A 115,343-nucleotide genomic window follows, 5' to 3' on the forward strand; every position below is an offset into this window, starting at 1 on the left:
GCACGCGCAGGGTGCCGCCCGGCTCGCGCTCCAGGCGGTAGCTCCACCAGCTCTCGACCCACAGCCCGAGTGCCCCGGCCACACCGGCTGCCAGGGCCGTCACGACCAGGACGGCGATCATCCAGAGCAGCGGGGTGTCCCGGAAGCGGTCGGCGATCCAGTGGATCACCTCGGTCTGCGCCCCCACCCAGTCGCTGATCTGCATCACCCCGCCGGCGGCGGCGCCGCCGAGCAGGGGCGTGGCGAAGGAGACGGGCGCGTAGCGGATCCACCGGAGGTCGAGCCTGGCCAGTTCACCGTCCCGGTGCGGCACGGAGAGGTCAGGGGCGGCGCGGTCGAGGAGGTCACGGCGCAGCCGCTCGCCCTCGGCGCGGGCGACGGGGTCCAGCGTGAGCGTGGAGTCGCCTCCCGCTTGCTCCCCGGTGCCGATGCGGACCGAGACAAGACCCAGGATGCGCAGCAGCGGATGGGCGGTGAGGTCGACGCTGCGGATCCGCTCCCGGGCCAGCGAGCGGCGCTTGAGCAGGAGGAGCCCGGTGTGCAGATCGACGCGCTCGGTGCCGACGCGGTACCGGGTGCGCCGCCACCGTGCGTAGTCTCCGGCGGCGGCGCAGCCGATCAGCAGGGCGGCTCCCGCCAGGGCCCAGCCGATGGCCGCCGCGTATCCGAGACGGCCGGACAGCGCGACCGTGACCGGTACGGCCGCGCCCGCCGCGACTCCCGCCGTGACCAGCGCGGTGACCAGGACCGTGCGGTGATGGAGCCGCCGCCAGCCGACGCTGTCGACGGCCGTGCTCATGTGGCGTCCCCGGGAGTGGCCTGGGTGATGCGGGTCAGCCGCTCCACGAGTTCGGTGGCGACCTCATGGGTCAGCCCCTCGATCTCCACGGCGCCCTTGGCGGACGCGGTGGTGACGGTGACAGTCGCCAGCCCGAAGAGCTGTTCCAGCGGGCCCCGCACGGTGTCCACGGTCTGGATGCGGGACATCGGGGCGATCCGCCACTCCCGCAGGAGCGCCCCGGTGCTCACGTAGACCGCATCGTCGGTGACCTCCCAACGGTGGGTGCGGAACCACCAGAGGGGGAAGAGGACGGCGCACAGCAGACCGACGGCGCCGAGCACGACGGCGGGCGTCAGCAGCCAGAGTCTGGCGGGCCCGATGAACGCGCCCAGGATGCCGAGGACCGCGACCGGGGCCGCGGTCAACAGCAGCCACTGTGTCCGCCACCAGCCGACGGCCCGGCGGTCGGGCGCGTTGCGCGGCGGCCTGAGCCGTATCGTCCCCTCCCCCGTGGTCATCGCTCAGCGGCCCCGCAGCGAGCGGTACGTCGAGACGAGCGCGGCGGTGGAGCTGTCCAGCTGTTCGCCGCCGGTGCCCTCGGTGAGGACCGGTTCGATCTTCTTGGCCAGGACCTTTCCGAGCTCGACGCCCCACTGGTCGAAGGAGTCGATGTTCCAGACGGCGCCCTGGACGAAGACCTTGTGCTCGTACAGCGCGATCAGCTGGCCGAGCACCGACGGGGTGAGACGGTCCGCGAGGATCGTGGTCGTCGGGTGGTTGCCGCGGAACGTCTTGTGCGGCACGAGCTCCTCGGGCACGCCCTCCGCGCGGACCTCCTCCGGCGTCTTGCCGAAGGCGAGCGCCTGGGTCTGCGCGAAGAAGTTGGCCATCAGCAGGTCGTGCTGGGCGATCAGCCCGGGCAGCAGGTCGTGGACCGGTGCGGCGAAGCCGATGAAGTCGGCCGGGATGATCTTGGTGCCCTGGTGGATCAGCTGGTAGTAGGCGTGCTGCCCGTTGGTACCGGGGGTGCCCCAGACGACCGGCCCGGTCTCCCACTCCACCGGATCGCCGTCCCGGTCCACGGACTTGCCGTTGGACTCCATGTCCAGCTGCTGCAGGTACGCCGTGAACTTGGACAGATAGTGGCTGTAGGGCAGCACCGCGTGCGACTGGGCGTCGAAGAACTGGCCGTACCAGATGCCCAGCAGGCCCAGCAGCAGCGGGGCGTTCTCCTCGGCGGGGGCGGTGCGGAAGTGCTCGTCGACGAGGTGGAAGCCGTCGAGCATCTCCCGGAACCGGTCAGGTCCGATGGCGATCATCAGCGAGAGGCCGATCGCCGAGTCGTAGGAGTACCGCCCTCCGACCCAGTCCCAGAACTCGAACATGTTGGCCGTGTCGATGCCGAAGTCCGCGACCTTCTCCGCGTTGGTCGACAGCGCCACGAAGTGCTTGGCGACGGCGTCCTGACCGGCCCTCAGCCCGGTGAGCAGCCAGTCGCGGGCGGAGGTGGCGTTGGTGATGGTCTCGATCGTCGTGAACGTCTTGGACGCGACGATGAAGAGGGTCTCGGCCGGGTCGAGGCCCTGTACCGCCTCGTGGAGGTCGGCGCCGTCGACGTTCGACACGAAGCGGACGGTGAGCGAACGGTCCGTGAAGGAGCGCAGGACCTCGTACGCCATGGCGGGGCCGAGGTCCGAGCCGCCGATACCGATGTTGACGATGTTCTTGATCGGCTTGCCCGTGTGGCCGGTCCACCCGCCCGACCGGATCCGGTCGGAGAAGGCGGCCATCCTGTCGAGGACGGCGTGCACGGCGGGCACCACGTTCTCGCCGTCGACCTCGATCACGGCGCCCCGCGGCGCGCGGAGCGCGGTGTGCAGGACGGCGCGGTCCTCCGTCGTGTTGATCTTGTCGCCGCGGAACATGGCGTCCCGCAGCCCCGCGACGTCCGTGGCGGCCGCGAGCTCGCGCAGCAGCCGCAGCGTCTCGTCGGTGACCAGGTGCTTGGAGTAGTCGATGTGGAGGTCACCGACGCGGAGGGTGTACTGCTTCCCCCGGTCCGGCGCGTCCGCGAACAGCTGCCGCAGATGTGTCCCCCCGAACTGCTCACGGTGCTTGCCGAGAGCCGTCCACTCGGACAGCTGGTTGAGCTTGGTTCGGCTTTGTGCGTTCATCCCGGAAATCGCCCACTTCTCTCGTACCTGCAACCTTCCCCGCTGCCCCTCCAACCTAATTGATCTGGAGGGCCCGGCGGGGCAACGGCGAGCTGGTGGACGGCATACCGATTCCGGCCGGGCACCCAGGGGGTGACCGGCCGGTGAACAGAAGTCTCAGATCTCGCCGCGGAGTTTCGCCAGGGCTTCGGCGAGGATCGCCTCGCCGTCGGCGTCGCTGCGCCGCTCTCGCACGTACGCCAGGTGCGTCTTGTACGGCTCGGTGCGCGGCGGGGCCGGCGGGCTGTCCCGGTCCTGCCCGGCCGGGAAGCCGCAGCGCGGGCAGTCCCAGGTCTCCGGTACCTGCGCGTCATGGGCGAAGCTCGGCTGCGTCTCGTGCCCGTTCGAGCACCAGAAGGAGATGCGGGCCCGTGGCGCGGACTCACCGCGCTCGGCCTCCCCCATCGGCCCCGCTCCGACCCGGCTTCCCCGGATCGCGTTGCCACTTGCCACGGTCGTAACTCCCTGCGTGATGGTGCTCGAAGATGCCCCAGTCTACGTAAGGCCCAACGCGCGTCCAGTGAAAGGAGTTACACCCTCACCAGGAATCGCGGACGGGGGGTCAGTTGTCCAGCTTGATGAGCAGAGCAAGGACGACAATGCACGCGAACCAGCCCAGACCGACCACGACGGTGATGCGGTCGAGGTTCCGCTCGGCGACCGAGGAGCCACCCACGGAGGACTGCATTCCACCCCCGAACATGTCGGAAAGGCCGCCGCCCTTCCCCTTGTGCATCAGCACCAGCAGCATCAGCAGCAGGCTGAAGACGATCAGGGCGATCTCGAACGCCAAAACCACGGCTGGTCCCTACTTTCCGGAATTCCTAGGACTGCATGTACGAACAGCGGGGGCCCGGGGGTAGACCCCCCTCGGCCCCCGCAAGGGTACGACGGATCCGCGCTACCGCATACTCACTGGTCGCGGAAGCGGACGATCTTGACGAACTCGTCGGCGTCGAGAGCGGCGCCGCCGATGAGAGCACCGTCGACATCGGGCTGCGCCATGATGGCCGCGACGTTGCCGGACTTCACCGAGCCGCCGTACTGGATACGGACCGCGTCGGCCAGCTCCTGCGAGTACAGCTCGGCGAGCCGGCCGCGGATCGCGCCGCAGACCTCCTGGGCGTCCTCGGGGGTGGCGACCTCGCCGGTCCCGATGGCCCAGACCGGTTCGTAGGCGATGACGATGGACTCGGCCTGCTCGGCCGGGATGTCCTTCAGCGCGCCGTCGAGCTGTGCCAGCGTGTAGGAGACCTGGTCACCCGCCTTGCGGATGTCCAGGCCCTCGCCGACGCAGAGGATCGGGGTCAGGCCGTGCTTGTACGCGGCCTTCACCTTGGCGTTGCAGATCTCGTCGTTCTCGCCGTGGTACTGGCGGCGCTCGCTGTGGCCGACGGCCACGTACGTGCACTTCAGCTTGGCGAGCATCGGGCCGGAGATCTCACCGGTGTACGCGCCGGAGTCCTGGGCCGAGATGTCCTGGGCGCCGTACTTGATCTTCAGCTTGTCGCCGTCGACCAGCGTCTGCACGGAGCGCAGGTCGGTGAAGGGCGGCAGGACGGCGACCTCGACCGCGTCGTAGTCCTTGTCGGCCAGGGCGAAAGCGAGCTTCTGGACGTGGGCGATGGCCTCGAGGTGGTTGAGGTTCATCTTCCAGTTGCCCGCCATGAGCGGGGTGCGGGTGGTCATGAAAGGTCAGTCCTCCAGTGCGGCGAGGCCGGGAAGCGTCTTGCCCTCGAGGTATTCGAGGCTGGCGCCGCCACCGGTCGAGATGTGGCCGAATGCGTTCTCGTCGAAGCCCAGGATGCGGACGGCGGCAGCGGAGTCGCCGCCGCCGACGACGCTGAAGGCCTCGGAGTCGACGAGGGCCTGGGCGACCGCCCTGGTGCCCTCGGCGTAGTCGGGGTGCTCGAAGACGCCCATCGGGCCGTTCCAGAAGACGGTGGCCGCGTCGGCGAGCTTCGAGGCGTACAGCTTGTTGGTCTCCGGGCCGTTGTCCAGCCCCATCGCGCCGGCGGGAATGGCGTCGGCGGCGACGGTGGCGGGGCTGCCCGGGGTCTTGGCCTTGAGGTCGGGGAACTGCTCCGAGACGACGACGTCGACGGGGAGCACGAACTCCACACCCTTCTTCTCGGCGCGCTCGAGGTATCCGAGCACCGCCGGGATCTGGTCCTCCTGGAGGAGGGAGCTGCCGACCTCGTACCCCTTGGCCTTGAGGAAGGTGTAGGCCATACCGCCGCCGATGAGGATGCGGTCGGCCTTCTCCAGCAGGTGGTCGATGACACCGAGCTTGTCGGAGACCTTCGAGCCGCCGAGGACCACGGCGTAGGGGCGCGTCACGTCCTCGGTGAGCTTCTTCAGGACGCCGACCTCGGTGGCGATCAGGCTTCCGGCCGCGTGCGGCAGCCGGGCCGGGAGGTCGAAGACCGACGCGTGCTTGCGGTGGACGGCACCGAAACCGTCGCCCACGTACACGTCGGCGAGCTCGGCGAGCTGATCGGCGAAGGCGCCCCGCTCGGCGTCGTCCTTCGACGTCTCACCGGCGTTGAAGCGGAGGTTCTCGATGACGGCGACCTGGCCGTCGGTGAGGGCGGCGACCGTGGAGCGGGCGGACTCGCCGACGGTGTCGCTCGCGAAGGCGACCTCGGCACCGAGCAGCTCGCCCAGACGTGCGGCGGCGGGCGCGAGCGAGAAGGCCGGGTCAGGGGCGCCCTTCGGGCGGCCCAGGTGCGAGGCGACGACGACACGCGCGCCGGCCTCGGCGAGCCGGGCGATCGTCGGCCGGACGGCGCGGATGCGGCCGTCATCGGTGATCGTGGTGCCGTCCAGCGGCACGTTGAGGTCGGCGCGGACGAATACCCGCTTGCCCGCGACCCCTTCGGCGAGAAGTTCGTCGATCGTCTTCATCTCTGTTCCCATACTCCTTGGACGGACGGATGAGCATGCGAGGGGGCTCGGACGGCGCCGCGTCGCGCCGTCCGAGCCCCTCACATCACACCTGGATGCCTGTCGATCCTAGGATCAGAGCTGGCCGCCGACGAAGACGGTCAGGTCGACGAGGCGGTTGGAGTAACCCCACTCGTTGTCGTACCAGCCGAGGATCTTCACCGAGTTGCCCTCCTGGACCATGGTCAGGGAGGAGTCGAAGGTGCAGGACGACGGGTCGCCGACGATGTCCGAGGACACGATCGGGTCCTCGGTGTAGGTCAGGAAGCCCTTGAGGTCGCCGTCGTCGGACGCCTTCTTGAACGCGGCGTTGACCTCGTCCTTGGTGACCTCGCGCTGCAGGGTCACGACGAGGTCGGTGGCGGAGCCGGTCGGGACCGGGACGCGCATCGCGATGCCGTCGAGCTTGCCCTTGAGCTGCGGGAGGACCAGGGCGGTCGCCTTGGCGGCGCCCGTCGTGGTCGGGATGATGTTCTCGGCGGCGGCGCGGGCGCGACGCAGGTCCGAGTGCGGGAAGTCCAGGATGCGCTGGTCGTTCGTGTACGCGTGGACCGTCGTCATCAGACCCTTGACGATGCCGAAGTTCTCGTCGAGAACCTTGGCCATCGGCGCCACGCAGTTGGTGGTGCAGGAGGCGTTGGAGATGACGTGGTGGTTGGCCGCGTCGTACTTGTCCTGGTTGACGCCCATCACGATGGTGATGTCCTCGTCCTTGGCCGGAGCCGAGATGAGGACCTTCTTGGCGCCGCCGGTGATGTGCTTCTCGGCGTCGGCCTTCTTCGTGAAGATGCCGGTCGACTCGATGACGATGTCGACGCCCAGCTGACCCCAGGGGATGTCGGCCGGGTTGCGCTCGGAGAGCACCTTGATGGTGTGACCGTCGACGGTGATGGTGTCGGCGGTGTGGCTGACCTCTGCCTTGAGACGACCCAGAATGGTGTCGTACTTCAGCAGGTGAGCCGTGGTCGCAGTGTCACCCAGGTCGTTGACAGCCACGATCTCGATGTCCGCACCCTGCTCCAGCAGCGCGCGGAAGTAGTTACGACCGATGCGGCCAAAGCCGTTGATGCCTACGCGGATCGTCACGAACCGATCTCCTCGTTAGGAACGCCGGTTTCGATGCCGGCGAGTTTTATAGGGATGTCCCCGACCGCCTCCGACCCTACCTCTCCGAAGGCTCCGGAGTGACATCGAGAGCGGTGGTGTGAAAGGGGATCCCCTTACTCCCGGGTAGGAGTAAGGGGTTCCGGTCGACGGAACCACCGGGCCCTGCCATCGCGCCACCCGGTCACCGAGTGTCAACATCCGCCGCCGCCGGGCCTCTTGCGGCGCGAGGGCGGTCGGCGCTTCCTTGTCACCGCGTGTCACCGACGCCTGTCCGGTCGCCGCGGTCCCGTCGGCCACGGGCGGCGGCAAACTGTTTCTCGTGGCGCATTTACCGCAGTACGCCGAGGCAGCCCGCAAGCCGGATGCTCAATTGTGCGGAGCAGCACTCAATCGATAAAAAGGCCAGGCCAACTGCATACCTCCGGCGGACGCGGAGGCGGAACTGATGAGTTCACCCGCTCAATCGTGCGGGCCGGCGCTCGAAGGGTATTCGGGAAAGGCTCCGCTTCTCCTGTGGAACGCCCCCTGAATCCGGCCAGGGAGAAAATGCTGCCGCCCACGGCCCTCCATGGCCGGCCCCCGGCCCGCGCGCTTCCGCCGCCGAAAGGCGGCAGGGCCCCGGCACGCGCCCTGCGGGGCTGTGCCGGGGCCCTGCTGCGGCTCTCAGCCCACGAGGCCGTCGGCCAGCTCCTCACTGAGGGTCGATTCCGTGCCGGGGATACCCAGATCCTGGGCCCGCTTGTCGGCCATGGCCAGCAGACGCCTGATCCGGCCCGCGACCGCGTCCTTGGTCAGCGGCGGGTCGGCAAGCGCCCCCAGCTCCTCCAGCGAGGCCTGCTTGTGCTCCATGCGCAGCCGTCCGGCCGCCGCGAGGTGCTCCGGGACCTCCTCGCCCAGGATCTCCAGCGCGCGCCCCACCCGGGCGCCCGCGGCGACCGCCGCGCGGGCGGAGCGGCGGAGGTTGGCGTCGTCGAAGTTGGCGAGCCGGTTGGCCGTGGCACGCACCTCGCGCCGCATCCGGCGCTCCTCCCAGGCGAGCACCGCGTCATGGGCGCCCAGACGGGTCAGCAGCGCGCCGATCGCGTCCCCGTCACGGACGACGACACGGTCCACACCCCGCACCTCGCGCGCCTTGGCGGCGATGGAGAGCCTGCGGGCCGCGCCCACCAGGGCCAGGGCGGCCTCCGGGCCGGGGCAGGTCACCTCCAGGGAGGAGGAGCGGCCCGGCTCGGTGAGCGAGCCGTGGGCCAGGAAGGCTCCCCGCCAGGCGGCCTCCGCGTCGCAGGTGGCCCCCGAGACCACCTGCGGGGGGAGGCCCCGGATGGGCCGGCCGCGGCCGTCCACCAGGCCGGTCTGGCGGGCCAGCTGGTCGCCGCCCGCCACCACGCGCACGACGAAGCGCGAGCCGCGCCGCAGTCCGCCCGGGGCCATCACGATCAGCTCGGAGCTGTGCCCGAAGATCTCCAGGATGTCCCGCTTCAGCCGGCGTGCCGCGCTCCCCGTGTCCAGCTCGGCCTCGATCACGATCCGGCCGCTCACCAGGTGCAGCCCGCCCGCGAACCGGAGAATCGCCGAGACCTCTGCCTTTCTGCAGCAGGTCCGGGTCACGGGAAGCCGAGAGATTTCGTCCTTCACCGCTGGCGTCATCGCCATGGGCCGATCCTTCCATGCATCCGAAAAATACGGTCGTACGCGGCGGCCAACAGCTCCGGATCATGAATCGGAACGCCGTCGGGTGAGGCCACGGGGGCCAGCTCGACCGCGGCTCCGAGCCGCTGTGCGGCGTCGGCGAGGGACTCGCGGTCGGGCACGGCGGCCTCGTCGGCCAGCACCACGTCCATGGCGAGTTTAGGGGCGTGTCGTCCCAAAACCTCCAAATGACGCTGCGGTGAGAACCCTTCTGTTTCACCGGGCTGTGGTGCGAGGTTCAGCGAGAGGACCTTACGGGCCTTCGTGGTCACCAGTGCGTCGAGCAGCTCCGGGACCAGCAGATGCGGAATCACGGAGGAAAACCAGGACCCTGGGCCCAGAACCACCCAATCGGCGTCGAGAACGGCGGCGACCGCCTCGGGAACCGCAGGCGGATCGACCGGCACGACGTGGACCGACTGGACCTCCCCCGGGGTCAGCGCCACCGTCGCCTGTCCGCGCACGGTCACCGTCTCGTCGGGGCGCTCCGGGTCGTGCCCCCGTACGAGGGCCTGGAGCTCCAGGGGGACGGCGGACATCGGCAGGACCCTGCCGTGCGCTCCGAGCAGCTTGCCGACCAGGTCGAGGGCCTGGACGTGGTCGCCCAGCTGCTCCCAGAGGGCGACGATGAGCAGGTTGCCCACCGCGTGCTCGTGCAGGTCGCCCTTGGACTCGAACCGGTGCTGGATGACCTGGGCCCAGGTCTGGCCCCACTCGTCGTCCCCGCAGAGCGCGGCGAGCGCCTTGCGCAGGTCGCCCGGCGGGAGGACGCCGAGCTCCTCGCGGAGCCGGCCGCTGGAACCGCCGTCGTCGGCGACGGTCACGACGGCCGTGAGATCGCCGGTGATCCGGCGCAGCGCCGTGAGCGAGGCCGAGAGGCCCATGCCGCCGCCGAGGGCGACGACCTTGGGCTGTGCGCCGCGCTTACGGCCGGAGAGCGCGGCCGTGGCCCTGCTCAGCCTGCGCTGACGCAGATTGCGACTGGTCACTCGCGCCCCATGTCCCGGTGGACGAGGACGGTCTCGATCCCTTCGGTGGCGAGACGGGCGGACAGTTTCTCCGACATCGCGACGGAGCGGTGCTTGCCGCCCGTGCATCCGACGGCGATGGTCACGTAGCGCTTGCCCTCACGGCGGTAACCGGCGGCGATGAGCTGGAGCAGCTCGGTGTACTGGTTGAGGAATTCCTTGGCCCCCGGCTGGTCGAAGACGTAGTCGGACACCTCCTCGTTGAGCCCGGTGAAGGGGCGGAGCTCCGGCACCCAGTGCGGATTCGGCAGGAAGCGGCAGTCGACGACGAGGTCGGCGTCGACCGGCAGCCCGTACTTGTATCCGAACGACATGACGGTCGCCCGCAGCTCCGGCTCCTCGTCGCCGGCGAACTGCGCGTCCATCTTGGCCCGCAGCTCGTGCACGTTGAGGCTGGACGTGTCGATGACGAGGTCGGCGTCGCCGCGCAGCTCACGCAGCAGGTCGCGCTCGGCCGCGATGCCGTCGACGATGCGGCCGTCGCCCTGGAGCGGGTGCGGACGGCGGACCGATTCGAAACGGCGTACGAGGGCGTCGTCGGAGGACTCCAGGAAGACGATCCGCCGGGTGACGTGCTTGGCCTCCAGGTCCGCGAGGGACTCCCGGAGGTTGTCGAAGAAGCGGCGGCCCCGTACGTCGACGACGACGGCGATGCGGGCGACGTTGCCCTGGGACCGGGCGCCGAGCTCCACCATCGTGGGGATCAGCGCGGGCGGCAGGTTGTCCACGACGAACCAGCCGAGGTCCTCCAGGCACTTGGCGGCGGTGCTGCGCCCGGCGCCCGACATACCGGAGATGATCACCAGCTCGGGGATGGCGGGCGGGGTGGCCTCGGCCTTCTCCGTGGTGCTTCCCGTGCTCATGTGTGCTGCTCCGTCTGCTCGGCCGCGTTCGTTCTGCTGTTCGTGCGTGTGCTCGGTCATGTCCTGCTGCCCCCGTCGTCCTCTTCGATGATCTCTCCAGTGGCGGTGTTCACGGCGGGTGCGGCCGGGGCGGCCGCGGCGAACGCGGCGGCCACCGATTCCGCGGTCCTGCGCCCTATCCCCGGCACCCCGCAGATCTCGTCGATTGTCGCCTGCCGCAGCCTCTTGACGGAGCCGAAGTGCTTGATCAGCGCCTGCTTGCGGGTCTCGCCGAGGCCCGGGACGTCGTCCAGGGGGCTGCTGCGGATGCGCTTGGCCCGTTTGGCCCGCTGGTAGGTGATGGCGAAGCGGTGGGCCTCGTCCCTGATGCGCTGGAGGAGATAGAGGCCCTCGCTGGAGCGGGGCAGGACCACCGGGTCGTCGTCATCGGGCAGCCAGACCTCTTCGAGGCGCTTCGCGAGACCGCAGACGGCGATGTCGTCGATGCCCAGCTCGTCCAGCGCGCGCTTGGCGGCGGCCACCTGGGGCTGTCCTCCGTCCACGACGACGAGCTGGGGCGGGTAGGCGAAGCGCTTGGGCCGGCCGTCGTCCTCCCGGGGCTCCTCGCGGACGGGGCCGGACGCCCCGGGCGTGGGGTCAGGCACCCCGGGCGTGGGGTCAGGCGCCCCGGGTGCGGGGACGGGGCCCGTGGGCGCCGGGGTCTCCTCCCACTCCCCCGTCCGCTCCTTCTCCTGGAGGTAGCGCCTGAAGCGGCGGCCGATGACCTCGTGCATCGACCGGACGTCGTCCTGGCCCTCGAAGCCCTTGATCTGGAAGCGGCGGTACTCGCTCTTGCGTGCGAGGCCGTCCTCGAAGACCACCATCGACGCGACCACGTCGTCACCCTGGAGGTGCGAGATGTCGAAGCACTCGACACGCAGCGGGGCGGTCCCGAGGCCGAGTGCCTCGGCGATCTCCTCCAGGGCACGCGAGCGCGTCGTGAGGTCGGAGGCGCGCTTGGTCTTGTGCAGCCCCAGCGCCTGCTGGGCGTTGCGCTGGACCGTGCCCATCAGATCCTTCTTGTCGCCCCGCTGCGGGATGCGCAGGCTGACCTGGGACCCCCTGCGGCGCGCGAGCCACTCGGACACGGCGTCGGGGTCCTCGGGGAGCGCCGGGACCAGCACCTCCTTGGGGACGGAGTCGCCCGACTCCTCCCCGTAGAGCTGCTGGAGCGCGTGCTCGACCAGGCCCGCCGTGTCGACGGCCTCCACCTTGTCGGTGACCCAGCCGCGCTGGCCCCGCACCCGTCCGCCGCGGACGTGGAAGATCTGGACCGCCGCTTCGAGCTCGTCCTCGGCTACGGCGATGAGGTCGGCGTCGGTGGCGTCGGCGAGGACGACGGCGCTCTTCTCCATCGCCCTCTTCAGCGCCTCCGCGTCGTCGCGCAGCCGGGCCGCCCGCTCGTACTCCATCTCCTCGGCCGCCTGCATCATGTCCCTCTCCAGGCGGCGGATGTACGTCCCTGTGCGGCCTGCCATGAAGTCGCAGAAGTCCTCGGCCAGATCCCGGTGCTCCTCGGGGGTGACACGTCCGACGCACGGGGCGGAGCACTTGCCGATGTAGCCGAGGAGGCAGGGGCGGCCTGTCCGCTCGGCGTTCTTGAAGACACCGGCGGAGCAGGTGCGCACGGGGAAGACCCGGAGCATCAGGTCGACGGTCTCGCGGATGGCCCAGGCGTGCCCGTACGGGCCGAAGTAGCGCACGCCCTTCTTCTTGGCGCCGCGCATGACCTGGACGCGGGGGAACTCCTCGTTGAGCGTGACCGCGAGGTAGGGGTAGCTCTTGTCGTCGCGGTACTTGACGTTGAACCGGGGGTCGAACTCCTTGATCCAGGAGTACTCCAGCTGGAGCGCCTCGACCTCGGTGGAGACCACGGTCCACTCCACGGAGGCGGCCGTGGTGACCATCGTGCGGGTACGCGGGTGCAGACCGGCCAGGTCCTGGAAGTAGTTGGCCAGGCGCTGGCGCAGGTTCTTCGCCTTGCCGACGTAGATCACCCGGCGGTGCTCGTCGCGGAACTTGTAGACCCCCGGGGAGTCGGGGATCTGTCCCGGCTTGGGGCGGTAGCTGGAGGGGTCTGCCATGTCTCACACCCTACTTGCGGGCTGTGACAGAGCGGGATTTCCGGGGTTCCGGATGCCCGCGACGGGCAGCCCGGTCAGGCGTCGGGGCCCGCGACGAGCTTTCCGCCCTCGACCTTCAGCGGGACGGAGGGCAGCGGCACGGTGGCGGGGCCCTGCAGCGCCTTGCCCGTGGTCATGTCGAAGCGGCTGCCGTGGCACGGGCAGTTGCCCTCGTTGCCCTCGACCTTGTCCAGGAGGCAGCCGGCGTGGGTGCACTGCGCGCTGAAGGCCTTGTACTCCCCGGCGGCCTGGCAGCTCACGACGACCCGCTGCTCCCGGTAGAGCTTCGCCCCGCCGACCGGGACCTCGTCGGCGGCGCCGAGCTCCACGGGCGCGGTGGGCGTGGGCGTCCGGGCGTGGCCGAGCTTGGACTCGGTCGAACAGGCCGCCGCTCCCAGCCCGGCCGCACCGGCGAGAGCGGCGCCCTTCAGGACGGTACGGCGGGCGGCGGGCAGGCCGGGCATGCGGTCTCCACTGGTCGGGGGGACAGAGAGCCGCCGTCACCGTCCGGGGCACCGGGTGCCACGGGATCCGGGCACGGGCCGCACCTGAAGGCATGGGCGACAGACCCGACGATACCGGCGGAGAACCCCGGTCCTTCGACCGGCCCCTGGGAGCGCGCGCGGCGGGCGGACGAGCCGGAGGGACGGGGCCCGGCCGGGGGACCTCCGGGCAGGCGGGAAGGGGGCGGCCCGGGCGGGCCGCCCCCTTCCGGAGGTGTCAGGCCTTCCGGGTGCGGGCCGTCTTCCTGGGCGCCGGCTGCTCGGCCGCCGCCTTTCCCGCCGTCCTGGCCGTGGCCGTCTTACGGGCCGTGGCCGTCTTCGCCGCGACTGCCTTCTTCGCGGGTGTCTTACGGGCCTTACGAGCCGCCGGGACCACGGCCTCACCGATCCTGTCCGCTCCCAGGATCTCCTGGAGGAACTTGCCGGTGTGGCTGGCGGGCACCGAGGCGATGTGCTCCGGGGTGCCCTCGGCGACGACCAGGCCGCCGCCGTTGCCGCCCTCGGGGCCCATGTCGACGACCCAGTCGGCGGTCTTGACGACATCGAGGTTGTGCTCGATGACGATCACCGTGTTGCCCTTGTCGACCAGGCCCGAGAGGACCGAGATCAGCTTGCTGATGTCCTCGAAGTGCAGACCGGTCGTCGGCTCGTCCAGGACGTAGACCGTGCGGCCGGTGGAGCGCTTCTGCAGCTCGCTCGCCAGCTTCACCCGCTGGGCCTCGCCGCCGGAGAGCGTCGGCGCGGACTGGCCGAGCCGGACGTAGCCGAGACCCACCTCGTTGAGCGTGCGGAGGTGACGGGCGATCGTCGGGACGGCCTCGAAGAACTCCAGGCCCTCCTCGATCGGCATGTCCAGCACCTCGGCGATGGACTTGCCCTTGTAGTGGACCTCCAGGGTCTCCCGGTTGTAGCGCGCACCGTGGCAGACCTCGCACGGGACGTACACGTCGGGCAGGAAGTTCATCTCGATCTTGATGGTGCCGTCGCCGGAGCAGTTCTCGCAGCGGCCGCCCTTGACGTTGAAGGAGAAGCGGCCCGGCAGATAGCCGCGCACCTTCGCCTCCATCGTCTCGGCGAACAGCCTGCGCACATGGTCGAAGACTCCGGTGTACGTCGCCGGATTGGAGCGGGGTGTACGCCCGATCGGCGACTGGTCGACGTGGACGACCTTGTCGACGAGGTCGTCGCCGTCGACCCTGGTGTGCCGCCCGGGGACCGACTTGGCGCCGTTGAGCTCGCGCGCGAGATGGGTGTAGAGGATGTCGTTGACCAGGGTCGACTTCCCCGAACCGGAGACGCCGGTGACCGCGGTGAGCACACCGAGCGGGAAGGAGACGTCGATGTCCTGGAGGTTGTTCTCCCGGGCGCCGTGCACCGTGAGCCGGCGCTTCGGGTCGACGGGACGCCGGACGTCCGGCATCTCGATCTCCCTCTTGCCGGAGAGGTACTGGCCGGTGATCGACTCCTTGTTGGCCAGCAGCTCCTCGAGCGAGCCGGAGTGGACGACCTTGCCGCCGTGCTCACCCGCGCCGGGACCGATGTCCACGACCCAGTCGGCGACCTTGATGGTGTCCTCGTCGTGCTCGACGACGATGAGCGTGTTGCCCATGTCCCGCAGCCGGACCAGGGTCTCGATCAGCCGGTGGTTGTCGCGCTGGTGCAGGCCGATGGACGGCTCGTCCAGCACGTACAGCACACCGACGAGCCCCGAACCGATCTGGGTGGCGAGCCGGATGCGCTGGGCCTCGCCGCCGGAAAGGGTGCCCGCGGCGCGGTTCAGCGAGAGGTAGTCGAGACCGACGTCGACGAGGAACCGCAGCCGCTCGTTGACCTCCTTGAGGACCCGCTCGGCGATCTTCTTGTCCCGGGCGTTCAGCTTGAGGCGGCCGAGGAACTCGGCACACTCGCTGATCGACATCGCGGAGACCTCGGCGATGGACTTCTCCATCACCGTGACCGCGAGGACCAGCGGCTTGAGCCGGGTGCCCTCACAGGTCGGACAGGCCACCTCGCGCATGTAGCCCTCGAAGCGCTCCCGGCTGGAGTCGCTCTCGGCCTCGGAGTGACGCCGCTTGACGTACTGGACGGCGCCCTCGAAGCGGGGGGTGGTGTAGGCGCGCTCGCGCCCGTACCTGTTGCGGTAGCGGACCTCGGTCTGGATCTTGTGGCCGTGCAGCAGGGCCTTCTTGGCGCGCTGCGGCAGTCCGGCCCAGGGGATGTCCGTACGGAACCCGAGGGCGTCGGCCAGCGCGGTGATCTGGCGTCCGAAGTACTCCTTGGTGTGGCCGTGCGACCAGGGGTGGATCGCACCCTCGTCCAGGGACTTGTCCTCGTCCGGGACGATCAGCTCCGGGTCGACCTCCATGCGCGTACCGATGCCCGTGCAGTCGGGGCAGGCGCCGAAGGGGGAGTTGAAGGAGAAGGAGCGGGGCTCCAGCTCCTCGAAGGAGAGGTCGTCGTACGGGCAGTAGAGGTGCTCGGAGTACATCCGCTCACGCTCGGGGTCGTCCGCATCGAGGTCGACGAAGTCGAGCACGACCATGCCGCCGGAGAGGCCCAGCGCCGTCTCGACGGAGTCGGTCAGCCGGCGCTTGGCGCTGTCCTTGACCGTGAGGCGGTCGATGACCACCTCGATGGTGTGCTTCTCCTGCTTCTTCAGCGTGGGCGGCTCGGACAGCTGGATCGTCTCGCCGTCGACCCGTGCCCTGCTGTAGCCCTTGGTCTGGAGGTCCGCGAAGAGGTCGACGAACTCCCCCTTGCGCTCGCGCACCAGCGGGGAGAGCACCTGGAAGCGGCTGCCCTCGGGCAGTCCGAGCACCTTGTCGACGATGGCCTGCGGCGACTGGCGCGCGATGGGCCTTCCGCACTCGGGGCAGTGCGGCTTGCCGATCCTGGCGAAGAGCAGCCGGAGGTAGTCGTAGACCTCGGTGATGGTGCCGACCGTCGAGCGCGGGTTGCGCGAGGTCGACTTCTGGTCGATGGAGACGGCGGGCGAGAGGCCTTCGATGAAGTCCACGTCCGGCTTGTCCATCTGGCCGAGGAACTGCCGGGCGTACGAGGAGAGCGACTCCACGTAGCGCCGCTGGCCCTCGGCGAAGATCGTGTCGAACGCGAGCGACGACTTGCCCGATCCGGAGAGCCCGGTGAAGACGATGAGGGAGTCACGGGGGAGATCGAGCGAGACGTTCTTCAGGTTGTGCTCGCGCGCGCCACGGACGATGAGACGGTCGGCCACGCCGGTCCGCACCTTTCTGGAGAGAAGTGGGGGAACTGAGCCCCCGTCCCAGGGTATGGGGGGTGCCACAGCGATGTACGAAGCTTTCGACTCCGAGCGTATAGCACGCGCATTCGATTTACGGTCCAGCAGAGACTCCGTCACCCGAATGAGTGGCGGCGTCTACGCTCGGTCCATGACTGATCATGCGCGCGACCTGGAAGCGGTACGTGAAGCGACCGATCGGCTGCTCAGCGCCACGGGCAAGATGGACGACGGCGCCGTTGCCGAGCCGTCCCGTCTGCCGGGCTGGAGCCGCGGCCATGTTCTTGCCCACCTGTCACGTAACGCCGACGCCCTCGTAAATGTTCTCCGAGGACGCCCGATGTACGCGAACAGCGAAACCCGGGACGCCGACATCGAACGCGGCGCCTCCCGCCCGGTGGCCGAACACCTCGCTGACCTGCGTGCGAGCGGAGCCGCCTTCCTCGCCGCCGCCGAGACTCCGGCCGACCTGTCACGCATGGTCACCATGCGCAACGGTGTGACGGAATCGGCCTCCCGGATTCCCTTCCGCCGCTGGGGCGAGGTCGAGCTGCACCACGTGGACCTGGGAGTGGGATACGAGCTGGAGGATCTCCCGGAGGAGTTCGTGACCCGTGAGAACGACTTCCTGGCGGAACGGTTCGCCGGGCATCCCGATGTCGTCCCCACGACGGCCGTCGCCCCGGACGGCCGACTGTGGACCACGGGCGGCGGCGCCGACGGCCCCGCGGTCACGGTCCGGGGCACGGCCCCCGGCATCCTCGGCTGGCTCTGCGGACGCCGCGACGGCTCCACGCTCACCGTGGAAGGCGGCAGCCTTCCCGCGCTGCCGCCGCTATAAGCTGCGTCACATGACGTACAGCGGAACGGTCAAGGTCGGCGGAGCTGCGGATGTGCACGAGCTGACGGATCTGATGATCTCCAAGGTCGCCGTCGGAACGATGAACAACAACGCGTACCTGCTGCGCTGCCGGGCCACCGGCGAGCAGCTCCTGATCGACGCGGCCGCCGAGGCCGGGACACTGCTGCGGCTGATCGGCGAGGACGGCATCGCCTCCGTCGTCACGACGCACCGGCACGGCGACCACTGGCAGGCGCTCGGCGAGGTGGTGGCGGCCACCGGGGCGCGGACGTACGCCGGGAGGTACGACGCCGAGGGCATCCCCGTCCCGACCGACGAGTTCGTGGAGGACGGCGGCACGATCCGGGTGGGCCGGGTCTCGCTGACCGCGCGGCATCTGACCGGCCACACCCCGGGGTCCATCGCCCTGGTGTACGACGATCCGCACGGCGCCCCTCACGTGTTCACCGGGGACTGCCTCTTCCCCGGCGGCGTAGGCAATACGAACAAGGACCCGGAGGCGTTCGCGAGCCTGCTGCACGACGTGGAGACCAAGCTCTTCGACCCGCTCCCGGACGAGACGTGGGTCTACCCGGGCCACGGTCACGACACCACGATCGGTGCCGAGCGCCCGCACCTGCCGGAGTGGCGCGAGCGCGGCTGGTGAACCGCTGAACGCCCGACGGCCGGGTGCCCCTCGCGGGGCCCCGGCCGTCGGTGTGTCCGTCCGGCGTTACTTCTCGACGCCGACGTTCTCGCTGCTGTCGTCCTTCTCCTCGGCCTCCCTGGCCGCCGTCTTCTTGTTGGCGATCAGGCTGGTGATCGTGGTGACCACCAGGACGCCGCCGATGACGGCGAGGGAGACCGCGATGGAGATCTCCGGGACGTGCACCCCGGACTCGTGCAGGGCGTGCAGCACCAGCTTGACGCCGATGAACCCGAGGATCACCGAGAGCCCGTAGCTGAGGTGGACCAGCTTCTTCAGCAGACCACCGATGAGGAAGTACAGCTGACGCAGGCCCATCAGGGCGAAGGCGTTGGCGGTGAAGACGATGTACGGGTCCTGGGTCAGGCCGAAGATCGCCGGGATGGAGTCCAGCGCGAACAGCACATCGGTGGTGCCGATGGCGAGCATGACCACCATGAGCGGGGTCAGGACGCGCTTGCCGTTGTTCCGGATGAAGAGCTTGGTCCCGTGGTACCTGTCGGCGACACCGAAGCGGTGCTCGATCGACTTCAGGAGCCGGTTCTCCTCCCAGTCCTCCTCGTCGTCGTCGGCCCGCGCCTCCTGGATCAGCTTCCAGGCGGTGTAGATCAGGAACGCGCCGAAGATGTAGAAGACCCACGAGAAGTTGGCGATGACCGCCGCACCGGCCGCGATGAAGATAGCACGCAGTACCAGGGCGATCAGCACGCCGATGAGCAGTACACGCTGCTGGAGATGGGAAGGCACCGAGAACTTCGCCATGATCAGGATGAAGACGAAGAGATTGTCGACACTGAGCGACTTCTCGGTGATGAAGCCGGCGAAGAATTCGCCCGAGGCCTGGCTCTCGCCGAAGACCAGCAGGCCGAGCCCGAAGAGGGCGGCCAGGGCGATCCAGACGATGGTCCAGATCCCGGCTTCCTTGGTCGACACGTCATGGGGCTTCCGCCCGATGAAGAAGTCGACAGAGATGAGGGCGACGAGACCGAGAATGGTCAGCGTCCAGAGAGTCCATGAAACGTCCACTGCGCCTCCGGCAGTTCGCTACGGGCTATAGATCAGCGTCGTCGCTGCCGGAGGTCTCTTCCACCCGGGAGCGCGGGATGCGCGCCGGGCCGACGCCCCGGGACCGGTCACAGTCCGTACTGACGGGAACGCCGCGATCGGGAGTACTCCCCTCCGCAACAAGAACAGTACATGAAGCACCAAGAAACGGTAAAGTCCGTGCCAAGGCGTGACCAAAAAGCCAGGTCAGGTGCCATACGCAGGTAATTGACCTACCGTCATCCAGCTCAGTGGCGGCCGCTTCGCCGCGCGGCGGCCACCAGCGCGAGCACCTGCTCCAGGACGTAGCTGCCCTGCGGCGCCCTCAGCGGCTCGTACGTCCAGGCATGGCCCACCCACGGGTCTGCGAGGTGGTCGTCGGCCACCGGGGTGATCCGCAGCAGGGAACGCCACAGCGGGTCCAGCACCGGGCCGTAGGCGCGGGCGTCCGCGCGGTCGGCGACCATCAGCAGGTGCACGCCCACCGAGGGCCCCTCGTCGGCCAGATAACGCAGCTGGGTGACGGCTCTGTCGTCGAAGCCGTGCGGGAAGTCGTTGACGATCAGCAGGTGCTCCCCCGTGTCGAGGTCCGGGGGCAGCGCGTCCGCCGCGCCGGCCCTGATCGCCATCTGCACCAGATCGACTCGCCGGGTGAGGTGGGCGAGGACCGAGGACACGCCTTCCGCTCCGGCGGCGGGCGGCCCCGCGAGAACCCCGGAGGCGACCAGCGGTGTGAGCGGACCTGCCGCGGAACCGGCCGGATCGATCACGTGTACGGAGAATTCGTCCGCCGGGTAGACGGCGAGCAGCCGCGCGGCCAGGGCGACCGCGGTTTCCATCCCGAGCGTGCGCAGCTGGTCCCCTGTGGTCGCGGCAGCGGCCTCGGAGGCCGTACGCCCGCTGTCGACCCAGATCCCGCGCTCCAGTGGCAGCCGTACCAGCAGGGGGATGTGCAGGCCTATGCCCTCGGGCAGATGGAGGTCACCGATGCGCAGGGCCATCGGGATCTCCATCGGGACGCGGTAGCCGTGCCAGACGGGGTTGCCCCAGCCGGCGTAGGCGGCGGGGAGGGCCGGTTCCACGACGGCGGCCTCGGCGGCGAGCTGAGCGAGATCGCGTTCGAGCGCCTCGCGTGCGCGGCCGGTGAGCTCGTCGTGCTTGGCCCGGGCCGCCTCGCGGGCCCGGTCGCCGGTGCCACCGATGCGGCTGCGCGGGTCGGACAGCGTCCGCTCGAGCTCCTGGTCCATCCGGGACTCGGCGAAGTCGACGGCGCTCCGGTAGGCGGCGACGGCGCGGGCCAGGTCCTCGAACATGCCCCAGATCTGGTTGTAGAGACGCTCGTCCATGGACCAGCCGGTGGCGTCCCCGGCGACGGGCTGCGCGGGCTGTCCCGGGGCGGCGGGCGGCGTCGCGGGGGGCGGCGGTGGCGGCGCCGAGGTCTGTCGCCGCGGGTGCGCGTAGTCGACCGGGCCGCCAGGTGCGTCGGGGTGCGGGGGCGCCGGGACCGCCGGCGGTTCGGGGACCCGCGCCGAGGCGGGCGTCCCGCCGCTTCCGGTGGCCGCGGGGCCCGCCGGGTGGCGGACCCGCTCACCCTCGGGGGCACGGGGCGGCGGGGGCACGGAGCGGGCGAGCCCGGAGGCGACCGCCTCCTGGATGGAGGCGGCGAGCTCCGCCGCCCCGGCCACCCCCTGGTCGGCGAGCATCTCGGCGAGCCCCGCGGCATAGCCCTGGCCGACGGCGCGGACCTTCCAGACCCCCTGGCGGCGGTAGAGCTCCAGTGCCGACACGGCGGACTCGGTGTCCAGACCGGTGAGGGTGAACGTGGCGATCTCGGTGCCGTCGAGTCCGGTGACGGCGACGAAGGGAGCGGCCACCGCTCCGAATCTGCCCGGCCGCCCGGCTCCGACGGGCAGGGCGAGGAGCACGGTGACGCGGTGCACCGAGTCGGGCAGGGCGTCCAGGTCCACGGCCAGCCGGTGGTCGGCCGCGGCCTGCCGGGACACCTCGAGTCCGGGGACCCGGTGCGACGCGGGGTGGGCGATCCACTCGGCGCCGCGGACGGTGCCCCGCTCGTCCCCGAGCGTGGCCCCGGCCACGACGGGTGAGCCCGCCGACACCCTGATCTCCAGACGGGTCTGGGGCAAGGTGTAATTCTGCCCCCGGACCAGCTCGGCCGTCATTGCCCTGTCCCCTCGACGTTCGGTGTGGCGCCCTGCCATGGGCGCAGCTCCCGGCGGCGGGTGCCTCCGGGAGCTGCTCGTACGGTTCTGCGGGCCGGTCGCCGCCCCGCGCCCTGGCTCGGCTACAGGTGCGGCAGGATCGACGGCATCAGGTCCTGGAACGTACGGCCGTTGGCCGGGTTCCCGAGGGCCGTCATCTGCCATCCGCTGCCCGCGCGGTGCACCTTCGCCATGATCTGTGCCGTGTACTGTCCGCCGCCGTCCAGCGTGTAGCGGGCGAGCTCCTGGCCGTTGGTCTCGTCGACGATGCGGCAGAAGGCGTTCTGCACCTCCTGGAACGTCTGGCCGGTGAACGAGTTCACCGTGAAGACGATCTGGTCGATGTGGACCGGGACCCGCTGCAGGTCGACCAGGATCGCCTCGTCGTCGCCGCCCGAGCCGGCTCCGCCGACCAGGTTGTCGCCGGTGTGCTTGACCGAGCCGTCGTCGCTGACGAGGTGGCGGAAGAACACGACGTCCACGGGCTGCTTGTCGGCGAAGAGCACCGCCGAGGCGTCCAGGTCGATCTCACGGGTACGGGAGCCGAACAGTCCCCGGCGCGGGGCCGCCTGCCAGCCGAGCCCCATCCGTACCGCGGTCAGGGTCCCCCCGTCGCTCTTCTGCAGGTTGATGGCCTGGCCCTTGGTCATGTTGACCGTCACGCGCTGTCCCCTCTCAGCTTGCCCCGCAACCCTCGGTGTGCGGTTTCCGAGCACCCTACGCAGTCCCCGCAGGCGGGAAGAGCCGTGGGTCGTTTTTGTGTCGGTCCTGCAACACTGCGTGCCCCACGGGATCAGGCCAGTCCCGCCTCCCTCATCTGACGCAGCTCCTTCTTCAGCTCGCCCACCTCGTCACGCAGCCGCGCGGCCACCTCGAACTGCAGGTCGGCGGCGGCCGCGCGCATGCGGTCCGTCATCTCCTCGATGATCCCGGCGAGCTCGGCGGCGGGCCGGTCGGTGACCACAGCGCCGTCCTTCTTCGCCTTGCCCCCTGCCGCTGCGGCCTTTCCGCCCAGCGAGGGCACGGGGGCCTTGGTGTCCTTCGCCTGCCGGTAGCCGGTGCCGAGGAGCTGCTCGGTGTCGACCTCCTCGCGGGCGATGGACGCGACGATGTCGTTGATCTTCTTGCGGAGCGGCTGCGGGTCGACCCCTCGCTCGGTGTTGTAGGCGATCTGCTTCTCGCGGCGGCGGTTGGTCTCGTCGATGGCCTGCGCCATCGCCGGGGTGACCTTGTCGGCGTACATGTGGACCTGCCCCGAGACGTTACGGGCGGCACGGCCGATGGTCTGGATCAGCGAGGTGCCGGAGCGCAGGAAGCCCTGCTTGTCGGCGTCGAGGATGGCCACGAGCGACACCTCGGGCAGGTCGAGGCCCTCACGCAGGAGGTTGATGCCGACCAGGACGTCGTACTCGCCGGAGCGCAGCTCGCGCAGCAGCTCGATCCTGCGCAGCGTGTCGACGTCGCTGTGGAGGTAGCGGACCTGGATGCCGAGCTCCAGGAAGTAGTCCGTGAGGTCCTCGGACATCTTCTTGGTGAGGGTGGTGACCAGGACGCGCTCGTCCTTCTCCGTCCGCTCGCGGATCTCGTGGACCAGGTCGTCGATCTGGCCCTCGGTGGGCTTGACGACGACCTCCGGGTCGACGAGCCCGGTCGGCCGGATGATCTGCTCGACGAAGCCGTCGCCCCGGGACATCTCGTACTTCCCGGGCGTGGCGGAGAGGTAGACCGTCTGGTCGATGCGGCCCAGGAACTCCTCCCACTTCAGCGGACGGTTGTCCAGGGCGGAGGGCAGCCGGAACCCGTGGTCGACGAGGGTCCGCTTACGTGAGGCGTCGCCCTCGTACATCGCGCCGATCTGCGGCACGGTGACGTGCGACTCGTCCAGGACGAGGAGGAAGTCCTCGGGGAAGTAGTCGAGGAGGGTGTTGGGGGCGGTGCCGGGAGAGCGGCCGTCGAAGTGCATCGAGTAGTTCTCGACGCCGGAGCAGGTGCCGATCTGGCGGAGCATCTCGATGTCGTACGTGGTGCGCATGCGCAGCCGCTGGGCCTCCAGCATCTTGCCCTGCTTCTCCAGCTCGGCGAGGCGCAGCTCCAGCTCCTGCTCGATGCCCCCGACCGCCTTCTCCATGCGCTCGGGGCCCGCCACGTAGTGGCTGGCGGGGAAGACGTGGAGCGAGGTGTCCTCGCTGATGACCTCGCCGGTCAGGGGGTGGAGGGTCGAGAGCGCCTCGATCTCGTCGCCGAACATCTCGATGCGGACGGCGAGCTCCTCGTACACCGGGAAGATCTCGATGGTGTCGCCGCGGACGCGGAAGGTGCCGCGGGTGAACGCCAGGTCGTTGCGCGTGTACTGGATCTCGACGAAGCGGCGCAGCAGCTGGTCGCGGTCGATCTCGTCGCCGACCTTGAGCTGGACCATCCGGTCCACGTACTCCTGCGGGGTGCCCAGGCCGTAGATGCAGGAGACGGAGGCGACCACGACGACGTCGCGCCGGGTGAGCAGCGAATTCGTGGCGGAGTGGCGCAGCCGCTCGACCTCCTCGTTGATCGAGGAGTCCTTCTCGATGTAGGTGTCCGACTGCGGGACGTACGCCTCGGGCTGGTAGTAGTCGTAGTACGAGACGAAGTACTCCACGGCGTTGTTCGGGAGGAGCTCGCGGAACTCGTTGGCCAGCTGGGCGGCCAGCGTCTTGTTCGGTGCCATCACCAGGGTGGGGCGCTGGAGCTTCTCGATCATCCAGGCGGTCGTCGCCGACTTGCCCGTGCCGGTCGCGCCGAGCAGGACGACGTCCTTCTCACCCGCGCGGACACGCCGCTCCAGCTCGGCGATGGCCGCCGGCTGGTCGCCGCTGGGCTGGTAGGGACTGACGACCTCGAAAGGCGCCACCGAACGTTCGATCTTCGAGACTGGCCGCATGCAACCACCGTACGACCCCCCACTGACAACAGCCGGGGATCAGCGGTTCCACGGCTGCCGGGACGTCTTGCGTGCCGCGGTCGCGTAGGGCGGTGTGCGTCGCTGCTGGGCCGGGACCGAGGTCACCGGTCCTCCGCGCCGCACGGCCTGTCCCGACGGCCGGGGGGCTCCTTCGGGGCCGCCGGAGACCACGAGGGGGTCGAACATCACGACCACGGCGGCGAGCAGGAGGAAGCAGCCGGGGCCGATCATCATCGGCAGGAGGAGCGAGGTGGGCGCCTCGCCGGGCGGTGCCGGTGCGGCGTCGGGATGCAGGTGCACCTGGAGCGCGGCCATGCCCGTGTAGTGCATCCCGCTCACGGCCACGCCCATGACCACGCTGGCGCCGAGGCTGGGCAGGAAGCCGTGGATGGAGACGGCGGCCCAGAGCGCGGCGGTCGCGGCGACCACGGCGATGACGACGGAGAGCGCGACGGTGAGGGTGTCGTACTCGAGCAGGCCCTCGAAGTTCATTCCTGCCATGCCGAGGTAGTGCATGGAGGCGACACCGAGGCCGGTGATCGTGCCGCCCGTGACCAGCGCCATCCGGGTGGCTCCCCGGTACCCGACCAGGAAGATGCCGACCCCGACCATCCCGACGCCCACGGCGAGGCTGGCGTAGGTGAGGGGCCTGTCGTAGCTCACCGGCGCCTCCCGGACGGTGAAGCCCAGCATCGCGATGAAGTGCATGGTCCAGATGCCGGACCCGATGGAGGTGGCGCCGAGCGCGAGCCAGCCGGCCCTGGCCGCTCCACGGGTGCGCAGGGACCTCGTGGTGCACCGGAGGCCGAGCGCGGCACCGAGGCATGCCATGAGGAACGCCGTGACGGGCGTCACGAGGCCGTAGGTGAATCCGTCGACTGTGCCCTGCATGCTGGTACGCCCTTCGCGGTGTGCCCGGGTTCGGGGGTGACCCTAAAGGGCAAGGCCCGGCAAGCAAACATAAGAGCGGCATTTTATCCGCCTCCGGGGCCTCCGAGGACTCGGCGCCCACCCTTGCGTTCACAACATGGCCATCATCATCCTCCCCTCCGTTGGGCATCTGATGCGAGTCTCTGCCTGACCGCATTCCGACGCGAGGAGTCCACGTGTCCGTACGCACAGCAACCGCTTCCGGCGCCGCCGCCGTCATGCTCGGCGCCTGCGTCCTGCTGCCCGCCACCCAGGCCCAGGCCTCGGGCGCGCAGGACAGCCCGGTCGTCTACGCCCACCGGGGCGCTTCCGCCTACGCCCCGGAGAACACCCTGGCCGCCGTGGACGCGGCCGACGACCTGGGCATCGCGTGGGTGGAGAACGACGTCCAGCTCACCAAGGACGGCGTGCTGGTCGTCGTGCACGACACCACCCTGAACAGGACCACGGACGCCGAGGAGGTCTTCCCCGACCGCGCGCCCTGGGCGGTCAAGGACTTCACCGCGGCCGAGATCGCGAAGCTGGACGCCGGCAGCTGGTTCGGCGCCCGTTTCGCGGGCGCCCGGGTGCCGACGCTCACCCAGTACCTGCACCGCGTCGAGCGCAACCACCAGAAGCTGCTCCTGGAGATCAAGAGCCCCGAGACCTACCCGGGGATCGAGAAGGAGACCCTGCGCGTCCTGCGCGCGGCGGGCTGGCTCGACCGTGCCCACGTCAAGCACAAGCTGATCATCCAGAGCTTCGGTGCAGAGAGTGTGAAAACTGTTCATGTTCAGCGTCCGGACGTCGTCACGGGCTTCCTGGGCACCCCCGCGGTGGCCGATCTGCCGTCGTACGCGGCGTTCACCGACCAGATCAATCCGTCGTACACGACGCTCGGCGCCGATTACGTCGCCGCGGTGCAGAAGCTGAAGGGTCCTCACGGCAAGCCTCTGAAGGTCAACACCTGGACCGTGAACGACGCGGCGAAGGCCGCCGAGGTGGCCGGGTTCGGCGTGGACGGCATCATCACCAACAACCCCGACATCGTCCGGGACGCCACCCGCTGAGCGGCTGACGGGACGGCACTGTCAGTGGCCGGCCGTACGGTGGGTCGCATGGAGAGCAGCGAGCAGGTCGTGGAGTGGTCCGTCGTGCCGAGCGACATCGGCCCGCTCCTGCTGGCCGCGACCCGCTCCGGCCTGGTGACCGTGGTCCTCCACGCCCGACCGCCGGTCCGGGACAAGGCGCTGGGGCAGCTGCGGACCCGGCTGGGCGCGGAGCCCGTGCAGGCCCCGGACTCCGTGCTGCTGGCCGGGCCGGCGCGTCAGCTCGCCGCGTATTTCGCCGGAGAGCTGCGGGACTTCTCGCTCCCGCTGGACTGGTCGCTGAGCTCCGGCTTCCACCGCGAGGTGCTCACCGAGCTGGCCTCCGGCGTGCCCTACGGGACGGTCGTGGGCTACGGGGACCTGGCGAGCCGGGTCGGCCGGCCGGGCGCCGCCCAGGCCGTGGGGGCGGCCATGGGCTCCAACCCCCTGCCGGTCGTGGTCCCGTGCCATCGGGTGGTGGAGAGCGGCGGAGAGCTGGGCGGGTTCGGCGGTGGTCTGGAGACCAAGCGGCAGCTGCTGGCCATCGAGGGGATACTCCCGCGGCCGCTCTTCTAGGGCCTGCCCGTCCAGGCGGGATGGTGCGGGTCGTCGGCCCGTACGACGACGTCCGCGCGCCCGGCCGGGTCCACCTCGTCCTCGTACCGAGCGAAGGCGGGCAGGGTCCACCGCTCGCCTTCCTCCGTACGCCGCCGCAGCGCGCCCGCCGACAGGCTCAGATGGACGCCGAGGTCGAAGGGGAACCAGTGTCCGAGGAGGAGCGGACCGTGCAGGATCAGCGCCCCGCCCTCGGGCAGTACCTGGTACGGGCTGCGGGTGGCCCGGTCCGTCGCGGGGTCCCAGAGGTCGGGCAGCACGCGTCCGCTGCCGCCCGGTTCCAGCGGACGGAACACCTCCCGCCACAGCGCGCCCGTGTCGAACCAGCTGTCGGCGTACGAGTCGGGGTCCTGCTTCCCGTACTCGTAGCGCAGGCTCGCCGGGCGCAGGAAGCCGCTGGTGGAGACGGTGAGGACCGGGCGGCCGCGCGCCCGCAGCACCTCGGCGAGGCGCTCGGCCTGCTCGCCGGGGCGGGCGGCCGGGGCGCCGTCGACGCCGATCCGGAGCCAGAGTCCGCCGTCGGCCGGCTCGGTCCCGTCGGCGTGCTCGGCGAGGGCTTCGGCCAGCCGTTCCCAGGTGATCGGTTCGAATCGCACCCGTCCATCATCGCTCTGTCGCATGATGCTCGGCATGGATCTCGCACACGCCCGTCGGTTCGCGGCCCGGTGGCAGGACGACTGGAACTCCCATGACCTGGACCGCATCCTCGCCCACTACCACGAGGACGTGACCTTCAGTTCACCGATGATCGCCCGGCTGACGGGCTCCCCTGCCGGGACACTGCGCGGCAAGGCGGCGCTCCGCGCGTACTGGGCCGCCGGGCTCGAGAAGATCCCCGACCTGGAGTTCGAGGTGATGGACGTGCGGGCGGGCGTCGACGCGCTGGTGATCGACTACCGCAACCAGATCGGCGGCCGGGTGTACGAGGTGCTGACCTTCCGGGACGGGCTGGTGGTCTCCGGTTTCGGAGCGTAGGGGGAGACGGCCGCCGTCTGAGGGGCGGCGCGGGGCGTGGGGGGACGTCCGCCGACGGGCGGCCGCCCCCGCTGCCCTCACCCCGCGGCCTGGCAGTCCACCGCGTCGGCGTCGTCGGAGAGTTCACTGCCCTCGGGAAGCAGGTAGGTCACCCACAGCACGACGGGTTCCGCGCCGAGGTTGCGCCCGATGTGCCGGTGGTCGGCTCCGGACGGCTCGATGAACGACGTGCCCGCCGGTGTCACCTCGACCGAGCAGTCGTGGAGGGTCCGCGTCAGAGTCCCGGACTTGACTACGGCGATCAGCTGTCCGCGATGGGTGTGCCAGCCGGTGGAGCCGCCCGGCGCGACCGTGATCTCCCGGAAGGTCACATCCGTGCGCCCCTTGGGGGCCCGCACCTCGAGCCTCCCCTCGGACGTGCCCTCGGCGGCGACCGTGCCGCTCACACCGCTGCCCGGTGTCGCGACGGCCGCCGCCGGCAGGAGGCCGAGCGCCGCGACGCAGACCCCCACGAGCATCACCTTGCGCAGGGTCGTCCGCTTCTTCGCACCGACCGCGCCATCGAACTCCATGACCGACTCCCTCAGCATCCGGACACATCGAACAAACACACGCTACGCGCGAGTTGGTTCGTCTGCACCGGCGGAGCGGTCAGCCGCCGCCACGGAGTTCGACGGCGAGCGGGCCCTCGCCCAGGACTTCCGCGCGGCCCTCCTTGACGGCCTCGGCGAGGGTGCTCCCACCGCGCCCGATGGCCAGGACGGCCTCCGCGTCCAGCACGAGGCAGGCGTCCGGGGCGTCGGCGGGGCCGTATCCGTAGGCCTGGTCCGCAGTGGCGTCCGCACCGGCCCGGACGTGGAACTCGCCTTCGGCGAGCCTGACTTCGACGACTCCGCTATGCGTGAGGCCGCCCAGGGCGCGCAGCAGCGGCAGGGCGAACCAGTGGGCCCTGACCGCGTCCGTGGGCCGGCGCTCGCCGAGCGCGGGCGCGCCCCAGCCGGCGAGCGCGGTGAGGACCGGGAGCAGTCCGCGCCCGTGCTCGGTCAGTTCGTAGACGGCGGCGGCCGCCGGGGGTGGCAGGCGGCGGCGCACGGCCAGGCCGCTCTGCTCCATGTCCTTGAGCCGGGAGGCCAGCACATCCGTGCTCACTCCCGGCAGATCGGCGTGCAGATCCGTGTAGCGGCGCGGCCCGGCGAGCAGTTCACGGACGATCAGCAGGGTCCACCGGTCGCCGACGGAGTCGAGGGCACGGGCGGTGGCGCAGAACTGGTCGTAACTCCGGCGGCGGGCGGGACGTGCGGGCTGCTGCTGACGTGGCATGCGACGCAGTCTAGACATGTTGTTGGACTTTCCAAGCCCGAGCTTGGTAAAACCAAGTAACGCATTTTCAGGGACGGGGAGGCACCGCATGGAGTTCCGGCAGTCCAGCAAGCTCAACGAGGTCTGCTACGAGATCCGGGGCCCGGTCATCGAGCAGGCCAACGCCCTGGAGGAGGCGGGCCACAGCGTGCTCCGCCTCAACACGGGCAATCCGGCGCTGTTCGGGTTCGAGGCCCCTGAGGAGATCGTCCAGGACATGATCCGGATGCTCCCCCAGGCGCACGGATACACCGACTCGCGCGGCATCCTGTCCGCGCGCCGGGCCGTCGCGCAGCGCTATCAGGCGATGGGACTGACCGATGTCGACGTGGACGACATCTTCCTCGGCAACGGGGTCTCCGAGCTGATCTCCATGGCCGTGCAGGGGCTCCTGGAGGACGGCGACGAGATCCTGATCCCGAGTCCCGACTACCCGCTGTGGACCGCCGTCACCACACTCGCGGGCGGCAGGGCCGTGCACTACACCTGCGACGAGGGCGCGGACTGGAACCCCGACCTCGCCGACATGGCCTCGAAGATCACCGACCGCACCCGGGCCATGGTCATCATCAACCCGAACAACCCGACGGGCGCCGTCTACTCCCGCGAAGTCCTCGACGGCATGCTGGACCTGGCGCGCCGGCACGGGCTGATGGTGTTCGCCGACGAGATCTACGACCAGATCCTGTACGACGGTGCCGAGCACCACAGCGTGGCGGTGCTCGCTCCCGACGTGCTCTGCCTCACCTTCAGCGGGCTCTCCAAGACGTACCGTGTCGCGGGGTTCCGCTCCGGCTGGATGGTGGTGTCGGGGCCGCAGCAGCACGCCCGCAGCTATCTGGAGGGCCTGACCATGCTCGCCTCCATGCGGCTCTGCCCCAACGCCCCCGCGCAGTACGCGATCCAGGCGGCGCTCGGCGGCCGGCAGTCGATCCGGGAACTCGTCGCCCCGGGCGGCAGGCTCCACGAGCAGCGTGACCGGGCCTGGGAGCGGCTCAACGAGATTCCCGGGGTGTCGTGCGTGAAGCCGAAGGGCGCGCTGTACGCCTTCCCGCGCATCGACCCGAAGGTCCACCACATCGTCGACGACGAACGGTTCGTCCTGGACCTGCTGCTGCGGGAGAAGATCCAGGTGGTGCAGGGCACGGGCTTCAACTGGCCGCGCCCTGACCACTTCCGCATCCTCACCCTCCCGCACGCCGACGACCTGGACGCCGCGATCAGCCGCATCGGCCGCTTCCTGAACGGATACCGCCAGTGACCTGTACGACCTGCCGTACGCCCGTGCACACGCAGTTCGCCTCACCCGGCCTGGTGGAGGCGATCGTGGAAGGCGGGCTGGATCCGGCCGGGGACCCCCGCTGGGCGGACTCGGGCGCCGCGTCGGCCGCCGAGTACGCGCGCTGGGCGGGCCATCTGTGCGGCATGGCCTGCCTGCGCATGGCGCTCGGCACCGGTGCGCCGCCCCTGTTCGCCCTGCGGGACGGGGCGTTGAAGTACGACGCGTACACGGAGGATGCCGACGGGGTGATCAAGGGACTGGTCTACGCCCCCTTCGCCCGGTACGTGTCCGAGGTTCACGGCCTCGACGCGGTCGTCCACCGGCACCTCTCCCCCGCCGGCGTGCTGGAGCTGCTGGACGAGGGCCGGAGGGTGATGGCCTCCGTGCACTTCGGGATCCGGCACCCGGAGCGGCCGGCTCCCGGGCGCGGCGGCCATCTGGTGCTGGTGACCTCCCGGACGGCGGACGGGGCCGGTGTCCATTTCCACAACCCGTCGGGGACCACGGCCGCGACCCGCGCGGCCGGCCTTCCCCTGCCGGTCTTCGAGCGCTTCTTCGCCGGCCGTGGGGTCTCCCTCCCCGGCCCCGCGGCACCAGGCGCGTAAACATTCACCAAGGTCAATGGCCCGGGGGCCTGCGAGACGTACCCTCGCCGGCTTCCGAAGGCCGGACTCCCCTTCCCGCTCAGCGCCTGCTCAGCACACGGGCGAGCCCCTGCACCCCACCGGCGACGACCGGGAACAGGGCAAGGCCCGTGGCGGCAGAACGTCCTCCCCCGACCGGCACACCGGCCGCCGCCAGCCGTCGCACGGCCCAGACCGAGTACGGGATGACGACCAGCGGGGCGGTGACGACACCCGGGGTGTAGCCGCGGTAGGCGGCGGACTGGGCGAGGTGGACCGCTCCGTGCAGCCCGAACCCGAACAGGACGGTCCCGAAGAAGGGGCTGCGGCCTCCCGTGCGCGCACCGGCTGCCGAAGCCGCCGCGACCACCCCGGCCATGAGGCCGATGGCGATGTTCACCTCGCGCTGCGAGAGGTCCATCCGCCGCCACACCGTCTCCGGCACCCGGGGGAAACGCTCAAGGAGACGGGGCCGGGCCGCCGCGGCCCACCGGGCCATGGTGGCGAGTTCCTCCGCGTCGTGGACCGCCCAAGCGGCCAACAGCCCCCAGGTCACTGCGCCCGATACCGGTTTACCGGCCATATCCGCCCCCTGTCGGTCGGTGACGTGCCGATGCGTCGGCGCGTCACCCACCGACCCTAGGCCGGGCCGGACCCGTTCTCCCGGTGTTCGCCACTGTTCCGCCGCCAGGTGCGGACGGGGCTGGTGGGCCTCAGCCCCGCAGGGCCGTGAGGGCGGCCACCGGGTCGGGGTCCGGTGTCGCGCGAGGCCACCAGTCGTCCTCGCCCGGCTCGGACTCGTAGCCGTACCACCGGCTGTCGTGGCCGAAGCGGAGCTGGAGGGTGCCGCCGGTGTTGGTCAGGTGGTTGCGCCAGGGCTGGAAGCGCGGGTGGTCCGCCGCGGCGAGGGCGGGCCGTGCACGGTCGAACGGGCCGGCCGGCGGGTCCCACGGGGTTTCCAGCACCTCCAGCCCTTCCGCGCCGCCCTGCCGCCACGCGGCGACGGCCCGGGCCAGGTCGGTCGTGCTGCGGCCGGTGGCGAAGGCCAGCTCACGGTAGAGGGCGCGGGTCGTGGCGGTGAGCCCGGCGGTGGGGCGGGAGGCGGCGATCCGGACGGCGTCCTGCCAGGTGCTGAGCCCGGCGAGCGGGTCCTGACCGGTGGTGAGCATCGCATGGGCGCGGGCCGCCGCGTCCGTGGCGAGGTGGTCGAGGCCGAGGGGGTCACGCGCGCCGGGCAGCTCCGGGTAGGACGGTGGCTCCCCCGGGTGGGGCGGCACGGGCAGGGGCGCGGGCAGCGGTGGCAGGAAGCGGTCGGCGAGGGCTTCATGGGCCGCGACCGAGGCTATGGCAGGGGTCTCGGGGCGTTCGCGCGCGGAGTGCTCGGCGTTGCGCCGGCCCAGCTCCTCCAGGAGCTCGCGCTCACCCCGGCCGCGCATCAGCAGAAGGACGAACGGGTCGCTGTCCAGCAGCCGTGCCGCCTGGAAGCAGAGCGCGGCCACGTGCTTGCAGGGCCAGCCGCGGTCGGGGCAGGAGCAGTCCGGGTCCAGATCGCCGGCGGTGGGCAGCAGCCGGATCCCGGTCTCGCCCGCCGTGTCGACCAGGGAGTGCGGCATCTCCTTGTCCAGGAGCGCGGACAGGTGCCCGGGCCTGGCCGCGACGGCGTCCAGGAAGGTGTCCCAGTCGGACGCCGAGAACGTACGCAGGCGCAGCTCCGCGCGGTAGGGGCGGGGGCGGCTGCCGTGGACGTACGCGATGACCCGGCCCGGGGTGACGGTGACCGCGGCGACATGACCTCCGTCGGCGTACGCACGGCCGCGGGCGAGGCGGCCCTCGTCCATCGACAGGGACTGCAGGGCGTCCACCCAGGCGCGGCCCCACCAGCTCTCCGCGAAGGGCCCTTCGGAGGAGCGGGCGGGTACCGCTTCGAAGGTGCGCCGCAGATCGTCGGGGCCCGGGCGGGCCGCGGGGCTCCCACCGGGGCTCATGACGTCCTCCGGAGCGAGACGAGGTCGGCCAGGTCACTGTCGCTGAGCTCGGTCAGGGCGGCCTCGCCGGAACCGAGCACCGCGTCGGCCAGGGCCCGCTTGGACAGGAGCAGCTCGCTGATCCGGTCCTCGACGGTGCCCTCGGCGATCAGCCGGTGCACCTGCACGGGCTGGGTCTGCCCGATGCGGTACGCGCGGTCGGTGGCCTGCTCCTCGACCGCCGGGTTCCACCACCGGTCGTAGTGGATGACGTGTGCGGCCCGGGTGAGGTTGAGTCCGGTGCCCGCCGCCTTGAGGGAGAGCAGGAAGACGGGGACCTCGCCGGACTGGAAGCCGTCCACCATCCGCTCCCGCTCGGGCACCGGCGTGCCGCCGTGCAGCAGCTGGGAGGGGATCGCGCGGGAGGCGAGGTGGGCGGCGAGGAGCCTGGCCATCGACACGTACTGGGTGAAGATCAGGACGGAGCCGTCCTCGGAGAGGATGGTGTCGAGGAGCTCGTCGAGCAGGGCGAGCTTGCCCGAGCGTCCTGTGAGCCGGGTCGGCTCCTCCTTCAGATACTGCGCGGGGTGGTTGCAGATCTGCTTGAGCGAGCCCAGGAGCTTCATGATCAGGCCCCGGCGGGCTATGCCCTCCGACTGCTCGATGAACGCCATCGTCTCGCGGACGGCCGCCTCGTAGAGCGTGGCCTGTTCCCGGGTGAGGAAGACCGGGTGGTCGGTCTCGGTCTTGGGCGGAAGCTCGGGCGCGATCCCCGGGTCGGACTTCTTGCGGCGCAGCAGGAAGGGCCTGACCAGCCGGGAGAGCCGCTCGACGGCCTCCTCGTTGCCCAGGCCGGCGGCGGTACCGGTGTTCTCGACGATCCTGGCGTGCCGGGAGCGGAATGCCTTGAGCGGGCCGAGCAGCCCCGGGGTGGTCCAGTCGAGCAGCGCCCACAGCTCGGAGAGGTTGTTCTCGACGGGGGTGCCGGTCAGGGCGACGCGGGCCGGGGCGGGGATGGTACGCAGTGCCCTGGCGGTCGAGGAGTGCGGATTCTTCACGTGCTGCGCCTCGTCGGCGACGACCAGCCCCCAGGTGTGCGCGGCGAGCTGCTCCGCGCTGGAACGCATCGTGCCGTAGGTCGTGAGGACGAAGCCGCCGTCGGAGCCGCCGAGGGTGCGGTCGGCGCCGTGGAAGCGGCGCACGGGGACGCCGGGTGCGAAGCGGTTGATCTCGCGGTGCCAGTTGCCGAGGAGGGAGGCGGGGCAGACCACCAGGGTGGGGGCGGCATGCGCGCGGTGCAGATGGAGCGCGATGACGGTGATCGTCTTGCCGAGGCCCATGTCGTCGGCGAGGCAGCCGCCCAGGCCGAGCGAGGTCATGCGGTCCAGCCAGGCCAGGCCGCGGAGTTGGTAGTCGCGGAGGGTCGCGTCGAGACCGGGCGGCGCCGGGAGGGTGGCGTCCTCGTCCAGGATGCGTGTGCGGAGCGCGGCGAGGGCACCGGCCGGCACGGCCTCGACCTGTTCGCCGTCGACCTCGGCGCTGCCCGTGAGGGCGACGGCGAGCGCATCCACCGGGTCCAGGAGCCCGAGCTCCCGCTTACGTGCCTTGCGGACGAGCGCCGGATCCACGACGACCCACTGGTCGCGCAGCCGCACCACCGGCCGGTGCGCCTCGGCCAGGGTGTCCATCTCGGCCTCGGTGAGCCGGTCGTCGCCCAGGGAGAGCTGCCAGTTGAAGGCGAAGAGCTGCTCGGCGTCGAAGAAGGAGGTGCCGTCGGTGGCGGACCCCGGCGCAGGGCGCACGACGGCCGCCGCCGTGAGCGAGCGGGCGAGCTCCCGGGGCCAGTGGAGCGCCACCCCTGCCGCCGCGAGCCGTGCCCCTGCCGCCCCGATCAGCTCGTAGAGCTCGTCCTCGGTGACGGCGAGGACATCGGGGACGGGCTGGTCCAGCAGCCTCTCCAGCGGTGGCCAGACGCGGGCGGCGCGGCGCAGCGCGAGCACGGCGTCGATCCGGGCGCGCGGTCCGAAGGGCTCGCCCGCCCCGCCGCTCCACAGCGTGGCCGCGTCGGTGACGTACGTCGGGTCGGCCAGGCTGTGCACCTGGGTGATGGCGGCGGCGGCATGGCGCGTGGCGGCCGGGGTGCGGGGCGTCCCCTCGTCCCCGGTGTCCTCCCCGGAGGAGTCGAAGAGGTCGTACGAGGAGAGGTCGAGGCGGAGCGAGACGCGCACCCCCGCGTCGAGGCCGGCGGCCACCTCGACGGCCCAGGCGCGGGCGTCCGGCAGGTGCTGTCCTCCGGGGGCGGCGAACGGCGCTCCCATGGCGTGGGCGGCGGCGGGCGTCCGGGGCAGGGTGTCGGCGACGGCGTCGAGGAAGGCGCCGAGCAGCGCACGGGGTTCGGGAACGCGCAGGGGCGCGGCGTCCAGCGGGACGGCGTGCCCTTCGGGCGGCATCGAGGCGGCGACGGCCCTGAGATGGGCGATGTCCTCCGCGTCACGCGGGCCCGCCCGCCAGGCGTCGTGGTCGTCGGCGGTCAGTCCGGGCAGGAGCCGGCCGCGCGCCACGAGGGTGAGGGCGTGCAGGGCCGCCGCTCCCCACGCGCGGGTGGCGGGGTGGGCCGCGGCGCGGTGCCTGGCGCGCGCGAGCAGGGGCACCGCGTCCCCGACGGGCAGCGCGACAGCGGGCACCGTGCGGGTCCGGGCTCCGTCCGTGCCGTGCCGGACGACGACCGTGAGCTCGGTGACGGTGCACGCGGGCCCTGCGGCGGGCGGCACCGCGCCGGGCCCCGGGAGGCCGACGGCTCCGTCCGGGTCCCAGAAGGCGATCCGGCCCTCCCGGGGCAGCGCTGCCGGCAGGAAGACCGCCGCGCACCGCAGCAGCCGGTCGGCCGTGACGTCCTGCGCCTGCCGCGTCATGCCCACCGCCCCCTCCTGACCGGGTCCGCTTCTCCTGTCCTGGCGAGTCTAGGCGGGAGGTCCGACAGCGCCCGCCCCGGCCGTGTCTCCACAGGTGGGGCGGGCGGACAGCCCGGTCAGTGACGGGTGAAGGGCCTGGTACGGGAGCGGCCGGACGCCTCCTCCGGATCGAGCTCCGGCAGACCCTCGGGGCCGGACTCCGGCGCCCTGTCCGGCTCCGGGACGGCGGCTGTGAGAGGGGCGTCCGGAAGCGGCCGGCCCGTGAAGGTCTGCTCCGTGACCGAAAGATCCATGACGGGCACCTCCTCGGCGGAGGAGTCCGACGGCTGCTCCGGGGCCGGCTGCGCGGCGGCGGAGGGATCCGGCTGCTCCGGGGCCGGCTGCGCCGCGGCCACGGGCGGCGGCTGCTGCTCCTGGCCGTGCTGGGCGCGTTCCAGGAAGCGGAGGAGCTCCACCGGGAAGGGCAGGACCAGCGTGGAGTTCTTCTCGGCCGCGACCGCGACCACCGTCTGCAGCAGCCGCAGTTGCAGAGCCGCCGGCTGGGTCGACATCTGCTGCGCCGCCTGGGCGAGCTTCTTCGACGCCTGCAGTTCCGCGTCGGCGTTGATGACCCTCGCGCGCCGCTCACGGTCGGCCTCGGCCTGCCGGGCCATGGACCGCTTCATCGTCTCCGGCAGCGACACGTCCTTGATCTCGACCCGGTCGATCTGCACGCCCCAGCCCACCGCGGGGCTGTCGATCATCAGTTCAAGACCCTGGTTCAGCTTCTCGCGGTCGGACAGCAGATCGTCCAGGTCGCTCTTGCCGATGATCGACCGGAGTGAGGTCTGCGCCATCTGGGAGACCGCGAACCGGTAGTCCTCCACCTGGATCACGGCGCTCGCCGGGTCCACCACCTTGAAGTAGATGACGGCGTCCACCCGCACCGTGACGTTGTCGCGCGTGATCCCGTCCTGTGCGGGCACGGGCATCGTCACGATCTGCATGTTCACCTTACGGAGCCGGTCGATGCCCGGGACGATCATGGTGAATCCCGGCGGCCGCACCGCGTCGTGGAGCCGGCCGAGCCGGAGCACGACACCCCGTTCGTACTGCTTGACCACCCGGGCCGCGGCCAACCCGTAGAGCAGGCCGCCCGCGAGCACGACCGCCAGCACCGTCAACAGAACCTGGACCATCACGGCCCCCTGACTCCCGGATGCGTCACCGCATCCACTCATCACGCCCTATTAACACGATATGCCCGGTACGCACACTCGCGAACCCCCGTCCGGGTGCCCGTGGCCCCGGCCGGCCGCGCACCGGATGCCGGCGCCCCGGGGACCGGGCAGGGTGGCAGCGCCAGCACGTCTCTGTGACGTACCGATGAGCCGGACGAGCAGACGAGGACCCGCCCATGTCCGTCACCGCGCCCCCCACCGTTCTCCGCCGACGCACCGGCATCGCCGCCGGTGCGGCCCTGCTCGCCCTGGCCGCCACCGGCTGTTCCGGCCTCGGGCGCACGGCGGTGGGGCCGGTGTCCTACACCACCGGGAAGAACGAGGTCGTCACCGTGCACAGCCCGTCGGTGAAGGGCTGCCATGCCATGGACCCGGCCGGTTCGGGCAAGGTCGACAACCGGACCCTGATCGACATGGTCCTCTACACCACCCGTGACTGCTCCGGCCATGGAACCGCGTACGTGGCAACCACGTTCTCCGACACCAACGCCGCGCACGCCCAGCCCTGGCGCAGCTACCGGTTCGTCCACTGACCGGCGCGGACCGCCCTCAGGGCTGCCGCGGGCGCGCCAGCGCCCAGATGCCGTCCGGTGTGAGGTAGCGGCCGACGTCCAGCCCGGCCTCCTCCAGATACGCCTCGAACCGCTCCACGGACAACTCCCGCGACCGGAAGGTCTGGGTCCACCGGGCGTCCTCGAAGACGTACTCCACGCGCACCTCGTCCACCCCGTCGCCGACGGGGTCCGACGAGAGGATCCGGATGGTGCAGCCCGCGGCCCGGTCCTCCCTCTCCCGGGGCACGTCGGAGTGGTAGCCGGGGCCCTCCCGCTGGACCAGCACGACGCCGTCGCCCTTCACATACCTGCGGCAGGTCCCGAGGAGCCCATCCCTGACCCGGTGATCGCTCGTGTGCACCAGGAACGATCCGAGCACGACGGCGTCGAACCGCTCCTCGCCGAGGTCCAGCGTCTCGATGGGGCTCCGGACCGTGCGCGCGCCGTGGACGCGCTCCAGCATCTGCGCCGACTCGTCCACCGCCGTCACGTCGAAGCCCAGGGCGACCAGGGGGTGCGTCACCCGGCCCGCCCCGCATCCCAGTTCGAGAACGCTCGCACCCGGGCGCAGCACCGAGGCGATCACCTCGGGTTCAGTGCCGACGGACATGCGGGCGTACAGCTCGACCGCACAGCCGTCCGGTGTGATCGCTCCGGGCCCCGTCCCTGTGTGTCCCTCGCGTACCAGTTGTCCGCTCATAACCGCCGGAACGTACGGCCGTGGGATGGCGTTCCCCGGCACATCCCGCACCCGTCGGGCTTCCGTCCGCCGGGCTGCGGGTTCATCCTGGAGAGGAGGCGATGCACATGCGTACCGGAAGCGAACCGTCCACCGCACGGAGCCCCCTGCGGATGCGGCTCTGGCTGAGTCTCTGGGGCATGATCTGGGCCGTGCTGGGCCTGGTGGCCTTCGTGGCGACCGGACGTGCCGGCTGGGCGACGGCCTGCGGGGTGCTGCTGGCGGTCGCGGTCACGGACTTCTGCGTCGTCGTGCGCCACATGCGGCAGGGCCCGCACTATCAGCCGGGCAGGGACGTCCCTCCGTACGAAGCCGGCCGGGGCGGGCAGGGCCGCAACGGGCGTTGACGCCGGCCGGAGCGCGCCGGAACCCGTCGGCCGCCGTCAGGAAGGCTCGTCGAAGCGGGCCGCCCGCAGGTACTCCGGGTTCGGGTCGAGCGCGGCGGCCAGCCGGAAATGACGGGTGGCCTGCTCGGGCCGGCCGGCGCGCTGGAAGGTACGCGCCAGGGCGAAGTGCGCGAAGGCGTTGTCCGGCTCACGCTCCAGCACCAGCTCGAACTCCAGCTCGGCCGGACGCAGTTGGGCAGCCGCGAAGAACGCCCGGGCACGCAGCAGCCGGGCAGCCGTGTTCTCCGGGTGGGCCGCTATCACCGAGTCGAGCAGCTTGACCGCGCCCCGCGGGTCACGCGCCGCGAGCAGTTGCTCCGCCGCGCGGAAGTCGATCACATGCGTTTCCGGGTTGCTGTCGGGCACGGCCGTATCCTTCCCCTTACCTGGCGCTCTTCAACATCCGGCCGGTTGCGTGTATTCCGCCGTACGCCGGGTCAGCCCTTGGCGGCCCGCGCGGTGAGCTCCGACCAGACCCCGCGGACCTGGGGTTCCAGCTCCTCCAGGGGCCCGTCGTTGTCGACGACGATGTCGGCGACGGCCAGCCGCTCCTCGCGCGTGGCCTGCGCCGCCATACGGGCCCGGGCGTCGGACTCCGTCATGCCGCGCAGCCGCACGAGCCGGTCGAGCTGCGTGCCGGGCGCGGCGTCGACGACCACGACGAGGTCGTAGAGCGGGGCGAGGCCGTTCTCCGTGAGCAGCGGGACGTCGTGGACGACGACCGCGCCCGGTCCGGCGGCCCGCTCCAGCTCGGCGGAGCGGGCCCCGACCAGCGGGTGGACGATGGCGTTGAGTGTGGCCAGGCGTGCGGGGTCGGCGAAGACGATCGAGCCGAGCGCCGGCCGGTTCAGGGATCCGTCGGAGGTGAGGATTCCGGGACCGAATGCCTCGACGACGGCCGTGAGCCCGGGGGTGCCGGGCTCGACGACCTCGCGGGCGATACGGTCGGCGTCGATCAGCACGGCTCCGTAGCGTGCGAGCAGCCGTGACACTTCGCTCTTGCCGGCGCCGATACCGCCGGTCAGGCCCACTTTCAGCATGTACCGACCCTAGCCTCCGGCCGGAGAGCGGCCGGAGGCCCTGTCAGGAATCACCCTCACGTTCCGCGAGGAAGCGTTCGAATTCGCGGCCGATCTCGTCCGCCGACGGAAGGTCGGCCGGCTCCGCGACGAGGTTGCCCCGGGTCTCGGAACCCGCGATCGCGTCGTACTGGTGCTCCAGCCCTTCGACGAGCGTGACGAGCTCCTCGTCGCCCTGGCCCACCTGCCGGTCGATCTCCGTCTGGGTGCGGTGCGCCTCCGTGCGCAGCGTGTGCGCGACGCTCGGCAGGACCAGCCCGGTCGCCGCGGTGACGGCCTCCAGGGCGGTGAGCGCGGCGTCCGGATAGGCGGACCTGGCGACGTAGTGCGGCACGTGGGCCGCTACGCCGAGGACGTCGTGCCCGGCCTCCATCAGCCGGTACTCGACGAGCGCCTCTACGGAGCCGGGGATCTGCGCCTCGTCGAAGGGGCTGCGGTGTCCGGGCATCAGGTCGGTGCGGTTGCCGTGCGGGGTGAGGCCGACGGGGCGGGTGTGCGGCACGCCCATGGGGATGCCGTGGAAGCTGACGGCGAGGCGCACCCCGAGCCGCTCCACGATCTGTTCCACGGCGGCGGCGAACCTCTCCCACTCGACGTCGGGCTCCGGCCCGGAGAGCAGCAGGAACGGGGCACCCGTGGCGTCCTGGACGACCTTGACTTCCAGGGTGGGCGCCTCGAACGCCGTGTACCGGTCACGCCTGAAGGACAGCAGCGGACGGCGGGCCCGGTAGTCGACGAGCCGGTCGTGGTCGAAGCGGGCCACCGTCTGGTGGGGCAGCGTCTCGAGCAGGCCGTCGACGATCTGCTCGCCGGTCTCGCCCGCGTCGATGTAGCCGTCGAAGTGGTAGAGCATGACCAGACCGGCCGACTCCTGGGCGAGCGCCATGTCGACGACAGCCAGGCCCTTCGGCTCCCATTCGTACAAACTCTGCGGATCAGGCACGGTTACCGCTCCTCCTCGTGTTCCTCGACAAGAACACCCCGCCCGGCCACGGCATTCCCGCCGGCGCCCCTGTGCCCGCGGTTACGCGAGGACCCGGCGGTGCAGGGCCGTGACCGCCTTCCGTGCGGAGGTGAACGCGCCGTGCTGCCAGGCGTCGGTGTGGCTGAGGTGGTCACCGGCGAAGTACACATGCCCGGCGGGGTTGTTGAGCGGCGCGAAGGCGGGGGCGTCGGGCCCGCCGGACAGCGAGTGCCAGGAGGCCTCGAGGTACGGGGTCTGGCGCCAGTGGTGGGAGAACGACGTGGCGAGTTCCGTACGGTACTTCTCGCCGTGGATCTTCACGCCCTGGGCGACCGCCCGCGCCTCTCGCTCACGCGGCGCGAGGGCGGCGTAGGCGTCGGAGTTCGAACCGGTGTTGTAGTAGCCGATGATGGTGCCGCGTTCGCCGAGGTGCCCGTGGGACGGGTACCAGATGTGGGAGAGGTCCATGTCCGTCTCGGTGATCCCGCCGAAGATCCGGTGGTCGCTCTCCCACCAGCGGCTCCTGTACTCGAGTCCGATCTTGCCGGCCGAGGACGGCTTGCAGGCCTCCAGGGCGCTCTGGACGGCCGGGCCGAGGTTGTGGGGCGTCCTGGCCAGGATGTTGGGCGGGAGTGCGGCGATGCAGTAGTCGGCCTCGATGCGGCGGGTGCGGCCGGCCTGGGTGTAGGTGACGGAGACGCCGTGCGCCGTGTCCGTGATGCCGGTGACAGCCGCACCGGTCCGCACACGCCGCTCGCCCAGCGCCCGGGTGAGCGCCGCCGGTATCCGGTCCATGCCGCCCACCGGCTGGAACATCAGCATCGCCTGGTCGTACTCGAATTCGAAGGAGAAGTAGCGCCCTACGCCACTGGCGAAGACCTCGGAGGCGGTGGGAACGGGGCCGAGTTCCTCACCCGGCGTGCCGGCTGCGGCCGGGTCCACGCGGTAGCCGCGCCGGGAGCTGCCGGTGTAGTCGAGCGTGTCGCCGATGTCGCCGAAGTCCTTGAGGAACTCCAGGAGCCGCTCCTGGTCGTCGGCGGTGATCTGCCGGTCGAGGGCGCCCTTGTCTCCGGCCTTGGCGAGGAGTTCGGCGACGTAGCCGTACATGTCGGCCTTGGCGGTGCGGTAGCGCACGGGTGCCTTCATGCCGGCCTTCTCGTTGAAGAGGTAGGCGTTGGCGTTCTCGTTGGTGAACACCTCTACGGGGACGCCGAGTTCCCGGCAGTAGTCCAGGGTGACCATCCACTGCGGGATCCGGCCGGGCCCGGCGTTCATGTACTGGCCGTCGCTGAAGCGGGCGGTCTGCCGGTTGCCGTTCGTGTCGGTGGTCGTATCACCGCCGCGGACCGTGAAGTTGCGCCCGCCGGTGCGGCCGCGGGCCTCCAGGACCGTACAGTCGTAGCCGGCTTTGCCCAGCTCGTACGCGGCGGCGAGGCCGGCGATGCCTCCGCCGACGACCACGACCTTGGCGGCAGCCTTGCCCTTCAGCGAGAAGTCGCCCGGGCTGGGCGCCCGGAAGGCGGGTTCGCGGGCCGCCGCGGCTGCGGTGGGCGCTAGTCCGAGAGCGCCCATCGTGGCGAACATGGCACCGGCGCCGCCGGTGAGGCCCACGTTACGCAGAAAGCTGCGGCGGCTGGCGCCTGCAGCCACGGGAGAGTCCTGCGAGACGCGTGAGCTGATCGAGGTGTCTGTCATCCCTGGCTCCCCTGGTGATCCGGACGTTGCGCGGATCCTGGCAAGCGCTTGTTACGGGCCGTCAGCCACTCGTGTATCCCACACGTTTCTTCCGTCCGCCGGCAACCGGGGTCGCATTGGTCCAGACCTTGAAATGCCCACGCCCCACCCTTACCGTCACGGGCACATTCAGGCACTCGCCCGACATTCACGCACGAGAACAGCCGCTCACCGGCGCGGGCAGCTCGCCGTCCACGTCACCGACACGAGCTGCCGCACCACCGTGCACGCCTTGACGGCAAGCGGCTGACGAACATCACCGTCACCCCCTGAGGCCGCGCCCGCACACGCCGCGAGGCCCGCGTCCGGACATGGGTGAGGCCCGCCCCCCGGAGGGGACGGGCCTCACCTACAGCTCTACAGCCGATGAGCGGCTGGGGTCAGAGCGTCAGCTCTGGCCGCCGGCCAGCTTCTCGCGCAGGGCAGCCAGGGCCTCGTCCGACGCCAGGGCGCCGGAGTTGTCCGCGGACTCCGAGGAGTACGAACCGCCGCCGCCGCCACCGCTGCCACCGGAGGCAGCCGGGGCAGCGCCGGCCGGGGCGGCAGCGCCCTCGGCAGCGGCAGCCTCGTCGGCCTCGCGGGACTTGATGACCTGGGCCTGGTGCTGCTCGAAGCGCTGCTGCGCCTCGGCGTACTGCGTCTCCCAGACCTCGCGCTGCGCCTCGAAGCCCTCGAGCCAGTCGTTGGTCTCGGGGTCGAAGCCCTCGGGGTAGATGTAGTTGCCCTGGTCGTCGTACGACGCGGCCATGCCGTACAGCGTCGGGTCGAACTCGACCGAGGCCGGGTCTCCGCCGAACGCCTCGTTGGCCTGCTTCAGCGAGAGGCTGATGCGACGACGCTCGAGGTCGATGTCGATGACCTTGACGAAGATCTCGTCGTTGACCTGGACGACCTGCTCCGGGATCTCCACGTGGCGCTCGGCCAGCTCGGAGATGTGCACCAGGCCCTCGATGCCCTCGTCGACGCGCACGAACGCACCGAACGGAACGAGCTTGGTGACCTTACCGGGGACGACCTGCCCGATCTGGTGCGTACGGGCGAACTGCTGCCACGGGTCTTCCTGCGTCGCCTTGAGCGACAGCGACACGCGCTCGCGGTCCATGTCGACGTCGAGGACCTCGACGGTGACTTCCTGGCCGACCTCGACAACCTCGGAGGGGTGGTCGATGTGCTTCCAGGACAGCTCGGAGACGTGCACGAGACCGTCGACGCCACCCAGGTCCACGAAGGCACCGAAGTTGACGATCGAGGAGACGACGCCGGAGCGGACCTGACCCTTCTGCAGGGTCGTGAGGAACGTCTGGCGGACCTCGGACTGCGTCTGCTCGAGCCAGGCACGGCGGGACAGGACCACGTTGTTGCGGTTCTTGTCCAGCTCGATGATCTTGGCCTCGAGCTCCTTGCCCACGTAGGGCTGGAGGTCGCGGACACGACGCATCTCGACGAGCGACGCCGGGAGGAAGCCACGGAGGCCGATGTCGAGGATGAGACCACCCTTGACGACCTCGATGACGGTACCGGTGACGATGCCGTCTTCTTCCTTGATCTTCTCGATGGTGCCCCAGGCACGCTCGTACTGAGCGCGCTTCTTCGAGAGGATCAGGCGGCCTTCCTTGTCCTCCTTCTGGAGAACCAGGGCCTCGATCTCGTCGCCGACCTTGACGACCTCGTTCGGGTCGACGTCGTGCTTGATCGAGAGCTCGCGGCTCGGGATGACGCCTTCGGTCTTGTAACCGATGTCGAGGAGAACCTCGTCCCGGTCAACCTTGACGATGACACCGTCAACGATGTCGCCGTCGTTGAAGTACTTGATCGTCTCGTCGATCGCCGCGAGGAACGCGTCCGCGTCGCCGATGTCGTTGACCGCAACCTGCGGAGTGGTGGCGGTGGTCTCGGTGCTGCTCGTCATGTGGGAAAGGGCTCCGGTACGGACAGTGAGTCGTAGGTACTGCTACGCCGAGAGCCCGTATCGCCTCTGCAGAAGACCGGACAGCCTGGAAAGCACCGATCCGTTAACCGGAAGGCGCCTCGACAACCGAGGGGACATGCAACAGACGCGAGCGCGGCCTGCTAGGTCTGAAGCGCGCAGGCTCGCAGCGCAACTTGTAGCATACGGGGGCAGCCGGACAGGGTCAATGCGCGAAGGCGCACACCCGGGGCACAACACCCCAATCCCGGCGCAACTCACGTTCACCGAGGCCACATCGGTCGCAGCGGCGTGTCGTGCGCACACGGGCGCACTCACCCCCTGCGGCCCGTGGAGGCACCCGCGCGAGGCGGGTGAAGGCAAACTACAACGACGGGCACGATGAGCCAAGAGATCTACGAGTCCGAACCCGAGGCGACCCGGCGGGAAGCCGGCGAGGCGGAGAGCAGCCGGGCGAGCCGCGGCTGGTGGGACCGGAACGCCGACGAGTACCAGAGCGACCACGGAGCGTTCCTCGGGGACGACCGCTTCGTCTGGGGCCCGGAGGGGCTGGACGAGGCGGCGGCCGCCCTGCTGGGCCCGGCGGCGGACCTGAAGGGCCGCGACGTCCTGGAGATCGGGGCGGGCGCCGCCCAGTGCTCGCGCTGGCTCGCCGCGCGTGGCGCCCGACCGGTGGCCCTGGACCTCTCCCACCGCCAGCTCCAGCACGCCCTGCGGATCGGTGACGGCGTCCCCCTCGTGGAGGCCGACGCCGGGCGGCTCCCCTTCCGGGACGGCTCCTTCGACCTGGCCTGTTCCGCCTACGGCGCGGTGCCCTTCGTCGCCGACCCCGTACAGGTGTTCCGCGAGGTGCACCGGGTGCTGCGGCCCGGGGGCCGCTGGGTCTTCTCGGTGACGCACCCGATCCGCTGGGCGTTCCCGGACGAGCCGGGCCCCGAGGGCCTCTCCGTCTCCGCCTCCTACTTCGACCGCGTGCCGTACGTGGAGCAGGACGGGAGCGGCGACGCGGTGTACGTCGAGCACCACAGGACACTGGGCGACCGGGTGCGGGACGTGGTGGCGGGCGGCTTCCGGCTGATCGATCTCGTGGAACCGGAGTGGCCGGCCTGGAACGACCAGGAGTGGGGCGGCTGGTCCCCGCTGCGCGGCAACCTGATCCCCGGCACCGCGATCTTCGTCTGCGAGCGGGACGACCGGGCCTCGTGAGTTACCGCCCGGCCTCGTGAGGGACCACCGGTCCGCCTGAACGGCGGGCGTACGAGACTGGGGGCGTGATCCGTACCGACGCCCTGGACCAGTTGCCCGTACGCACCGCTGTGCCCGCCCTGGAGCGCGCGCTGGACGAGCGGGGTGCCGCGGTGCTGTGCGCGCCGCCCGGGACCGGCAAGACGACCCTCGTGCCCCTGGTCCTCGCCGGGCTGACCGGCGGCGGTCCGGCGCGCCGGGTCCTCGTCGCCGAACCACGCCGGATCGCCGCCCGGGCCGCGGCACGGCGGATGGCGTGGCTGCTCGGGGAGCGGCCCGGGGAACGCGTCGGCTTCACGGTGCGCGGGGAACGCGTGGTGGGGCGCGGCACGGTGGTGGAGGTCGTCACCACCGGGGTGCTGCTCCAGCGGCTGCAGCGCGACCAGGAGCTGGCCGGCGTCGACGTGGTGATCATCGACGAGTGTCACGAGCGTCATCTGGACGCGGACACGGCCGCTGCGTTCCTCCTCGACGTACGGGGCACGATCAGGCCCGACCTGCGTCTGGTGGCGGCGTCGGCGACGACGGACGCCGCGGGGTGGGCGCGGCTGCTGGGCGACGCGCCGGTGGTCGAGGCCCAGGGGGTGTCCCATCCGGTCGAGGTGGTGTGGGCGCCGCCCGCCGGTCCGGTACGCCCGCCGCACGGCATGAGGGTGGATCCGGCGCTGCTGACCCATGTGGCCGCGGTGGTGCGCCGGGCACTCGCCGAGCGCGACGGTGACGTCCTCTGCTTCCTGCCCGGTGTCGGCGAGATCGGCCGGGTGGCCGGACAGCTCGCGGGCGTGGACGCCGAGGTGCTCCAGGTGCACGGGCGCGCCCCGGCGGCCGTACAGGACGCGGTGCTGGCGGGGCCGTCGGGCGGCCGCCGGGTGGTGCTGGCGACGTCCGTGGCGGAGTCGTCGCTGACGGTGCCCGGGGTGCGGGTCGTCGTGGACTCCGGCCTCGCCAGGGAGCCGCGTACCGACCACGCGCGGGGGCTGGGCGCCCTGACGACCGTGCGGGCGTCGCGGGCGGCGGGACGCCAGCGCGCGGGCCGGGCGGGGCGCGAGGCTCCGGGCGCGGTGTACCGCTGCTGGGATGAGGCCGAGGACGGGCGCCTGGCCGCGTTCCCCTCCCCCGAGATCAAGGTGGCCGACCTCGCGGCGTTCGCGCTGCAGGCGGCCTGCTGGGGCGATCCGGACGCCTCGGGGCTCGCGCTGCTGGATCCGCCGCCCGCCGGCGCCATGGGGGCGGCCCGGGAGGTGCTGGGCGCGGTCGGCGCGGTGGACACCGCGGGTCGCGCGACGGACCGGGGTGTGCGCATGTCCCGGCTCGGTCTGCACCCCCGGCTGGCCCGTGCCCTGCTGGACGGCGCGGACGAGGTCGGCGGGCGCCGCGCCGCGGAGGTGGTGGCTCTGATCGGCGAGGAGCCGCCGCGGGAGTACGGCGACGACCTGGCGCACGCGCTGCGCACGGCACGGCGCGGCGGGGACGGCTACGCGGCGCGCTGGCGGCAGGAGGTGCGGCGGCTCTCGCAGGCCCTCGGTTCCCCGGCGGACGCCGGTACCGGCCCGGACGACGCGGCCGTGGGGCTGGTGGCGGCGCTGGCGTTCCCGGAGCGGGTGGCGCGGGCCCGGGGCGAGGGGACGTTCCTGATGGTGTCGGGCACGGGCGCGGAGCTCCGGGACGGCTCACGGCTGCGCAGCGCGCCGTGGCTGGCGGTGGCGGTCGCGGACCGGCCCGCCCACGCCGCGTCCGCCCGGGTGCGGCTGGCGGCCGTCGTCGACGAGGGCACCGCACGGCTGGCCGCGGGACATCTGCGGTTCTCCGGGGAGGAGGTCCGGTGGGCGGACGGCGACGTGGTGGCACGTTCCGTGGAACGCCTGGGAGCCGTCGAGCTGTCCGTACGCGCGCTGCGCAACCCTGCCCCGGGGCTGGTGCGCGCGGCGCTGCTGGATGGACTGCGCCGGGAGGGGCCGGGGCTGCTGCGGTGGACGCGGGACAGCGAGCAGCTGCGGCTGCGGCTCGCGTTCCTGCACCGGGTGCTGGGGGCACCGTGGCCCGACGTGTCGGACCGCGCGCTGCTGGACCGCGCCGACGAGTGGCTGGAGCCCGAGCTCTCCCGTGCCTCCCGCCGCGCGGATCTGGGCCGGATCGACGCCGGGCAGGCGCTCCGGCGACTGCTGCCGTGGTCGACGGGCGAGGCCGGCCGGCTCGACGAGCTCGCCCCGGAACGGATCGAGGTGCCGAGCGGGTCCCGGATCAGGGTGGAGTACGGCGGGGAGCAGCCCGTGCTCGCGGTGAAGCTCCAGGAGCTCTTCGGGATGGGCGAGACGCCCCGGGTGGCGGGGGTGCCCGTCCTGGTCCATCTGCTGTCGCCGGCCGGGCGGCCGGCGGCGGTCACGGCGGACCTGGCGTCGTTCTGGCGGGAGGGCTACAAGGGCGTACGGGCGGAGCTGCGCGGCCGCTACCCGAAGCACCCCTGGCCGGAGGACCCGGCCTCGATGGAGGCCACGCGCTTCACGTCGGCGCGGCTGCGCCGCGACTAGGACCCGGGTCCAGAGGCTTCCGGCCGGAGCCGGAAGCCTCTGGTGCCGTGCGGGTCAGACCGCGGGGGCCTCGACCTCCAGCTCGACGGTCAGCGTGGCGCCGCTCGCGGTGGTGAGCCGCAGCCTGTAGGTGCCCGCCGTGTCGTCGGCGTAGATCTTCGGGAGTTCGAGGATCCCGTCGGCGCCGGTCTTCAGGGACAGGACGCGGAGGGGGGTGCCGAGCGCGTCCTTGAAGTACGGACCCTTGTCGTTCGCGGTGGGCGTCTCCGCGTCCGTGATCATCGTGGCGGTGACGGTGGTGTCCGCGACCCCCGTGCCCTTGTACGCCGCCTTGACCTCCAGCCGGTCGGCGAACTCGGCGCCGGGGGCGGCCGTCAGGGCCTTTTCGTCGGTACGGACGAGGGTGTCCGCGACCCGGGCCGTGACGGTCCCGAGATAGCTGACGGTGCGCGGCGCGCTGGTGCCGGCGACGGCGGTCACCCTGAAGGGGCCCGTCTTCTCGCCGGCCGTCAGGACGGGAGCGGTGACTGTGCCGTCGGCCCCGGTGGTCAGGGTCACGGTGCGCTTCCCCTCGGCGAAGCGGGTGTCCGTGTCACCGACGACCGTGAACGTGACCGGCGTCTTGGCGAGCGGCGCGCCCAGCTTGTTCCTCGCACGGACCTTGACGCGCTCGGAGAACGCGTCGCCCGCCGTGGCGGTGAGGGTACCGGTGCCCGCGTTCTCGAGGCTGCCGAAGGTCGCGCCGGGTGCCGGGGCCGGGGGTGTGGTCGGCGGAGGCGTGGTCGGCGGCGTCGTCGGCCCGGTGGGCGGAGGCGTCGTGGCCGGCGGGGTCGTGGCGGGCGGGGTCGTGGCGGGCGGCGTGGTCGCCGGCGACGAGGTGGCCGGCGGGGTGGGCGTGGGTGAAGGGGAGGGCGTGCCGGTGTCCGTGTCCTTGGGGAGGACGCCCGTGCCGTCCGGGACCTCGTGGGTCCCGCGGTTGTAGTAGTCGAACCAGGAGCGCACGGTGCGCAGGTACTCGGTGGAGTGGTTGTAGCTCAGCACCGCCCGGTCGAGGTCCGTGGCGAGCGACAGGTCGCGGGTGCCGGCGCAGAGGTAGCGGCCGGCGGCCAGCGCCGCGTCGTAGATGTTGTTGGGGTCCTTGCGTCCGTCACCGTTCGCGTCCTGGCCCCAGGTCGCCCACGTCGACGGGATGAACTGCATCGGGCCGACCGCGCGGTCGTGGGTCGAGTCCCCGTCGTACGCCCCGCCGTCGGTGTCCTTGATGAGCGCGAAGCCCTGGCCGTTGAGCGCCGGGCCGAGGATCGGGGAGAAGGTGGTGCCGTTCGCGTCGACCTTGCCGCCGCGGGCCTGGCCGGACTCGACCTTGCCGATCGCGGCGAGGAGCTGCCACGGCAGGCGGCACGCGGCATCGGTGCTCGCGAGGTTCTGCTCGGCCTTCTTGTACGCGGACAGGACGGTGGCCGGAATGCCCGCTTCGGCGCTGCCGGTCACCGGCAGGTTCACGGACGAACCGGGCTTGTCGGGCGTCTCGAGCGGCGGGAGGTCCGTGTAGTAGGGCGAGTTGCCCGTGGCCGCGCTGTCGCCGGGCGGTGTCGCACCGGCCGCGGTCCGGTCGTCCGCGGCACTGCCGGGGTGTGGTGCGGCGGGAGCCTGGGAGGCGGAGAGGGCTGCTACGGCGGCGGCGGCCACCGCGGTGGTCGTGGCCCCCCTGCGCAGCCTGCGGCCGAATTGCGCTGCCATACGTGTCGGTTCCTCCCCGTCGACGACTGTCCGCGCTCCCCGCGCGAGAACTCAGGCGACCCTACGACAACTCCGGCCGCCCGAACACTGGTCCCCGCCCGGTTCTCACCGGTTTCTCAGCTTCACTGCCGTCAAGTCGTCCGGGTGCAGCCGCGGGTGACAGGGGCTCACGCATACTTGCCGCCATGCCGTTCACGCTCAGCCACGCCGCAGCCGTGCTCCCGGGAATCCGCAGGTCCGGCACGGGCCGTGGGCCCCTCGTCGCTTCGGCGCTCGTCGCCGGGTCGTTCGCTCCCGACCTCACCTACTACGCGGACACGGTGGTGCCGGGGGCGATGGAGTTCGGCGAGGTGACACACACCGTGTGGGGAGTGTTCACCGTGGATGTCCTCGCCACCGGCGCCCTGGTGGCACTCTGGCTGCTGTTGCGCGAACCGCTCGTCGCGCTGCTGCCCGTGGCGGCTCGGGGGCGGGTGCACGCCTTCGTGCGGGGGCGTCGCCGTGAGCCGGGCCGCCCCATCCTTCACGAGGCGGTGTGGTTCGTCCTGTCCGCCGTCATCGGCTCGGGGACCCACGTGGTGTGGGACGCCTTCACGCACCACGACCGGTGGGGCACGGAGCTGATCCCCGTCCTCGGCCGGAGCGTCGGCGGCCATCCGGTGTTCCAGATCGTCCAGTACGGCAGCTCGGCCGTGGCCCTGGTGGTCCTGGCGTGGTTCATCCACACGGGGCTGCGGGGCACCGGCCCGGTCCCGGTCCCGGCGTCCGTGCCGGTGCTGAGCCGGGCCGAACGCCGGTGGGCCGGTGCGTTCCTGGTGCTGTGCGTCCTGCTCGGCGCCGCCCACCGGTGTGCCCGCTGGTACGCGCATTTCGGGCGCGTCGACACACCCCTGGACATCGTTCCGACCGCGTGCTTCGGCGCCGGGGCGGGCCTGGCGGCCGGCCTGGTGCTGTACGGGGCGTGGGCGCGGCTGCTGCGGAAACCGTCCGGGCCCCGTGCGGCGGACGGACCCCGCCCGGCGGACGGGCCCCTTGCGGATACCGCGCGGGGCCGCCCGTCCGGCCAGGACGCCGGCTGAGCGCGGCTCCCGGAAGGGAACTCAGTGCGCGGCCGTCTCCCAGTCCTTGCCGACACCGACCGAGACGTCCAGCGGCGCACGGAGCTCGACCGCCGTGGACATCTCCCGGCGGAGGATCTCCTCGACCTGCTCCCGCTCGCCCTTCGCGATCTCCAAGACGATTTCGTCGTGGACCTGGAGCAGCATCCGTGACGTCAGCTCCGCCTCCCTCAGCGCCCGGTCCACGTGCAGCATCGCGACCTTCACGATGTCGGCGGCCGTCCCCTGGATCGGGGCGTTGAGCGCCATCCGCTCGGCGGCCTCGCGCCGCTGGCGGTTGTCGCTGTTCAGGTCCGGGAGGTATCGGCGGCGGCCGAGGATCGTCTCCGTGTACCCGGTGGACCTGGCTTCCTCCACGACCCGGTGCAGATAGTCACGCACCCCGCCGAACCGCAGGAAGTAGGTGTCCATCAGCCCGCGTGCCTCGCCGGCCTCGATGTTCAGCTGCTGGGAGAGACCGAACGCGGAGAGCCCGTACGCCAGCCCGTACGACATGGCCTTGATCTTGCGGCGCATCTCCGCGTCGACGGCCGACTTCTCGACGCCGAACACCTGCGAGGCGACCGTCGTGTGCAGGTCCTCCCCGGAGGTGAACGCCTCGATCAGCCCGGCGTCCTCCGAGAGGTGGGCCATCACCCGCAGCTCGATCTGGCTGTAGTCGGCCGTCATCAGCGTCTCGAAGCCCTCGCCGACCACGAAGCCGCGGCGGATCGCCCGCCCCTCGTCCGTGCGCACGGGGATGTTCTGCAGGTTCGGGTCGGTGGACGAGAGCCGGCCCGTCGCCGCGACCGTCTGGTTGAACGTGGTGTGGATCCGGCCGTCCCCGCCGATCGTCTTGATCAGGCCCTCGACCGTGACCCGCAGCTTCGCCTGCTCCCGGTGGCGCAGCATGATGACCGGCAGCTCGTGCTCGGTCTGCGCGGCCAGCCAGGCCAGCGCGTCCGCGTCGGTCGTGTAACCGGTCTTCGTCTTCTTCGTCCTGGGCAGGGCCAGCTCACCGAAGAGCACTCCCTGGAGCTGCTTGGGCGAGCCGAGGTTGAACTCACGGCCCACCGCGGCGTGCGCCTCCTTCACCGCCTGCTGCACCGCACCGGCGAACTGCTGCTCCATGCCCTCCAGGTGTGACCGGTCGGCGGCGATGCCGTGCCGCTCCAGACGGGCCAGCATGATGGAGGTCGGCAGCTCCATGTCGTGCAGCAGCCCGGTCGCGCCGACCTCCTTCAGACGCGTCGTGAACGCGTCCCCGAGGTCCAGCACCGCGCGGGCCTGCGCCATCAGGGCGTCGGCCTCCGCACGGTCGTCCGCGCCGAAGGCCAGCTGCCCGTCGGACGCGGGGGCCGGGGCCAGCTCACGGCCGAGGTACTCCACGGCCAGGGCGTCCAGGGCGAAGGAGCGGCGGCCCGGCTTGACGAGATAGGCGGCGAGCGCGGTGTCCATGGTGATGCCCTCCAACCGCCAGCCCTGCTCGGGGAAGACCCGCAGGGCGTTCTTGGCGTTGTGCAGGACCTTGGGCCGCGCCGGGTCCGCGAGCCAGGCGGCGAGTGCCTGCTCGTCGGCCTCGTCGAGCTCGGCCGGGTCCAGCCAGGCGGCGGCACCGTCCGCGGCGGCGAGCGCGATCTCCGTGACCGCGCCCGTCCCCAGCGACCAGGTGTCGACGGTCATCACACCGAGCGGCTGCCCCCCGTGGGCGTCCAGCCACGGAGCGACCTCCCCCGCCCCCAGCACCGCGCCGTCCAGCTCGATACCGGCCAGGGGCTCCGGCGGACCGGCCTCCTCCGCACCCGGATCGACGGCCAGCAGCCGCTCGCGCAGGCTCGGGTTACGGATCTCCAGGATGTCCAGCACACCCGTGACCGCCGTGCGGTCGTACGGAGCGCGCTCGAGCTCGGCCGGGGCCTTCGGCAGCTCCACGTCACGGACCATCTCGGTCAGCACACGGTTCATCTTCACCGCGTCCAGATGGTCCCGGAAGTTCTGGCCCGCCTTGCCCTTGACCTCGTCGGCCCGCTCGACCAGCTCCGCGAACGAACCGAACTGGTTGATCCACTTCGCCGCCGTCTTCTCACCCACCCCCGGGATGCCCGGAAGATTGTCCGAGGGGTCGCCCCGCAGAGCCGCGAAATCCGGATACTGCGAAGGCGTGAGGCCGTACTTCTCCTCGACCTTCTCCGGGGTGAAGCGCGTCAGCTCCGAGACACCCTTCGTCGGGTAGAGCACCGTCACATTGTCCGTGATCAGCTGGAACGAGTCCCGGTCGCCCGTGACGATCAGCACCTCGAAGCCCGCCGCCTCGGCCTGCGTGGCCAGCGTCGCGATGACGTCGTCGGCCTCGAAACCATCCACTGCGAACCGGTCCGCGCGCATCGCGTCCAGAAGCTCACCGATCAGCTCGACCTGCCCCTTGAACTCGTCGGGGGTCTTCGAACGATTCGCCTTGTACTCGGGGAACTCCTGCGCGCGCCACGTCTTGCGGGACACGTCGAACGCCACCGCGAAATGCGTGGGCGCCTCATCACGCAACGTGTTCGCCAGCATCGACATGAAGCCGTACACGGCATTCGTCGGCTGTCCCGTCGCCGTCGTGAAATTCTCCGCGGGCAGGGCGAAGAACGCCCTGTACGCCAGGGAGTGCCCGTCCATCAGGAGCAGGCGCGGTCGGTTGTCTGCCGTCTTCTTCGATGCCGTCTCAGCCACGCCCCCGATCCTGCCACGGACCACCGACAATCCGGACCGGCCGCCGCCCCCGCCCCGGCCGGGACACCGCTGCCGCACCCACTCGAGCCGCCTCGCTTCCCGCCCGGCGACCCGCCACGCGTGCATGACAGGATCGGAGGACCGTCAAGGCGTAAGAAGAAGAGACAGGACGCCACGGGCCCGGCCGGCCGCGACACGCGCGCCCGCACCACACCCGCAGGCACCGAAGGCTCGAAGGGGAGCACCATGGCCACCAAGCCCCCGACCGGTGACCCGGTCCAGGACGCCCCGCGGATCGACGCGGTCCAGCACGCCGCCGCCGGGCTGCCCGCCGTCGCCCACACCCTGCGCGTCGCCCAGCAGCAGATGGGCGTCCGGCGCACCGCGCAGACCCTCCTCAAGGTCAACCAGAAGGACGGCTTCGACTGCCCCGGCTGCGCCTGGCCCGAGGGCGACAAGCGCCACACCGCCGAATTCTGCGAGAACGGCGCGAAGGCCGTCGCCGAGGAAGCGACCCTGCGCCGCGTCACCCCCGACTTCTTCGCCGCCCACCCCGTCGCCGACCTCGGCAACCGCAGCGGCTACTGGCTCGGACAGCAAGGACGCATCACACAGCCCGTGTATCTGCCCGAGGGCGCCGACCGGTACGAGGCCGTGACCTGGGAACGCGCCTTCGCGATCATCGCCGAGGAGCTGACCGCGCTCTCCTCCCCCGACGAGGCACTCTTCTACACCTCCGGACGCACCAGCAACGAGGCGGCCTTCCTCCTCCAGCTCTTCGCCCGCGAATTCGGCACCAACAACCTGCCCGACTGCTCCAACATGTGCCACGAGTCGTCCGGCTCGGCCCTCACCGAGACCATCGGGATCGGCAAGGGCAGCGTCAGCCTCGAAGACCTCCACCACGCCGACCTGATCATCGTCGCCGGACAGAACCCGGGCACCAACCACCCCCGGATGCTCTCCGCCCTCGAACAGGCCAAGAACGCCGGGGCGAAGATCATCTCGGTGAACCCGCTGCCCGAAGCCGGCCTCGAACGGTTCAAGAACCCCCAGACCGCCCACGGCATGCTCAAGGGCGCCACCCTCACCGATCTCTTCCTCCAGATCCGCATCGGCGGCGACCAGGCACTCTTCCGCCTCCTCAACAAAATGATCATCGAGGCCGACGGAGCCGTCGACACCGCCTTCATCACCGAACACACCCACGGCTACGAGGAATTCGCCCAGGCCGCCCGCGCGGCCGACTGGGACGACACCCTCACCGCCACCGGCCTCGACCGCGACGCCATCGAACAGGCGCTCGCCATGATCCTCGCGTCGGAACGCACCGTCGTCTGCTGGGCCATGGGCCTCACCCAGCACAAACACTCCGTGCCGACCATCCGCGAAGTCGTCAACCTCCTCCTCCTGCGCGGCAACATCGGCAGGCCCGGCGCCGGCGTCTGCCCCGTACGCGGCCACTCCAACGTCCAGGGCGACCGCACCATGGGCATCTTCGAACGGCCCTCCACCGCCTTCCTTGACGCCCTCGACCAGGAATTCGGCATCACCTCACCCCGGCACCACGGCTACGACGTCGTACGGTCCATCCAGGCACTCCGCGACGGCGACGCCAAGGTCTTCTTCGCCATGGGCGGCAACTTCGTCGGCGCCACCCCCGACACCGCCGTCACCGAAGCCGCGATGCGCCGCGCCCGGCTCACCGTCCACGTCTCGACCAAGCTCAACCGCTCGCACGCCGTCACCGGCACCCGCGCCCTGATCCTGCCCACCCTCGGCCGCACCGACAAGGACACCCAGGCCGGCGGGAAGCAGTTCGTCACCGTCGAGGACTCCATGGGCATGGTCCACTCCTCACGCGGCAACCTCACCCCCGCGAGCCCCCACCTGCTCTCCGAACCCGCCATCGTCGCCCGCATGGCCCGCGCCGTCCTCGGCCCCTCCTCCACCACCCCCTGGGAGGAGTTCGAGAAGGACTACGGCACGATCCGCGACCGCATCGCCCGCGTCGTCCCCGGCTTCGAGGACTTCAACACCCGCGTCGCACGGCCCGGCGGATTCACCCTCCCCCACGCCCCCCGCGACGAACGCCGCTTCCCCACCGCCACCGGCAAGGCCAACTTCACCGCCGCGCCGGTCGAGTACCCGAAGCTCCCCGAAGGCAGGCTGCTGCTCCAGACCCTGCGCTCCCACGACCAGTACAACACCACGATCTACGGCCTCGACGACCGCTACCGCGGCATCAAGGGCGGCCGCCGCATCGTCATGATCAACCCCGACGACGCCCAGGCCCTCGGCCTCGCCGACGGCGCCTACACCGACCTCGTCAGCGAATGGAAGGACGGCGTCGAACGCCGCGCCCCAGGCTTCCGCGTCGTCCACTACCCCACCGCCCGCGGCTGCGCCGCCGCGTACTACCCGGAGACCAACGTGCTCGTCCCCCTCGACGCCACCGCGGACACCAGCAACACCCCGGCCAGCAAATCGGTCGTCGTCCGGTTCGAAACCGCCTGAGCGCCCCTAAGCGCGCGCTCAGCCGTCTGATAAGAACAGTGCACACAGCAACGAACGACCGCATACGATCGGAGCCGGACCCCATGGGCGAGCACACCGCACCCACGTTCCCCCAGGAGATCATCGACGAGTACGCGGCACTCGGCGTCGACCTCCCCGCACTCTTCTCCGCCGGGCACCTCGGCGAGCGCATGGGTGTCACGATCGTCGAGGCCTCCGCCGACCGCGTCGTGGGCACCATGCCCGTCGAAGGCAACACCCAGCCCTACGGACTCCTCCACGGCGGCGCCTCGGCCGTCCTCGCCGAGACCCTCGGCTCCATCGGCTCCATGCTTCACGGCGGCGCCTCCAAGCTCGCCGTCGGCGTCGACCTGAACTGCACCCACCACCGCGGCGCCCGGAGCGGCCTCGTCACGGGCGTCGCCACCCCCGTGCACCGCGGCCGCTCCACCGCCACGTACGAGATCGTCATCACCGACGAGCACGACAAGCGGGTCTGCACCGCCCGCCTCACCTGCCTGCTCCGCGACGCCCCCGGCCCCGCCGCCGGCTGACGCCTGCCCTCCAACACCCCCTGCCCGGCCGGAACGCACACCGCATTCCGGACCGGGCAGACCCATATCCGAAGCGTGAGCGGGGAGTTGGCGGACACGGAGGGTCAACGCCCTTGACCGCCACTCCCGTTCCGTGAGCCACTTCAACAGCACCACCACCCTCACGACGCCTCACACATATCCCGCACATGTAACACTGCGTAACATGTGTGCAATACACGAAAAACGCCGCCCGACCCCACCCCCACAGCCCCGGCCGGCACCCCCGCGCCCCTTGCGCCCCGATTCGCGCGACAGCACCAAGATCACCCCAAGCCCCTTAGCAGAGCTGCGGGTTCTCACCATGCGGTCACTTCACCGCCCGGGCAAAAGCCGTACACCTCCACACTGCGGCCAACAAGCCTTCCCCACGGCATAACAAGACAGTCACATCATCACCGGACCCATCCCGCGCCCCCTCACCTGCCCTTAGAGTCACGGCCAGTCACCGCGCCGCCGGGCGCGTCTGCTGCACGGCCCTGTATCGACCAGTACGGCCCGGCGATCGTCACGGCACCTCAGCAGAGGAGGCCGCGCCAGGGAAAGGACCTTTCGTGCGACACCGTTCTTTGCTCATACTCACGACAGTGCTCACCACCGGAGCACTGACACTCACCGCCTGCGGGTCGCGCGACGACGACACGAAGGGCAGCGGCGGCGGCGACACCCAGACCGTCGTCATCGGTGTCGACGCACCCCTGACCGGCGACCTCTCCGCCCTCGGGCTCGGCATCAAGAACTCCGCCGACCTCGCCGTCAAAACCGCCAACGCGGACAAGACGGTCCCGGGCATCAAATTCGAACTCCAGGCGCTCGACGACCAGGCCCAGCCCTCCGTCGGCCAGCAGAACGCCGCCAAGTTCATCGGCAACAAGGACGTCCTCGGCGTCGTCGGCCCCCTGAACTCCGGCGTCTCCCAGTCGATGCAGAAGCCGCTCAACGACGCCAACCTCACCCAGGTCTCCCCCGCCAACACCGGCACCGAGCTGACCCAGGGCAACAACTGGAAGACCGGCGACAAGAAGCGCCCCTTCAAGACCTACTTCCGCACCGCCACCACGGACGCGATCCAGGGCGCCTTCGCCGCGAAGTACCTCTTCGACAACGCCAAGGTCAAGGACGTCTACCTCATCGACGACCAGAAGCCCTACGGCGCGGGCCTCGCCGCCTCCTTCAAGGCGACCTTCACCGAGCTCGGCGGCAAGATCGTCGGAACCGACCACATCAACCCCGACGACCGTGACTTCAACTCCGTCGTCACCAAGGTCAAGAGCTCCGGCGCCAAGGCCGTCTACTACGGCGGTGAATACCCCGCCGGCGCACCCCTGAGCCAGCAGCTCAAGGACAGCGTCAAGATCCCCCTCATGGGCGGCGACGGCATGTACAGCGCCGACTTCATCAAGCTCAACAAGAAGGCCGAAGGCGACATCGCCACCTCCGTCGGCAAGCCCGTCGAGGAGCTCGACTCCGCCAAGAAGTTCATCGCCGACTACAAGACCGCCGGCTACAAGGACGCCTACGAGGCCTACGGCGGCGGCACCTACGACGCCACCTGGTCCATCATCGAGGCCGTCAAGGCCGTCGCCGCCGACAACGACGGCAAGCTCCCCGACGACGCCCGCATCCAGGTCCTCGAAGCCATGAGCCAGGTCAAGTTCGACGGCGTCACCGGCCCCGTCTCCTTCGACGAGTACGGCGACACCACCAACACCATGATGACCGCCTACCAGGTCACCGGTGGCAAGTGGGCCTCCAAGCTCAGCGAGGCCGTCAACTAGGGCCACCACCGGCCCCACTGCCACAGCGCACGCACACAAGACCGCGCGGGAGCGCTACGAGCACTCCCGCGCGGTGCCATATCCGAACCACTCCACGGAGGCCCTGCGGTGCACGAACTGCCGCAACAGCTGGCCAATGGACTCATCCTCGGCGCGATGTACGGTCTCATCGCGATCGGTTACACGATGGTCTACGGAATCATCCAGCTCATCAACTTCGCACACGGCGAGATCTTCATGATCGGAGGCTTCGGAGCCCTCACGGTCTACCTCGGGCTTCCGTCCGGACTCTCCCTGCTCGCTGCGATACCCCTCATGATCGCCGGCGGAGTCATCTGCTCCGTCGCCGTCAGCGTCGCCGCCGAACGCTTCGCCTACCGGCCCCTGCGCACGGCACCACGCCTCGCCCCCCTCATCACCGCCATCGGCCTCTCCCTCGCACTCCAGCAGGCCGTATGGATGTGGTACCCCGACGCCACCAAGGACCGCTCCTTCCCCCAGTTCAAGGGCGAAGCGATCGACATCTTCGGCGCCCACATCCAACGAGGCGACCTCTTCGTCCTCATCGCCGCGCCCGTCTGCATGCTCGCCCTCGGCCTCTTCGTCTCCAAGACACGCGCCGGCCGCGGCATGCAGGCGACCTCGCAGGACCCCGACACCGCCAAGCTCATGGGCATCAACACCGACCGCATCATCGTCATGGCCTTCGCCATCGGTGCCGCGTTCGCCGCCGTCGCCGCCGTCGCCTACGGGCTCAAGAACGGCCAGATCGGCTTCCGCATGGGCTTCATCATGGGCCTCAAGGCCTTCACCGCAGCCGTCCTCGGCGGCATCGGCAACATCTACGGCGCCATGCTCGGCGGAGTCGTCCTCGGCGTCGCCGAAGCACTCGCCACCGGCTACATGAGCGACGTACCCGGCATGGAACTCTTCGGAGGCGGCGCCTGGAAGGACGTATGGGCCTTCGTGCTCCTCATCCTCGTCCTCCTCATACGCCCGCAAGGCCTGCTGGGCGAACGCGTCGCGGACAGGGCGTGATACCCATGACCACCGACAACGCCCTGATCCCCCTGCCCACCACGGCAGCACGCGCCGCCACAACCGCCGGCGCCGCACTCGCCCTCATCGGCACCTTCCTCGCCTGGACCTACACCGACACCTTCCCCGGCGACCTCACCGTCACCGGATACCCCGGCGGACTCCAGGTCCTCACCCTCATCAGCGCAGCACTCACCCTCCTCTTCGCCCTCTCCGGATACGGCATCAAGGGCCTGCGCTGGCTCACCCCCGGCGGCACCAACAGCCCCACCAGGCTCCTCGCCCTCGGCACCCTCCTCACCACCGCCTACACCGTCATCGCCGTCATCGTCACCAAGGACGGCAACGGCAACGTCCTCGGACTGATCGAACTCGAACCCGGAGCCTGGGTCAGCCTCGCCGGCGCGATCATCGCCACCGTCGCCGCCCTCGGCCTCCCCCACGACCAGCCCTTCGACGACCCCACACCCAGCGCACTCAACCGCTTCCTCCACAGCCTCCGCGCACCGGCACCCGCCCGCGCCAAGGCACTCCCCGCCTGGGCCGAAATCCTCATCATCGCCGGAGCCTTCGGCGTCGCACTCGAGATCTTCACCTACGGCATCGACACCGAGTACGCCGAACTCTTCATCGGCTACGTCATCGCCGTCGCCTTCGGCTTCACCGCACTCACCCGATCCGGACTCATCGCCCGCATCACCGCGCTGACCTCGAAGCACCGCAACGTCACCCTGTGCGCCGCGCTCGTCGCAGCCTTCTGCTTCCCCTTCACCCAGCAGAACGAGGAATACGCCCTCATCGGCGCCAACATCCTCATCTTCGCGACCGTCGCACTCGGCCTCAACGTCGTCGTCGGCCTCGCCGGCCTCCTCGACCTCGGCTACGTCGCCTTCCTCGGCGTCGGCGCCTACGCCGCGGCACTCGTCTCCGGCAGCCCCCTCTCCCCCGTCGGCGTCCAGTTCCCCTTCTGGGCCGCCGTCCTCACCGGAGCCGCGGTCTCACTCATCTTCGGCGTCGTCATCGGCGCCCCGACACTCCGCCTCCGCGGCGACTACCTCGCCATCGTCACCCTCGGATTCGGAGAGATCTTCCGCCTCACCGTCAACGCCCTCAACGGCGTCAGCGGCCCCGACCTCACCAACGGCTCCCAGGGCATCCCCAGCATCCCCGACCTCAACCTCTTCGGCTTCGACTTCGGACTCAGCCACGACGTCGGCGGCTTCACCCTCGGCAGGTCCGCCAACTACTACCTGCTGATGCTCCTCTTCACCGCCGTCGTCGTCCTCGTCTTCCGACGCTCCGGAGAATCCCGCATCGGCCGCGCCTGGGTCGCCATCCGCGAGGACGAGACCGCGGCCACCGCCATGGGCATCAACGCCTTCCGGCTCAAACTGCTCGCCTTCGCCCTCGGCGCCACCCTCGCCGGCCTCGCCGGAACCGTGCAGGCACACGTCTCCTACACGGTCACCCCCGAGCAGTACCAGTTCGCCGGATCCGTACCCCCCAACTCCGTGTTCCTCCTCGCCGCCGTCGTCCTCGGCGGCATGGGAACCCTCAGCGGACCCCTCGTCGGCGCCGCGCTGCTCTACCTCATCCCGGCCAAACTGCAGTTCATGCAGGACTACCAGCTCTTCCTCTTCGGACTCGCACTCATCCTCCTGATGCGCTTCCGCCCCGAAGGGCTCGTCGCCGACCGCAGGAAGCAGCTCGAATTCCACGAGACCGGCCAACTCGACGTACCACCGGACACACCACTCACCGACACAGCCGCCGGCACCACGAAGGCGGGGGCGTGACCACCATGACCAAGACAGACGCACCCACCGGCACCACCGTCCTCGACGCCAGCGGCGTCACCATGCGCTTCGGTGGCCTCACCGCCGTACGAGGCGTCGACCTCACCGTCAACACAGGCGAGATCGTCGGACTCATCGGCCCCAACGGCGCCGGCAAGACCACCTTCTTCAACTGCCTCACCGGCCTCTACGTCCCCACCGAGGGCAAGGTCAGCTACAAGGGCACCGTCCTGCCGCCCAAGCCCCACCTCGTCACCCAGGCAGGCATCGCCCGCACCTTCCAGAACATCCGCCTCTTCGCCAACATGACCGTCCTGGAGAACGTCCTCGTCGGACGCCACACCAGGACCAACGAAGGCCTCTGGTCCGCCCTCCTGCGCCTCCCCGGCTACAAGAAGGCGGAGAACGCCAGCCGCGAACGCTGCATGGAACTCCTCGAGTTCATCGGCCTCGCCGACAAGGCCGACAACCTCGCGCGCAACCTCCCCTACGGAGACCAGCGCAAGCTGGAAATCGCCCGCGCCCTCGCCAGCGACCCCGGCCTCCTCCTCCTGGACGAGCCCACCGCCGGCATGAACCCCCAGGAAACCCGCGTCACCGAAGAGCTCATCTTCGCCATCCGGGACCAGGGCATCGCCGTACTCGTCATCGAGCACGACATGCGGTTCATCTTCAACCTCTGCGACCGCGTCGCCGTCCTCGTCCAGGGCGAAAAACTCGTCGAGGGCACCGCCCCCGTCGTCCAGGGCGACGAACGCGTCGTCGCCGCCTACCTCGGCACCCCCTTCGAAGGCGCCCCCGGCGCCGAGGAAGCCGCCGAGGTCGCCGCCGCCGAAGCCACGGCAGCCGGCACAGCCAAGCCCGCCACCACCACCGAGGAGGAGGACACCCGATGACCGCACTGCTCGAGGTCGAAGACCTCCGCGTCGCCTACGGCAAGATCGAAGCCGTCAAGGGGATCTCCTTCACCGTCGAAGCCGGCCAGGTCGTCACCCTCATCGGCACCAACGGCGCGGGCAAGACCACCACCCTGCGCACCCTCTCCGGACTCCTCAAGCCCTCCGGCGGCCGCATCCTCTTCGAGGGCAAACCGCTCACCGGCATCCCGGCACACAAGATCGTCTCCCTGGGCGTCGCCCACTCCCCCGAGGGACGCCACATCTTCCCCCGGCTGACGATCGCCGAGAACCTCCTCCTCGGCGCCTACCTCCGCAACGACAAGGCAGGCATCGAGAAGGACGTCCAGCGCGCCTACGACCTCTTCCCCATCCTCGGGGAACGACGGAAACAGGCCGCCGGGACACTCTCCGGAGGCGAGCAGCAGATGCTCGCCATGGGACGCGCGCTCATGTCCCAGCCCAAGCTGCTCATGCTCGACGAGCCCTCCATGGGCCTCTCCCCGATCATGATGCAGAAGATCATGGAGACCATCGTCGAGCTCAAGGCGTCGGGCACCACGATCCTGCTCGTCGAGCAGAACGCCCAGGCCGCGCTCTCCCTCGCGGACCACGGCCACGTCATGGAGGTCGGCAAGGTCGTCCTCTCCGGCACCGGGGCCGACCTCCTCCACGACGAGTCGGTCCGCAAGGCCTACCTCGGCGAGGACTGAGGCACCCCGTACACGGGAAGGGCCCGCCCCCGGATCATCCGGAGGCGGGCCCTTCCCGTTCGTACGTGTACGCCGCTACTCGGCGGCCTTCTTCTTCTCCTCGGCGTCCTCGATCAGCGCTTCGGCGAGCTGCTGCATCGACATCCGGCGGTCCATCGACGTCTTCTGGATCCAGCGGAACGCGGCCGGCTCGGAGAGCCCGTAATCCGTCTGCAGGATGCTCTTCGCCCGGTCCACCAGCTTCCGGGTCTCCAGCCGCTGCGAGAGATCCGCGATCTCGCTCTCCAGCGCCTTCAGCTCCGCGAACCGGGACACGGCCATCTCGATGGCCGGGACCACGTCGCTCTTGCTGAACGGCTTCACCAGATACGCCATCGCACCGGCGTCCCTGGCCCGCTCGACCAGATCCCGCTGCGAGAACGCCGTCAGCATCAGGACCGGGGCGATGGACTCCTCGGTGATCTTCTCAGCGGCCGAGATCCCGTCGAGGACCGGCATCTTCACATCGAGGATGACCAGGTCCGGTCGGTGCTCCCGGGCCAGCTCGACGGCCTGCTGCCCGTCCCCGGCCTCGCCGACGACCGAGTAGCCCTCTTCCTCCAGCATCTCTTTGAGGTCGAGGCGGATCAGCGCCTCGTCCTCGGCGATGACGACGCGGGTCGTCAGCGGCGGGACGTGCGACTTGTCGTCGTCGACGGCGTCTACGGGCTGGGGCGACTCGGGGGTGGTCACGGGGGCTCCTTGTTGCAGGGCAGGTACAGCTCCCACGAGCCTACCTAGCTGCGGTATGGTGGCTTGGCAGCGGGTCGGAGTCCACCTTCGATTCCTTGGGCCCCGGTAGCCCAATCGGCAGCAGGCGATGCTCTCAAACAGCATACAGTGTGGGTTCGAGTCCCACCCGGGGCACTTTTCCTTGGATTCCAAGGCTTCAGCGGAATGCTGGAAGATCACGTGAACGTGTGAACAAGGGCGCTTCTAAGGTCACGGTCGATCTGACCGAACAAAGATCGCCTCTGTGTACGACCTCGACACTCGCAAGCGCGCCCTGGCGCTGGTCGCTCAGGGCTTCGGTCAGAACTCCGTCAGCAAGCAGACCGGGATCTCCCGAGCCGCCATCCGTTCCTGGCTGCAACGAATAGAGCCCCGCGGCTATGACCGGGGCTCCGAATGTCCTCGGTGCAGCAACACCCCGAGGCCTCCCGATGGCCCTGCCGCGTACTCGTACCTGCTCGGCCTCTATCTCGGCGACGGCTGCGTCAGTTCCGCCAAGCGGGGTGTCTACTCCCTCCGCATCGCATGCGCCGACGCGTGGCCGGGGCTCATCGACGCCTGCGTAGAGGCCGTTCAGCGTGCGAGACCTGCCAACAAGGTCTGCCGAGTGCAGAGTCAGGGCTGCCAGTACGTCCAAAGCTTCAGCAAACACTGGCCCTGCTTCCTCCCTCAGCACGGGCCGGGCAAGAAGCACAACCGCGCGATCACGTTCGAACCATGGCAACAACAGATCGTGGACGCCCACCCTTGGGAATTCATCCGCGGTCTCATCCACTCCGACGGCTGCCGCATCATCAACTGGACCACCCGCCTCGTCCGTGGCGAGCGGAAACGGTACGAATACCCCCGGTACTTCTTCACCAACAAGTCCGACGACATCCGCAAGCTGTTCGGTGACACGCTCACTGCGGTCGGCGTGGAGTGGACCACCCTGGCCCGTGGCAGCGACCCGCTCAACATCTCCGTTGCCCGACGGGCGTCCGTCGCCCTCATGGACGCTCACGTCGGGCCGAAGTACTGACGACCGTCACTCCGGGCTGTCGTCCTCGCCGATGTGGTGCACCCGCACCAGGTTCGTCGAGCCCGCGACTCCCGGCGGGGACCCGGCCGTGATGACCACGATGTCGCCCTTCTGGCAGCGGCCGATCCGCAGCAGTTCCTCGTCCACCTGCGCCACCATCGCGTCCGTCGACTCCACGTGCGGCCCGAGGAACGTCTCGACGCCCCACGTCAGGTTCAGCTGCGCGCGGGTGGCCTGGTCCGGGGTGAAGGCGAGGAGCGGGATCGGGGAGCGGTAGCGGGAGAGGCGCTTGACGGTGTCGCCGCTCTGGGTGAAGGCCACCAGGAACTTGGCGCCGAGGAAGTCGCCCATCTCGGCTGCCGCGCGGGCGACCGCGCCGCCCTGGGTCCGGGGCTTGTTGCGGTCGGTGAGGGGCGGGAGGCCCTTGGCGAGGATGTCCTCCTCGGCCGCCTCGACGATGCGCGCCATGGTGCGGACGGTCTCGACGGGGTACTTGCCGACGCTGGTCTCCCCCGAGAGCATCACGGCGTCCGTGCCGTCGATGACCGCGTTGGCGACGTCGGAGGCTTCGGCGCGGGTGGGGCGGGAGTTGTCGATCATCGAGTCGAGCATCTGGGTGGCGACGATGACCGGTTTGGCGTTGCGCCTGGCGAGTTTGATGGCGCGCTTCTGGACGATCGGGACCTGTTCCAGGGGCATTTCGACGCCGAGGTCGCCGCGGGCGACCATGATGCCGTCGAAGGCGGCGACGATGTCGGCGATGTTGTCGACGGCCTGGGGTTTCTCGACCTTGGCGATGACGGGGAGGCGGCGGTCCTCCTCGTCCATGATGCGGTGGACGTCGTCGATGTCGCGTCCGCTGCGTACGAAGGAGAGGGCGATGACGTCGGCGCCGGTGCGGATGGCCCAGCGGAGGTCTTCGATGTCCTTTTCGCTGAGTGCGGGGACGGAGACGGCGACGCCGGGGAGGTTGAGTCCCTTGTGGTCGGAGACCATGCCGCCTTCGATGACGGTGGTGTGGACGCGTGGTCCGTCGACTTCGGTGACTTCAAGGGTGACGCGGCCGTCGTCGATGAGGATGCGTTCGCCGGCGGTGACGTCGGAGGCGAGGCCGTCGTAGGTGGTGCCGCAGGTGGTGCGGTCGCCTTCCATGGGTTCGACGGTGATGGTGAAGTCGTCGCCGCGTTCAAGGAGTACGGGGCCTTCGGCGAAGCGGCCGAGGCGGATCTTCGGGCCTTGAAGGTCGGCGAGGATTCCTACGCTGCGGCCGGTTTCCTCGGAGGCTTTGCGTACGTGGTGGTAGCGCTCTTCGTGTTCGGTGTAGCTGCCGTGGCTGAGGTTGAGGCGGGCGATGTCCATTCCCGCTTCGACAAGTGCCTTGATCTGCTCGTATGTGTCGGTTGCTGGTCCCAGGGTACAAACGATTTTTGCTCGGCGCATGGTTCGAGACTAGACCTTACCTGCGGGTAGGTAATTGTCTCTGCATGACTGTCCAACAGCCTTTCGGTGAAAGGTTATTGACAAGTGTTGAATTGTGCGGCGGGGTGCTCCGATGAGCGTCTGCGGGTGCGCGCCGAGGGGGTGGCGGGCGTGAGGACGGAGCCGCTGGTCACCAGATCGAAACCTGTTGGGGGTGTTGCGGAGCGTGGTGCCTGGGCCAGAATCTACGCGCGTTGTTCGCTCGAACGAGGAGTCAAGGATGCCGTTGAACCGTAGGACGTTTCTGGGCCGTTCGGCTGCCGCCGGCGCGGGTGTGGCGCTGGCGGGAGGGGTCGGCGCGGGTCCCGCCGCGGCCTCGGAGTCGAAGGGGCACGGTCACGGGCGTCCGCCGAAGCGGTACTCGTTCACGGTGATGGGGACCACGGACCTGCACGGGAACGTCTTCAACTGGGACTACTTCACGGACAAGGAGTTCGACGACTCGGCGCACAACGACGTCGGTCTGGCGAAGATCTCGACGCTGGTGGATCAGATCCGTGAGGACCGTGGGCGTCGGAACACGTTGTTGATCGATGCGGGTGACACGATCCAGGGCACGCAGTTGTCGTACTACTACGCGAAGATCGATCCGATCACTGCGAAGCGTGGTCCGGTGCATCCGATGGCGCAGGCGATGAACAAGATCGGTTACGACGCGGCGGCGCTCGGCAATCATGAGTTCAACTACGGCATTCCGGTGTTGCGGAAGTTCGAGCAGCAGTGTGATTTCCCGCTGCTGGGTGCGAATGCGCTGGATGCGAAGACGTTGCGGCCGGCGTTCGCTCCGTATGTGATGAAGCGGGTGCGTACGCCGCATGGCCGTGATGTGCGGGTGGCGGTTCTCGGCTTGACGAATCCTGGTATCGCGATCTGGGACAAGGCGAATGTGGGCGGGAAGATGGTGTTCCCGGGTCTTGAGGAGCAGGCGGCGAAGTGGGTGCCGAAGCTTCGTTCGATGGGTGCGGATGTGGTGATCGTTTCGGCGCATTCCGGTTCGTCGGGTACGTCGTCGTACGGGGATCAGTTGCCGTATGTGGAGAACGCGGCGGGTCTGGTGGCGGAGCAGGTGCCGGGGATCGATGCGATTCTGGTGGGTCACGCGCACTCGGAGATTCCTGAGTATTTCGTGACGAACAAGGAGACGGGGAAGAAGGTTGTTCTCTCGGAGCCGTTGAAGTGGGGGCAGCGGTTGACGCTGTTCGATTTCGACCTGGTGTGGGAGAAGGGCCGTTGGGTGGTCGAGAAGGTCGGTGCTTCGGTGCTGAACTCGAACACGGTGGAGGAGGATCCGCGGATCACGTCGTTGCTCGGGGACGAGCACACGAAGGTGGTGGCGTATGTGAACCAGGTGATCGGTACGTCGGTGGCGGCGATGTCGACGGCCCAGGCGCCGTGGAAGGACGAGCCGGTCATCGATCTGATCAACCTGGTGCAGGCGGAGACGGTGAAGGAGGCGCTGGCGGGTGGTGAGTACGCGGCGTTGCCGGTGCTGTCGCAGGCGGCGTGCTTCTCGCGTACGGCGTCGATCCCGGCGGGTGAGGTGACGATCAAGGATGCGGCGGGGTTGTATCCGTTCGAGAACACGCTGGAGGCGCGGCTCCTGACGGGTGCGCAGCTGAAGGATTATCTGGAGTACTCGGTGAGGTACTACGTGCGGACGGCTGCGGGGGCGCCGGTGGACACGTCGAAGTTGACGAATGCGGAGAACATCCCGGATTACAACTATGACGTGGTGTCGGGTGTGACGTATGACGTGGATATCGCGAAGCCGGTGGGTTCGCGGATCGTGGGGTTGTCGTTCGAGGGGGCGCCGGTGGATCCGGCGGCGGAGTTCGTGTTTGCGGTGAACAATTATCGGGCGAGCGGTGGCGGTAATTTCCCGCATGTGCCGGGTGCGAAGCAGTTGTGGGCGAATTCGGATGAGATCCGGAACACGATCATCGGGTGGGTTCAGGCGAAGGGGTCGGTGGACCCGGCGGAGTTCGCGTCGGTGGACTGGCGTCTGACGCGGGATGGTGTGCCGGTGTTCTGACCGGGCCTGAGCGGGTGTTGCGCGGCGGCCGTCGTCCTTCGGGAGGGCGGCCGCCCTCGTGTGGCTCGGGCATTGTGGGAGTGGGGAGGGGCGTGCGTGTTCCCTCGCCGGTATCCGTCCTGCCCGGCCCCTGCCCTCTCCTGTCCTGCCGTCAGGGTTTCGGTTGTACTCGTGGGCCGACCAGTTTCTGGTACAGGGCCTTGCGTTCCGGGGAGCCGTCCTGGGTCTCCGCCAGGGCGGCGTCCCACTGCTTCTTGATCTCGTCCAGAAAGGCCCGCCAGTCCCCGCCCTTGCCCATCTCTCCCAGTTCGACGAGGCGTTCGTTCTTGCTCAGCCCGCCGGAGCCGACCTTGTCGCCCTTGTGGCCGTGCAGGATGGACTCCGGGTTGGCGGTGGCTTCGGTGGAGCGGAAGTCGTGCTGGTAGCCCACGGGGCTGGTGGCGTGTGGTGCGAGGGTCTCGATGCCGATCTGCAGCGAACCGTCCTTGCTTCGGGTCGGCCTGTGGTGGACGAGCAGCATGTGGCCGTACGACCCGTTCGGGAGTACCACGTCGCCGTTCCAGTCCTTGGAGCCGAGTCCGCCGCCGGAGATGTCCTGTCCCCACAGGTCCGGGCGGTCGGCGCCGAGGGACACCGCGTTGGTGAGCGATGCCTTGAGGCCGCCCTTCTCCTTGAACGTGCCGCGCTTGCCGTCCTTGTTGTCCCCGATGGAGGTGCGGTGTGTGGCGAAGCCGCGGTCGACGACGTCGCCCGCGCGGGTGTCCGTGCGGTCGTCCTGGGTGATGCCGAGGAATTCGGGCAGTGAGTAGGCGGGTTCGTCGGCGGATCGCAGGGCCGGGATGCGGATGTTGACGCGTCCGCCGTGAGCGAGGGCGCGGATGACGTCCTTCTCGTAGTCGGCCATGTGTGTGCCGGCCGCCGGATCGTAGAGTTTCAGCCCGTTCTGGAGGATGAGCAGCACCTTGGTGAGCATCTCGCGGGCTCGCGCGTCTTTCGCGACGAGGTCCGGTGCCGTGCTCTTGTTCTTGCCTTTGGCGGTGGTGGGGCCTGCTTCGGGGATGCCGTCGGGGTGCAGGCGCTCGGGGGCGATTCCGGCTGGATAGAGGGTGTCGACGGCCGTTTCCCGGATCTGCTGGTCGCGTTCCCGTTCCAGGTTCTTCTTCTCGCCGGGCGGGGTGCCGGGTGCTTTGGTGAGCATGAAGCGGCCGAGTGTGTAGTCCGGTGAGATCGGTGTCGCCTGACCGGCTTCCCGTGTGGCCGGGTGGTTGGCGCGGACGGCCAGGGTGGCAGTGAGTACGCGTTTGCCGGCGGGGAGCTTCAGCCAGTCGTCGAATCGGCCTCTGGTGTAGTTCTCGGCCTGCTCGTAGGTGCCGATGCCTACCTTGTCGAGCCACTGGGCGTTCACTTCGGAGAGGTGCTTGATGTCGCCCAGGTCCTGGTCGTTGAACGCCTCGCCACGCATCACCCGCCGGTCGAGGACTTTCCTGAGCCGGGCCGGCCCTTCGGTGGTCCACTGCTCGGGCAGCCAGGTGCCCGGTGCGAAGACGTTCTTCTTCGTCTTCTGCTGGACCGTGTTCTGTTCGATCGACTGGCTCAGGCGGGCGATGGTCTCTGCCCCGTCGTCCCGTGGACTGGGCGGTTCGGCCCGCTCGGGTGGTGCGGTGGTCCTGTCGGCGGCCACGCGCTGCAGGTGCCGCACCCATGCGCCGTTCATGGTCGTCGGTTGCCGGGGGCGGAGCGTTGTGCCGGTTGTGCGCTCGCCGGAGTTGCGGTGCTCCCGTTCGGCGGAGTGCACAGGTGGTCCTCCTTGGCTGGTGGGGTGGCCTGTTCACCCGTTGTAGGCGAAGTTCTTGTTCCGGCCAAGGGCCTAAGGGGCAAGGTCCGGTGTCTCCAGGGCCTCGCTTCCGGGAGCTGTCCGCTCCCCCAGCATGCGGAGGACGGCGGTGTTGCCTGCTGTGCGCTGGAGGTGGGCCATGCGGGCGGTCACGGAGCTTTCCGGTGCGGACTCCGCGGTCCTCCTGTGCGTGTCGGAGGGCCCCGTGGGCTGTGTCTTGGTCCTGGTCGTCGAACTCTCCACGCCCGCCCTGCCTCCGTCGCGCCGTGTTCGCCCTGTGCCGGCCGGCCTGTCTGCCGCCCGGGGCCTTGCTCACGTGTTGCGGGGGAGGCCGGTCCGTGTCCCTGAGGTTGGCCCCGGGGGTGGGTCGGGCGTCCCCGGGACAGTCTGCGCGCAGATGAACAACGACGCCCGGTTCGGGGACGTGAAGGTATCGCCCGGCGGCGTCAGGGACAACCGGTTCCTGCGGTACGCCCTTGGGAGAGCGAGGTGAGCGGGCTGCCCTGTCCGGGGACGGTGGGGGTGGTGTGGGGGGTGAGGCCGAAGGTGGTGAAGGCGGTGCGTTGTGGGAGGGGGTAGGGGGTGGTGCCGGTGAGGTTGTTGAGGATGGTGGCGCTACGCCAGGCGGCGAGTCCGAGGTCGGGGGCTCCGACGCCGTGGGTGTGGCGTTCGGCGTTCTGTACGTAGATGTTGCCGGTGATGGCGGGGTCGAGGTCGAGGCGGAAGTCGGTGTGGATGCGGGGGCGTCCTTGGGTGTCGCGGTGGATGTGGGGAGCGATGCCGGTGAGGAGGGTGTCGAGGGGGCGTTCGCGGTAGCCGGTGGCGAGGACGACGGCGTCGGTGGTGAGGCGGCTGCGGGTGGCTTGTTGGGTGTGCTCGAGGTGGAGCTCGATGCGGTTGCCGCTGCCGGAGAGGCGGCCTGCGGTGCGGACACTGACGCCGGGGGTGAGGGTGGCGTCGGGCCAGCCGCCGTGGAGGGTGCGGCGGTAGAGCTCGTCGTGGATGGCGGCGATGGTGTCGGTGTCGATGCCTTTGTGGAGTTGCCATTGCTGGGGGACGAGGGCGTCGCGTACGTGTTCGGGAAGTGCGTGGAAGTAGTGGGTGTAGTCGGGGGTGAAGTGTTCGAGGCCGAGTTTTGAGTACTCCATGGGGGCGAAGGCCTGGGTGCGGGCGAGCCAGTGGATTCTTTCGATGCCGCGGGGGCGGGCGCGGAGGAGGTCGAGAAAGATCTCGGCGCCTGACTGGCCTGAGCCGATGACGGTGATGTGGTCGGCGCGGAGGAGTTCTTCGCGGTGGTGGAGGTAGTCGGCGGAGTGGATGACGGGGGTGCCGGGGGCTTCTGCGAGGGGGCGGAGGGGTTCGGGGATGAAGGGGGCGGTGCCGACGCCGAGGGCGATGTGGCGGGTGTGGGTGCGGCCGGGTGCGTGGGCTTCGCCGTCGGGGCCGAGTGGGGTGTAGTCGACGTCGAAGTGGGCGTGGTGGGGGTTCCAGCGGATGGTGTCGACCTGGTGGTTGAAGTGGATGGTGGGGAGTTGTTCGCTGACCCATCGGCAGTAGGCGTCGTATTCGGCGCGGTGGATGTGGAATTGCTCGGCGAAGTAGAAGGGGTAGAGGCGGTCGCGGGTGCGGAGGTAGTTGAGGAAGGTCCAGGGGCTGGTGGGGTCGGCGAGGGTGGTGAGGTCGGCGAGGAAGGGGACTTGGAGGGTGGCACCGTCGATGAGGAGGCCGGGGTGCCAGTGGAAGGCGGGGCGTTGTTCGTAGAAGGCGGTGGTGAGGGGGGTGTGGCCGGGGGTGGTGGGGATGCCGTCGGCGAGGGCGGCGAGGGAGAGGTTGAAGGGGCCGAGGCCGATGCCGAGGAGGTCGTAGGCCCGGTCGCCCGCGCGTGTGGTCCGGTCGGTCATCGGGGGGTGCTGCCTTCCGTGGCGGTGCGGGTGTGGGCGTGGGTGACGAGGGTGAGGAGCTGTCGGAGGTCGTCCGGGGTGGTGTGGGGGTTGAGGAGGGTGGCTTTGAGCCAGAGGCCGTCGTCGGTGCGGGCGCGGCCGAGTACGGCGTGGCCTTGGTTGAGGAGGGTGCGGCGGATGGTGGCGACGGTGGTGTCGTCGGCGTGGGTGGGGCGGAAGAGGACGGTGCTGATGGTGGGGCGGGTGTAGAGCTCGAGTGCCGGGTCCTGGTCGATGAGGTCGGCGAGGTGGTGGGCGGCGGCGACGGTGCGGTCGATGAGGTCGGCGAGTCCGTCGCGGCCGAGTGCCTGGAGGGTGACGGCGATTTTGAGGGCGTCGGGCCGGCGGGTGGTGCGCAGGGAGCGGCCGAGGAGGTCGGGGAGGCCTGCGTCGGTGTCGTCGTCGGCGTTGAGGTAGGGGGCGTGGTGGTGGAGGGCGTCCAGGTCGTGGTGGTGGGGGACGGCGAGGATGCCGGCTGATGCGGGTTGCCAGCCGAGTTTGTGCAGGTCGAGGGTGACGCTGTGGGCTCGGTGGAGGCTGCGGAGGGTGTGGCGGTGGGTGGGGCTGAAGAGGAGGGGGCCGCCGTAGGCGGCGTCGATGTGGAGTTCGGCGTCGTGGGTGGTGGTGAGGTCGGCGATGTCGGTGAGGGGGTCGATCTGGCCGGTGTCGGTGGTGCCTGCGGTGGCGGTGACGAGGAGGGGGCCGTCGTTGCGGAGGAGGGCGTCGCGGAGTGCGGTGAGGTCCATGACGCCGTTGGGGGCGGGGATGACGACGGGTTGTGGGAGGCCGAGGAGCCAGGCGGCGCGGGTGATGCTGTGGTGGGCGTTGGCGGCGCAGATGGTCTGTACGGGGCCGTGGCGTTCGCGGGCGAGGAGGAGTGCGAGTTGGTTGGCTTCGGTGCCGCCGGTGGTGATGAGGGCGTCGGGGTCGGGGGCGTGGGGGTAGATCTCGGCGGCGAGTGCGGTGGTGAGGGCGGATTCGAGGGCGGAGGCGGCGGGGGCCTGGTCCCAGGAGTCCATGGAGGGGTTGAGGGCTGATGCGGCGAGGTCGGCTGCTGCGGCGACTGCGAGGGGTGGGGTGTGGAGGTGGGCGGCGCAGTGGGGGTGTGCGGGGTCGGCGGCGCCTTCGGTGAGGGCGGTGACAAGGGTGCGGAGGGCGTGGTGGGCGCCGGTGCCGTGGTCGGGGATGAGGGGGCCGGTGGTGCGGTGGAGGTGTGCTGTGACGGCGTCGGGACCGCCGGTGGGAAGGGGGCCGTTGCGGCGCGTGGCGCCGTCGTGGAGTGCGGCGAGGACGGTGTCGATGAGGGGGCGCAGGTGGTGGGGGCCTGCGATGCCTCCGGCGAGGGGCGGGGTGGGCATGGGTGGTGTGGTCCTTCGGGTACGCGGGGGCGGTCGTGCCAGCTTGTCCGGATTGCGGAGGAGGCGGCCGAAGAGCCCAACGATCTCGACCCGAAAGGGGTACTGGGGTGCGGTGCGGGGGTGTTGGGGTCCGTCGGACTGGTATAGGCGTTCGTCGTTCGCATGACTGTGCCCGGCTCCTTCGATGAGGAACCGGGCACGGTGGTGGCGGGTGGTGCGCCTGGGGCGTGGGTCAGTGGGCGTTGCGTACGGCGAGGGCGCGGCGGAGGTCGTCGAGCTGGTCGGTGAGCTTGCGGCGGAGTGCGGGGGTGAGTGCGGGGTCGGTGAGGGCCTGGTCGCCGAGGCGGATGCTGTCGGGGTCGACGGCGTGGGCGGGGAAGGCGTGGCGTCCGGCGGCTTCGGCGATGGCGGGGCCGCGGCGGGCGGCGAGTGCGATGGCGTCGGGGTAGTAGCGGGCGGTGTAGGGGCGGGTGAGTTCGCTCTGTTCGGGCTGCCAGAAGCCTTGGGCGGTGGCGGTGAAGAGGTAGTTGGACAGGTCGTCGTCGGTGAACATGGCCTGCCAGGCGGCTGCTTTGGCTTCGGGGGTGGGGAGGGCGGCGCGGCAGCGGGCGGCGCCTTCCTGTCCGGTGGCGCTGGGGTCCTTGGCGAGTTCGTGTGCGATGGCGGTCTCGTCGGTGGCGCCGAGGACGGCGAGGCGGGTGAGGATGCGCCAGCAAAGTTCGGGGTCGAGTTCGGGGCCGCCGGGGACGGTGCCTTCGTGGAGCCAGTCCTGGATGGCGTCGGGCTGGGTGGCGGCGTCGATGAAGTGGCGTACGGCGGTGAGGCGGAGGCCGGGGGCCGGGCTGCCGGGTGTGGTGGTGCCGGTGCTCCGGTCCCAGTCCTTGGCGGTGAGGCCTTCGGTACGGCGGAGGAGGTCGCGGCAGAGGGAGGTGAGGGTGGCGAGGGCGGTGGGCCGGTCCTCGGGTGCGAGGTAGCGGTCGGCGATGTGGGTGGCGGCGAAGCCGAGGACGCCGTGGACGAGGGCGAGGTCGGTTTCGTAGGGGAGGTGGGTGCGGGCGGCGGTGAGGTGGACGGTGGGGTGGAGTGCGCCGTCGCGGACCATGTCGCGGGCGGTGTTCCAGATGACGGCGCGGGTGAGGGGGTCGGGGATGCCGGAGAGGTGGGTGAGGGCCGTGTTCCAGGAGTCGGGGTCGAGGCGGATCTTGGCGTAGGTGAGGTCGTGGTCGTTGAGGACGACGAGGTCGGGGCGGTGGCCCGGCTGGGTGGTGGGGGTGCCGTCCTGGGGGATGTCGAGTTCGAAGCGGTTGCGCAGGGTGAGCTGGTCGGTGCCGGTCTGTGTGTCGAGGCTGTGGTCGTAGGTGCCGACGGTGATGCGGTGGGGGCGGGTGCCGGCGCGGTCGACGGTGAGGTTCCAGCTGTTGCCGGTGGTTTCGGCGTGGGCGGTGAGGGTGTCGATGCCGGTGGTGCGGAGCCAGGTGGCGGCCCAGGCGTGGACGTCGCGGTCGGTGGCGGTGGCGAGGTTGTCGATGAAGTCGGCGAGGGTGGCGTTGGCGAATTTATGGCGGGCGAAGTGGGTGTTGATTCCGGCGAGGAAGTCTTTTTCGCCGAGCCAGGCGACGAGTTGGCGGAGTGCGGAGGCGCCCTTGGCGTAGGAGATGCCGTCGAAGTTGAGGAGGGCGGAGTCGGTGTCGGGGACGGCGTCGGGGTCGGGGGCGACGGGGTGGGTGGTGGGGCGCTGGTCGGCGTCGTAGCCCCAGCCCTTGCGGGAGACGCCGAATTCGACCCAGGTGTCGGGGTATGGGCTCTGCCCTGCTCGAACGGAGTTGAGAGTTCCGGGAAGGGTGACTTCGGTGAGGGTCTGGTAGCCCATGTATTCGGCGAAGGACTCGTTGAGCCAGATGTCGTCCCACCAGGTGAGGGTGACGAGGTCGCCGAACCACATGTGGGCCATTTCGTGGGCGATGACCATGGCGCGGGTCTGGCGTTCGGTGTCGGTGACGGCGGAGCGGTAGATGAATTCGTCGCGGAAGGTGACGAGTCCGGGGTTCTCCATGGCGCCGGCGTTGAATTCGGGGACGAATGCCTGGTCGTAGGAGTCGAAGGGGTAGGGCTCGTCGAATTTCTCGTGGTAGCGGTCGTAGCAGGCGCGGGTGATGCCGAGGATCTCGTCGGCGTCGGCGTCGAGGTGGGGGGCGAGGGAGCGGCGGCAGTGGATGCCGAAGGGGAGACCGGCGTGGTGGGTGGTGACCGAGTGCCAGGGGCCTGCGGCGACGGCGACGAGGTAGGTGGAGATGGGCGGGGTGGGGGCGATGGTCCAGCGGTCTTGGCCTGCCTGGGTGGCGGTGCCGTTGCCGAGGACGGTCCAGCCGGTGGGCGCGGTGACCGTGAGGTCGAACACGGATTTGAGGTCGGGCTGGTCGAAGGCCGCGAAGACGCGTTGGACGTCCTCCATGAAGAGCTGGGTGTAGACGTAGGTCTCGCCGTCGGCGGGGTCGGTGAAGCGGTGCATGCCTTCGCCGGTGCGGGAGTAGCGCATGGTGGCGTCGACGGTGAGTTCGTGGGGGCCGGCGGTGAGGCCGTCCAGGGGGTACCGGTTCCCGTCGAGGCGCTCGGGGTCCAGGGGCTGTCCGTCGAGGCTGAGTGAGCGCAGGGTTGCCGGCTTGATCTCGACGAAGGTGTCTCCGGCCGTGTGGGCGGTGAACCGGATGGCGGTGCGGGAGCCGAAGGTCTCCTCACCCGTGGTGAGGTCGAGGTCGACCGTGTACCGGTGTACGTCGAGGAGCTGGGCGCGGGTCTGCGCTTCGTTGCGCGTCAGTGCGGACATGGCGCCCATGCTGCCGTACGGGTGAGGGGCCGCGCAGCGGGGTTCTCGCAGGGCTGACGACGCGCGGTGAGGGCGTGCCCGGGAGGCCCGCGCCGGCCCTGGGGCGGCGCGGGGCCTGGGTGCGGCGCGGGACTTGGGCGCGGCGCGGGACCCGGGTGCGGCGCGGGACCCGGGTGCGGCAGGAGGTCTGTGCGGGCCGGCGGTGGGGTCAGGTGGCGGGGCCCGCGGATTCCTCGGCGATGCGCTCGTGGTGGCGGATGACCTCGGCCACGATGAAGTTCAGCAGCTTCTCCGCGAAGGCGGGGTCCAGCCTGGCGCTCTCGGCGAGCTGCCGCAGCCGGGCGATCTGGCGGGCCTCGCGGGCGGGGTCGGCGGGCGGCAGGTGGTGTTCGGCCTTGAGGTGGCCGACCTGCTGGGTGGCCTTGAAGCGCTCGGCGAGCATGTGGACGACCGCGGCGTCGATGTTGTCGATGCTCTCGCGCAGGCGGTTCAGTTCGGTGGTGACGTACTCGTCGATGTCGCTCGTGGTCATGGTCAGCGAGCTTAGACCGTCCGGCACGTGGTGAGCGGCTTCGTGGTGCCGGGCCCGGGGGCTCCCGCCGCTGCGGGAGCCCCCGGGGTGGTGCGTGGGCGGCCGGTGTCAGAGGGTCGCGGCGGCCGAGGCGATGGCGGAGGCGAACGTCGACACCTGGGTGTAGACGCCGGGGTATCCCGGCCGTGCGCAGCCTTCGCCCCAGCTGACGATGCCGACCTGGGTCCAGGCTCCGGCGTTGTCCTTGCGGAACATGGGGCCGCCGGAGTCGCCCTGGCAGGTGTCGACCCCCCCGGTGCTGACGTATCCGGCGCAGATCTCCTCGCTCGCGACGAGGTCGCTGCCGTAGGCCTGGCGGCAGGTGGTGTCGGAGACGTAGGGAACGGTCGCCTTGAGGAGGTAGCGCTGCTGGCCGCCGCCCTCGGTCGCGGCGCCCCAGCCGGCGACGGTGAAGGTGCCGGTGTCGTAGGCGGTGGTGGTGGCGAGCTTCAGGGTGGGCTGGTTGATGGGCTGGGCGAGTTTGATCAGTGCCCAGTCCTTGCCGACGCCGTTGTAGCCGGGCGCCTGGAGGACCTTGGTGGAGCGGACCTTGACGGCGGAGGACGACTGGAGGTCGACGGCTCCCGCGGTGGCGGTGATGGAGGTGTTGTTTCCGGACCCGTCGACGCAGTGGGCTGCGGTGAGCACGACGGTCCGGCTGTAGAGGGCGCCGCCGCAGCCCATGGAGAGCCGGACCATGAAGGGGAATTCGCCCTGTGCGGCGCGGGTGCCGCCGACGACGGGTGCGGGGGCCGCGGAGGCGTTCGACGGCTGAAGGCTGATGGTGGCGAGGGCCACCGCGGCTATGACGGAGCATCTCTTGAGGGCGCGCAGGAGCTGTTTCACGGGAGTGCCTGCTTTCGTGTGGGGGTGACGGTGGGGGGTGCTGGGTGCAGGCGTGCGGGCGTGCGTGTCCTGGTCAGGGGCACGGGAAGAACAATTCTCGACATGCTCGCGACAAGAACGATCCGATTATCGGGAAGCGGTCACCGCTGCCACAAGGCAGGATTTCCGGCCAAGATCATCCGTCGTCTCCCGGCCGGTTCCCGTCGGACCGGCCTACAGTGAGGGTGCGTCGAGTGCCGGTGCGCGGGTCCGTCGAGCGCCCGCGCGGGTCCGTTGGGCGCCATTGATGGGGGTTCGGTCGTGAGCGACGGCAGTAACGGCAGCGGCGGCGGTCCGGTCGTCCACGGGTTCCCGCATCTCGACGCCGTCCGGTCCGCGATCACCGCGCTCTACCGGCGGGTCTCCCCCGACGGCGTGCGCGCCTACGCCACGAGCCTGGCACCCGCCGACGCCGCCTTCTCCGATGTGGACGACCTGTACCCGGGCGCCCAGCGGGTGGCCGGTGCCCTGGTGCAGCACCTGCGTCTTCCGCAGGCCCGCATCGTCGTCGGCTTCCGGCGGATGGAGCACGCCGCGAGCGTCGAACTCACCGCCGGCCCGGAGTACTTCATCGAGCTCAACGACCGTTTCCGTACGCACCGCAGGGACATCGGGGCCGCGCTGGCGCACGAGATCACCCATGTGCTGCTGCACCGGCTGGGGCTGGAGCTCCCCGGCACCCGAGACAACGAGATCCTCACGGACACGGTGACGGCCTATCTCGGCGCGGGGTGGCTCCTGCTGGACGCCTTCCGCCAGGACGCGGTCTCCAGCCAGAAGCTCGGCTATCTCACGCCCGAGGAGTTCGGGTACGTACTCGCGAAGCGCGCGCTGGCCTTCGACGAGGACCCGTCCGTCTGGTTCACCAGCCCTCAGGCGTACACGGCGTACACCAAGGGGCGGGCCGAGGCCCTGCGCGACCTGCAGCGGCCCCCGCTGGCAGCCGCGGGGTGGGCGGGCAGGCGCCGTTACGCGAAGGACCGCCGTCACGCCGGGGAACACCCGGGAGCCGCCCCCGACCCGTCCGTCCCGTACGCGTTCGAGAACGGCGCGGACGGGCTCCGGGTCTCGTTCGCCTGCCCCACCTGCCACCAGCGGGTCCGGGTCCCGGTCAGGGGCCGGACGCGCGCCCGGTGCGGCCTGTGCCGCACGGTCCTGGAGTGCGACACCTGAGAGACCGTGCAGGTCCGGGGCGGTCGTAGGGTCGGTGTATGACGAATCGTCCGGTCGGGGATGCCAGCAGCCTCTTCGAGGCGTTGTACGCCGATGAGGACGCCGTGGTGCGGGCGCTCCGCGCGGGCGTGTCCGCCGAGTCGGGCGACGAGGAGGGAACGACCGCGCTGTACCTGGCGTCCGTGCAGGACCTGCCCGGTGCGGTCCGGCTGCTCCTGGCGGCGGGCGCGGACCCGAACCGGGCGAGCGGCCCCGATGCCGGAGACCTGCCGCTCTGCGGGGCGGCCTGCGGCGGACACGCGGAGGTCGTACGGGCGCTCCTGTCGGCCGGGGCGGAGCCGGACCTGGGCGAGGAGTTCGGCTTCACGGCGCTGCGCTGGGCGGCGGGCCTCGGTCACGCCCGGGTCGCGGAGACGCTCCTGGCCCATGGCGCCGATCCGGATCTGCCCGGTCCGCAGGGTGAGACGCCGCTGGTGGTGGCGGCCCGGCGGGGGTCGGCGCACACCGTGCGGGCCCTGCTCCGCCACGGCGCCCGCGACCTGTCCCCCGCGCTGGAGGAGGCCAGGCGCATGCTCACGCTGGACGTGGAGCGGGAGCTGCACGACGCGCTGCGGCGTATGTACGGGGAAGAGGGCCACGAGAGCGTGGTGCGCCGCGCACCGGTGGACGGCGGCGTGACCGTCACGGTCGAACTGCTGCGGGGCGGCGAGCTGTTCGCGTCCCAGGACCTGCAGACGGGGCACGGGGCGATCGCGACGCTCCTGGAGGGCGAGCTGGGTCTGCGGGCCCCGTTCGAGGAGCTCGCAGGCAGGGCGCTGCGGGAGGGTGACCCGGGGCTGGACAACTGGCTGGTGGCCGTCGGGGCGTTGTGGCGGCGCGGCGACGAGGAGACGTTCCAGGTGGCGGCGGCGTGGACGGCGAGCGAGGACCCGCTGCGGCAGTTGTTCGGTGTGGATGTGCTGGCACGGCTCGGGTTCCATGGCGGCGGCAAGCCGTTCGCCGGCCGGGCGGTACCGCTGCTGCGGGAGCTGGCCCGGACAGCGGCCCCGGCTACGGCCGAGGCGACGGCGCGGGCGCTCGACGAGTACGAGGGTGTACCCGGGAAGTGAGGGCGCGCGACGGGTGCGGTGACCGGCGGGGCCGGTCACCGCACCCTGTGGTTACGCTGCCCTGCGGCCACGGCCGGGAGCGCTGCCGCGCCCGGTGGAGCCGGCCCGGCCGGCACCGGAGCCGCGCGCGCCACCGGCAGCACCACGGGTCGCGCCGCCACCGGCAGCACCACGGGCCGCGCCGCCGCCGGAGCCGCCACGGCCCGCCCCGCCGCCGGAGCCACCCTGTGCGGCGCCCGAGGCCGCGCCCGTTCCGCCGCGCCGGCCGCGTCCGCGGCTGCCCGAGCGGAACGATCCGCCGGCCGCCGCGCCCGTACCCGAACCGGATCCGCGCGTACGCGGCTTGGGCTGGGTGGGCTGCGGCACCTCGATGACGATCGCGACGCCGGAAGGCTCACGGGCGCCCGTGATCCGGCTGAGCTCGTCGTCGCTGGACTTGATCCGGGTGGTGCGCGGCGCGATGCCCGCGTCCTGCATCAGCCGGGTCATCTCGCGCTTCTCCTCGGGCAGCACGAGCGTGACGACGCTGCCGGACTCCCCGGCGCGCGCGGTGCGCCCGCCACGGTGGAGGTAGTCCTTGTGATCGGTCGGCGGGTCCACGTTGACGACCAGGTCGAGGTCGTCGATGTGGATGCCACGGGCCGCCACGTTCGTCGCGACGAGCGCGGTGACCTGCCCGTTCTTGAACTGGTCCAGCGTCCGGTTGCGCTGCGGCTGGGACCGGCCGCCGTGCAGGGCCGCGGCGCGCACGCCGCTGGCGAGGAGCCGCTTGGCGAAGCGGTCGGCGGCACGCTTGGTGTCGACGAACATGATCACGCGGCCGTCACGGGCGGCGATCTTCGTGGCGACGGCCTTCTTGTCGGTCTCGTCCAGGACGTGGAGCACATGGTGCTCCATCGTGGTGACCGCACCGGCGGACGGGTCCACGGAGTGCACGACCGGGTCGGTGAGGAACATCTTGACCAGCCGGTCGATGTTCTTGTCGAGGGTCGCGGAGAACAGCATCCGCTGACCGTCCGGCTCGACCTGCTTGAGCAGCGCGACGACCTGCGGCATGAAGCCCATGTCGGCCATCTGGTCGGCCTCGTCGAGGACGGTGATCGCGACCTCGTCGAGCCGGCAGTCGCCACGCTCGATGAGGTCCTTCAGCCGCCCCGGAGTCGCGACGAGCACCTCGGCGCCGCGGCGCAGCGCGCCGGACTGCCGGCTGATCGACATGCCGCCGACGACGGTGGCGACGCGCAGGTTGACGGAGGTGGCGTACGGGGTCAGCGCGTCGGTGACCTGCTGGGCGAGCTCGCGGGTGGGGACGAGGACGAGTGCCAGCGGCGCGTGCGGCTCGGAGCGGCGTCCGGCGGTACGGGCGAGCAGTGCCAGGCCGAAGGCCAGGGTCTTGCCCGAGCCGGTGCGGCCGCGGCCGAGGATGTCCCGGCCGGCCAGCGAGTTCGGCAGGGTGGCGCCCTGGATGGGGAAGGGGTCGGTCACGCCCTGGGCGGCGAGGGTCTTCAGCAGCGCGGCGGGCATGTCCAGGTCGGCGAAGGCGTCGACGGCCGGCAGCGCGGGGGTCAGCGTCTCCGGCAGGGCGAATTCGCCGCCCTGCGCGGGTGCGGTCCTGCGGCGGGCCGGTGCCTTGCCGGATCCTCGGGTGTTCACCTGCGGCCGGTCCGTGCCGCGGCCCCTTATCGGGCGGTTGCGGGCGGGTCGGTCCTGGCGTTCGGAGCGGGTCATACGGAATTGCCCTCCTGGGGGATTCCTGGGGTTACTGCCGACTGCTGTGGACTGCTTGATGTGCGCCCCAGGATGCAAGCACAGAGCAGGTGTCCCGGTTGCGGAACCGAACCGGGAAGGGATGAGTCGGAAACAGCACAAACCGGGGCCCGCACCTTCACGGTGCGGGCCCCGGTCGCGAGGTACGCGTCCGGCAATTAGGCCGGGACGATGTTCTCCGCCTGCGGGCCCTTCTGGCCCTGCGTGACGTCGAAGGAGACCTTCTGGCCCTCCTGGAGCTCACGGAAGCCCTGGGTGGCGATGTTCGAGTAGTGGGCGAAGACGTCGGCGCCGCCGCCGTCCTGCTCGATGAAGCCGAAGCCCTTTTCCGAGTTGAACCACTTCACGGTTCCAGTAGCCATGTCATTCTCCTAAAAGAGGTGCAGTGCCGGAAATCCGCACTTTACGAATTCCAAGTCGCCGCATTGAGCCCCATCCGGAGAAAGCCGGAAAACAATAAAGCGCCTGAGGAGGGTTCCCGTCAGGCGCACATAAAGTTCATGGGTACCAAAACTGCAACTCGGCAACCGTAGCACGTTCTGTCGGCGGACGGCAGATCACTTGGCCCTCGGCGCGCCGGAGGACCTGCTGACCAGCGGGGCGAGGGGGCGGTTCACGACCGGTTCCGGACACGTTCCAGAATGCTTCCCGCCCTGTTCCCCCTAGGGCCGGACACGCCCCGGGGCCGGCGGAGGGCGTCGTTCCCGCCCGGGTGATCCGGGGCGGCCGGGTGTCCGCCTCCGGGAGGCAGGTTCACCTGGATGCCGTATCGGCAGGCTCCCCGCCCATGAGCCGCCCGGTGGCCGGATCCGCGGCAGGGGTTACGCCGGACGGGTGACCACCCCAGGACCGCCCGCGGGCCGCCCTCGTCAGCCTTCCCGTACCGGGCTGTCGTCGTTGCCCCTGCGCAGGGTGCGCAGGGGGTGGCCGGGGCGCCAGACCTGTACGACGAGGTCGTCGCCGTCGATCGCGGTGCGGACCACCTCGGTGGGTTCGGCGCGGAAGAGGAGGAAGGGCTCCGGCGGGGCCGCCTCGTCGATGAAGCGTGCCAGCACGGCGGTGTCGGTGATCTCCACCGCCCGTCCGGAGACGCGTACGTCCCCGTCGGCCATCTCCGCGTCCGGCCCGGGGTTGGCGTGGACGGCGAAGCGCGGGTCGCGCCGCAGGTCCAGTGCCTTGCGGGAGCCGGGCATCATGCCCAGCCACAGCGCGTCCATGCGGAAGTCCACCTCCAGGCCGGTGACCCGGGGCGAGCCGTCGGAGCGCAGGGTCGCGAGGACGTGGTGCTTGTACAGCTGGAACCGTTTCCGCACGGTGTCGGCGAAGTCCGGTTCCGCCGTCCGGAAGTCCTGCCAGGAAGCGGGTGTCACGTTCGGTGTCATGGGTGCCATCGAACCCCGTAAACCGGACATCTTCTGTCGTGTTTGGTCGCGTGTCACGGATCGGACGCCGCCTGGCCCCGCTCGGCGCCTTCGGGGCCCTCAGGGCCGGACCCGGGTCCCCGGCCCCAGGTGTGCTCCGCCTCACCCGCGTTCGCTATCTTGAGCGCCGCCGCCCCCGCGGCCCTCCGTCCACGACTGAAGGAGCCGGCCATGACGGCCGCCGCCACCGCGTGTTATCGCCACCCGTCGTACGAGACGTATGTGCGCTGCACGCGCTGCGACCGGTACATCTGCCCCGACTGCATGCGTGAGGCGTCCGTGGGGCACCACTGCGTGGAGTGCGTGCGGGAGGGGCAGCGCTCGGTCCGGCAGGCCCGCTCGCTGTTCGGCGGCGCGGTGCCGGGCGCCGCTACGCCGGTCGTGACGTATGTGCTGATGGCGCTGAACATCGCGGCCTACGTCGTCGAGGTCGTCCGGGCCGGGACCGTGGACCGGTTCGGGATGCTCGGGGCGGTGCTGGTCGACTCCTCGGGCGAGCAGTACTACTACAAGGGCGAGACCTATCCCGGTTTCGAGCTGAGCGGGGTGGCGGACGGCGAGTGGTACCGGCTGCTGACGGGCACCTTCCTGCATCTGCCGCCGGACGCGTCGTTCGGTGTGATGCACCTGCTCTTCAACATGCTGGCGCTGTGGAACATCGGCAGGGCCGTCGAGGGGCAGCTGGGCCGGGCACGGTACCTGGCGCTGTACCTGCTGTCCGCGGTGGGCGGTTCGGTGCTCGTGTACCTGGTCTCGCCGGAGACGACGGCGGTCGGTGCCTCGGGTGCGGTCTTCGGTCTGGCGGCGTCCTTCTACGTCATCAACCGGCGGCTGGGCCGGGACATGCGGGCGGTCAACCGCTTCATGGCGGGCTTCCTGCTCTGGATGGTGATCTCCGCCGCGTTCACCTCGTGGGAGGGCCACCTGGGCGGGCTGCTGACCGGTGGGCTGGTGACCTACGGGCTCGCGTACGCGCCGGCGAGGCTGCGGACGTCCGCGGCGCAGCTGGCCGGCGGGGCGGTCCTGGTGGTGCTGCTGGCGGCGGTGGTCGCCGTCCGGACGGCTGCGCTGACGGGCGCGGTATGACAGGCGCGGCCTGACGGACAAGCTCGGACGGGCTCGGACAAGCTCGGACGGTCGCGGTCCGACGGGAACTCGCCGGTCACGGAGGTGAGTCCACTTTCTGGGACCATCGTCCCATGGTGAGAGAGAGGCCGGAGGCGGAGCCCGATCGCAGGGGCGAGGACCCGGGCGGGCGTGTCCGGCGGCTGCACCCGCTCGACTGGCTCGCCGGGGGGCTGCTGGTCCTGGGGCTGCTCGCGGTGGGGACGGGGCTGCTGCCCCCTGGGCCCGCCGCGCAGGAGATGCGGCGTGTCGGGCCGCTGCTGGCGTTCCTGGGCACCGTGATCGTGATGGCCGAGCTGACGGGCCGGGCGCAGGTCTTCGACGTGGTGGCGGCCTGGGTGGCCCGGGCGGGGCGGGGGCGTTATCCGCTGCTCTTCGGGCTGTGTGTGGCGTTCGCCTCGCTCACCACGATCGCGCTGAACCTGGACACCACGGCGGTGCTCCTCACGCCGGTCATGCTGGCGCTGGCCGCCCGGGTGGGGATCGCACCGGTGCCCCTGGCGATGACGACGGTGTGGCTGGCCAACACGGCGAGTCTGCTGCTGCCGGTGTCGAACCTGACGAATCTGCTGGCGGCGGACCGGGTGGCGCTCTCGGCGTCCGGGCTCGCCGGGGTCATGTGGCTGCCCCAGCTCGCGTCGATCGCGGTGACGGCCGCTTGTCTGTGGGTCTTCTACTGGCGGCCTGGCCGGCGTGGCGAGGGCCAGGACCGGTACACCCCGCCACAAGTGCCGGTGGCCGTGGACCCCGTCCTGCTGCGGATCTGCGCGGTGGCCTGTGGGGGTTTCCTGCTGGCGATCCTGGTGGCGGACGTTCCGCTCTGGTCGGTGTCGCTGACGGGGATGGTGGTGGTCGTGGTGGCGTTCGCCGTGCGGCGCAGGCAGGAGCTGCGGCTGGCGCTGGTGCCGTGGCGGCTGCTGGTGCTGGTCCCGGGGATGTTCCTGGTGGTGCAGACGATCGGCGCGCACGGGCTGAACGAGCTGCTGGGATCCGCGCTGGGCTCGCACAACGGCTTCGTGGGAATGCTGCGGACGGCGGCGGTGGGGGCGGGTCTGTCGAACGTACTGAACAACCTGCCGGCGTATCTGGCGGGTGAGGCGGTCGTCCCGGCGGGGAACCACGAGCAGTTGCTGGCTCTGCTGATCGGGGTCAATGTGGGGCCGCTCGTCACCCCGTGGGCGTCCCTGGCGACGCTGCTGTGGTTCGAGCGGTGCCGTCGGCACGGGACGCGGATCGCCCTGGGCCGTTTCGTGGCGACCGGTCTGCTGCTGTCGGTGGCGGGCACGCTGGCAGCCGTCTCCGCACTGGCGCTGGTGAGCTGACCCCGCGGGGTGCCGGACGCGTCGCGGCGCCCGCCCTTGTCCGGTCGGGGACGGGGGCGGGCGCCGCGTTCAGTTCCGTACGCCGTTGTACGGGACGTCTGTGTGCCGCGGTCAGACCGTCAGGGAACGGTCCGTCGGGCGGATCGGGGCGTGCAGGGCACTGGTCCCGGTCAGGAAGCGGTCCACGCCGCGCGCCGCGGAGCGGCCCTCGGCGATGGCCCAGACGATGAGGGACTGGCCGCGGCCCGCGTCACCGGCGACGTAGACGCCGTCGACGTTGGTCGCGTAGTTCTCGTCGCGTGCGATGTTGCCGCGCTCGTCGAGGTCGAGACCGAACTGCTGGACGAGACCGTTGGCCTGGTCGGTGCCGGTGAAGCCCATGGCCAGGGTGACGAGCTGGGCGGGGATGACGCGCTCGGTGCCGGCCTTCTGCTCCAGCTTGCCGTCCTTGAACTCCACCTCGATGAGGTGCAGGGACTGGACGTTGCCGTCCTCGTCGCCCTCGAAGTGGGTGGTGGAGACGGAGTAGATCCGCTCGCCGCCCTCCTCGTGCGCGGAGGTGACCTTGTAGAGCATCGGGAAGGTCGGCCAGGGCTGGTTGGCGTTACGCTCCTCGCCCGGCTGGGGCATGATCTCCAGCTGGGTGACGGAGGCCGCGCCCTGCCGGTGGGCGGTGCCGACGCAGTCGGCGCCGGTGTCGCCGCCGCCGATGACGACGACGTGCTTGCCCTCGGCGGTGATCGGGGAGACGGTGAGGTCGCCCTCCTGCACCTTGTTGGCGAGCGGGAGGTACTCCATCGCGAAGTGCACGCCGTTGAGGTCGCGGCCCGGGACGGGCAGGTCGCGGGAGACGGTGGCACCGGCGGCGATGACCACCGCGTCGTAGCGGCGGCGGAGCTTCGCGGCGTCGATGTCCTTGCCGATCTCCACCTCCGTACGGAACTTGGTGCCTTCCGCGCGCATCTGCTCGATGCGGCGGTTGATGTGCGACTTCTCCATCTTGAACTCGGGGATGCCGTAGCGGAGGAGTCCTCCGATGCGGTCCGCGCGCTCGAAGACGGCGACGGTGTGGCCGGCGCGGGTCAGCTGCTGGGCCGCGGCGAGTCCCGCCGGGCCGGAGCCGATGACCGCGACGGTCTTGCCGGAGAGACGCTCGGGCGGCTGCGGGGTGACGTCGCCGCTGTCCCACGCCTTGTCGATGATGGAGACTTCGACGTTCTTGATGGTGACGGCCGGCTGGTTGATGCCGAGGACGCACGCCGACTCGCAGGGAGCGGGGCACAGGCGGCCCGTGAACTCCGGGAAGTTGTTCGTGGCGTGCAGGCGCTCGGACGCCGCCGACCAGTCCTCGCGGTAGGCGTAGTCGTTCCACTCGGGGATGAGGTTTCCGAGCGGACAGCCGTTGTGGCAGAACGGGATGCCGCAGTCCATGCAGCGGCCGGCCTGCTTGCTGATGATCGGGAGCAGCGATCCCGGAACGTAGACCTCGTTCCAGTCCTTGACACGCTCGCCGACGGGGCGGGTCTGGGCGACCTCGCGTCCGGTGGTCAGGAAGCCCTTGGGGTCAGCCATTGGTCGCCGCCTCCATCATCTTCTCGGTGGTCTCCTGCTCGGAGAGACCGGCGAGCTCAGCGGCGTCCTTGGCGGCGAGCACTGCCTTGTAGGTGGACGGGATGATCTTGCTGAAGCGGGTGGCCGCGGTGTCCCAGTCGGCCAGCAGCTTCTCGGCGACCGTGGAGCCGGTCTCCTCCTGGTGGCGGCGCACGACGTCGTGCAGCCACTGCCGGTCGGTGTCGTCGAGGAGTTCGACGGCACCGAGGTTGCCGGTGTTGACGTTGTCGAGGTCGAGGTCGATGACGTACGCGATGCCGCCGGACATGCCTGCGGCGAAGTTGCGTCCGGTCTCGCCGAGGACGACGGCGTGGCCGCCGGTCATGTATTCGCAGCCGTGGTCGCCCACGCCTTCCGAGACGACCGTGGCACCGGAGTTACGGACGCAGAAGCGCTCGCCGGTCCGGCCGCGGAGGAAGAGCTCGCCGCCGGTGGCGCCGTAGCCGATGGTGTTGCCGGCGATGGTGGAGTACTCGGCGAGGTGGTCGGCGCCGCGGTCCGGGCGGACGATGACGCGGCCGCCGGAGAGGCCCTTGCCGACGTAGTCGTTGGCGTCGCCCTCCAGTCGCAGCGTCACACCGCGCGGTACGAACGCGCCGAACGACTGGCCGGCGGACCCGGTGAAGGTGATGTCGATGGTGTCGTCGGGCAGGCCCGCACCGCCGAACTTCTTGGTCACCTCGTGGCCGAGCATGGTGCCGACGGTCCGGTTGATGTTACGGATCGCGATCTGCGCCCGGACGGGCTGGGCGGCCTCGGCGCTGTCGGCGCCCAGGGCGTCGGCGGCGAGCTTGATCAGCTGGTTGTCGAGGGCCTTGGCCAGTCCGTGGTCCTGCTCGGCGATCTGGTGGCGCACCGCGCCCTCGGGGAGCTCGGGCACGTAGAAGAGGGGCTCGAGGTCGAGGCCCTGTGCCTTCCAGTGGGTGACGGCGCGCTCGGTGTCGAGGAGTTCGGCGTGGCCGACGGCCTCCTCGATCGTGCGGAAGCCGAGCTCGGCGAGGATCTCGCGGACCTCTTCGGCGATGAACTCGAAGAAGTTGACGATGTACTCGGCCTTGCCGGAGAACCGGTCGCGCAGGACGGGGTTCTGGGTGGCGATGCCGACCGGGCAGGTGTCGAGGTGACAGACGCGCATCATGACGCAGCCGGAGACGACGAGCGGCGCGGTCGCGAAACCGAACTCCTCGGCGCCCAGCAGCGCGGCGATGACGACGTCGCGGCCGGTCTTGAGCTGGCCGTCGGTCTGGACGACGATGCGGTCGCGCAGGCCGTTGAGCAGCAGGGTCTGCTGGGTCTCGGCGAGGCCGAGCTCCCAGGGGCCGCCCGCGTGCTTGAGGGAGGTGAGCGGCGAGGCGCCCGTGCCGCCGTCGTGGCCGGAGATGAGGACGACGTCCGCGTGGGCCTTGGAGACACCCGCGGCGACCGTGCCGACGCCGACCTCGGAGACCAGCTTCACGTGGACGCGGGCCGCCGGGTTGGCGTTCTTGAGGTCGTGGATCAGCTGAGCCAGGTCCTCGATGGAGTAGATGTCGTGGTGCGGCGGGGGTGAGATCAGGCCGACGCCCGGGGTGGAGTGACGGGTCTTGGCGACCCAGGGGTAGACCTTGTGGCCGGGCAGCTGGCCGCCCTCGCCGGGCTTGGCGCCCTGCGCCATCTTGATCTGGATGTCGTCCGCGTTGACCAGGTACTCGCTGGTGACACCGAAGCGGCCGGAGGCGACCTGCTTGATGGACGAGCGGCGTGCCGGGTCGTAGAGGCGCTCGGCGTCCTCGCCGCCCTCGCCGGTGTTGGACTTGCCGCCCAGCTGGTTCATGGCGACGGCGAGCGTCTCGTGCGCCTCCTGGGAGATGGAGCCGTACGACATGGCGCCGGTGGAGAAGCGCTTGACGATGTCGGCGGCGGACTCGACCTCGTCGATGGAGATCGGCTCGCGGCCGCTCTTGAAGCCGAAGAGTCCGCGGAGCGTCATGAGGCGCTCGGACTGCTCGTTGACCCGGCCGGTGTACTTCTTGAAGATGTCGTACCGGCGGTTGCGGGTGGCGTGCTGGAGGCGGAAGACCGTCTCCGGGTCGAACAGGTGCGGCTCACCCTCGCGGCGCCACTGGTACTCGCCGCCGATCTCCAGCGCGCGGTGCGACGCGGAGATGCCGGAGGCGGGGTACGCCTTGGTGTGCCGGGCGGCGACCTCCTTGGCGACGACGTCGAGTCCGGCGCCGCCGATCTTGGTGGCGGTGCCGTTGAAGTACTGGGCGACGAAGGCCTCGTCGAGGCCGACTGCCTCGAAGACCTGGGCGCCGCGGTAGGAGGCGACGGTCGAGATGCCCATCTTGGACATGACCTTCAGGACGCCCTTGCCGAGGGCGTAGATCAGGTTGCGGATGGCCAGCTCGGGCTCGATGCCCTCGATGAACGTGCCGGCGCGGACGAGGTCCTCGACGGACTCCATCGCGAGGTACGGGTTGACCGCGGCGGCGCCGTAACCGATGAGCAGCGCGACGTGGTGGACCTCGCGGACGTCGCCGGCCTCGACCAGCAGGCCCACCTGGGTGCGCTGCTTGGTGCGGATGAGGTGGTGGTGGACGGCGGAGGTGAGCAGCAGCGAGGGGATCGGCGCGTGTTCGGCGTCGGAGTGCCGGTCGGAGAGGACGATGAGGCGTGCGCCGTCCTCTATGGCGGCGTCGACCTCGGTGGTGATCTGCTCGATCCGGGCGGCGAGTGCCTCGCCACCGCCGCTGACGCGGTAGAGGCCGGAGAGGGTCGCGGCCTTCATTCCCGGCATGTCGCCGTCGGCGTTGATGTGTATGAGCTTGGCCAGCTCGTCGTTGTCGATCACCGGGAAGGGCAGCGTGACCGCGCGGCAGGCGGCGGCGGTCGGTTCCAGGATGTTGCCCTGGGGGCCGAGCGTGGAGCGCAGCGAGGTGACGAGCTCCTCGCGGATGGCGTCCAGCGGCGGGTTGGTGACCTGGGCGAAGAGCTGGGTGAAGTAGTCGAAGAGCAGCCGGGGGCGCTCGGAGAGCGCGGCGATCGGCGAGTCGGTGCCCATGGAGCCGAGGGGTTCGCCGGCGGTGCGGGCCATCGGGGCGAGGAGGACGCGGAGCTCTTCCTCGGTGTAGCCGAAGGTCTGCTGGCGGCGGGTGACCGAGGCGTGGGTGTGGACGATGTGCTCGCGCTCGGGGAGGTCCTCGAGCTCGATCTCGCCGGTTTCCAGCCACTCCTCGTACGGGTTCTCGGCGGCCAGGGACGCCTTGATCTCGTCGTCCTCGACGATGCGGTGCTCGGCGGTGTCGACGAGGAACATCCTGCCGGGCTGCAGGCGGCCCTTGCGGACGACCTTGGCCGGGTCGATGTCCAGGACGCCGACCTCGGAGGAGAGGACGACGAGGCCGTCGTCGGTGACCCAGTAGCGGCCGGGGCGCAGTCCGTTGCGGTCGAGGACCGCGCCGACCTGGGTGCCGTCGGTGAAGGTGACGCAGGCCGGGCCGTCCCAGGGCTCCATCATCGTGGAGTGGTACTGGTAGAAGGCGCGGCGGGCCGGGTCCATGGAGGCGTGGTTCTCCCATGCCTCGGGGACCATCATCAGCACCGAGTGCGGCAGGGAGCGGCCGCCGAGGTGCAGCAGCTCCAGGACCTCGTCGAAGGAGGCGGAGTCGGAGGCGTCCGGGGTACAGACGGGGAAGATCCGGTCGAGCTTCGCCTCGCCGAAGAGGCTGGAGGCGAGCTGGGACTCGCGGGCCTTCATCCAGTTGCGGTTGCCCTTGACCGTGTTGATCTCGCCGTTGTGGGCGACGAAGCGGTACGGGTGGGCGAGCGGCCAGCTGGGGAAGGTGTTGGTGGAGAAGCGGGAGTGGACCAGCGCGACCGCGGTGGCGAAGCGGCGGTCGGAGAGGTCCGGGAAGAACGGCTCCAGCTGCCCGGTGGTGAGCATGCCCTTGTAGACGATCGTGCGTGCGGAGAGCGAGGGGAAGTACACCCCGGCCTCACGCTCGGCGCGCTTGCGCAGGACGAATGCCTTGCGGTCCAGGACGATGCCGGTGCTCTCGCCGTCGGCGACGACGAGCTGGCGGAATTCGGGCATCGTGGCGCGGGCGCCCTTGCCGAGGATGTCCGGCGTGACCGGGACCTCGCGCCAGCCGAGGACGTCGAGGCCCTCTTCGGCGGCGATCTTCTCGATCTTCTTGACGGAGTCCGCGGAGTCGTCCGCGGGGAGGAACGCGATGCCGACGGCGTAGGAGCCGGCCTCGGGGAGCTCGAACGCCGTCTCTTCGCGGAGGAAGGCGTCCGGGACCTGAAGGAGAATGCCGGCGCCGTCACCCGAGTCGGGCTCGGATCCTGTGGCGCCGCGGTGTTCGAGGTTGCGCAGTACGGTCAGCGCCTGCTCGACCAGCTCATGGCTGGCCACACCGGTCAGAGTGGCCACGAACCCGACACCACAGGCGTCGTGCTCGTTACGGGGGTCGTACATCCCCTGCTGGACAGGGCGACCGTCCATGGGCGACCAGGCGTCGGAACGCATTGGCTCTCCCGTCGTCGTCGTGGCATGTGCTGTGCCGAGGGACGACGCTGGCCCTCTGCGAAATTTCGTGCAGGTTACATGATGGAACGCTTCTCAAAAAGCGAATAGCCCGTTCCAACATGCGGACACCACGGAGCCGTGGTGCGAATGGGTCACGATCGGAAGGATCATGGTGGATCACTGTCCGGGATACCGCAGAGAGCAGGCGTCGTTGCCCGCGAGTGTCTACGGCTCTTGCCCAGCGGTCATGGAATCGAAACCGCCGAGTAACGGCTACTTATGTGTAGCACTGCATAGCGTCTCATTTTACGGGGGACTCACCCGATCCGCCCAGTGACGTGCGTCTAGAGGTACGTCACACCGGTGCGACAACGCAAGGGTGCCCGGGAGATCCCGTCCGGCGGCCCGGGATCCCGGGCACTGTCCGGTCACCTCAGCCGACGGCCACACCGAAGAGCGTGCCCAGGCCGTACGTGATCGCCGCGGCGGCCCCGCCGAGTACGAGCTGGCGCAGTCCGCTGAACCACCAGGTCCGTGCCGTCACCCTGGCCACGACGGCGCCGCAGCCGAAGAGACCGGCCAGGGCGAGGAGCACGGCGGGCCACATCTCGGTGGCGCCGAGCAGATAGGGCAGCACGGGCAGCAGGGCGCCCAGGGCGAAGGCGCCGAAGGAGGACAGGGCGGCGACGAGGGGCGAGGGCAGGTCACCCGGGTCGATGCCCAGTTCCTCGCGGGCGTGTATCTCGAGCGCCTGCTCCGGGTCCCTGGAGAGCTGGCGCGCGACCTCCTGGGCGAGGGCGGGCTCGACCCCGCGGGACTCGTAGAGCGCGGCGAGCTCCCGCATCTCGTCCTTGGGGTGCTTGCGCAGCTCGCGCCGCTCGACGGCGAGCTCGGCCTCGACGAGCTCGCGCTGCGAGGCGACGGAGGTGTACTCCCCCGCGGCCATCGAGAACGCGCCTGCGGCGAGCCCGGCCAGGCCGGTGATGACGATGGTCTGCTGGGAGACCGCACCTCCGGCGACGCCCGTCATCAGGGCGAGGTTGGAGACGAGACCGTCCATGGCGCCGAACACCGCGGGCCGCAGCCAGCCGCCGTTGACGTCACGGTGCGTGTGGTTGTCCCGGTGGGCCTCGTGCAGTACGGCGTCGGTCTCGATGATGGACACAGCTCTCCCCTTCTCCGGGAGCGGTCCCCACGGTGCGCTTCCCGCTCCACACCGTCGAAAGTACGCACGAAAAAAGCCTCCCGCCAGCAAGGAAGGCCGAACTTACCTGCCTGACGGCCGTCACCCGAGCAGCCGATTTATACGAAATATGAGCCTCTCTTCGGTCGATCGGGGAAACCTCTCTTATCCGGTTGTTCCGGGTGCGAGTGAAGGGTCGACACGATGGAGCTCAGGGCGGACGGTCCGGTGGCGGGCACGGGTGACCGGGCGCGGGGGGCGTTGCTGGGACTCGCGGTGGGGGACGCGCTCGGAGCGCCGGCGGAGAACATGCGCCCGTCCGAGATCCGCCGCCGCTGGGGCCGTATCGAGGGTTTCGTCAGTGACGATCCGGTGGGGACCGACGACACCGAGTACGCGATCTTCTCCGGGCTGCTGCTGGCCAGGCACGGATCGGCGCTCACCGTCCCGCACGTCGAACGGGCCTGGCACCACTGGATCGCGGATCTGGACGAGGGTCCGTTCAGGGGAGCCGGATTCAGCGAGCGCGGGACGCTGGAGAATCTGCGGCGCGGGCTGGCCGCCCCGATCTCGGCGCAGCACCGGCACGCCTGGAGCGACGGTCTCGCGATGCGGGCGGCGCCGTTCGGGGTGTTCGCGGCGGGCCGTCCCGCCGAGGCCGCGCGTCTGGTGGCGGTGGACGGCCGGGTCAGCCATGACGGGGAGGGCATCTACGGCGGTCAGGCCGTCGCCGCGGGTGTGGCGGCCGCGATGGTGGGGGCGGGGCTGGCCTCGGTGATCGCGGCCGCGCTCTCGGTCGTGCCGATGGACTCCTGGACGGCCCGTTCGCTGCGCCGCGCGGTGACGGCCGCGCAGCGCTCGTACCCGGACCGGCTGGCCGGGGAGCGGGCGGTGCGGTCCGCGGTGGTGATCGGCGGCTACCCGTGGACGGATCTGGCGCCGGAGGCGGTGGGCCTGGCCTTCGGCGCCCTCACGGCGGCACGCGGTGATTTCCGTACGGCGGTGCTCACGGCGGTGAACATGGGCAGGGACGCCGACACCACGGCCGCCGTGGCGGGCGCGCTGGCCGGCGCCCTGCACGGGGCGTCGGCGATCCCCCGGGACTGGGCGGCGGCGATCGGCCCGGTGCGGGGCAGCTGCCTGCCGTCCATGCGGGGCTACCACGTGCTGGACATCGCGGATCTGCTGACCCCGGACGACGGGGAGGGCCCGCCGGAGCCGGACCGGGGGCACGCCGCCGCCCCCGCGTCCCCGCGGGTACGACCGCCGGGCGCCCCGTGGCACACCCCCGTACGCACCGAACCGGCCGCTCCGGCCTCCGGTGTCCGGCAGGACGCCCGGTGACCACCGCGCGCGGCCCCCGGCGGGACGCGCCCGTCGCGCCGGGGGGAGCCCCGCACGTGGCCGGGCGGGACGCGCCTGCCGCACCGGCCGGGTCCGCCCCGCACGTCGCCATCACGTTCAGCCCGGGGCCGGGGACCGAAGGCGGCGCCAGGGGACGTGGCGCACCGGACAGGCGGGCCAGGATCGAGGGGCTGCTGCTCGGACTGGCCGCCGGGGACGCGGCCGGGTGGCCGGCCGCGCGGCACCGTGCCGCGCGGATGCCGGAGTGGACGAGGCGGCTCACCAGGGAACTGGACACCTTCGCGGAGCAGAACGCGACGACGACCCTCCCCGTGCCCATCGCCCTCAACCAGCCGCCCGAGCCGCTGCGGCTCGGTCCGTCCGACGACGCGGAGTGGGCCGCGTTCTCCGCGCGGACCGTGCTGGCCGCCGCGGCCGACCACGCGCCGGACCTCTCCCCCGGCCACCGGATGCGGGACGCGGTCGACCGTTCGTGGAACGCGCTGGCGGCGAAGGTGGCCGCCGCGAGCGCCCGGGCGCCCGAGGTCGAGTCGGCCGTCCTTCCGCTGCGGGCGCGGATCTCCGTACGGGCCGGGCTCGGCAATCTGGCAGCCGGGCTGCGTCCGCCCGCCACCGGCCACGACAATCCGCACTACTTCGACGACGCGGCCTGTGTGCGGGCCGCCGTGCTCGCGGTCGTGCACCCCGGCGATCCCGCGGCGGCGGCCGGGCTCGCCGAGTTCGACGCCCGGTACACGCAGGACGGCGACGGGGTGCACGGCGCCCGCGCGATCGCCGCCGCGATCGCCGAGGCCCTGGCCGGGGCGGACGTCGACACGGTGGTGAACGCCGCGCTCGCCCAGCTCCCCGAGGGCACCGAGATCGCGCGCAACGCCGTCCACGCGGTGCGGCTGGCCCGGGAGTTCGCGGGCGAGGCGGCGGGCGCCTTCGCGCTCGTCCCCGTACTGGAGCACCAGATCGTGGACCACGTCTACAGCTACGGCATCGCCGCCGCCGAGACCGTGCCGGTCGCCCTGGCCCTGACGACCGCCGCCCGGGGCGACTTCGCCCAGGCCGTGCCCGCGGCGGCCTGTCTGTCCCGGGTCGCCGATTCGGCGCCGGCGCTGGCCGGGGCCCTGACCGGGGCGCTGGGCGGGACGGCGACCGTGCCCGCGGGCTGGCGGGAGGCCTGCCGGACACTGGCCGGGTGCGCGCTGCCCCGGCTCGCCGGCACGGACCTCATCGAACTCGCCGGGCTGCTGGCAGCCACGGAACCGGCCACCCCGGGTGGACAATCCCGACATGGCACACAAAACACCCGCACCGCGCGAGGCCGGCACGACCACCACGACACTCACCCTGGATGAACGCGTCACCGGAGCCCTCGTCGGCGCGGCCGTGGGGGACGCGCTCGGCGGACCCGTCGAGGGCTGGACACCCGAGCAGATCGCGGAGCGTCACGGCGGCCGGGTGACCGGCGTCGTCGGGCCCTGGTACGGCGACGACTGGCGCACGGCGCGCCCCATCGCCCCGTACCACAAGGGCGACGGGCACGTCACCGACGACACCCTGATGACCCACGCTCTGGTCCGGGTGTACGAGAAGGTGCGCGGCCACCTCGACGCGTACTCCGTCGCCGACCACCTCGTCCCCGACCTGATGTCCCGGCCCCGCTGGATCCCGGAGCTGGAGGCAGAGGCGCTCCCCCTGCAACGGGTCTTCCTCGCCGAGAAGTGGATCGTCACCCGGCTGCACTACGGGCACGCCGACCCCCGCGAGGCGGGCTCGGGGAACATCGTCAACTGCGGGGCGGCGATGTACATGGCCCCGGTCGGCCTGGTGAACGCGGCCGACCCGGAGGCCGCGTACGCGGAGGCGCTGGACGTCGCGGGCGCCCACCAGTCCTCGTACGGCCGGGAGGCGGCCGGGGTCCTGGCCGCGGCCGTCGCCGCAGCGTGCGTCCCCGGTGCGAACCCCGCCTCGGTCGTCGCGACCGCTCTGGGGCTGGCCAAGGACGGCACCCGGTCGGCGATCGAAGCGGTGTGCGAAGTGGCCGCCGGCTACTCGGACTTCGAGTCGGCGCTGGTGCCGCTGCGCGCGGCGGTCGCCCCGTTCGACACGGTGGGCCCCCACTACCGCGACCCCTCGCTGGGCGCCCGGCGGCCCTCCCGGCTGCACTCCATCGAGGAGCTGCCGATCGCGCTCGGCATGCTGCTCGTCGGCGGCGGCGACTACCGGAGCTCGGTGCTCGGCTCGGTCAACTACGGCCGGGACTGCGACTCGATCGCCACGATGAGCGGCGCGCTCGCGGGGGCGCTCCACGGCGAGCAGGGCATCCCCGCGGCCTGGGTGAAGACGGTCGCCGAGGCGAGCCGCCTCGATCTGCACGCCCCGGCGCGGGCCCTCACGGAGGTGGCCCGCGAGGTCTTCGCCCGGGACACGGCCAGGCGTCGCGCGCACGAGGCGGCGTTCGCCGTGCTGACGGGCGACGGCCGGTGACCGTACGCCTGACATGGGTCCAGCCCGAGGACCTGGTGGGCCACGAGCTGCGCCAGGCCGCGCAGGACGGCCGGGACGCCGGGGACGTCGAGCGGCGCTGGTATGCGGCGGGCGGTGCCCCCGCCCCGGAGCGCGCGGGGGCCTCGGAGCCCTCCGCGCCGCGCCGGCTGCGTGCGCTCGCCGGGGAACTCCTGGACGAACTCGCCCTGCTGGACTGCCCGTCGGCCGAGGACGAGCCGACCGGCCTGGCCGGGATCCGGGCCGCGTGCCCGCGCTGGCCCGCCCCGCGCGCCCGCCCGGTGTCCTTCGGGCCCGACCGTCTGCACGCGGCCTGGCTGGGGCGGGCCGCCGGCTGTCTGCTGGGCAAGCCGGTCGAGAAGCTGCCCCTGGCCGGCATCCGCGCCCTGGCCCGCGCCACCGGCAACTGGCCGCTCACCACCTGGTTCACCGCCCGGGGGCTGCCCGCGGAACTCGCCACCGCCTACCCGTGGAACCGCCGCTCGGCACCCACCTCCCTCGCCGAGAACATCGACGGGATGCCCGAGGACGACGACCTCGACCACCCCTTGCTCACCGTGCTGTTGCTCCAGCGGCACGGCCCCGGCTTCAGCACGTCCGACCTCGCCCGGCTCTGGCTCGACGAGCTCCCGGCGGGCCGTGTCTTCACCGCTGAGCGGATCGCGTACCGCAATCTGCTCGACGGGATCGAGCCGCCGGACACCGCACGTCACCGCAACCCCTTCCGGGAGTGGATCGGCGCCCAGATCCGGGCCGACGTGCACGGCTGGACGCATCCCGGGGACCCGGGGGCCGCCGCGGAACAGGCCCACCGGGACGCGGTCCTGACCCATACGGCGAACGGGGTGTACGGCGCGATGTTCACCGCCGCCGCCCTCGCCGAGGCCGCCGGCGGCGAGACGGACGTGCACGGCTGTCTGGCGGCCGGGCTGCGGGTGGTGCCGCCCCGGTCCCGGTACGCGCGCGCGGTACGCCTCGGTGTCCGGGCCGCCCGCGACGAACCCGACTTCGACACGGTCGTGGACCGCCTCCACGACGCGTACGGCTCCACCCACCACTGGGTGCACGTCCTGCCCAACGCGGCGCTGCTCGCCGCAGCCCTCACCCACGCGGACGGGGACTTCGGCCGCTCGGTCTGCTGTGCGGTCTCCGGCGGCTGGGACACCGACTCGAACGGCGCGACGGCGGGTTCGCTCGCGGGCCTGCTGGCCGGGCGGGCCTCCGCCCTGCCCGACCGGTGGACCGCGCCGCTCAAGAACCGCCTCGCCACCTCCGTCGCCGGCTTCGGCTCCATCGGCTTCGACACCCTCGCGGAACTGACCCATCAGGAGGTATGCCGCCCATGACAGCCATCGCTGTGCTCGGCAGCACCAATATGGACCTGGTCGCCTACGTCGCCCGGGCCCCCGGGCGCGGGGAGACCGTCACCGGACGGGAGTTCCGGACCGTGCCCGGCGGCAAGGGGGCCAACCAGGCCGTCGCCGCGGCCCGCGCGGGCGGCGAGGTGGTGATGATCGGGGCGGTCGGGACCGACGAGTACGGCTCGTCGCTCCGGACGAACCTGGAGCACGCCGGTGTGGACACCGACCTGCTGCACACCGTCGCCGGGCCCAGCGGCACCGCGCACATCGTCGTCGACGACGAGGGGTCCAACGCGATCGTGGTGATCCCCGGCGCGAACGGCACCGTGACCGCGCTGGGCCCCGGGGAGAGAGCCGCCGTCGCCGCGGCCGGCCTGCTCCTCCTCCAGCTGGAACTCCCGCTCTCCGTCGTGGCGGAGGGAGCGCGGACCGCGAGGTCCAGGGGCGTACGGACGATCCTCACCCCCTCCCCCGTGCAGCCGCTGCCGTCCGGGCTCCTGGACGACGTCGACCTGCTGATCCCCAACGAGCACGAGGCCGCGGCGCTCACCGGGTGCGTGGAACCGCACGCCGCGGCCCAGATCCTGCTGCGGCAGGTCCCCGAGGTCGTGATCACGCTCGGCAGGAGGGGGTGCCTGTACGCGGCACGCGGAGGCGAGCAGGTCCTCTTCCCCGCCCCCGAGGTCACCGCCGTCGACACGACCGGGGCCGGGGACACCTTCGTCGGCACGCTCGCCGTGGCACTCGGCGAGGGCCGGTCCGTACCGGAGGCGCTGGCCTGGGCGTCCTCGGCCGCAGCGCTCTGTGTGCAGAGACCGGGTGCCTCCACGTCCATGCCGTACCGAAGCGAGATCGATGCCCTGTGAGTACGACGACCGCTCCCCTCTCAGGCCTGCGGGTCCTGGACCTCGCCACCCTCTTCGCCGGACCCCTGGCGGCCACCGTGCTCGGGGACTTCGGGGCCGAGGTCATCAAGGTCGAACATCCGCGCAAGCCCGATCCCTCGCGCGGTCACGGTCCCGCGAAGGACGGGATCGGCCTGTGGTGGAAGCTGCTCGGCCGGAACAAGCGCACGCTGACCCTCGACCTGTCCGCCCCCGGCGGCCGGGACGTGCTGCTGAAGCTGGCCGCGGACACCGACGTGATCATCGAGAACTTCCGGCCCGGGACCCTGGAGCGCTGGGGCCTGGGCTGGGACGAGCTCCGTGCCGTCAACCCCCGGCTGGTCCTGGCCAGGGTCACGGGCTTCGGGCAGACCGGCCCGTACGCCCACCGGCCCGGCTTCGGCACGCTCGCCGAGGCGATGAGCGGCTTCGCCGCCGTCACCGGGGAGCCGGACGGGCCGCCGACCCTGCCGCCGTTCGGCCTGGCCGATTCGATCGCGGCCCTCGCCACGGCGTACGCGGTGATGACGGCACTGTCCGGACGTGATCTCACCGGTCGGGGACAGGTGGTGGACATGGCGATCATCGAGCCGATCCTCACCGTGCTGGGACCGCAGCCGCTCTGGTACGACCAGCTCGGGTACGTCCAGCCGCGGACCGGGAACCGCTCCCGCAACAACGCCCCGCGCAACACCTACCGCACCTCCGACGGCCACTGGGTCGCCGTCTCGACCTCGGCCCAGTCGGTCGCGGAACGGGTGATGCGCCTGGTGGGGCGCCCGGAGCTGATCGAGGAACCGTGGTTCTCCGCCGGGACCTCCCGCGCCGAGCACGCCGACGAGCTCGACGAGGCGGTGGGCCACTGGATCGCCCGGCGCACCAGGGAGGAGGCGGTGGACGCCTTCGAGAAGGCCGAGGCGGCGATCGCACCGATCCAGGACGTACGGGACGTGATGGAGGACCCCCAGTACCGGGCGCTGGGCACGATCACCGAGGTCGACGACCCCGAGCTGGGGCCGCTGCGGATGCAGAACGTGCTGTTCCGGCTCTCGGAGACGCCAGGGGCGATCCGCTGGGCCGGCCGGCCGCACGGAGCGGACACGGACGAGATCCTGGCCGAGCTCGGCCTCGGCGCCCCCGAGGTCGCCGCGCTGCGGGACGAGGGGGCGCTGTGAGCGGCCCTGCGGTGGCGCTGACCTGGCTGTACGTCCCCGGGGACCGGCCCGAGGTGGTCCGTAAGGCGCTCGGCTCGGGCGCCGACGTGGTGATCATCGACCTGGAGGACGCCGTCGCACCGGACCGCAAGGAGTACGCGCGGTCGGCGACGGCGGAGCTCCTCTCGGATCCGGTCACGGCGGACCCGATGGCGGTGCCGGTCCATGTCCGGGTCCACGGCGAGGACGACGTGAAGGCGCTGGTGGGGCTGGCGGGGCTGTCCGGGATGCGGCTCCCGAAGATCACCCATGCGGCGTCCGTCCAGCATGTCGCGGCCCTGGCCCCGGGTGTGCCGCTGTACCCGCTGCTGGAGTCGGCGCTGGCGATCGAGCACGCGTACTCGATCGCGGGGGCGGACCACGCCGTACGGGGGGTCGCGCTGGGCGAGGCGGATCTCCGGGCGGATCTGGGGGTGCGGGACGACGCCGGTCTCGACTGGCCGCGCAGCCGTGTCGTGGTCGCCGCCCGGGCGGCGGGGCTGGACCCGCCCGTGATGTCGGTGTACACGGATGTCCGGGACCTGTCGGGGCTGCGGTCGTCCTGTGCGCACGGGAGGGATCTCGGGCTGCTCGGCCGGGCGGCGATCCATCCGCGGCAGCTGCCGGTGATCGAGCGGGCGTTCCGGCCGACGGCGCGGGAGGTGGAGGCGGCGGAGCAGATCGTGGAGGCGTCCCGGGCCGAGGCGGGGGGGCAGGCCCTGCCGGACGGGCGGTTCGTCGACGCGGCGGTGGTGGCGACCGCGGAACGCACCCTCGCGTTGGCGCGCTCGCACCGATGAGGCCGTACACGGTGAAGGGGCCGCCGGACCGTGGTGGTCCGGCGGCCCCTTCACCCTGTGTGCGGGGCGAGGAGCGTCAGCTCCGGTCGGCCTTCTGCGGGGTTCCGTCGGCCTCGGGGGCCTGCGTACCGGCCTCCCCGGAGGCGGTCTCCGGGGCGGTCTCCTCGGCAGCGGACTCCTCGGAGCCGGTCTCCCCCGAGTCGTCGGCGGCCTTCTCGTCGTCCTTGGTCAGGCTCACCGCGGCGGGCTCGACGATCTCCTCGCGGCCGGGACGCACCTTCGCGGAGATCACGATGTAGACGACGGCGAGCACGAACACGATGATCGCGGTCCACACGTTGAGCCGCAGGCCCAGCACGTGGTGCGCCTCGTCGACGCGCATGTACTCGATCCATCCGCGGCCCGCGCAGTAGGCGGCGACGTACAGCGCGAAGGCCCGGCCGTGTCCGAGCTTGAAGCGGCGGTCCGCCCAGATGACCAGGAGCGCGACACCGATGCACCACAGGGACTCGTACAGGAACGTCGGGTGGTAGGTCCCCTCGACCCGGTTCGTGCCCTCGCTGATCTTCAGCGCCCAGGGGACATCGGTCGGCTTGCCGTACAGCTCCTGGTTGAACCAGTTGCCCCAGCGGCCGATCGCCTGGGCGAAGGCGATACCGGGGGCCAGGGCGTCCGCCCAGGCCGGAAGCGGGATCCCGCGGCGGCGGCAGCCGATCCAGGCACCGACCGCGCCGAGCGCGATCGCACCCCAGATGCCGAGGCCGCCCTCCCAGATCTTGAAGGCGTCCACCCAGTTCTCACCGTCGCTGAAGTACAGCTGGTAGTCGGTGATCACGTGGTAGAGCCTGCCGCCGACCAGGCCGAAGGGCACGGCCCAGACGGCGATGTCGGCGACGGTGCCGGCTTTGCCGCCTCGGGCGACCCAGCGCTTGTTGCCGAACCAGACGGCGACGAAGACACCGATGATGATGCAGAACGCGTAGCCGCGGAGCGGGATCGGGCCTAGCTCGATCACGCCGGTCGACGGGCTGGGAATGAAGGCAAGGTTCATGACGGGGTCGACGCTACCTTGCCGGACGGGACCTACGGCAAGCCGTCCGGCAACTTCTGGGTAACGGGGCCCCGGCGGAGCACCCCGGAGCCCGGCTCAGGGGGTGGCTCCGACCGTGCCCGGCTTCTTGCCCTTGTTGGCCTCGGCGACCCACTTCTTGATGTTGGCGTCGGAGATCTGTTCGTCCCCCTTCTTCGGGAAGATCGACTCGCCGTTGAGCAGGGCGGTCGGGGTGCCCTCGAAGCCGCCTTCGGTGAACGCCTTGTTGGACTTCTCGACCCAGCTGTCGTGCGTGCCGTCCTCCACACAGCTGCGGAAGGCGGGCGTGTCCAGGCCCTTCACCTTGCCGGCCAGCTCGATCAGCTTGCTGTTCTCACCGAAGGCGTCGTCGGTCTCGGCGGGCTGATTCCGGAAGAGGGTGTCGTGGTACGGGGCGAACTTGCCGGCGTCCTGGGCGCAGGCGGCCGCGTTGGCCGCGCGCAGCGAACCGCTGCCGCCGAGGTTGCCGTCGATGATCGTGGCCAGGTGGTACTCCACCTTGAGCCGGCCGCTGTCGGTGAGCTCCGTGATCGTGTCCCGGAAGGTGTTCTCGAACTGGGCGCAGACCGGGCAGCGGAAGTCCTCCCAGATCGTGAGCGTGGACGGCGCGTCGTCGGCCCCGACCTGGAGGGCGAGGCCGTCCTTGCCCATCGCCCCGGACGGGGTGACGGCGGGCCCGGCCTCGCTGTCCTTGTCGTTCTTGCCGGCGTTGGCCGCGATCACGCCGATCACGGCTGCCAGCGCCAGCACCCCCACCACGGCGGTCGAGACGATCAGTGTGCGGCGGCGGCGGTCCCGCGCCCGGTCCTGCTCACGCTGCTGGGCCAGCCGGTCGCGTGCGGCTCTTCTACGGTCTTGGTTCTCGCTCACACCGCGCAAACGAACCGGGGAGGCACGTCAGCGCCTCCCCGGTCCCAGGTCCACCCGTACGGATGACGCCCTCTGTCAGCGCTTTCGAACGCCTTCGGCCAGTTCGGCCGCCAGCGCGCGGACCGCGGCGAGACCCGCCGCCTCGTCCGGGGCGTCCAGCATCCGCTTGACGAAGGCCGAGCCGACGATCACCCCGTCGGCGAAGGCCGCGACCTGACGGGCGTGCTCGGCGGTGGACACCCCGATGCCGACGCAGACCGGCAGGTCGGTGGTGGCGCGGGTGCGCCGCACCAGGTCCTGGGCCTGCTCACCGACCGATTCGCGGGTACCGGTGACGCCCATCAGCGAGGAGGCGTACACGAAGCCGGAGCCCGCGGCCGTGATGGTGGCGAGGCGCTCGTCCTTGCTGCTCGGTGCGACGACGAAGACGGTGGCCAGACCGTGCTTCTCGGCGTGCTCCCTCCACAGCCCGGACTCCTGGACGGGGAGGTCGGGCAGGATGCACCCGGCGCCTCCCGCCTCGGCCAGTTCGGCGGTGAAGCGTTCCACGCCGTAGCGGTCGATCGGGTTCCAGTACGTCATGACGAGGATCGGCGCGCCCGTGGCCTCGTGCGTCTCACGGACCGTCCGCATGATGTCGGCGATCTTGAGGCCGCCGCGCAGCGCGATGTCGTCGGCGGTCTGGATGACCGGCCCGTCGAGCACCGGGTCGCTGTGCGGGAGCCCCACCTCGATGACGTCGGCGCCGCCCGCCACGGCGGCCTTGACGGCGGCGATGCCGCCGTCGACGGTCGGGAAGCCGCCGGGCAGGTAGGCGATGAGCGCCGCCCGGTCCTCGGACGCCGCCTCGGCCAGCGTCGATTCGAGAAGGTCTCGGTTGCCGCTCACTTGGTGACCTCTTCCTCTCCGTCGGCCACGTCGGCCTCGACGACCGCGTCGGCGCCGTCGTACAGCCCGAAGTACCTCGCTGCCGTGTCCATGTCCTTGTCGCCGCGGCCGGACAGGTTGATCAGGATCAGCCCGTCCGGGCCGAGCTCCCGTCCGACCTCCAGGGCACCGGCCAGCGCGTGGGCGCTCTCGATGGCCGGGATGATCCCCTCGGTGCGGGAGAGGAGGCGCAGCGCCTGCATGGCCTCGTCGTCGGTGACCGCGCGGTACTCGCCGCGGCCGACGTCCTTGAGGTAGGCGTGCTCGGGGCCGATGCCCGGGTAGTCGAGTCCGGCCGAGATCGAGTAGGGCTCGGTGATCTGCCCTTCCTCGTCCTGGAGGACGTAACTGCGGGAGCCGTGCAGGATGCCGGGCTCGCCCGCGGTCAGGGTCGCCGCGTGCTCGCCGGTCTCCACGCCGTGTCCGGCGGGTTCGCAGCCGATCAGCCGGACGCCCGCGTCCGGGATGAAGGCGTGGAAGAGGCCGATGGCGTTGGAGCCGCCGCCGACGCAGGCGACCGCGGCGTCCGGCAGCCGGCCGGCGCGCTCCAGGATCTGGCGGCGGGCCTCGACGCCGATCACCCGGTGGAAGTCGCGGACCATGGCCGGGAAGGGGTGCGGTCCGGCGACCGTGCCGAAGAGGTAGTGGGTGCGGTCCACGTTGGCGACCCAGTCGCGGAACGCCTCGTTGATGGCGTCCTTGAGGGTCCTGGAGCCGGACTTCACGGCGACGACCTCGGCGCCGAGCATCCGCATGCGCGCCACGTTCAGCGCCTGCCGCTCGGTGTCGATCTCGCCCATGTAGATGGTGCACTCGAGCCCGAAGAGGGCGCAGGCCGTCGCGGTGGCGACACCGTGCTGGCCCGCTCCGGTCTCCGCGATGACGCGGGTCTTGCCCATGCGCTTGGTGAGCAGGGCCTGGCCGAGCACGTTGTTGATCTTGTGCGAGCCGGTGTGGTTGAGGTCCTCACGCTTGAGGAAGACGCGGGCGCCGCCGGCGTGCTCCGCGAAGCGGGAGACCTCGGTCAGCGCGCTGGGCCGGCCCGTGTAGTCGACCATGAGCTGGTTGAGCTCGGCGGCGAAGGCGGGGTCCGCCTTGGCCTTGTCGTATTCGACGGCCACCTCGTCCACGGCGGCGACCAGCGCCTCCGGGATGAACTTGCCACCGAACGCGCCGAAGTACCCCTCGGCGCTGGGGATCAGACCCTCGGGGTCCGGGATGAAGAAGTCGGACGACATGCGACGTGCTCCTCGAATCGCAACGGGTGATGTCACCGTATGCGCCGTGGGCGGAGCGCCACGCCGACCGGTCGACGGTCGGTGCGGTGGGGCGTGCGGGTCCCCCTGTACGGGGGGACGGACGACGGCCGGGGCTCGCTACGGCGCGGACCCCGTGCGCCATCGCATCCCGTTGACCTGGCCCGGCTCGTCGCCGATCACGTACCGCACGCGCCGGCCGTGCACACGCCGGGCGGGCGCGCGGCAGCCGCGGTGCCAGAAGGGCGGCGCGCAGCGCCTCGGCTGAGGGTGGCGGAGGGAGGCGGGCGGGCGGCAGCCGCGCGCCGGCGGCCCGTGCGGGTCCCGGGCGCTCGCACCGGCGGGGCGCAGGCCCAGCCGGATGCGGGCGGGACGGTCGGCGGGCACGGGTGGGGTCAGCTCCGTCCGTGCCGGAGTGCCGGGTGGGCGCCTGCGGCGACCAGGTCGGCGACGGCGGCCCGGGGGTCGCGGCCGGTGACCAGGGACTCACCGACGAGCACCGCGTCCGCGCCGGCGTTGGCGTAGGCGATGAGGTCGTGCGGGCCGCGGACGCCGGACTCGGCGACCTTGACGATGTGGTCGGGGATCTCGGGGGCTACGCGCTCGAAGGTGGAGCGGTCGACCTTGAGGTCCTTGAGGTTGCGCGCGTTGACGCCGATGATCTTCGCTCCGGCGTCCACGGCGCGCTCCGCCTCCTCCTCGTCGTGGGCCTCGACGAGCGGCGTCAGGCCGATCGACTCGGCCCGCTCGATCAGCGAGACGAGTGCCTCCTGGTCGAGTGCGGCGACGATCAGCAGGGCGAGGTCGGCGCCGTGTGCCCGGGCCTCCCACAGCTGGTACGAGGTGACGATGAAGTCCTTGCGCAGGACCGGGATGTCGACCTTGGCGCGGACGGCCTCCAGGTCGGCGAGTGATCCGCCGAAGCGGCGCTCCTCGGTGAGGACCGAGATGACGGACGCGCCGCCGGCCTCGTAGTCCGCCGCGAGCGCGGCCGGGTCGGCGATGGCGGCAAGGGCCCCCTTGGAGGGGCTGGAGCGCTTGACCTCGCAGATGACGGTCACGCCCTCGCCGCGCAGGGCGGCGACCCCGTCCTTGGCCTGGGGAGCGCGCGCGGCGCGTTCCTTGAGCTCGTCGAGGCTGACACGCGCCTGCCGCTCCGCGAGGTCGGCGCGAACGCCGTCAATGATCTCGTCGAGCACACTCACGCGAGCGGCCCCCTTCCGAAGCGGTGATGGGTACAGGATCAGCCATCTCGATGGTATCCGCAGGACGGCTCAGGGCCCGCATCCGGCGGCCTTACGTCCCACTACCTGGTCATTTCAGGGCGCGAGCCCGGAGCCGAAGGGCAGATTCCTGACCACGGAGAACACCAGCAGCACCGCCCCGATGCCCCACCAGTAGCCGGGGGCGAGCGCGATCCGCAGGGTTCGGCCCCGGCTCGCGCGGACCACCCAGACCAGCCAGACCGCGGCGAAGACCACGTAGCCGACGACGGCCAGGGCGTTGGCGCCGAGGGCGGCGGCCAGGTCTCCGTGGGCGAACGCGTGGGCGCTGCGCAGCCCGCCGCAGCCGGGGCAGAACACGCCGGTGAAGCGGAGCATGGGGCAGACCGGGTAGTGGCCGGGCTCGTTGGGGTCGACGGTGGCGACGTAGGCGAAGGCCCCGACGACGGCGGCCATGGCCCCGACGGGCGTGGCGAGCCGGCGGAGCCGGGAGGCCGGGGCGGGGGCGGGCAGGCCGGGGCCCGTCGCGGGGGGCTGGTCCGGGGCGGCGGCTGCGGGAGAGGCTGAGGCGTCCACGGGGCGATTGTCCACGCTCATGACGCGAGGCGCAGCCCGGTCCGGGCTGCGCCTCGCGTCGTGTCGCCGGTGCTCGTGACCGGTCAGACCGTGATCTGTGCCCGGGCGGCGCGGGCCCTGGCGGCCGCCATCTCGGCGGACTCCTTCGGCATGCCGAGGCCCGCCATCTTCATGGCGAGACCGACGACCCCGCCGAGGAGGACGACGGCGATACCGGCCCAGAAGCCGAGCGTGTTCGCCGCGACCATGAAGAGGCCGGCGATGCAGAAGCCGATGAAGGAGATGATGACACCGGTCCAGGCGGCCGGGGTGTGTCCGTGGCTGCTGCCCGCCATGAGTTGCTCCTAGTTGGTGTTGCGCTGAAGGTGTCGCGGTTACGAAAGCTCGCTGCCATTGTCCCGTACGTGCCGGTGGACGTGAGGCTGGGGGTCATGCCTCGCGCGTCGGGTCCTCGCCGCGGTCCAGGGCCTTCCACAGTTCCTCGGGCCGGTCGGGGTCCGGGGCGGTGCGGGGGGCCTTGCGGGGGCGGGGGGTGCCGTCGCGTTCGTACCGTCCCGACATGGCCGGCCAGCGGCTGCCGTAGCGCAGGGCGAGCAGTCCGGCGAGCAGGATCAGCAGCCCGCCGGCCGCGGTGACGTACGGCCAGGCGGTGTGGCTGAGGGCGTCGACGGTGGCCGAGGTGTTGCCCGTGGTCCGGGCGGCCCGCTCGTTCAGTGCCGCGCTGTCCGAGGCTCCGGCCCAGGCGCTCAGTCCGGCGCCGAGGCCGCTGAGGGCCAGCAGTCCGGCGACGATCAGCCGGCCGCCGCCGCGCACGGCGAAGACGGCGACGAGGGCGGCCAGGCCGACGACGGCCAGGGCCGCGGGGAGGCCGGTGACGTCCTGGCCGTCGGCGCTGAGCGGAAGGGCGCCGCCGCCGACGGCGGCCTTGCCCTCGGCCCAGGTCTGCCCGGAGGCGAGGAGGACGACGGTGGCGCCGGCCGCCCCGAGGAGCAGGCCGGCGGCCAGGCTCCGGCGGCTTCCCGCGCTGTCGGGCGCGGAGGCGGCTCGGGCACGGGGCTGGGGTACGGGGACAGCACTCACGTACTCCACTATCCCCTACCGGCTCACTCGGCCCCGAGGCGGTTCGCCGTATGCACGGCCCGCAGGACCGCGGCGGCCTTGTTCCGGCACTCCATGTCCTCGGCGACCGGGTCGGAGTCCGCGACGATGCCCGCGCCCGCCTGGACGTACGCGGTGCCGTCGCGGAGCAGGGCGGTCCTGATGGCGATGGCGGTGTCGGAGTCCCCGGCGAAGTCGAGGTAGCCGACGCAGCCCCCGTAGAGCCCCCGGCGGCTGGGTTCGAGCTCCTCGATGATCTGCAGGGCGCGGGGCTTGGGCGCGCCGGAGAGGGTGCCCGCGGGGAAGCACGCGGTGAGGACGTCGAAGGCGCCGCGGCCCTCGGCGACGCGTCCGGTGACGGTGGACACGATGTGCATCACGTGCGAGTACCGCTCGACGGACATGAAGTCGACGACCTCGACGCTGCCGGGTTCGCAGACGCGTCCCAGGTCGTTGCGGCCGAGGTCGACGAGCATCAGGTGCTCGGCGCGTTCCTTCGGGTCGGCGAGGAGCTCGTCGGCGAGCGCCTGGTCCTCCTGCGGGGTGGCGCCGCGGTGCCTGGTACCGGCGATCGGGTGAACCATCGCCCGGCCGTCCTCGACCTTGACGAGCGCCTCGGGGCTGGAGCCGACGACGTCGAAGCCCTCGAAGCGGAAGAGGTACATGTAGGGCGACGGGTTGGTGGCGCGCAGGACCCGGTAGACGTCCAGGGCGCTCGCGGTGCAGGGCGTCTCGAAGCGCTGGGAAGGGACGACCTGGAAGGCCTCGCCCGCCCTGATGCGCTCCTTGACGTCCTCCACGGCGTCCATGAACGCCTGGCCGCCCCAGAGCGCGGTGTACGGCGGGAGCTCGGAGGGGGGCAGCGCGGCGGCGGTGTTCTCCACGGGCCTGGAGAGGTCGCGCTCCATGGCGTCGAGCCGGGCGACCGCGTCCTGGTAGGCCTCGTCGACCCCGGTGTCCAGGTCGTTGTGGTTGATCGCGTTGGCGATCAGCAGGACGGTGCCGTTCCCGTGGTCGAGCACGGCGAGGTCCGAGGTGAGCAGCATGGTGAGCTCGGGCAGCTTCAGGTCGTCGCCGCCGTGCTCGGTGATCCGCTCCAGCCGGCGTACGACGTCGTAGCCGAGGTATCCGACCATGCCGCCGGTGAACGGCGGCAGGCCCTCGTCGCCGACCAGGTCGCGCGGGGTGTGCAGGGTCTCGACGGTGGCCCGGAGCGCCTGCAGGGGGTCGCCTTCGACGGGGACGCCGACGGGCGGGGTGCCCAGCCAGTGGGCCGCGCCGTCGAGGGAGGTCAGGGTGGCGGCGCTGCGTACCCCGATGAAGGAGTAGCGGGACCAGGTGCGGCCGTTCTCCGCGGATTCGAGGAGGAACGTGCCGGTGCGCTCGGCCGCGAGCTTGCGGTAGAGCCCGACCGGGGTGTCACCGTCCGCGAGGAGCCTGCGGCTGACGGGGATGACGCGCCGGTCGACGGCGAGCTTGCGGAAGGTCTCGAGATCCATGGCGGCTGACCTTATCGGGGCGCGGTGAGCGGAAGGACGTCCTTGTCGAAGCAGGTGCGGTCGCCGGTGTGGCAGGCCGCACCCGTCTGGTCGACCTTCACCAGGACGGTGTCGGCGTCGCAGTCGAGGGCGACGGACCTGACCTGCTGGGTGTGGCCGGAGGTGTCGCCCTTGACCCAGTACTCCTGGCGGCTGCGGGACCAGTAGGTGCAGCGGCCCGTGGTGAGGGTGCGGTGCAGCGCCTCGTCGTCCATCCAGCCGAGCATGAGCACCTCGCCGGTGTCGTACTGCTGGGCGATGGCCGGGAACAGTCCGTCGGGGCCGCGCTTGAGGCGGGCGGCGACGGCCGGGTCGAGATTGCTGGCGGGCGTGGAGCCGGGCGTGCTGGTCATGCGCCCATTGTGCCGCCCCGGGCGGGGCCGTCCGGCCGTGCGTCCACTGGGCGGACCGCGGGCGTCGGCCGTACGCTGGCGGGCATGTCGACCCATGCGAAGCGTGAACGTCTTCTGCTCGCCGACCTGTTGGAAGCGGCGGGTCCCGAGGCCCGGACCCTGTGCAACGGCTGGAAGACCCGTGATCTGGCAGCCCATGTCGTGGTTCGCGAACGCCGCGCCGACGCGGCGGGCGGGATCATGCTGGGGGCCCTGAAGAACCGGCTGGAGCGGGTCCAGGCCGAATTCGCCGCCAAGCCGTACGAGGAGCTGATCCAGCTCATCCGTACGGGGCCGCCGCGTTTCTCGCCCTTCGGTCTGAAGCAGCTCGACGAGGCGGCCAACACCGTCGAGTTCTACATCCATACGGAGGACGTGCGCAGGGCACAGCCCGACTGGTCGCAGCGGGATCTCGATCCGGTCTTCGCCGATGTGCTGTGGTCGCGCACGGAGAAGACGGCACGGATGCTGGGACGCCGTGCCCCGGTGGGGCTGGTGCTGAGGCGCCCGGACGGCCAGACGGCCGTGGCCCACAAGGGCACCCCGGTGGTGACGGTCACCGGGGAGCCGGGTGAACTGCTGCTGTTCGCCGCCGGGCGGCAGGACGCGGCGCGGGTGGAGCTGGAGGGCGACAAGGACGCGCTGGCCCGGCTGCACACGGCCGAGCTCGGCCTGTAGGCCCTTCCTTCCGGGGCGCTAGACGCCCGGGGCGCGGGCGGGTGCCCGGCGGGTCCGGTGGCGGTGCCGCTCGTCGGGCGCGGTGCCGGGGTCCTGTCCCGATCCCAGCAGGCCGAGGAGGAATCCCGCCGGGATCGTGACCAGGCCGGGGGTCTGGAGCGGGAAGACGTCGAAGTCCCACTCCGGGAAGAGCGCGACCGGTGTGCCGGAGAACGCCGGTGACAGGACCATCAGGATGCCGATCAGCGGAAGTGTCCCGTACACGGTCCACCGCACCCCCCGGGCGTTGAAGCGCGGCCGGAACAGGGCGTACAGCAGGACGGGCGGCAGGACCGAGGCCGCCGCCGCGAACGACAGGGAGAGCAGCACCTGGGGATTGCGGTCGTGGGTGTACGCCGAGAGGAGGACGGCGAGCGCCCCGATGCCGACGACGGCCCAGCGGGCGCGCCGGATCTCCCTGCTGGAGGCCTTGCCCTCGCCCTGGGCGCCCGACTTCACGGTGAAGTCGCGGGCCAGGGAGGAGGCGGCGGCCAGGGTGATCCCGGCGACGGCGGCGAGGGTGGTGGCGAACGCCGCGCAGGCCACGAGCGCGAAAAGAGGGCTGTCGCGTGGTCCGGCCGCGCCCGGGTCGAGGGCGCTGGTCACCATCAGCAGGGAGGTGCCGCCGGCCGGGTCGGCGGCGTGCAGCAGTTCCCGGCCCACCAGCGCGGAGGCTCCGAGCCCGACGATGACGATGCCGACGCAGAGCAGGGCGACGGGGCCGACGGCCCAGACGCCGGCCCGGCGGGCGGTCCAGGCGTCGCGGATCGGGTGGAGCCGCATCATGATGTGCGGCATGCAGGCGGCGCCGAGCAGGAGGGTGGCCTGGAAGCCGACCAGGTCGAGCCCGCCCGCGAGTCCGTGGCCGAACTGCAGGCCGGGGCGCGCGTAGTCGCCGCCCGCCCCGCTGCCCGCCCGGGCGGCGTCGAAGAGGGCGAACGGGGACCAGTCGAAGCGCGCGAGGACGAGGCCCGCGAGCAGGGTGACCGCTCCGAGGACTACGGCCACCTTGAGGATCTGGATGTAGCCGGTGCCCCGCATCCCGCCGAACGCCGAGTAGCAGACCATCAGTGCGCCACTGGCGACGGTGCAGCCGGTGAGGGCGCCGTCGGGCAGCCCGAACATGGAGGTCATGACGCGGCCGGCGGTGGTGAGCTGTACGAGCAGCAGCGGGGCCAGCACGACGAGGGTGGCGACGCCGAGCGCACGGCGTACGGACCCGTCGCCGAGCCGGTCGGCGAGGAAGTCGCCCATGGTGAACACGCCTCTGCGGCGCAGGCGTTCGGCGAAGAGGCGCATGACGAGGGCCAGCGAGGCGACCGTCGCCAGGGCGAACAGCAGGCCGTCGAATCCGGCGAGCGCGACGGATCCGGTGGTGGAGAGCAGCGTGGCGGCGGAGACGTAGTCCCCGGCGATGGCCAGTCCGGCGCCGACGGGGCCGAGGGTGGCGCCGCCCGCGTAGAAGTGCTCCGGGTCGTCCTGGTCGGCGGCGGCGAGTCCGCACAGCAGCAGGGACACGGCGACGAAGGCGAGGAAGATCACCACGGCGAGGGACCGGGCGTCGATCGCGCCGCTCACCGGGTCCGCTCCGCCGGTACGGCTGTGCAAGGGGCAGCTGAAGGCATGCGCGTCATGGCATCAGCCGGGGTGGGTGCGGCACAGGGGGCCGGGACGGGGCGCGGCGCGGGTACAGCCCGCCCGGCGAAGGACTGTGCCGCCGCACAGCCGGCGGGGGTCCCGGCCCGGGAGAGGCCCGCCCCGGAGGCCCGGCTCCCCCGCGGCCGGGCGCCCCCGTGCCGTCCTGCCGCCGCGTGGCGGCCGCGCTCAGCGCGGCAGCAGCCTCCGTGCCGCCAGTGCCAGGGACACCTCGACGGCGTCGGACGGCCGTGTCAGACAGCGGCCCGTCAGCTGTTCGAACCGCCGCAGCCGGTTCAGCACCGTGTTGCGGTGGCAGTACAGCTTCGCTCCGGCCCGCTGGGCCGAGCCGTCCGAGTCGAGCCAGGCGGTCAGCGTCTCGATGAGCACGTCGCGGTCCGCCGGGTCGAGCCGGTCCAGCGGCCCGAGGACCCGGTCGGCGAGCGCGGTCCCGAGGCCGGGTGAGGAGACGACGAGCGCGGCCGGCAGGTGCTCGTCCAGCAGTACGGTGCCGCCGGAAGCCGGGCAGGTGCGCAGCGCCGTCTCGGCGAGGCGCCGCGCGTCACCGACGGAGGCGAGCCCGTCGACCACCGAGCTGATGCCGACGCGGGTGCCGGGGGGCACCGTCAGGCCCGCGGCGAGCGCGGCGAGTTCACCGTCGGCGGCCGGGGCCGAGGCGGGCGCGGCCTCGGCGCCGCCGTCGTCGGCGGGCTCCGGCTCGTCCGCCACCGGCGTCCCCAGGGGCAGGACCGCCAGTTCCACTTCGCCCGCCGTGTGCCAGAGGGCGGGCGTCCCTTCGGCCAGGGTGACCGGCGGGCGCCCGGTGCCGTGCGGGGCGCGGAGGGCTCCGGCGACCGCGAGTACGGCGTAGCGCCCCTGCACCGGCAGGCCCAGCATCGCCGCGGCGTCCGGCAGGTCCGAGATCCGGGCGGTGCCGTCCAGCAGGGCCGCCGTCATCAGGCGCTGCTGGTTCTCGCGGCGCCAGGAGAGCCGCCGCTCGGCCTGCCGGTACGCCTCGGCCACCACGCCGCAGTGCTCGTCGACGAAGTTCCAGACGTCCGCGGCGACATGGACCAGCAGCCGGGTGTCCTCGGGGTGGCGCCGGGCCGTTTCGTCGACCAGGTCCTGCCAGACCATCGCCCCGCCCATGCGGAAGGCGTGCATGACCGCGTCGAGCGGAACGCCCTGCTCGGCCCGCGTCTCGCCGATCCACCGGGAGGTGCGGTGGGCGGCCTCCCGGAATTCCCGGGGCTGGATGAGCGAGGCGACGTTGTGCCGCAGCGAGTGGTGGACCTCCTGCCAGATCTCGGCGGGCTCGGTCTCCATCGCGGCACGGTAGGCGGGCTCCTGCTCCCGCAGCGCCTCGACCAGCCGGTCCGTGAGTTCCGGCAGCGACTCCAGGAGCCCACGGGCCGCCCGGTGGAGCACCGCTACGGCCTCGCGGTCGGCCAGGGAGCGGAAACGGTGCGGCAACGGCGCTACGGGGGGCGGTCCGTGCAGCGCCCTGATCCGTGAACGTACGACCTGTGGCATGGCGGCCTCCACCGGGAATCGGCCGGCCGAGGTTGGGCCGGCCCCGGTGTGTGCCCGGCCCGGCGTTGGGCGGGCGCACACCGATCGATCCTGACGACCGCAGAATGGCATACCGCCCGGTCGGTACCTAGAGGTCTGCGCGGTTCTTATCATCACGGTCCTGCAACCTCGCCCCGTCCAGCAGCCTCGCCAGCTCGGTCCGGGACCTGACCCCGAGCGCCGCGAAGACGTTGCGCAGATGGTGGTCGACGGTCCGTGGGCTCACCGAGAGCCGTACCGCCACCTCACGGTTGGTGGCTCCCTCCGCGACACAGCGGGCGATCCGCTGCTGCTGCGGGGTCAGTCCGGCCAGCGGCCCGGGGCCGCTCCGGTCCGGCGCGTCCACCGCTTCCCCCGCGGCCCGCAGCTCCCCGCCCGCCCGTTCGGCCCAGACGCGCGCCGAGCAGCGTTCGAAGGCGACCAGCGCGTCGCGCAGCGGGCCGCGGGCCTCACGGGTGCGGCGCAGCCGGCGCAGCAGCTGGCCGTGGAGCAGCTGGGTGCGGGCGCGTTCGAAGTCGCCGCCCGCGCGGTCGTGGTGGGCCAGCGCCTCCTCGTACCGCGCGGCGCCCTCTTCGGGCGGCGCCAGCAGGGCGCGGCAGCGGGCCAGCTGGGCGGGGACCTGGGGGTCGGTCGTCCGGGCGGTCCACAGCGCGAACTCCTCCACGGCGACGGCGAGTTCACCGGCCCTGTCGTCGGCGCGGCCGGAGAGCGCCATCGCCTCGACGTAGCACGGCACGGCAAGCATCCGGGTGGCGAAGTGTCCTGTCCCCGGCCCCGGCCTGACCAGCGGGCCGAGCCGGGCCGCCGCCTCGCCGGGCCGCCCGGCGGCCAGGTCCGCGCGGGCCACCGCCCAGGTGGCGAGCATGGCGGCCTGCGCCAGTCCGTGCGGCCCCGCTCCGGCCAGCGCCGCGTCGGCATGGGCGGCGCACGCCTCGGCGGGCCCCTCCACCGAGGCGGCGAGCGCGAGCACGGAGTGCAGATGGGTGGCGGAGTTCCGCTGCCCGGTACGGCGGGCCGCGTGCAGCCCTTCCAGCGCGTGGGCCCGGGCCCTGGCGTGCTGCCCGGAGCGCAGTTCGGCGTAGGCGAGCTGCTCCAGGGCGTGCGGCAGCAGGGCTTCGGGCCCCCG

The 115,343-nt window shown here is 71.2% G+C and carries 95 protein-coding genes and 1 tRNA gene (2 of these 96 cut by a window edge); 34 read left to right on the top strand and 62 right to left on the bottom strand.

Annotation, left to right across the window (positions count from 1 at the left end):
- The 14 genes from ACZ32T_RS00815 to uvrA form a co-directional block, all read right to left on the bottom strand.
- On the bottom strand, window positions 1-799 hold the 5' portion of the coding sequence (locus ACZ32T_RS00815) for a PH domain-containing protein (RefSeq protein ID WP_467364699.1). It extends 707 nt beyond the left edge of the window; 799 of the gene's 1,506 nt are visible here — the first part of the coding sequence; the start codon lies at window positions 797-799; its stop codon lies off the left edge, out of view.
- Window positions 796-1,299 carry a PH domain-containing protein gene (locus tag ACZ32T_RS00820; RefSeq protein WP_467267367.1) on the bottom strand — a complete coding sequence of 168 codons (504 nt, stop codon included), beginning with the start codon at window positions 1,297-1,299 and terminating at the stop codon, window positions 796-798. Before ACZ32T_RS00820 ends, ACZ32T_RS00815 begins: the two co-directional genes overlap by 4 nt.
- A 3-nt stretch (window positions 1,300-1,302) precedes the next feature.
- Window positions 1,303-2,955 (bottom strand): glucose-6-phosphate isomerase, encoded by a 1,653-nt coding sequence (gene pgi / locus ACZ32T_RS00825; RefSeq protein ID WP_467364701.1) that lies wholly within the window; start codon window positions 2,953-2,955, stop codon window positions 1,303-1,305.
- A 156-nt stretch (window positions 2,956-3,111) separates the two neighbouring features.
- Window positions 3,112-3,447 (bottom strand): RNA polymerase-binding protein RbpA, encoded by a 336-nt coding sequence (locus tag ACZ32T_RS00830; protein WP_099176117.1) that lies wholly within the window; start codon window positions 3,445-3,447, stop codon window positions 3,112-3,114.
- A gap of 109 nt (window positions 3,448-3,556) precedes the next feature.
- Window positions 3,557-3,793 carry a preprotein translocase subunit SecG gene (gene secG / locus ACZ32T_RS00835; protein WP_467267364.1) on the bottom strand — a complete coding sequence of 79 codons (237 nt, stop codon included), beginning with the start codon at window positions 3,791-3,793 and terminating at the stop codon, window positions 3,557-3,559.
- A 113-nt stretch (window positions 3,794-3,906) separates the two neighbouring features.
- Window positions 3,907-4,683, bottom strand: a complete 777-nt coding sequence (gene tpiA / locus ACZ32T_RS00840) for a triose-phosphate isomerase (protein WP_356712138.1) — start codon at window positions 4,681-4,683, stop codon at window positions 3,907-3,909.
- 6 nt (window positions 4,684-4,689) lie between these two features.
- Complete coding sequence (locus tag ACZ32T_RS00845) at window positions 4,690-5,901, bottom strand: phosphoglycerate kinase (protein ID WP_467267362.1); 1,212 nt, start codon at window positions 5,899-5,901, stop codon at window positions 4,690-4,692.
- A gap of 114 nt (window positions 5,902-6,015) precedes the next feature.
- Window positions 6,016-7,026 carry a type I glyceraldehyde-3-phosphate dehydrogenase gene (gene gap / locus ACZ32T_RS00850; protein ID WP_467267360.1) on the bottom strand — a complete coding sequence of 337 codons (1,011 nt, stop codon included), beginning with the start codon at window positions 7,024-7,026 and terminating at the stop codon, window positions 6,016-6,018.
- A gap of 684 nt (window positions 7,027-7,710) precedes the next feature.
- Entirely contained in the window at window positions 7,711-8,700 is a 990-nt protein-coding gene (gene whiA, locus ACZ32T_RS00855; RefSeq protein ID WP_104789934.1) for a DNA-binding protein WhiA, read from the bottom strand.
- Window positions 8,691-9,725 carry a gluconeogenesis factor YvcK family protein gene (locus ACZ32T_RS00860; protein WP_467267358.1) on the bottom strand — a complete coding sequence of 345 codons (1,035 nt, stop codon included), beginning with the start codon at window positions 9,723-9,725 and terminating at the stop codon, window positions 8,691-8,693. Before ACZ32T_RS00860 ends, whiA begins: the two co-directional genes overlap by 10 nt.
- Window positions 9,722-10,687, bottom strand: a complete 966-nt coding sequence (rapZ, locus tag ACZ32T_RS00865) for an RNase adapter RapZ (protein ID WP_356712147.1) — start codon at window positions 10,685-10,687, stop codon at window positions 9,722-9,724. The genes ACZ32T_RS00860 and rapZ overlap by 4 nt, the downstream gene beginning before the upstream one ends.
- On the bottom strand, window positions 10,684-12,750 hold the full coding sequence (gene uvrC / locus ACZ32T_RS00870; protein ID WP_467364703.1) for an excinuclease ABC subunit UvrC: 2,067 nt from the start codon (window positions 12,748-12,750) through the stop codon (window positions 10,684-10,686). Before uvrC ends, rapZ begins: the two co-directional genes overlap by 4 nt.
- 74 nt (window positions 12,751-12,824) lie before the next feature.
- On the bottom strand, window positions 12,825-13,253 hold the full coding sequence (locus tag ACZ32T_RS00875; protein ID WP_467267353.1) for a Rieske (2Fe-2S) protein: 429 nt from the start codon (window positions 13,251-13,253) through the stop codon (window positions 12,825-12,827).
- 256 nt (window positions 13,254-13,509) lie between these two features.
- Complete coding sequence (gene uvrA / locus ACZ32T_RS00880; protein WP_467267352.1) at window positions 13,510-16,527, bottom strand: excinuclease ABC subunit UvrA; 3,018 nt, start codon at window positions 16,525-16,527, stop codon at window positions 13,510-13,512.
- Window positions 16,528-16,702: 175 nt separating this feature from the next.
- Between uvrA and ACZ32T_RS00885 the strand changes: the two genes are divergently transcribed.
- Window positions 16,703-17,392 carry a maleylpyruvate isomerase family mycothiol-dependent enzyme gene (locus tag ACZ32T_RS00885; protein ID WP_467364706.1) on the top strand — a complete coding sequence of 230 codons (690 nt, stop codon included), beginning with the start codon at window positions 16,703-16,705 and terminating at the stop codon, window positions 17,390-17,392.
- Between the two features lie 10 nt (window positions 17,393-17,402).
- On the top strand, window positions 17,403-18,059 hold the full coding sequence (locus ACZ32T_RS00890; RefSeq protein ID WP_467364708.1) for an MBL fold metallo-hydrolase: 657 nt from the start codon (window positions 17,403-17,405) through the stop codon (window positions 18,057-18,059).
- A 66-nt stretch (window positions 18,060-18,125) separates the two neighbouring features.
- Here ACZ32T_RS00890 and ACZ32T_RS00895 read toward each other — a convergent pair whose 3' ends face one another.
- The 5 genes from ACZ32T_RS00895 to ACZ32T_RS00915 form a co-directional block, all read right to left on the bottom strand.
- A complete protein-coding gene (locus tag ACZ32T_RS00895; protein ID WP_467267348.1) occupies window positions 18,126-19,124 on the bottom strand; it encodes a TerC family protein in 999 nt (332 codons plus the stop codon).
- Between the two features lie 266 nt (window positions 19,125-19,390).
- A complete protein-coding gene (locus tag ACZ32T_RS00900; RefSeq protein WP_467364710.1) occupies window positions 19,391-21,322 on the bottom strand; it encodes a TerD family protein in 1,932 nt (643 codons plus the stop codon).
- A gap of 122 nt (window positions 21,323-21,444) precedes the next feature.
- Window positions 21,445-22,023: a TerD family protein gene (locus ACZ32T_RS00905; RefSeq protein ID WP_128847639.1), complete on the bottom strand. Its 579-nt coding sequence runs from the start codon at window positions 22,021-22,023 to the stop codon at window positions 21,445-21,447.
- A gap of 131 nt (window positions 22,024-22,154) precedes the next feature.
- The gene (gene uvrB, locus ACZ32T_RS00910) at window positions 22,155-24,278 is read right to left on the bottom strand and encodes an excinuclease ABC subunit UvrB (RefSeq protein WP_467267344.1); all 2,124 of its coding nucleotides are present in this window, start codon (window positions 24,276-24,278) and stop codon (window positions 22,155-22,157) included.
- A 39-nt stretch (window positions 24,279-24,317) separates the two neighbouring features.
- Window positions 24,318-25,190 (bottom strand): MHYT domain-containing protein, encoded by an 873-nt coding sequence (locus ACZ32T_RS00915; RefSeq protein WP_467267342.1) that lies wholly within the window; start codon window positions 25,188-25,190, stop codon window positions 24,318-24,320.
- A 215-nt stretch (window positions 25,191-25,405) separates the two neighbouring features.
- Between ACZ32T_RS00915 and ACZ32T_RS00920 the strand changes: the two genes are divergently transcribed.
- Window positions 25,406-26,278: a glycerophosphodiester phosphodiesterase gene (locus tag ACZ32T_RS00920; protein WP_467267340.1), complete on the top strand. Its 873-nt coding sequence runs from the start codon at window positions 25,406-25,408 to the stop codon at window positions 26,276-26,278.
- 48 nt (window positions 26,279-26,326) lie between these two features.
- A complete protein-coding gene (locus tag ACZ32T_RS00925; RefSeq protein ID WP_467364712.1) occupies window positions 26,327-26,872 on the top strand; it encodes a methylated-DNA--[protein]-cysteine S-methyltransferase in 546 nt (181 codons plus the stop codon).
- Here the strand turns inward: ACZ32T_RS00925 and ACZ32T_RS00930 are convergent.
- A complete protein-coding gene (locus ACZ32T_RS00930) occupies window positions 26,869-27,507 on the bottom strand; it encodes a nucleoside/nucleotide kinase family protein (RefSeq protein WP_467364714.1) in 639 nt (212 codons plus the stop codon). The genes ACZ32T_RS00925 and ACZ32T_RS00930 overlap by 4 nt on opposite strands.
- 34 nt (window positions 27,508-27,541) lie before the next feature.
- Here ACZ32T_RS00930 and ACZ32T_RS00935 point away from each other — a divergent pair, with 34 nt between their 5' ends.
- Complete coding sequence (locus ACZ32T_RS00935; RefSeq protein WP_467364716.1) at window positions 27,542-27,886, top strand: nuclear transport factor 2 family protein; 345 nt, start codon at window positions 27,542-27,544, stop codon at window positions 27,884-27,886.
- A gap of 77 nt (window positions 27,887-27,963) precedes the next feature.
- Here the strand turns inward: ACZ32T_RS00935 and ACZ32T_RS00940 are convergent, their stop codons facing one another.
- Both ACZ32T_RS00940 and ACZ32T_RS00945 read right to left on the bottom strand, forming a co-directional pair.
- Window positions 27,964-28,458 (bottom strand): cupin domain-containing protein, encoded by a 495-nt coding sequence (locus ACZ32T_RS00940; RefSeq protein ID WP_467364718.1) that lies wholly within the window; start codon window positions 28,456-28,458, stop codon window positions 27,964-27,966.
- 79 nt (window positions 28,459-28,537) lie between these two features.
- Complete coding sequence (locus tag ACZ32T_RS00945; protein ID WP_467267332.1) at window positions 28,538-29,224, bottom strand: winged helix-turn-helix transcriptional regulator; 687 nt, start codon at window positions 29,222-29,224, stop codon at window positions 28,538-28,540.
- A gap of 70 nt (window positions 29,225-29,294) precedes the next feature.
- On the opposite strand from ACZ32T_RS00945, the gene ACZ32T_RS00950 reads away from it, so the two are divergent.
- On the top strand, window positions 29,295-30,506 hold the full coding sequence (locus tag ACZ32T_RS00950; protein WP_467267330.1) for a pyridoxal phosphate-dependent aminotransferase: 1,212 nt from the start codon (window positions 29,295-29,297) through the stop codon (window positions 30,504-30,506).
- Window positions 30,503-31,132 carry a cysteine peptidase family C39 domain-containing protein gene (locus tag ACZ32T_RS00955; protein ID WP_467364720.1) on the top strand — a complete coding sequence of 210 codons (630 nt, stop codon included), beginning with the start codon at window positions 30,503-30,505 and terminating at the stop codon, window positions 31,130-31,132. Before ACZ32T_RS00950 ends, ACZ32T_RS00955 begins: the two co-directional genes overlap by 4 nt.
- 79 nt (window positions 31,133-31,211) lie before the next feature.
- Here ACZ32T_RS00955 and ACZ32T_RS00960 read toward each other — a convergent pair whose 3' ends face one another.
- From ACZ32T_RS00960 to ACZ32T_RS00975, 4 genes are all read right to left on the bottom strand, one after another.
- On the bottom strand, window positions 31,212-31,733 hold the full coding sequence (locus ACZ32T_RS00960) for an HXXEE domain-containing protein (protein ID WP_467364722.1): 522 nt from the start codon (window positions 31,731-31,733) through the stop codon (window positions 31,212-31,214).
- A gap of 130 nt (window positions 31,734-31,863) precedes the next feature.
- Complete coding sequence (locus tag ACZ32T_RS00965) at window positions 31,864-33,135, bottom strand: SWIM zinc finger family protein (RefSeq protein ID WP_467267327.1); 1,272 nt, start codon at window positions 33,133-33,135, stop codon at window positions 31,864-31,866.
- Complete coding sequence (locus ACZ32T_RS00970; protein WP_467364724.1) at window positions 33,132-36,026, bottom strand: DEAD/DEAH box helicase; 2,895 nt, start codon at window positions 36,024-36,026, stop codon at window positions 33,132-33,134. Before ACZ32T_RS00970 ends, ACZ32T_RS00965 begins: the two co-directional genes overlap by 4 nt.
- A gap of 116 nt (window positions 36,027-36,142) precedes the next feature.
- Complete coding sequence (locus ACZ32T_RS00975) at window positions 36,143-37,204, bottom strand: slipin family protein (RefSeq protein ID WP_467364726.1); 1,062 nt, start codon at window positions 37,202-37,204, stop codon at window positions 36,143-36,145.
- A gap of 218 nt (window positions 37,205-37,422) precedes the next feature.
- On the opposite strand from ACZ32T_RS00975, the gene ACZ32T_RS00980 reads away from it, so the two are divergent.
- Window positions 37,423-37,779, top strand: a complete 357-nt coding sequence (locus ACZ32T_RS00980) for a hypothetical protein (RefSeq protein WP_467267321.1) — start codon at window positions 37,423-37,425, stop codon at window positions 37,777-37,779.
- A 16-nt stretch (window positions 37,780-37,795) separates the two neighbouring features.
- On the opposite strand, the gene ACZ32T_RS00985 is transcribed toward ACZ32T_RS00980, so the two are convergent.
- The gene (locus ACZ32T_RS00985; protein ID WP_467364728.1) at window positions 37,796-38,500 is read right to left on the bottom strand and encodes a class I SAM-dependent methyltransferase; all 705 of its coding nucleotides are present in this window, start codon (window positions 38,498-38,500) and stop codon (window positions 37,796-37,798) included.
- Window positions 38,501-38,607: 107 nt separating this feature from the next.
- Here ACZ32T_RS00985 and ACZ32T_RS00990 point away from each other — a divergent pair, with 107 nt between their 5' ends.
- Window positions 38,608-38,886, top strand: a complete 279-nt coding sequence (locus ACZ32T_RS00990; RefSeq protein ID WP_467267318.1) for a DUF6343 family protein — start codon at window positions 38,608-38,610, stop codon at window positions 38,884-38,886.
- A 36-nt stretch (window positions 38,887-38,922) separates the two neighbouring features.
- On the opposite strand, the gene ACZ32T_RS00995 is transcribed toward ACZ32T_RS00990, so the two are convergent.
- The 5 genes from ACZ32T_RS00995 to rpsA all read right to left on the bottom strand — a co-directional run bounded on the left by ACZ32T_RS00995 (window position 38,923) and on the right by rpsA (window position 44,611).
- On the bottom strand, window positions 38,923-39,291 hold the full coding sequence (locus ACZ32T_RS00995; protein WP_356712202.1) for a tetratricopeptide repeat protein: 369 nt from the start codon (window positions 39,289-39,291) through the stop codon (window positions 38,923-38,925).
- A gap of 71 nt (window positions 39,292-39,362) precedes the next feature.
- Entirely contained in the window at window positions 39,363-39,965 is a 603-nt protein-coding gene (gene coaE / locus ACZ32T_RS01000; protein WP_467267316.1) for a dephospho-CoA kinase, read from the bottom strand.
- Between the two features lie 43 nt (window positions 39,966-40,008).
- Window positions 40,009-40,947: a PAC2 family protein gene (locus ACZ32T_RS01005; protein ID WP_467267314.1), complete on the bottom strand. Its 939-nt coding sequence runs from the start codon at window positions 40,945-40,947 to the stop codon at window positions 40,009-40,011.
- 81 nt (window positions 40,948-41,028) lie between these two features.
- On the bottom strand, window positions 41,029-42,552 hold the full coding sequence (locus tag ACZ32T_RS01010; protein ID WP_467365650.1) for a flavin monoamine oxidase family protein: 1,524 nt from the start codon (window positions 42,550-42,552) through the stop codon (window positions 41,029-41,031).
- A 538-nt stretch (window positions 42,553-43,090) separates the two neighbouring features.
- Entirely contained in the window at window positions 43,091-44,611 is a 1,521-nt protein-coding gene (gene rpsA, locus ACZ32T_RS01015) for a 30S ribosomal protein S1 (RefSeq protein ID WP_451131390.1), read from the bottom strand.
- A 399-nt stretch (window positions 44,612-45,010) separates the two neighbouring features.
- Between rpsA and ACZ32T_RS01020 the strand changes: the two genes are divergently transcribed.
- Complete coding sequence (locus ACZ32T_RS01020; protein ID WP_467267311.1) at window positions 45,011-45,835, top strand: class I SAM-dependent methyltransferase; 825 nt, start codon at window positions 45,011-45,013, stop codon at window positions 45,833-45,835.
- 65 nt (window positions 45,836-45,900) lie between these two features.
- A complete protein-coding gene (hrpB, locus tag ACZ32T_RS01025) occupies window positions 45,901-48,402 on the top strand; it encodes an ATP-dependent helicase HrpB (RefSeq protein WP_467364730.1) in 2,502 nt (833 codons plus the stop codon).
- Window positions 48,403-48,456: 54 nt separating this feature from the next.
- Here the strand turns inward: hrpB and ACZ32T_RS01030 are convergent, their stop codons facing one another.
- Window positions 48,457-50,142 (bottom strand): lytic transglycosylase domain-containing protein, encoded by a 1,686-nt coding sequence (locus ACZ32T_RS01030; RefSeq protein ID WP_467364732.1) that lies wholly within the window; start codon window positions 50,140-50,142, stop codon window positions 48,457-48,459.
- A gap of 185 nt (window positions 50,143-50,327) precedes the next feature.
- Here ACZ32T_RS01030 and ACZ32T_RS01035 point away from each other — a divergent pair, with 185 nt between their 5' ends.
- Window positions 50,328-51,221: a DUF4184 family protein gene (locus ACZ32T_RS01035; protein ID WP_467364734.1), complete on the top strand. Its 894-nt coding sequence runs from the start codon at window positions 50,328-50,330 to the stop codon at window positions 51,219-51,221.
- Between the two features lie 21 nt (window positions 51,222-51,242).
- Here ACZ32T_RS01035 and polA read toward each other — a convergent pair whose 3' ends face one another.
- Complete coding sequence (gene polA / locus ACZ32T_RS01040; protein ID WP_467364736.1) at window positions 51,243-53,954, bottom strand: DNA polymerase I; 2,712 nt, start codon at window positions 53,952-53,954, stop codon at window positions 51,243-51,245.
- 246 nt (window positions 53,955-54,200) lie between these two features.
- Between polA and ACZ32T_RS01045 the strand changes: the two genes are divergently transcribed.
- The 7 genes from ACZ32T_RS01045 (at window position 54,201) to ACZ32T_RS01075 (ending at window position 63,285) form a co-directional block, all read left to right on the top strand.
- Window positions 54,201-56,471, top strand: coding sequence for an FdhF/YdeP family oxidoreductase (locus ACZ32T_RS01045; protein ID WP_467364738.1), 2,271 nt, complete (start codon window positions 54,201-54,203; stop codon window positions 56,469-56,471).
- An 83-nt stretch (window positions 56,472-56,554) separates the two neighbouring features.
- Entirely contained in the window at window positions 56,555-57,025 is a 471-nt protein-coding gene (locus tag ACZ32T_RS01050) for a PaaI family thioesterase (RefSeq protein ID WP_467267301.1), read from the top strand.
- A gap of 608 nt (window positions 57,026-57,633) precedes the next feature.
- Window positions 57,634-58,842 (top strand): branched-chain amino acid ABC transporter substrate-binding protein, encoded by a 1,209-nt coding sequence (locus tag ACZ32T_RS01055; RefSeq protein ID WP_467267602.1) that lies wholly within the window; start codon window positions 57,634-57,636, stop codon window positions 58,840-58,842.
- Between the two features lie 108 nt (window positions 58,843-58,950).
- Window positions 58,951-59,880: a branched-chain amino acid ABC transporter permease gene (locus tag ACZ32T_RS01060; RefSeq protein WP_356712228.1), complete on the top strand. Its 930-nt coding sequence runs from the start codon at window positions 58,951-58,953 to the stop codon at window positions 59,878-59,880.
- Window positions 59,881-59,885: 5 nt separating this feature from the next.
- On the top strand, window positions 59,886-61,676 hold the full coding sequence (locus tag ACZ32T_RS01065; protein ID WP_467267298.1) for a branched-chain amino acid ABC transporter permease: 1,791 nt from the start codon (window positions 59,886-59,888) through the stop codon (window positions 61,674-61,676).
- 5 nt (window positions 61,677-61,681) lie between these two features.
- Window positions 61,682-62,572, top strand: a complete 891-nt coding sequence (locus ACZ32T_RS01070) for an ABC transporter ATP-binding protein (RefSeq protein WP_467364740.1) — start codon at window positions 61,682-61,684, stop codon at window positions 62,570-62,572.
- Entirely contained in the window at window positions 62,569-63,285 is a 717-nt protein-coding gene (locus ACZ32T_RS01075) for an ABC transporter ATP-binding protein (RefSeq protein ID WP_467364742.1), read from the top strand. The genes ACZ32T_RS01070 and ACZ32T_RS01075 overlap by 4 nt, the downstream gene beginning before the upstream one ends.
- A 75-nt stretch (window positions 63,286-63,360) precedes the next feature.
- Here ACZ32T_RS01075 and ACZ32T_RS01080 read toward each other — a convergent pair whose 3' ends face one another.
- A complete protein-coding gene (locus ACZ32T_RS01080) occupies window positions 63,361-64,017 on the bottom strand; it encodes an ANTAR domain-containing response regulator (RefSeq protein WP_104789892.1) in 657 nt (218 codons plus the stop codon).
- Between the two features lie 99 nt (window positions 64,018-64,116).
- Between ACZ32T_RS01080 and ACZ32T_RS01085 the strand changes: the two genes are divergently transcribed.
- Window positions 64,117-64,191 (top strand) — tRNA-Leu (locus tag ACZ32T_RS01085).
- A gap of 109 nt (window positions 64,192-64,300) precedes the next feature.
- Window positions 64,301-65,077 carry a transcriptional regulator gene (locus ACZ32T_RS01090; protein WP_467364744.1) on the top strand — a complete coding sequence of 259 codons (777 nt, stop codon included), beginning with the start codon at window positions 64,301-64,303 and terminating at the stop codon, window positions 65,075-65,077.
- 6 nt (window positions 65,078-65,083) lie between these two features.
- Here ACZ32T_RS01090 and pyk read toward each other — a convergent pair whose 3' ends face one another.
- Window positions 65,084-66,517 (bottom strand): pyruvate kinase, encoded by a 1,434-nt coding sequence (gene pyk / locus ACZ32T_RS01095; protein ID WP_467364746.1) that lies wholly within the window; start codon window positions 66,515-66,517, stop codon window positions 65,084-65,086.
- A 259-nt stretch (window positions 66,518-66,776) separates the two neighbouring features.
- Between pyk and ACZ32T_RS01100 the strand changes: the two genes are divergently transcribed.
- Complete coding sequence (locus ACZ32T_RS01100) at window positions 66,777-68,588, top strand: bifunctional metallophosphatase/5'-nucleotidase (RefSeq protein ID WP_467364748.1); 1,812 nt, start codon at window positions 66,777-66,779, stop codon at window positions 68,586-68,588.
- A 151-nt stretch (window positions 68,589-68,739) separates the two neighbouring features.
- On the opposite strand, the gene ACZ32T_RS01105 is transcribed toward ACZ32T_RS01100, so the two are convergent.
- From ACZ32T_RS01105 to ACZ32T_RS01130, 6 genes are all read right to left on the bottom strand, one after another.
- On the bottom strand, window positions 68,740-70,383 hold the full coding sequence (locus tag ACZ32T_RS01105) for a PE-PGRS family protein (protein ID WP_467364750.1): 1,644 nt from the start codon (window positions 70,381-70,383) through the stop codon (window positions 68,740-68,742).
- A gap of 485 nt (window positions 70,384-70,868) precedes the next feature.
- Entirely contained in the window at window positions 70,869-72,323 is a 1,455-nt protein-coding gene (locus ACZ32T_RS01110) for a lysine N(6)-hydroxylase/L-ornithine N(5)-oxygenase family protein (protein WP_467267287.1), read from the bottom strand.
- Entirely contained in the window at window positions 72,320-73,720 is a 1,401-nt protein-coding gene (locus tag ACZ32T_RS01115) for a pyridoxal phosphate-dependent decarboxylase family protein (RefSeq protein WP_467364752.1), read from the bottom strand. Before ACZ32T_RS01115 ends, ACZ32T_RS01110 begins: the two co-directional genes overlap by 4 nt.
- Window positions 73,721-73,952: 232 nt before the next feature.
- Window positions 73,953-76,544 (bottom strand): aminopeptidase N, encoded by a 2,592-nt coding sequence (gene pepN, locus ACZ32T_RS01120; protein WP_467364754.1) that lies wholly within the window; start codon window positions 76,542-76,544, stop codon window positions 73,953-73,955.
- A gap of 208 nt (window positions 76,545-76,752) precedes the next feature.
- On the bottom strand, window positions 76,753-77,076 hold the full coding sequence (locus ACZ32T_RS01125) for a chorismate mutase (protein WP_467267282.1): 324 nt from the start codon (window positions 77,074-77,076) through the stop codon (window positions 76,753-76,755).
- Window positions 77,077-77,184: 108 nt separating this feature from the next.
- Window positions 77,185-77,961 (bottom strand): S1 family peptidase, encoded by a 777-nt coding sequence (locus ACZ32T_RS01130; protein ID WP_467267280.1) that lies wholly within the window; start codon window positions 77,959-77,961, stop codon window positions 77,185-77,187.
- A gap of 300 nt (window positions 77,962-78,261) precedes the next feature.
- On the opposite strand from ACZ32T_RS01130, the gene ACZ32T_RS01135 reads away from it, so the two are divergent.
- Both ACZ32T_RS01135 and ACZ32T_RS01140 read left to right on the top strand, forming a co-directional pair.
- Entirely contained in the window at window positions 78,262-79,173 is a 912-nt protein-coding gene (locus tag ACZ32T_RS01135; RefSeq protein WP_467364756.1) for a hypothetical protein, read from the top strand.
- Window positions 79,174-79,211: 38 nt separating this feature from the next.
- Window positions 79,212-80,282, top strand: coding sequence for an ankyrin repeat domain-containing protein (locus ACZ32T_RS01140; protein ID WP_467364758.1), 1,071 nt, complete (start codon window positions 79,212-79,214; stop codon window positions 80,280-80,282).
- A gap of 51 nt (window positions 80,283-80,333) precedes the next feature.
- Here ACZ32T_RS01140 and ACZ32T_RS01145 read toward each other — a convergent pair whose 3' ends face one another.
- The 3 genes from ACZ32T_RS01145 to ACZ32T_RS01155 all read right to left on the bottom strand — a co-directional run bounded on the left by ACZ32T_RS01145 (window position 80,334) and on the right by ACZ32T_RS01155 (window position 83,461).
- Window positions 80,334-82,010, bottom strand: coding sequence for a DEAD/DEAH box helicase (locus ACZ32T_RS01145; RefSeq protein WP_467364760.1), 1,677 nt, complete (start codon window positions 82,008-82,010; stop codon window positions 80,334-80,336).
- 197 nt (window positions 82,011-82,207) lie between these two features.
- Window positions 82,208-82,411 (bottom strand): cold-shock protein, encoded by a 204-nt coding sequence (locus ACZ32T_RS01150; protein ID WP_015607926.1) that lies wholly within the window; start codon window positions 82,409-82,411, stop codon window positions 82,208-82,210.
- A 507-nt stretch (window positions 82,412-82,918) separates the two neighbouring features.
- Window positions 82,919-83,461, bottom strand: a complete 543-nt coding sequence (locus ACZ32T_RS01155; RefSeq protein ID WP_467267273.1) for a pyridoxamine 5'-phosphate oxidase family protein — start codon at window positions 83,459-83,461, stop codon at window positions 82,919-82,921.
- Between the two features lie 180 nt (window positions 83,462-83,641).
- Between ACZ32T_RS01155 and ACZ32T_RS01160 the strand changes: the two genes are divergently transcribed.
- Window positions 83,642-84,556: a rhomboid family intramembrane serine protease gene (locus ACZ32T_RS01160; protein ID WP_467267272.1), complete on the top strand. Its 915-nt coding sequence runs from the start codon at window positions 83,642-83,644 to the stop codon at window positions 84,554-84,556.
- Window positions 84,557-84,669: 113 nt separating this feature from the next.
- The gene (locus ACZ32T_RS01165; protein ID WP_467364762.1) at window positions 84,670-85,917 is read left to right on the top strand and encodes an SLC13 family permease; all 1,248 of its coding nucleotides are present in this window, start codon (window positions 84,670-84,672) and stop codon (window positions 85,915-85,917) included.
- 111 nt (window positions 85,918-86,028) lie between these two features.
- On the opposite strand, the gene ACZ32T_RS01170 is transcribed toward ACZ32T_RS01165, so the two are convergent.
- The 3 genes from ACZ32T_RS01170 to ACZ32T_RS01180 all read right to left on the bottom strand — a co-directional run bounded on the left by ACZ32T_RS01170 (window position 86,029) and on the right by ACZ32T_RS01180 (window position 93,206).
- Window positions 86,029-87,489: a glutamate synthase subunit beta gene (locus tag ACZ32T_RS01170; protein ID WP_467267269.1), complete on the bottom strand. Its 1,461-nt coding sequence runs from the start codon at window positions 87,487-87,489 to the stop codon at window positions 86,029-86,031.
- Complete coding sequence (gene gltB / locus ACZ32T_RS01175; RefSeq protein WP_467364764.1) at window positions 87,482-92,041, bottom strand: glutamate synthase large subunit; 4,560 nt, start codon at window positions 92,039-92,041, stop codon at window positions 87,482-87,484. The genes ACZ32T_RS01170 and gltB overlap by 8 nt, the downstream gene beginning before the upstream one ends.
- A 433-nt stretch (window positions 92,042-92,474) precedes the next feature.
- Complete coding sequence (locus ACZ32T_RS01180) at window positions 92,475-93,206, bottom strand: VIT1/CCC1 transporter family protein (RefSeq protein ID WP_467364766.1); 732 nt, start codon at window positions 93,204-93,206, stop codon at window positions 92,475-92,477.
- A gap of 222 nt (window positions 93,207-93,428) precedes the next feature.
- On the opposite strand from ACZ32T_RS01180, the gene ACZ32T_RS01185 reads away from it, so the two are divergent.
- The 7 genes from ACZ32T_RS01185 to ACZ32T_RS01215 are packed head-to-tail and all read left to right on the top strand — an operon-like array spanning window position 93,429 to window position 101,323.
- Complete coding sequence (locus ACZ32T_RS01185; RefSeq protein WP_467267264.1) at window positions 93,429-94,568, top strand: ADP-ribosylglycohydrolase family protein; 1,140 nt, start codon at window positions 93,429-93,431, stop codon at window positions 94,566-94,568.
- Window positions 94,565-95,935 carry an ADP-ribosylglycohydrolase family protein gene (locus ACZ32T_RS01190; protein WP_467364768.1) on the top strand — a complete coding sequence of 457 codons (1,371 nt, stop codon included), beginning with the start codon at window positions 94,565-94,567 and terminating at the stop codon, window positions 95,933-95,935. The genes ACZ32T_RS01185 and ACZ32T_RS01190 overlap by 4 nt, the downstream gene beginning before the upstream one ends.
- Window positions 95,871-97,067, top strand: coding sequence for an ADP-ribosylglycohydrolase family protein (locus ACZ32T_RS01195; protein WP_467364770.1), 1,197 nt, complete (start codon window positions 95,871-95,873; stop codon window positions 97,065-97,067). The genes ACZ32T_RS01190 and ACZ32T_RS01195 overlap by 65 nt, the downstream gene beginning before the upstream one ends.
- Window positions 97,064-98,431 carry an ADP-ribosylglycohydrolase family protein gene (locus ACZ32T_RS01200; protein ID WP_467267260.1) on the top strand — a complete coding sequence of 456 codons (1,368 nt, stop codon included), beginning with the start codon at window positions 97,064-97,066 and terminating at the stop codon, window positions 98,429-98,431. The genes ACZ32T_RS01195 and ACZ32T_RS01200 overlap by 4 nt, the downstream gene beginning before the upstream one ends.
- Window positions 98,428-99,312, top strand: coding sequence for a ribokinase (gene rbsK / locus ACZ32T_RS01205; protein WP_467267259.1), 885 nt, complete (start codon window positions 98,428-98,430; stop codon window positions 99,310-99,312). The genes ACZ32T_RS01200 and rbsK overlap by 4 nt, the downstream gene beginning before the upstream one ends.
- Window positions 99,309-100,505 (top strand): CaiB/BaiF CoA transferase family protein, encoded by a 1,197-nt coding sequence (locus tag ACZ32T_RS01210; protein ID WP_467364773.1) that lies wholly within the window; start codon window positions 99,309-99,311, stop codon window positions 100,503-100,505. Before rbsK ends, ACZ32T_RS01210 begins: the two co-directional genes overlap by 4 nt.
- Window positions 100,502-101,323: an HpcH/HpaI aldolase/citrate lyase family protein gene (locus ACZ32T_RS01215; protein ID WP_467364775.1), complete on the top strand. Its 822-nt coding sequence runs from the start codon at window positions 100,502-100,504 to the stop codon at window positions 101,321-101,323. Before ACZ32T_RS01210 ends, ACZ32T_RS01215 begins: the two co-directional genes overlap by 4 nt.
- 76 nt (window positions 101,324-101,399) lie before the next feature.
- On the opposite strand, the gene lgt is transcribed toward ACZ32T_RS01215, so the two are convergent.
- From lgt to hisI, 11 genes are all read right to left on the bottom strand, one after another.
- Window positions 101,400-102,374, bottom strand: a complete 975-nt coding sequence (lgt, locus tag ACZ32T_RS01220) for a prolipoprotein diacylglyceryl transferase (RefSeq protein WP_467267255.1) — start codon at window positions 102,372-102,374, stop codon at window positions 101,400-101,402.
- A gap of 96 nt (window positions 102,375-102,470) precedes the next feature.
- Window positions 102,471-103,283 (bottom strand): DsbA family protein, encoded by an 813-nt coding sequence (locus ACZ32T_RS01225; protein WP_467364777.1) that lies wholly within the window; start codon window positions 103,281-103,283, stop codon window positions 102,471-102,473.
- Between the two features lie 75 nt (window positions 103,284-103,358).
- Window positions 103,359-104,171: a tryptophan synthase subunit alpha gene (gene trpA / locus ACZ32T_RS01230; RefSeq protein ID WP_467267251.1), complete on the bottom strand. Its 813-nt coding sequence runs from the start codon at window positions 104,169-104,171 to the stop codon at window positions 103,359-103,361.
- Window positions 104,168-105,448, bottom strand: a complete 1,281-nt coding sequence (gene trpB / locus ACZ32T_RS01235) for a tryptophan synthase subunit beta (protein ID WP_467364779.1) — start codon at window positions 105,446-105,448, stop codon at window positions 104,168-104,170. Before trpB ends, trpA begins: the two co-directional genes overlap by 4 nt.
- Window positions 105,449-105,586: 138 nt before the next feature.
- Window positions 105,587-105,853: a tryptophan biosynthesis modulator TrpM gene (gene trpM / locus ACZ32T_RS01240; protein ID WP_467267247.1), complete on the bottom strand. Its 267-nt coding sequence runs from the start codon at window positions 105,851-105,853 to the stop codon at window positions 105,587-105,589.
- Window positions 105,854-105,861: 8 nt separating this feature from the next.
- A complete protein-coding gene (gene trpC / locus ACZ32T_RS01245) occupies window positions 105,862-106,671 on the bottom strand; it encodes an indole-3-glycerol phosphate synthase TrpC (protein WP_356712289.1) in 810 nt (269 codons plus the stop codon).
- 114 nt (window positions 106,672-106,785) lie between these two features.
- A complete protein-coding gene (locus tag ACZ32T_RS01250; protein WP_467364781.1) occupies window positions 106,786-107,265 on the bottom strand; it encodes a DUF2752 domain-containing protein in 480 nt (159 codons plus the stop codon).
- 83 nt (window positions 107,266-107,348) lie between these two features.
- Window positions 107,349-107,600, bottom strand: a complete 252-nt coding sequence (locus ACZ32T_RS01255) for an HGxxPAAW family protein (protein WP_467267243.1) — start codon at window positions 107,598-107,600, stop codon at window positions 107,349-107,351.
- A gap of 94 nt (window positions 107,601-107,694) precedes the next feature.
- Window positions 107,695-108,354: a TIGR02234 family membrane protein gene (locus ACZ32T_RS01260; RefSeq protein ID WP_467267241.1), complete on the bottom strand. Its 660-nt coding sequence runs from the start codon at window positions 108,352-108,354 to the stop codon at window positions 107,695-107,697.
- A gap of 14 nt (window positions 108,355-108,368) precedes the next feature.
- Window positions 108,369-109,862: an anthranilate synthase component I gene (locus tag ACZ32T_RS01265; protein ID WP_467364783.1), complete on the bottom strand. Its 1,494-nt coding sequence runs from the start codon at window positions 109,860-109,862 to the stop codon at window positions 108,369-108,371.
- 11 nt (window positions 109,863-109,873) lie between these two features.
- Window positions 109,874-110,254, bottom strand: coding sequence for a phosphoribosyl-AMP cyclohydrolase (hisI, locus tag ACZ32T_RS01270; protein ID WP_356712297.1), 381 nt, complete (start codon window positions 110,252-110,254; stop codon window positions 109,874-109,876).
- Window positions 110,255-110,338: 84 nt separating this feature from the next.
- Between hisI and ACZ32T_RS01275 the strand changes: the two genes are divergently transcribed.
- Window positions 110,339-110,971 carry a TIGR03085 family metal-binding protein gene (locus ACZ32T_RS01275; RefSeq protein WP_356712299.1) on the top strand — a complete coding sequence of 211 codons (633 nt, stop codon included), beginning with the start codon at window positions 110,339-110,341 and terminating at the stop codon, window positions 110,969-110,971.
- A gap of 18 nt (window positions 110,972-110,989) precedes the next feature.
- Here ACZ32T_RS01275 and ACZ32T_RS01280 read toward each other — a convergent pair whose 3' ends face one another.
- The 3 genes from ACZ32T_RS01280 to ACZ32T_RS01290 all read right to left on the bottom strand — a co-directional run.
- The gene (locus ACZ32T_RS01280; RefSeq protein WP_467364785.1) at window positions 110,990-112,588 is read right to left on the bottom strand and encodes a sodium/solute symporter; all 1,599 of its coding nucleotides are present in this window, start codon (window positions 112,586-112,588) and stop codon (window positions 110,990-110,992) included.
- 246 nt (window positions 112,589-112,834) lie between these two features.
- Window positions 112,835-114,178, bottom strand: a complete 1,344-nt coding sequence (locus ACZ32T_RS01285; RefSeq protein ID WP_467364787.1) for a PucR family transcriptional regulator — start codon at window positions 114,176-114,178, stop codon at window positions 112,835-112,837.
- 127 nt (window positions 114,179-114,305) lie between these two features.
- Window positions 114,306-115,343: the final stretch of a LuxR C-terminal-related transcriptional regulator gene (locus tag ACZ32T_RS01290; protein WP_467364789.1), read on the bottom strand. Its footprint extends 1,755 nt past the window's final position; 1,038 of the gene's 2,793 nt are visible here — the last part of the coding sequence; its start codon lies off the right edge, out of view; it ends in the stop codon at window positions 114,306-114,308.

The sequence above is a fragment of the Streptomyces sp. NPDC023573 genome (assembly GCF_055559735.1).

What these genes read in the sequence shown, in the direction of transcription:
- ACZ32T_RS00925 (WP_467364712.1), top strand. Translation starts at nt 26,327, where the DNA reads ATGGAGAGCAGCGAGCAGGTCGTGGAGTGGTCCGTCGTGCCGAGCGAC.
- trpB (WP_467364779.1), bottom strand. Translation starts at nt 105,448, where the DNA reads ATGTCGTCCGACTTCTTCATCCCGGACCCCGAGGGTCTGATCCCCAGC.
- ACZ32T_RS01020 (WP_467267311.1), top strand. Translation starts at nt 45,011, where the DNA reads ATGAGCCAAGAGATCTACGAGTCCGAACCCGAGGCGACCCGGCGGGAA.
- ACZ32T_RS00965 (WP_467267327.1), bottom strand. Translation starts at nt 33,135, where the DNA reads ATGAGCCCCGGTGGGAGCCCCGCGGCCCGCCCGGGCCCCGACGATCTG.
- ACZ32T_RS01165 (WP_467364762.1), top strand. Translation starts at nt 84,670, where the DNA reads ATGGTGAGAGAGAGGCCGGAGGCGGAGCCCGATCGCAGGGGCGAGGAC.
- ACZ32T_RS00900 (WP_467364710.1), bottom strand. Translation starts at nt 21,322, where the DNA reads ATGACGGCCGAGCTGGTCCGGGGGCAGAATTACACCTTGCCCCAGACC.
- ACZ32T_RS01010 (WP_467365650.1), bottom strand. Translation starts at nt 42,552, where the DNA reads ATGTTCGCCACGATGGGCGCTCTCGGACTAGCGCCCACCGCAGCCGCG.
- gltB (WP_467364764.1), bottom strand. Translation starts at nt 92,041, where the DNA reads ATGCGTTCCGACGCCTGGTCGCCCATGGACGGTCGCCCTGTCCAGCAG.
- ACZ32T_RS01255 (WP_467267243.1), bottom strand. Translation starts at nt 107,600, where the DNA reads ATGGCGGGCAGCAGCCACGGACACACCCCGGCCGCCTGGACCGGTGTC.
- pgi (WP_467364701.1), bottom strand. Translation starts at nt 2,955, where the DNA reads ATGAACGCACAAAGCCGAACCAAGCTCAACCAGCTGTCCGAGTGGACG.
- tpiA (WP_356712138.1), bottom strand. Translation starts at nt 4,683, where the DNA reads ATGACCACCCGCACCCCGCTCATGGCGGGCAACTGGAAGATGAACCTC.
- ACZ32T_RS01170 (WP_467267269.1), bottom strand. Translation starts at nt 87,489, where the DNA reads ATGGCTGACCCCAAGGGCTTCCTGACCACCGGACGCGAGGTCGCCCAG.
- whiA (WP_104789934.1), bottom strand. Translation starts at nt 8,700, where the DNA reads ATGGCGATGACGCCAGCGGTGAAGGACGAAATCTCTCGGCTTCCCGTG.
- rbsK (WP_467267259.1), top strand. Translation starts at nt 98,428, where the DNA reads ATGACAGCCATCGCTGTGCTCGGCAGCACCAATATGGACCTGGTCGCC.
- ACZ32T_RS01265 (WP_467364783.1), bottom strand. Translation starts at nt 109,862, where the DNA reads ATGGATCTCGAGACCTTCCGCAAGCTCGCCGTCGACCGGCGCGTCATC.
- ACZ32T_RS00945 (WP_467267332.1), bottom strand. Translation starts at nt 29,224, where the DNA reads ATGTCTAGACTGCGTCGCATGCCACGTCAGCAGCAGCCCGCACGTCCC.
- ACZ32T_RS00940 (WP_467364718.1), bottom strand. Translation starts at nt 28,458, where the DNA reads ATGGAGTTCGATGGCGCGGTCGGTGCGAAGAAGCGGACGACCCTGCGC.
- ACZ32T_RS00890 (WP_467364708.1), top strand. Translation starts at nt 17,403, where the DNA reads ATGACGTACAGCGGAACGGTCAAGGTCGGCGGAGCTGCGGATGTGCAC.
- ACZ32T_RS01070 (WP_467364740.1), top strand. Translation starts at nt 61,682, where the DNA reads ATGACCAAGACAGACGCACCCACCGGCACCACCGTCCTCGACGCCAGC.
- ACZ32T_RS00980 (WP_467267321.1), top strand. Translation starts at nt 37,423, where the DNA reads ATGTCCGTCACCGCGCCCCCCACCGTTCTCCGCCGACGCACCGGCATC.
- ACZ32T_RS00915 (WP_467267342.1), bottom strand. Translation starts at nt 25,190, where the DNA reads ATGCAGGGCACAGTCGACGGATTCACCTACGGCCTCGTGACGCCCGTC.
- ACZ32T_RS01100 (WP_467364748.1), top strand. Translation starts at nt 66,777, where the DNA reads ATGCCGTTGAACCGTAGGACGTTTCTGGGCCGTTCGGCTGCCGCCGGC.
- ACZ32T_RS00935 (WP_467364716.1), top strand. Translation starts at nt 27,542, where the DNA reads ATGGATCTCGCACACGCCCGTCGGTTCGCGGCCCGGTGGCAGGACGAC.
- ACZ32T_RS00960 (WP_467364722.1), bottom strand. Translation starts at nt 31,733, where the DNA reads ATGGCCGGTAAACCGGTATCGGGCGCAGTGACCTGGGGGCTGTTGGCC.
- ACZ32T_RS00990 (WP_467267318.1), top strand. Translation starts at nt 38,608, where the DNA reads ATGCGTACCGGAAGCGAACCGTCCACCGCACGGAGCCCCCTGCGGATG.
- uvrB (WP_467267344.1), bottom strand. Translation starts at nt 24,278, where the DNA reads ATGCGGCCAGTCTCGAAGATCGAACGTTCGGTGGCGCCTTTCGAGGTC.
- ACZ32T_RS00875 (WP_467267353.1), bottom strand. Translation starts at nt 13,253, where the DNA reads ATGCCCGGCCTGCCCGCCGCCCGCCGTACCGTCCTGAAGGGCGCCGCT.
- ACZ32T_RS01185 (WP_467267264.1), top strand. Translation starts at nt 93,429, where the DNA reads ATGGAGCTCAGGGCGGACGGTCCGGTGGCGGGCACGGGTGACCGGGCG.
- pepN (WP_467364754.1), bottom strand. Translation starts at nt 76,544, where the DNA reads ATGTCCGCACTGACGCGCAACGAAGCGCAGACCCGCGCCCAGCTCCTC.
- ACZ32T_RS00985 (WP_467364728.1), bottom strand. Translation starts at nt 38,500, where the DNA reads ATGAGCGGACAACTGGTACGCGAGGGACACACAGGGACGGGGCCCGGA.
- lgt (WP_467267255.1), bottom strand. Translation starts at nt 102,374, where the DNA reads ATGAACCTTGCCTTCATTCCCAGCCCGTCGACCGGCGTGATCGAGCTA.
- ACZ32T_RS00845 (WP_467267362.1), bottom strand. Translation starts at nt 5,901, where the DNA reads ATGAAGACGATCGACGAACTTCTCGCCGAAGGGGTCGCGGGCAAGCGG.
- ACZ32T_RS01150 (WP_015607926.1), bottom strand. Translation starts at nt 82,411, where the DNA reads ATGGCTACTGGAACCGTGAAGTGGTTCAACTCGGAAAAGGGCTTCGGC.
- coaE (WP_467267316.1), bottom strand. Translation starts at nt 39,965, where the DNA reads ATGCTGAAAGTGGGCCTGACCGGCGGTATCGGCGCCGGCAAGAGCGAA.
- rpsA (WP_451131390.1), bottom strand. Translation starts at nt 44,611, where the DNA reads ATGACGAGCAGCACCGAGACCACCGCCACCACTCCGCAGGTTGCGGTC.
- ACZ32T_RS01145 (WP_467364760.1), bottom strand. Translation starts at nt 82,010, where the DNA reads ATGACCCGCTCCGAACGCCAGGACCGACCCGCCCGCAACCGCCCGATA.
- ACZ32T_RS01035 (WP_467364734.1), top strand. Translation starts at nt 50,328, where the DNA reads ATGCCGTTCACGCTCAGCCACGCCGCAGCCGTGCTCCCGGGAATCCGC.
- uvrC (WP_467364703.1), bottom strand. Translation starts at nt 12,750, where the DNA reads ATGGCAGACCCCTCCAGCTACCGCCCCAAGCCGGGACAGATCCCCGAC.
- ACZ32T_RS01065 (WP_467267298.1), top strand. Translation starts at nt 59,886, where the DNA reads ATGACCACCGACAACGCCCTGATCCCCCTGCCCACCACGGCAGCACGC.
- ACZ32T_RS01125 (WP_467267282.1), bottom strand. Translation starts at nt 77,076, where the DNA reads ATGACCACGAGCGACATCGACGAGTACGTCACCACCGAACTGAACCGC.
- hisI (WP_356712297.1), bottom strand. Translation starts at nt 110,254, where the DNA reads ATGACCAGCACGCCCGGCTCCACGCCCGCCAGCAATCTCGACCCGGCC.
- ACZ32T_RS01030 (WP_467364732.1), bottom strand. Translation starts at nt 50,142, where the DNA reads ATGGCAGCGCAATTCGGCCGCAGGCTGCGCAGGGGGGCCACGACCACC.
- ACZ32T_RS01045 (WP_467364738.1), top strand. Translation starts at nt 54,201, where the DNA reads ATGGCCACCAAGCCCCCGACCGGTGACCCGGTCCAGGACGCCCCGCGG.
- ACZ32T_RS01050 (WP_467267301.1), top strand. Translation starts at nt 56,555, where the DNA reads ATGGGCGAGCACACCGCACCCACGTTCCCCCAGGAGATCATCGACGAG.
- ACZ32T_RS01195 (WP_467364770.1), top strand. Translation starts at nt 95,871, where the DNA reads ATGGCACACAAAACACCCGCACCGCGCGAGGCCGGCACGACCACCACG.
- ACZ32T_RS01155 (WP_467267273.1), bottom strand. Translation starts at nt 83,461, where the DNA reads ATGTCCGGTTTACGGGGTTCGATGGCACCCATGACACCGAACGTGACA.
- pyk (WP_467364746.1), bottom strand. Translation starts at nt 66,517, where the DNA reads ATGCGCCGAGCAAAAATCGTTTGTACCCTGGGACCAGCAACCGACACA.
- ACZ32T_RS00885 (WP_467364706.1), top strand. Translation starts at nt 16,703, where the DNA reads ATGACTGATCATGCGCGCGACCTGGAAGCGGTACGTGAAGCGACCGAT.
- ACZ32T_RS01075 (WP_467364742.1), top strand. Translation starts at nt 62,569, where the DNA reads ATGACCGCACTGCTCGAGGTCGAAGACCTCCGCGTCGCCTACGGCAAG.
- rapZ (WP_356712147.1), bottom strand. Translation starts at nt 10,687, where the DNA reads ATGACCGAGCACACGCACGAACAGCAGAACGAACGCGGCCGAGCAGAC.
- ACZ32T_RS00820 (WP_467267367.1), bottom strand. Translation starts at nt 1,299, where the DNA reads ATGACCACGGGGGAGGGGACGATACGGCTCAGGCCGCCGCGCAACGCG.
- ACZ32T_RS00975 (WP_467364726.1), bottom strand. Translation starts at nt 37,204, where the DNA reads ATGGTCCAGGTTCTGTTGACGGTGCTGGCGGTCGTGCTCGCGGGCGGC.
- ACZ32T_RS01140 (WP_467364758.1), top strand. Translation starts at nt 79,212, where the DNA reads ATGACGAATCGTCCGGTCGGGGATGCCAGCAGCCTCTTCGAGGCGTTG.
- ACZ32T_RS00970 (WP_467364724.1), bottom strand. Translation starts at nt 36,026, where the DNA reads ATGACGCGGCAGGCGCAGGACGTCACGGCCGACCGGCTGCTGCGGTGC.
- ACZ32T_RS01160 (WP_467267272.1), top strand. Translation starts at nt 83,642, where the DNA reads ATGACGGCCGCCGCCACCGCGTGTTATCGCCACCCGTCGTACGAGACG.
- ACZ32T_RS01275 (WP_356712299.1), top strand. Translation starts at nt 110,339, where the DNA reads ATGTCGACCCATGCGAAGCGTGAACGTCTTCTGCTCGCCGACCTGTTG.
- ACZ32T_RS00950 (WP_467267330.1), top strand. Translation starts at nt 29,295, where the DNA reads ATGGAGTTCCGGCAGTCCAGCAAGCTCAACGAGGTCTGCTACGAGATC.
- ACZ32T_RS01285 (WP_467364787.1), bottom strand. Translation starts at nt 114,178, where the DNA reads ATGCCACAGGTCGTACGTTCACGGATCAGGGCGCTGCACGGACCGCCC.
- ACZ32T_RS01115 (WP_467364752.1), bottom strand. Translation starts at nt 73,720, where the DNA reads ATGCCCACCCCGCCCCTCGCCGGAGGCATCGCAGGCCCCCACCACCTG.
- ACZ32T_RS01110 (WP_467267287.1), bottom strand. Translation starts at nt 72,323, where the DNA reads ATGACCGACCGGACCACACGCGCGGGCGACCGGGCCTACGACCTCCTC.